At 74.8% G+C, this 83,666-nt stretch carries 59 protein-coding genes (1 of these 59 cut by a window edge); 48 read left to right on the top strand and 11 right to left on the bottom strand.

The genetic code is table 11. The annotated features are described in order from the left end of the window. The first annotated feature begins 14 nt into the window (after positions 1-14). Genes LDL48_RS19840 through LDL48_RS19730 form a run of 23 tightly spaced genes read left to right on the top strand, consistent with a single transcriptional unit; the run spans position 15 to position 26,141 of the window. On the top strand, positions 15-6,227 hold the full coding sequence (locus LDL48_RS19840) for a non-ribosomal peptide synthetase (RefSeq protein WP_255628465.1): 6,213 nt from the start codon (positions 15-17) through the stop codon (positions 6,225-6,227). Continuing rightward, the gene (locus tag LDL48_RS19835; protein WP_225256655.1) at positions 6,220-6,450 is read left to right on the top strand and encodes an MbtH family protein; all 231 of its coding nucleotides are present in this window, start codon (positions 6,220-6,222) and stop codon (positions 6,448-6,450) included. The genes LDL48_RS19840 and LDL48_RS19835 overlap by 8 nt, the downstream gene beginning before the upstream one ends. Before the next feature lie 29 nt (positions 6,451-6,479). Further along, entirely contained in the window at positions 6,480-7,019 is a 540-nt protein-coding gene (locus LDL48_RS19830) for a flavin reductase family protein (protein WP_225256654.1), read from the top strand. A gap of 14 nt (positions 7,020-7,033) precedes the next feature. Further along, positions 7,034-8,569, top strand: a complete 1,536-nt coding sequence (locus tag LDL48_RS19825) for a tryptophan halogenase family protein (RefSeq protein ID WP_225256653.1) — start codon at positions 7,034-7,036, stop codon at positions 8,567-8,569. A 38-nt stretch (positions 8,570-8,607) separates the two neighbouring features. After that, on the top strand, positions 8,608-8,877 hold the full coding sequence (locus LDL48_RS19820) for an acyl carrier protein (RefSeq protein ID WP_225256652.1): 270 nt from the start codon (positions 8,608-8,610) through the stop codon (positions 8,875-8,877). A gap of 30 nt (positions 8,878-8,907) precedes the next feature. After that, complete coding sequence (locus LDL48_RS19815) at positions 8,908-10,149, top strand: beta-ketoacyl-[acyl-carrier-protein] synthase family protein (RefSeq protein WP_225256651.1); 1,242 nt, start codon at positions 8,908-8,910, stop codon at positions 10,147-10,149. Continuing rightward, positions 10,149-11,270: a beta-ketoacyl synthase N-terminal-like domain-containing protein gene (locus tag LDL48_RS19810; protein ID WP_225256650.1), complete on the top strand. Its 1,122-nt coding sequence runs from the start codon at positions 10,149-10,151 to the stop codon at positions 11,268-11,270. The genes LDL48_RS19815 and LDL48_RS19810 overlap by 1 nt, the downstream gene beginning before the upstream one ends. Then, entirely contained in the window at positions 11,270-12,250 is a 981-nt protein-coding gene (locus LDL48_RS19805; protein WP_225256649.1) for a beta-ketoacyl synthase N-terminal-like domain-containing protein, read from the top strand. Before LDL48_RS19810 ends, LDL48_RS19805 begins: the two co-directional genes overlap by 1 nt. Continuing rightward, the gene (locus LDL48_RS19800; protein ID WP_225256648.1) at positions 12,247-13,068 is read left to right on the top strand and encodes an alpha/beta fold hydrolase; all 822 of its coding nucleotides are present in this window, start codon (positions 12,247-12,249) and stop codon (positions 13,066-13,068) included. The genes LDL48_RS19805 and LDL48_RS19800 overlap by 4 nt, the downstream gene beginning before the upstream one ends. Continuing rightward, complete coding sequence (locus LDL48_RS19795) at positions 13,065-14,036, top strand: acyl-CoA thioesterase family protein (RefSeq protein WP_225256647.1); 972 nt, start codon at positions 13,065-13,067, stop codon at positions 14,034-14,036. Before LDL48_RS19800 ends, LDL48_RS19795 begins: the two co-directional genes overlap by 4 nt. Continuing rightward, entirely contained in the window at positions 14,033-15,154 is a 1,122-nt protein-coding gene (locus tag LDL48_RS44560) for a beta-ketoacyl-[acyl-carrier-protein] synthase family protein (RefSeq protein ID WP_225256646.1), read from the top strand. Before LDL48_RS19795 ends, LDL48_RS44560 begins: the two co-directional genes overlap by 4 nt. Further along, positions 15,151-16,056, top strand: a complete 906-nt coding sequence (locus LDL48_RS19785) for a beta-ketoacyl synthase N-terminal-like domain-containing protein (protein WP_225256645.1) — start codon at positions 15,151-15,153, stop codon at positions 16,054-16,056. The genes LDL48_RS44560 and LDL48_RS19785 overlap by 4 nt, the downstream gene beginning before the upstream one ends. Further along, positions 16,053-16,877, top strand: coding sequence for an SDR family oxidoreductase (locus LDL48_RS19780; RefSeq protein WP_225256644.1), 825 nt, complete (start codon positions 16,053-16,055; stop codon positions 16,875-16,877). The genes LDL48_RS19785 and LDL48_RS19780 overlap by 4 nt, the downstream gene beginning before the upstream one ends. Next, entirely contained in the window at positions 16,874-18,001 is a 1,128-nt protein-coding gene (locus LDL48_RS19775; RefSeq protein WP_225256643.1) for a beta-ketoacyl synthase N-terminal-like domain-containing protein, read from the top strand. Before LDL48_RS19780 ends, LDL48_RS19775 begins: the two co-directional genes overlap by 4 nt. A 15-nt stretch (positions 18,002-18,016) precedes the next feature. After that, positions 18,017-18,283, top strand: coding sequence for an acyl carrier protein (locus LDL48_RS19770; RefSeq protein WP_225256642.1), 267 nt, complete (start codon positions 18,017-18,019; stop codon positions 18,281-18,283). Then, positions 18,283-18,657, top strand: a complete 375-nt coding sequence (locus tag LDL48_RS19765; protein ID WP_225256641.1) for a 3-hydroxyacyl-ACP dehydratase FabZ family protein — start codon at positions 18,283-18,285, stop codon at positions 18,655-18,657. Before LDL48_RS19770 ends, LDL48_RS19765 begins: the two co-directional genes overlap by 1 nt. Beyond that, entirely contained in the window at positions 18,654-19,142 is a 489-nt protein-coding gene (locus LDL48_RS19760) for a 3-hydroxyacyl-ACP dehydratase FabZ family protein (RefSeq protein ID WP_225256640.1), read from the top strand. Before LDL48_RS19765 ends, LDL48_RS19760 begins: the two co-directional genes overlap by 4 nt. Positions 19,143-19,160: 18 nt before the next feature. Beyond that, positions 19,161-19,931, top strand: a complete 771-nt coding sequence (gene fabG / locus LDL48_RS19755; RefSeq protein ID WP_225256639.1) for a 3-oxoacyl-ACP reductase FabG — start codon at positions 19,161-19,163, stop codon at positions 19,929-19,931. Between the two features lies 1 nt (position 19,932). Continuing rightward, on the top strand, positions 19,933-20,652 hold the full coding sequence (locus LDL48_RS19750) for a 2-hydroxychromene-2-carboxylate isomerase (RefSeq protein WP_225256638.1): 720 nt from the start codon (positions 19,933-19,935) through the stop codon (positions 20,650-20,652). Between the two features lie 26 nt (positions 20,653-20,678). Further along, a complete protein-coding gene (locus tag LDL48_RS19745; RefSeq protein WP_225256637.1) occupies positions 20,679-22,439 on the top strand; it encodes a fatty acyl-AMP ligase in 1,761 nt (586 codons plus the stop codon). Further along, complete coding sequence (locus LDL48_RS19740) at positions 22,436-24,166, top strand: acyl-CoA dehydrogenase family protein (RefSeq protein WP_225256636.1); 1,731 nt, start codon at positions 22,436-22,438, stop codon at positions 24,164-24,166. The genes LDL48_RS19745 and LDL48_RS19740 overlap by 4 nt, the downstream gene beginning before the upstream one ends. Then, the gene (locus LDL48_RS19735) at positions 24,163-25,875 is read left to right on the top strand and encodes an acyl-CoA dehydrogenase family protein (RefSeq protein WP_225256635.1); all 1,713 of its coding nucleotides are present in this window, start codon (positions 24,163-24,165) and stop codon (positions 25,873-25,875) included. The genes LDL48_RS19740 and LDL48_RS19735 overlap by 4 nt, the downstream gene beginning before the upstream one ends. Beyond that, entirely contained in the window at positions 25,872-26,141 is a 270-nt protein-coding gene (locus tag LDL48_RS19730; protein ID WP_225256634.1) for an acyl carrier protein, read from the top strand. Before LDL48_RS19735 ends, LDL48_RS19730 begins: the two co-directional genes overlap by 4 nt. 61 nt (positions 26,142-26,202) lie before the next feature. Here the strand turns inward: LDL48_RS19730 and LDL48_RS19725 are convergent, their stop codons facing one another. Further along, positions 26,203-26,700, bottom strand: a complete 498-nt coding sequence (locus LDL48_RS19725; protein WP_225256633.1) for a hypothetical protein — start codon at positions 26,698-26,700, stop codon at positions 26,203-26,205. 117 nt (positions 26,701-26,817) lie between these two features. Between LDL48_RS19725 and LDL48_RS19720 the strand changes: the two genes are divergently transcribed. Genes LDL48_RS19720 through LDL48_RS19710 form a run of 3 tightly spaced genes read left to right on the top strand, consistent with a single transcriptional unit; the run spans position 26,818 to position 30,280 of the window. After that, the gene (locus tag LDL48_RS19720; RefSeq protein ID WP_225256632.1) at positions 26,818-28,206 is read left to right on the top strand and encodes a cytochrome P450; all 1,389 of its coding nucleotides are present in this window, start codon (positions 26,818-26,820) and stop codon (positions 28,204-28,206) included. Further along, positions 28,203-29,207, top strand: coding sequence for a terpene synthase family protein (locus tag LDL48_RS19715; RefSeq protein ID WP_225256631.1), 1,005 nt, complete (start codon positions 28,203-28,205; stop codon positions 29,205-29,207). Before LDL48_RS19720 ends, LDL48_RS19715 begins: the two co-directional genes overlap by 4 nt. Next, the gene (locus LDL48_RS19710; RefSeq protein WP_225256630.1) at positions 29,204-30,280 is read left to right on the top strand and encodes a polyprenyl synthetase family protein; all 1,077 of its coding nucleotides are present in this window, start codon (positions 29,204-29,206) and stop codon (positions 30,278-30,280) included. Before LDL48_RS19715 ends, LDL48_RS19710 begins: the two co-directional genes overlap by 4 nt. A gap of 23 nt (positions 30,281-30,303) precedes the next feature. On the opposite strand, the gene LDL48_RS19705 is transcribed toward LDL48_RS19710, so the two are convergent. Continuing rightward, on the bottom strand, positions 30,304-32,433 hold the full coding sequence (locus LDL48_RS19705; RefSeq protein ID WP_225256629.1) for a serine/threonine-protein kinase: 2,130 nt from the start codon (positions 32,431-32,433) through the stop codon (positions 30,304-30,306). A 208-nt stretch (positions 32,434-32,641) separates the two neighbouring features. Between LDL48_RS19705 and LDL48_RS19700 the strand changes: the two genes are divergently transcribed. Next, the gene (locus tag LDL48_RS19700; RefSeq protein WP_225256628.1) at positions 32,642-35,557 is read left to right on the top strand and encodes a M36 family metallopeptidase; all 2,916 of its coding nucleotides are present in this window, start codon (positions 32,642-32,644) and stop codon (positions 35,555-35,557) included. Positions 35,558-35,662: 105 nt separating this feature from the next. Next, the gene (locus tag LDL48_RS19695) at positions 35,663-37,060 is read left to right on the top strand and encodes an AMP-binding protein (protein WP_225256627.1); all 1,398 of its coding nucleotides are present in this window, start codon (positions 35,663-35,665) and stop codon (positions 37,058-37,060) included. Here LDL48_RS19695 and glpK (LDL48_RS19690) read toward each other — a convergent pair. Beyond that, positions 37,047-38,540 (bottom strand): glycerol kinase GlpK, encoded by a 1,494-nt coding sequence (glpK, locus tag LDL48_RS19690; protein ID WP_225256626.1) that lies wholly within the window; start codon positions 38,538-38,540, stop codon positions 37,047-37,049. The genes LDL48_RS19695 and glpK (LDL48_RS19690) overlap by 14 nt on opposite strands. A gap of 20 nt (positions 38,541-38,560) precedes the next feature. Then, the gene (locus LDL48_RS19685; protein WP_225256625.1) at positions 38,561-39,316 is read right to left on the bottom strand and encodes an IclR family transcriptional regulator; all 756 of its coding nucleotides are present in this window, start codon (positions 39,314-39,316) and stop codon (positions 38,561-38,563) included. Between the two features lie 126 nt (positions 39,317-39,442). Here LDL48_RS19685 and LDL48_RS19680 point away from each other — a divergent pair, with 126 nt between their 5' ends. Genes LDL48_RS19680 through LDL48_RS19670 form a run of 3 tightly spaced genes read left to right on the top strand, consistent with a single transcriptional unit; the run spans position 39,443 to position 43,491 of the window. Further along, entirely contained in the window at positions 39,443-40,282 is an 840-nt protein-coding gene (locus tag LDL48_RS19680; protein WP_225256624.1) for an MIP/aquaporin family protein, read from the top strand. Continuing rightward, positions 40,275-41,792, top strand: coding sequence for a glycerol kinase GlpK (gene glpK / locus LDL48_RS19675; protein ID WP_225256623.1), 1,518 nt, complete (start codon positions 40,275-40,277; stop codon positions 41,790-41,792). The genes LDL48_RS19680 and glpK (LDL48_RS19675) overlap by 8 nt, the downstream gene beginning before the upstream one ends. Further along, positions 41,785-43,491: a glycerol-3-phosphate dehydrogenase/oxidase gene (locus LDL48_RS19670; RefSeq protein WP_225256622.1), complete on the top strand. Its 1,707-nt coding sequence runs from the start codon at positions 41,785-41,787 to the stop codon at positions 43,489-43,491. The genes glpK (LDL48_RS19675) and LDL48_RS19670 overlap by 8 nt, the downstream gene beginning before the upstream one ends. A gap of 12 nt (positions 43,492-43,503) precedes the next feature. Here LDL48_RS19670 and LDL48_RS19665 read toward each other — a convergent pair whose 3' ends face one another. Both LDL48_RS19665 and LDL48_RS19660 read right to left on the bottom strand, forming a co-directional pair. Then, positions 43,504-44,550, bottom strand: a complete 1,047-nt coding sequence (locus tag LDL48_RS19665; protein WP_225256621.1) for an NAD(P)-dependent alcohol dehydrogenase — start codon at positions 44,548-44,550, stop codon at positions 43,504-43,506. A gap of 81 nt (positions 44,551-44,631) precedes the next feature. Beyond that, positions 44,632-45,180: a 2'-5' RNA ligase family protein gene (locus LDL48_RS19660; RefSeq protein ID WP_225256620.1), complete on the bottom strand. Its 549-nt coding sequence runs from the start codon at positions 45,178-45,180 to the stop codon at positions 44,632-44,634. A gap of 121 nt (positions 45,181-45,301) precedes the next feature. Between LDL48_RS19660 and LDL48_RS19655 the strand changes: the two genes are divergently transcribed. Beyond that, complete coding sequence (locus tag LDL48_RS19655) at positions 45,302-45,682, top strand: PPOX class F420-dependent oxidoreductase (protein WP_225256619.1); 381 nt, start codon at positions 45,302-45,304, stop codon at positions 45,680-45,682. Here LDL48_RS19655 and LDL48_RS19650 read toward each other — a convergent pair. The 5 genes from LDL48_RS19650 to helR form a co-directional block, all read right to left on the bottom strand. Further along, positions 45,672-46,451: a GntR family transcriptional regulator gene (locus tag LDL48_RS19650; RefSeq protein ID WP_225256618.1), complete on the bottom strand. Its 780-nt coding sequence runs from the start codon at positions 46,449-46,451 to the stop codon at positions 45,672-45,674. The genes LDL48_RS19655 and LDL48_RS19650 overlap by 11 nt on opposite strands. 11 nt (positions 46,452-46,462) lie before the next feature. After that, positions 46,463-47,245, bottom strand: a complete 783-nt coding sequence (trpA, locus tag LDL48_RS19645; RefSeq protein ID WP_225256617.1) for a tryptophan synthase subunit alpha — start codon at positions 47,243-47,245, stop codon at positions 46,463-46,465. Further along, the gene (trpB, locus tag LDL48_RS19640; protein WP_225256616.1) at positions 47,242-48,420 is read right to left on the bottom strand and encodes a tryptophan synthase subunit beta; all 1,179 of its coding nucleotides are present in this window, start codon (positions 48,418-48,420) and stop codon (positions 47,242-47,244) included. Before trpB ends, trpA begins: the two co-directional genes overlap by 4 nt. Positions 48,421-48,494: 74 nt before the next feature. Further along, positions 48,495-49,007, bottom strand: coding sequence for a hypothetical protein (locus LDL48_RS19635; protein WP_225256615.1), 513 nt, complete (start codon positions 49,005-49,007; stop codon positions 48,495-48,497). A gap of 105 nt (positions 49,008-49,112) precedes the next feature. After that, on the bottom strand, positions 49,113-51,302 hold the full coding sequence (gene helR, locus LDL48_RS19630) for an RNA polymerase recycling motor ATPase HelR (RefSeq protein WP_225256614.1): 2,190 nt from the start codon (positions 51,300-51,302) through the stop codon (positions 49,113-49,115). 160 nt (positions 51,303-51,462) lie between these two features. On the opposite strand from helR, the gene LDL48_RS19625 reads away from it, so the two are divergent. From LDL48_RS19625 to LDL48_RS19545, 16 genes are all read left to right on the top strand, one after another. Next, the gene (locus tag LDL48_RS19625) at positions 51,463-53,151 is read left to right on the top strand and encodes a diguanylate cyclase (RefSeq protein WP_225256613.1); all 1,689 of its coding nucleotides are present in this window, start codon (positions 51,463-51,465) and stop codon (positions 53,149-53,151) included. A gap of 207 nt (positions 53,152-53,358) precedes the next feature. Then, positions 53,359-56,097, top strand: a complete 2,739-nt coding sequence (locus LDL48_RS19620) for a PQQ-dependent sugar dehydrogenase (protein WP_225256612.1) — start codon at positions 53,359-53,361, stop codon at positions 56,095-56,097. A gap of 71 nt (positions 56,098-56,168) precedes the next feature. Continuing rightward, complete coding sequence (locus LDL48_RS44555; protein WP_225256611.1) at positions 56,169-58,328, top strand: ABC transporter ATP-binding protein; 2,160 nt, start codon at positions 56,169-56,171, stop codon at positions 58,326-58,328. Between the two features lie 164 nt (positions 58,329-58,492). Continuing rightward, the gene (locus tag LDL48_RS19610; RefSeq protein WP_225256610.1) at positions 58,493-61,654 is read left to right on the top strand and encodes an AfsR/SARP family transcriptional regulator; all 3,162 of its coding nucleotides are present in this window, start codon (positions 58,493-58,495) and stop codon (positions 61,652-61,654) included. A gap of 77 nt (positions 61,655-61,731) precedes the next feature. Further along, positions 61,732-62,730 carry a thiopeptide-type bacteriocin biosynthesis protein gene (locus LDL48_RS19605; protein ID WP_225256609.1) on the top strand — a complete coding sequence of 333 codons (999 nt, stop codon included), beginning with the start codon at positions 61,732-61,734 and terminating at the stop codon, positions 62,728-62,730. Next, entirely contained in the window at positions 62,727-62,903 is a 177-nt protein-coding gene (locus LDL48_RS19600; protein ID WP_225256608.1) for a hypothetical protein, read from the top strand. The genes LDL48_RS19605 and LDL48_RS19600 overlap by 4 nt, the downstream gene beginning before the upstream one ends. An 18-nt stretch (positions 62,904-62,921) precedes the next feature. Beyond that, positions 62,922-64,133 (top strand): lanthionine synthetase LanC family protein, encoded by a 1,212-nt coding sequence (locus LDL48_RS19595; protein WP_225256607.1) that lies wholly within the window; start codon positions 62,922-62,924, stop codon positions 64,131-64,133. A 93-nt stretch (positions 64,134-64,226) separates the two neighbouring features. After that, positions 64,227-66,830 (top strand): lantibiotic dehydratase family protein, encoded by a 2,604-nt coding sequence (locus LDL48_RS19590; protein WP_225256606.1) that lies wholly within the window; start codon positions 64,227-64,229, stop codon positions 66,828-66,830. Between the two features lie 115 nt (positions 66,831-66,945). Beyond that, complete coding sequence (locus tag LDL48_RS19585) at positions 66,946-67,203, top strand: hypothetical protein (RefSeq protein ID WP_225256605.1); 258 nt, start codon at positions 66,946-66,948, stop codon at positions 67,201-67,203. Positions 67,204-67,363: 160 nt separating this feature from the next. Next, positions 67,364-77,236, top strand: a complete 9,873-nt coding sequence (locus LDL48_RS19580) for a type I polyketide synthase (protein ID WP_272493073.1) — start codon at positions 67,364-67,366, stop codon at positions 77,234-77,236. 4 nt (positions 77,237-77,240) lie between these two features. Continuing rightward, a complete protein-coding gene (locus LDL48_RS19570) occupies positions 77,241-77,543 on the top strand; it encodes a phosphopantetheine-binding protein (RefSeq protein WP_225256604.1) in 303 nt (100 codons plus the stop codon). A gap of 7 nt (positions 77,544-77,550) precedes the next feature. Next, a complete protein-coding gene (locus LDL48_RS19565; RefSeq protein WP_225256603.1) occupies positions 77,551-78,369 on the top strand; it encodes an alpha/beta fold hydrolase in 819 nt (272 codons plus the stop codon). Then, a complete protein-coding gene (locus tag LDL48_RS19560) occupies positions 78,366-79,523 on the top strand; it encodes a glycosyltransferase (protein ID WP_225256602.1) in 1,158 nt (385 codons plus the stop codon). The genes LDL48_RS19565 and LDL48_RS19560 overlap by 4 nt, the downstream gene beginning before the upstream one ends. Then, a complete protein-coding gene (locus LDL48_RS44550) occupies positions 79,520-80,512 on the top strand; it encodes a hypothetical protein (protein WP_225256601.1) in 993 nt (330 codons plus the stop codon). Before LDL48_RS19560 ends, LDL48_RS44550 begins: the two co-directional genes overlap by 4 nt. Before the next feature lie 46 nt (positions 80,513-80,558). After that, positions 80,559-81,797, top strand: coding sequence for a glycosyltransferase (locus LDL48_RS19550; protein WP_225256600.1), 1,239 nt, complete (start codon positions 80,559-80,561; stop codon positions 81,795-81,797). A gap of 112 nt (positions 81,798-81,909) precedes the next feature. Then, positions 81,910-83,666, top strand: partial view of a fibronectin type III domain-containing protein gene (locus LDL48_RS19545; protein ID WP_225256599.1) — the 5' portion only. Its footprint extends 1,255 nt past the window's final position; 1,757 of the gene's 3,012 nt are visible here — the first part of the coding sequence; it begins with the start codon at positions 81,910-81,912; its stop codon lies beyond the right edge, outside the window.

The following is an 83,666-nucleotide window of genomic DNA, read 5'->3' as shown; positions in this document are numbered from 1 at the left end:
GTGCGGGTGAGTCGTTGCGGGATGTGGTGGCCCGGGTGCGTGCCGAGCAGGTGGGTCTGCTGGAGCATCACTATCTGGGTCTGGCGGAGATCCAGCAGCAGGCCGGCGTCGGCAACCTCTTCGACACGCTCCTGGTCTACGAGAACTACCCGCTCGAACCGCCCGGCGCGCCCGCCGGTGCCCCGCAGGACGTGCGCATCACCTCGGTCCGCAGCCGGGCCGTCTCGCACTACGCCGCGACGCTGCTCGCTTTCCCGCGCGCCGGTGGACTGCGGTTCCGTCTCGACTACCGGCCCGACGCCATCGACCCGGCGGCGGCCCGGTCGATCATCGAACGTTTCCGCGCCGTCCTGGGCGCGCTGGTGTCCGCGCCGGACTCGCCGGTGGGCCGCATCGACGTCCTGACCCGGCGGGAGCACGCCGACGTGCTCAGCTGGGCGGGCACGGGCGGCGGCGAGGCCGCGGTCGACGGTCCGTCGCTGGTGGAGTTGTTCCGGCAGCAGGTGACCGCGAACCCACAGGCGCCGGCGGTGACGTTCGGCGGCGAGTCGTTGACCTATGGCGAGTTGTCGGCGCGGGTCGACGGTCTGGCCCGGTGGCTTGTCGGGCGGGGGGTGGGTGCCGAGTCGCGGGTGGCGGTGCTGGTGCCGCGGTCGGTGGAGCTGGTGGTGGCGTTGCTGGCGGTGGTGCGGGCCGGTGGTGCGTACGTGCCGGTGGATGTGGATTATCCGGCGGACCGGGTGCGGTTCATGGTGGAGGACGCGGCGCCGGTGCTGGTGCTCTCGACGGCCGAGTTGGCCGATCGGGTGCCGGACGCCGGTGTGCCGGTCGTGCTGCTCGACGACCTCGCGGTGGGGGCGCCGGCGGACGTCGAGTTGCCGCTGCCGCGGGCCGGTCAGGCCGCGTACGTCATCTACACCTCTGGTTCGACCGGCCGCCCGAAGGGCGTGGTGGTCACGCACGCGAACGTGGTGCGGCTGTTCTCCTCGACCCGGCAGTGGTTCGGGTTCGGCGCCGACGACGTGTGGACGATGTTCCACTCCGCGGCGTTCGACTTCTCGGTGTGGGAGTTGTGGGGGCCGCTGCTGGCCGGTGGCCGCCTGGTGGTGGTGCCGTTCGCGGTCAGCCGCTCCCCGCAGGAGTTCCGGCAGTTGCTGGCCGACGAGCGGGTCACGGTGCTGAACCAGACCCCGTCCGCCTTCTATCAGCTGCCCGCCGACTCCGCCGGACTGCACCTGCGCTCCGTCATCTTCGGCGGCGAGGCCCTCGACCTGCGCCGGCTGGGACCCTGGCTGGCCCAGCCCGGCCGGCCCGCGCTGGTGAACATGTACGGCATCACCGAGACCACCGTGCACGTCAGCTACTTCCCGGTCGACGCGGACGCCGCCACGGAGACCCGCAGCCTGATCGGCCGGGGCATCCCGGACCTGCGCCTGTACGTCCTCGACGACGGCCTGCTGCCGGTGCCCCCCGGCGTGGCCGGGGAACTGTACGTCGCCGGCGCCGGCCTGGCCCGCGGCTACCTGGGCCGGGCCGGTCTCACCGCCGGGCGGTTCGTCGCCGACCGCTACGGCGTGCCGGGGACCCGGATGTACCGCACCGGCGACGTGGTCCGGTGGAGCGACACCGGCGTGCTCGAATACCTCGGCCGGGCCGACGACCAGATCAAGATCCGCGGGTTCCGGATCGAACTCGGCGAGATCGAGACCGCCCTGGACGCCCTCGACGGCGTCGACCGGGCGCTGGTGGTGGCGACCCCGGACACCGGCTCCGGCCGCCGGCTCATCGGCTACGTCCAGTCCGCGGCCGCCCCCGACCCGGCCGCTCCCGACCCGGCCGCCCTGCGCGCCGCCCTCGCCGAACGCCTGCCCGACTACATGGTCCCGGCGGCGATCGTGGTGATCGACCAGTTCCCGCTGACGGTGAACGGGAAGGTCGACCGCGCCCAACTGCCGGACCCGGAGGTGAGCACCGGCGGCCGGGGTCCCCGCGACGCCCGGGAGGAGATCCTCTGCGGTCTGTTCGCCGAGGTGCTCGGGGTGGCCGAGGTCGGCATCGACGACTCGTTCTTCGACCTTGGCGGGCATTCGCTGCTGGCCACCCGGCTGGTCAGCCGGATCCGGTCGGCGCTGGACGTGGAACTGGCGGTACGGGACCTGTTCGACACGGCCACCGTGGCCCGCCTGGCCCACCGGTTGGACACCGCCCGCGCCGGCCGGCCCGGCATCGAGGCGGTCACGCCGCGGCCCGAACGGGTGCCGCTCTCCTTCGCCCAGCAACGCCTGTGGTTCCTCAACCGTTTCGAAGGCGCGTCGGCCGCCTACAACGTGCCGGTGGCCCTGCGCCTGCACGGGAGGCTGGACGCCGCCGCGCTCGACCGGGCCCTCGGCGACGTGATCGCCCGGCACGAGAGCCTGCGCACCGTGTTCGCCGAGGACCCGGACGGCCCGGTCCAGGTGGTACTGCCGGCCGCGGCGACCGCCTCGGTGCTGACCGTCGCCCCGTGCGGCACCGCCGACCTGCCCGAGCGGCTGCGGGAGGCGGCCGGGCACCGGTTCGACCTGGCCGCGGAACCGCCGATCCGGGTGTGGCTGTTCCGCCTCGCCGCGGACGAGCACGTGCTGCTGATCGTGGTGCACCACGTCGCCGCGGACGCCTGGTCGATGCGGCCGCTGGCCCGCGACCTGACCGACGCCTACCGGGCGCGCAGCGCGGGCGCCGCCCCGGCATGGTCACCGCTGCCGGTGCAGTACGCCGACTACACCCTGTGGCAACGCCGGGTGCTGGGCGACGAGCAGGACCCGGACAGCGTGATCCGGGCCCAGCTGACGTACTGGACCCGGACCCTGGCCGACCTGCCCGAGCAGCTGAACCTGCCGGTCGACCGGCCCCGGCCCGCGGTCGCGTCGTACCGCGGCGACTCGGTCACCTTCACTGTCGGCGCGGACCTGCACGCCGGCCTCGTCGCGCTCGCCCGGCAGACCGGCACCACGCTGTTCATGGTGGTGCAGGCGGCCTTCGCGGCGCTGCTGACCCGGCTCGGCGCCGGTACGGACATCCCGATCGGCACGCCGATCGCGGGCCGCACCGACGACGCGGTCGAGGACCTGGTCGGGTTCTTCGTCAACACGCTGGTGCTGCGCACCGACACGACGGGCAACCCGAGCTTCACGGAGCTGCTGGCCCGGGTGCGGGAGACCGACCTGGCCGCGTACGCCCATCAGGACGTGCCGTTCGAACGCCTCGTCGAGGTGCTGAACCCGGCCCGGTCGCTGTCCCGGCACCCGCTGTTCCAGGTGATGCTGGCCGTGCAGAACGACGACCGGTCCACCGGCGGGGAACTGCCGGGCCTCGCCATCACCGGGGAGCGGATCAGCACCGACACCGCCAAAGCGGACCTCGCCCTGTCCCTGACCGCCCGCCGCGACGACGACGGCCGGCCCGCGGAGATGCACGGCCTGCTGCAGTTCCGCACCGACCTGTTCGGCCGGTCCACCGTGCGGCGACTGGGTGACGCGTTCCGCCACCTGCTCGCCGCGGCCGTGGCCGCGCCGGGCGCCCCGATCGGCCGGTACGACGTGATGGGACCGGCCGACCGGGCCCGGCTCCTCGGCGAGTGGATCGACTCGGCGCGCGAGGTCGCCCCGCGGTCGCTGGCCGAACTGTTCGAGGCCCAGGTGCACCGCGCGCCGGACGCGCCCGCGCTGCAGGCCCCGGACGTGGCGTACACCTACGGCCAGCTGAACCGCCGGGCGAACCGGCTCGCCCGGTACCTGGTGGAACGTGGCGCCGGACCGGAACGGATCGTCGGCATCGCGCTGCCCAGCTCGACGGAATGGGTGGTGGCGCTGCTCGCCGTGGCCAAGACGGGCGCCGCGTTCGTACCCATCGATCCCGGGTATCCGGCCGACCGGATCGCCTTCATGCTGGACGACACCCGGCCGGCCGCGGTGCTCACCACCGCGGAGTGGGCCGGCCGGCTGCCCGCCGACGGCGGGTCGCCGGTGCTGCTCGACGACCCCGCCACGCGCCGGGAGATCGACGCCCGCCCGGACGGCGACCTCGCGGACCGCCGCACCGGCCGGCTCGGGCTGGACCACATGGCGTACCTCATCTACACCTCCGGATCCACCGGCCGGCCCAAGGGCGTGGTGGTGCCGCACCACGGCATCGCCAGCCTCGCGTCCGTGCAGGAGGACCTGCTCGGCGTCGGCCCCGGCGCGCGGATCCTGCAGCTCGTCTCGTCCAGCTTCGACGCCTCCCTGTGGGACCTGTTCGGCGCGCTGCTCAACGGCGCCACCCTGGTGCTCCCGCCGAAGGAACGGCCGTTCGGCGCGGACCTGACCCGGTTCATCGAGCGGACGGGCATCACCCACGCGGCCATGCCGCCGACGGTCGTGGCCGACCTGCCCACCGGCGGCCTGCCGGCGGAGATGGTCGTGGTGGTCAGCGGCGAGGCATGCCCGCCGCCGCTGGCCGAGCGCTGGTCCGGAACCAACCGGTTCTTCAACGGGTACGGGCCCACCGAGGTGACCGTGGGCGCGGTCATCTGGGAGTGCGAGCCCGGCGTGCGGTACCCGACCGTGCCGATCGGGCGTCCGCTGCACAACAAGTGGGCCTACCTGCTCGACGACAACCTCGAACTGGTCGCCCCGGGCGTCACCGGTGAGGTGTACCTGGCCGGTACCGGGCTGGCCCGCGGCTACCACAACCGCCCGGATCTGACCGCGGAACGGTTCGTGGCCGACCCGTTCGGCGCGCCCGGCCGCCGCATGTACCGCACCGGCGACCTGGCCCGGTGGAACACCGACGGCGTCCTGGAGTTCGTCGGGCGCGTCGACGACCAGGTCAAGTTCCGCGGCTTCCGGATCGAACTCAGCGAGATCGAAGCGGCCCTGGACGACCACCCGGACGTCGCGCAGAGCGTCGTGCTGGTCCGCGAGGACCGGCCCGGCGACCGGCGCCTGGTCGCCTACCTGGTCGCCCAGGACGGCGCCGCCGCGGATCCGGCGGCGATCCGCCGGCACGCGGCCCAGCGTCTGCCCGGCTACATGCTGCCCGGCACGATCATGGTGCTGGACGCGTTCCCGCTGACCGTGAACGAGAAGATCGACCGGCGGGCGCTGCCGGTGCCGGACGACGCCGCCCCGGCCGGCCGGGGCCCGGCGACCCCGCGCGAGGAGATGCTCTGCGCCCTCTTCGCCGAGGTGCTGGAGGTGCCGTCGGTCGGCGCCGAGGAGGACTTCTTCGCCGCCGGTGGCCACTCGCTGCTGGTGACCCGCCTGGTCGGCCGGATCCGCGAGACGCTGGGGCTGCCGATCGGCGTCCGCGACGTCTTCGAGGCGCCGACCGTCGCCGAACTGGCCCGCCGCGGAGAGGCCGAGGGCCGCGGCACGCCGTTCCCGATCCTGCTGCCGCTGCGGGCCGGCGGCGACCGGACCCCGCTGTTCTGCCTGCACCCGGCGCTCGGCATCAGCTGGTGCTACACCGGCCTGCTCGAACACCTCGCCCCGGACCAGCCGGTCTACGGCGTGCAGGCGCGCGGCATCACGCCGCCGGTGGCGCCGCCCGCCGACCTCGACGAGATGGTCACCGAGTACTGCGCGGCGATCCGGTCGGTGCAGGGCTCCGGGCCGTACCGGCTGCTCGGCTGGTCCTCCGGCGGCCTGATCGCCCACGCCGTCGCGGTCCGGCTGCAGGAGAGCGGCGAACGGGTGGACCTGCTCTGCATCGTCGACGCCTACCCGGGCGCGGCGCACGTCCGCGACGACGACACCCACGAGGACCGGGTGCTGGCCCGGGTGGCCGCCGAGATCGGGTTCGACCCGGCCGCGCTGTCCGGCGCCGAACTCACCCGGTTCATGGCGTTCCTGCGCCGGCAGAACCACCCGTTCGCGGTGCTGGACGAGGCGGAGCTGCAGGCGGCCGTCACGGTCTACGCCAACGGCATCCGGGTGCTGCGTACCGCCGAGCCCGGGCGCTTCGACGGCGACGTGCTGTTCTTCGCGGCCGGCGAGGTCCCGTCGAACGGGCGCCGGTTCGACGTCGGCGCGTGGCGGCCGTACGTGTCCGGGGACATCGCGGTCACCGCGGTACCGGCGGAACACAAGGACCTGCTGACCGATCCGGCGCCGAGCGCGCTGATCGGCCAGGTGCTGAGAAGAGAACTCGACGCGGCCGGGCTGGCCGGCCGCGCGGGACCAGAGAGGGAGCAGACCGATGACTAATCCGTTCGAGGACCCGGACGGCAAGTACCTCGTCCTGGTGAACGACGAGCGTCAGTACTCGCTGTGGCCGTCCTTCGTGGACGTTCCGGCCGGCTGGACGATCGCCCTGCCGGAGAACACCCGGCAGGCGTGCCTGGCCCACATCGAGGAGCACTGGACCGACATGCGGCCCGCCAGCCTGGTGGCCGCGATGGACGGCGAGACGGCCGCGGCCGGCTCGTAGCCGAGGACGGACGGGGAGCGGGTGCAGTCATGACAGCCCAGCAGTTCGACGGCGCGGCGCCGCACGCCGGGTCACCGGTGTCACCGGGCGAGGCCCTGGCCGACCTACGGCCGCTGATGGCGGAGTTCCCGACCGGCGTCGCGGTGGTCACCGCCGCCGACGCCGACTCCACGCCGTGGGGCATGACCTGCACCTCGCTGTGCGGAATCGCACTGTCGCCGCCGACGCTGCTCGTCTGCCTGCGGGACGGCAGCCCGACGCTGCGGGCCGTGCTGAGCGGATCCGGCTTCGCCATGCACCTGCTGCACGACCGGGCGCGGCACGTCGCCGAGTTGTTCGCGTCGGGCGACCCGGACCGGTTCAGCCGGGTGCGCTGGGACATGCCGCCGGGCGCGCGTGGTCCGCACCTGGCCGACGTCGCGCTCATGATCGCGGACTGCACCGTGGTGAGACATGACGTCCTCGGTGACCACGCGATGGTCATCGCCGAGGTCGACCGCGTCTCCCGGGAATCGTCCCGCGTGCCGCTGCTGCACGGACAGCGGCGGTACGCGGTCTGGCCCAGATGAGAAAACGGGGAAACATGATTCGTAATGTCGTGGTGGTCGGCGGCGGTACCGCCGGCTGGATGACGGCCACCTACCTCAACAAGACGTTCGGCGACCGGGTGACGGTGACCGTGGTGGAATCGCCGCGGGTGCCGCCCATCGGGGTCGGCGAGGCGACGTTCAGCACCGTCCGGCACTTCTTCCAGTACCTCGGGCTGTCCGAACCGGAGTGGATGCCGAGCTGCGGTGCCAGCTACAAGACGGCCATCCGGTTCGAGAACTGGCGCGGCGTCGGATCGGTGTTCTACCACCCGTTCGAACGGTTCCGCACGGTCGACGGCTACGACCTCGCCGACTGGTGGCTGGCGCTGGGCGGCGACACCGCGTCCCTGACCGGTGAGTGCCTGCTCGTGCCGCAGCTGTGCGAGGACCGGCGGGCGCCCCGGCGCGCCGACGGCCGGCTCTTCGCCGCCGGCCTGCAGGGCAGCTCCTTCCAGGAGCAGGAACAGCGCAACCAGTTCCCGTACGCCTACCACTTCGACGCGTCCCTGCTGGCTCAGTTCCTCACCACGTTCGGCAAGGAACGCGGCGTCCGGCACGTGCTGGCCAACGTGGCCGAGGTGGTCCAGGACGAGCGGGGCTGGATCAGCCACCTGGTCACCCCGGAGCACGGCGAGGTCCACGGCGACCTGTTCATCGACTGCACCGGATTCCGCGGCCTGCTGATCAACCAGACGCTGGGGGAGCGGTTCGTCTCGTTCGAGGACATGCTGCCGAACAACCGGGCGGTCGCGCTGCGGGTGCCGCGGGACATGGCCACCGTCGGCATCGACCCGTACACCACGGCGACCGCGATGGACGCCGGCTGGATCTGGACCATCCCGCTGTACGGCCGGGTGGGCACCGGTTACGTCTACTCCGACAAGTACTGCTCGCCGGAGGAGGCCGAGGCGACGCTGCGTGCCTTCGCCGCACCGGACCAGCCCGAGTTGGAGGCCAACCACATCCGGATGCGGATCGGCCGCAACGAGCGCTCCTGGGTGAACAACTGCGTCGCCATCGGGCTGTCCAGCGGGTTCGTCGAGCCGCTGGAGTCCACCGGCATCTTCTTCATCCAGAACGGGATCGAGCAGCTGGTCCGGCACTTCCCGGACGACGACTGGGCGCCGGCGCTGACCGACGCGTACAACAAGCAGGTCGGCGAGGTGATCGACGGGGTACGGGAGTTCCTCGTCCTGCACTACCGCGCCGCCGCGCGGAACGACACCCAGTACTGGAAGGACGCCAAGACCCGGGTGCTGCCGCCCGGCATGGCGGAACGGCTCGACGGGTGGAGCAGTCTGCTGCCCGACGAGAACACCATCTACCCGCACTTCCACGGCTTCGAGGCGTACTCGTGGCGGGTCATGCTGCTCGGCCTCGGCGGGCATCCGACGTCGCCGCGACCCGTGCTCCGCCACCTCGACCCGGCGCCGGCCCGCCAGGAGCTGGACCGGCTGCGGGAGGACGCGCAGCAGCTCGTGAAGGAACTGCCGAGCTGTTACGAGTACCTGCACCAGCTGCACTCCTGACGCCCGTACCCGCATTTTCACCGAGAAGGGAACCATCAATGTCCAATCTGGACGCACCGAGCACGCTGAACGCCGCGCAGCAGAAGCAGATCCGGGACATCGTCTCCGAGATCCTCGAGATCGAGCCGGCCGAGATGACCGAGACCAGCCTCTTCAAGGAGGACCACGAGGCCGACTCGCTGCTGGCCATCGAGATCCTCGCGGCGCTCGAACGCGAGTTCCGGGTGACGATCGATCAGGCCGAGCTGCCCCGCATGGTCAACCTGAAGGCCGTGTACGAGGTAGTCGCCGAGGCGCCGGCCGCGTGACCGGCCGTACACGGGGGAGACGGTAGGGCGATGGTGATGGGCAACGACCGGGATGTGCCGCGGCGCGTCGTCGTGACGGGCATCGGCGTGGTGAGCAGCATCGGGATCGGGGTCGACGACTTCCTGGCCGGACTCCGGTCCGGCCGCAGCGGTGCGGGGCCGATCACCTCGTTCGACACCACCGGCTTCGAGTACGCGAACGCCTGCGAGGTGCGCGGCTTCGACCCGGCCGCGGCGATCGAGGCGTCCGACCCGGCCCGGCTGGGCCGCACCGGGCAGTTCGCGACGTCCGCGGCCCGGATGGCGCTCCGCGACTCGTCGATGGGTATCGACGAGTTGCGGAGCCGGCGGTCGGTGGTCTCGGTCGGTACCACCAACGGTGAGGGCAGCGACTTCGACGACCTGACCGCCCAGCAGCTCAGCCGCGGGCCGGCCGGCCTGGACGAGCAGGTCGCCGCGCGGGTGAACGCCGGGCGGTTGTCCGCCGGCGTGGCCGCCGAGTTCGGCCTCACCGACGTGGAGGCCATCTCGATCCCGACGGCCTGCGCGGCCGGCAACTACGCGATCGGGTACGGGTTCGACGCGCTGCGGGCCGGCGACGCCGAGGTGGCCATCTGCGGTGGCGCCGACTCGCTGGACCGGAAGACCTTCGCCGGCTTCTACCGCCTCGGCACCATCGCGCCCGAGGTGTGCCAGCCGTTCGACCTCGACCGCAAGGGCATCCTCACCGGCGAGGGGGCCGCCATGCTGTGCATGGAGAGCCTCGACTCGGCGCTGGCCCGCGGCGCGCACATCTACGCCGAGGTGCTCGGCTTCGGGCTGTCCTGCGACGCACACCACGCGGTCGCGCCGGAGGCGGACGGCCTGGTGCGGTGCATGCGCCTGGCACACGAGGACGCCGGCCTGAAGCCGGACCAGGTGGACTTCATCTCGGCGCACGGCACCGGTACCCGGGCCAACGACGTCACCGAGGCCGCGGCCATCCGGCGCCTGTTCGGGGACCGGCCGCCGCCCACCATCTCGATCAAGTCGATGGTCGGGCACAGCATGGGCGCGGCCAGCGCGGTCGCCGCGGCCGCCTGCGCCCTGGCGATCGACCGGGAGTTCATCCCGCCGACCATCCACCACCGCCAGACCGATCCGGAGGTCGGGCTCGACTGCGTACCGAACGTGGCCCGCCCCGCGCGGCCCCGGGTGGTGCAGAACAACGCGCTCGCCTTCGGCGGCAACAACGCCGTGCTGCTGCTCGGCCACTACCCGGGGACGCACTGATGCCCGGCGGCATCGCCGGGCGGGGCGCGCTGGCCAGCACCGGCCGGACGGCCGAGGACATGTTCGCCGCGCTCTGTGCCGGCCGCAGCGGAGTGGACACCCCGCGCGCCTTCGACCTGACCCGGTACCGCACCCGGCACGCGTTCGAGATCGACGACCGGCCGCCGGGCGGCGGCGACGTGCCGATGCGGGCCACCGGCTGGCTGCTGGACGCGATCGGCGCGGCGCTCGCCGACGCGGAACTCGCCCCGGACCTGGGCGACGTGCCGGTGCTGATCGGTACCACCCTGCGCGAGCTGCGGTCCGCCGAGCTGGCCTGGCGGCAGCACACCGACTTCGACACCGACCGGCTGCACTTCGGGCACGCGCTGCGCGAGCGGTTCGGCGCCACCACCACGTACACCGTGACCAACGCGTGCGCCGCCTCGCTCTACGTCCTCGGCCTTGGCCTGGACCTGATCGAGTCCGGTGCGGCCGAGACCGTGGTGGTGGCCGGGGTGGACACCATCTCGGAGAGCACGTTCGGCCTGCTGGACCGGTGCTACCCGGCACCGCCCGAGGCGCTGCGCCCGTTCGACCGGCACCGCCAGGGCATGCTGCAGGGTGAGGGCGCCGCCGCCGTGGTGCTGCGCGGCACCGGCGACGCCCGGCACGGCCTGCTCCGCGCGGTCGCCGTCAACTGCGACGCCTACCATCCGTCCGCCCCCGACGTCGCCGGCATCGCGGCGGCCATCCGGGAGGGCCAGTCCCGGGCCGGCGCCAAGCCGTCCGACGTGGACCTGGTGTTCCTGCACGGCACCGGCACCGAACTCAACGACCAGGCCGAGGCGCTGGCGATGGCCGAGGTCTTCGGCGACACCCCGCCGCTGGCCACCGCGATCAAGTGCATGACCGGGCACACCGCGGGCGCCAGCGGACTGCACAGCCTGATCGCCGGCACGGACTGCATCCGTACCGGTGCGGTGCCGGCCATCACCACGCTGCAACGGCCGATGGACGAAGCGGCCGGGCTGCGGCTGGTCCGGGACACCGTCTCCGGTGCGGACATCGACCTGGTGCAGGTGCACTCGTTCGGTTTCGGCGGGCTGAACGCCGTCGCGTTGCTGGAGAGGGGACGCTGATGACCGGGCCCACCCGTCCGGCCGAGGCGGTCATCACCGGCGCCGGGCTGGCCGTCGCCGGGTACGCCGGGATCGCCGACCTGCTCGGCCCGGTGCCGGCGGACCGCGACGGCGACCCGCTGGCCGGACTGAGCCGCAGACTCGGGCGGCACAAGGACCGGGCGACCCGGCTGGCGCTGCTGGCCGGCGGCCGGGCCCTGGCCGACGCGGGCCGGCCCGCCGACGACACCCCGGTGGACACCGGTCCGGAGGCGTTCGACCGGCCCGGCGGCCGGACCGGCGTCGTCGCCAGCTCCAACTACGGCAACCTCGACACGGTGTGCGGCACGGTGGACGCCATCGACGCGCACACCTACACCGGCGCGAGCCCGATGCTGCTGCCCTCCACGGCCAGCAACGTGGTGGCGTCCTGGATCGCCATCACGTACGGCATGCGCGGCGCCAACCTGACCCTGTGCAACGGCGCCACCTCGGGCCTCGACGCCGTGCACTGGGCGTGCCATCTGGTGCGCGCGGGCCGGGTGGACAGCGTGCTGGTGGCCGGCGTGGAACCGGGCAACGACGCGGTGACCGGGCTGGCCGGCGCGCCCGCGTTCGACGGCGCCGCCGCGATCGTGGTGGAGAGCGCCCGGGTCGCGGCCGGCCGCGGTGCGCCGGTCCGGGCCCGGGTCGGCCGGTACGCCCGGCGCGCGGACCTGCGGGACGCGGTCGCGGCCGTCGCCCCCGGCCCGGTCGACCTCTGGTGCGAGCCCGAGGACGGCGCCGCGGAGCCGCCGGTGCCCGCCCGGCACCGGCTGGAGGTCGGCGCGCAGCTGGGCCGGCGATCCGGCGCGCTCGGCGTGCTGCAGGTCGCGGCGGCCGTCGCCTGGTTCGGCCGGCACCCCCGGTCCCGGGCGCTCGCCACCTGCGGGCGGGGCGGCGAGGCGTCGGCGGACGCGGCGGCCGCGCTGGTCCTCGCCGCGCCGGAGGACCGGTCATGAGCGGGAGCGGTGAGGCTACGGCCGGGACCACGATGGCGGTCCGGCTCCGCCGCCCGGCGGCCGGCCCGGACGTGACGCGGATTCTGCTGCTGCACGGCCTCGGCGGCTCGCGGGCGGCCTGGGCCCCGCTGTCCGGGCACGCCGGCCACCACCTGGAACTCTGGGAGGCGGACCTGCCCTGGACCGGCACCGGCGACCCGGCGTGGAGCTACCGCGCCGACGTCGGCACGACCATCGGGCGGGCCATGCGGTCGATGCCGGGCGGCGCGGAGGTGGTCGTGGCGCACTCGTTCGCGGCGAACCTGCTGCTCGAGGAGGTGAGCCGGGGCACCGTACCGGCACCCCGCGCCCTGGTGCTGATCTCGCCGTTCTACCGGCCCGACCCGGCCGACTTCCAGTGGTCGACGATCGAGTTCTACCTGCACGGGCTGATCGACATCGTCGAGGAGGGCCTGCGGATCTCCGCCTCGCCCCGACTCGACGGCGACGTCCGGCGGCAGATGGCGCGCCGGGCGCGGGACCGGATCGGCCCGTACGGGTGGATGCGGTTCTTCGACGCCTACCTGCGTACCCCGCTGCTGGACCTGAGCGAGCTGCCGGTGCCGGTGCTCGTGCTGGCCGGCGCCGACGACCGGGCCGCCACCGCGCAGGACGCCACCGCGCTGGCCAAGGGCCTGCCCCGCGGCCGGCTGGAGATCCTGCCCGGCTGCGGCCACTACCCCATGATCGAAAAGCCCGGGACGGTGGCGGCGCTGATCGGCGACTTCCTCGCCACCCTGTCCCGGCTCACCGCCGAAAACCCTCGGGAGTCCCGATGACTGTTCTGTCCGCCCCGCCCACCAGCCGCACCGACGCGGTGCGCGGCACGCTGCAACCTCGGTACGAGGGCGTCAACGTCGGTACCTGGGTCGGCTTCAAGCACGTGAACTACCTGGTCGAAGAGGCGGCGCTGGCCTGGTTCCGCAGCCACGGCTGGCCGGTCTCCGACCTGTACCACGACCACGGCCTCTGCCTCGACGTGGTCGGTATCGACACCCGCATCGTGCAGGCGCTGCGGCTGGACGACACGGTGCACACCGAGGTACGCCGGGCGGCCGACGAGCCGGGCGCGCTGGTGCTCAAGGTCGCGCTCCGGACCGCCGCGGACGGACCCCGGATGGTCAGCGCCACGGTCCGGGTGGCGCTCCGATTCGACCCGCGGGGGGCGGCCGTTGCCGCGGCACCCGCGCCCCTCGCGGGTCTTGTCACCGGGCGGCTCGGCGACCCGGCCGCCGCCACGCCGATCCCGGTGGGTACCGCCGATCCGGCCGAGGTGCTCGCCGCCCGGCACGCCGCCGACGGGTCACCGCACAACGGCATCGTCTGGCGCAGCGTCGTGCCGTACTACCACTGCCACTTCAGCGAGCGCCTGCAGATGTCCGGCTACCTGCGGCTGATGGAGGAGGCCAAGCACCGCTTCGTCGCGGCGCGCGGAGTGTCCATCAAGACGCTGCTGGACGAGCAGGGCTGGATCCCGGCGGTGCCGCACTCCCGGATCACGCTGCTCGACGAGGCCGTCATGGAGGAGGAGCTGTACACCGTCCTCACCGTGACCCGGATCTTCAAGCGGCTCACCTACACCAGCCGGTTCGACACGTACGTGCGGCGCGACGGCGCCCTGGTGCCGACCGCCACCGGCGAGATCACCCACGGGTACGCGGCGCTGACCGGCCGGTCGGAGTGGAACCTGGTCTCGTTCGACGACCGGCTGCTGGCCGCGCTGCACGGCACCGGGGCACGACCGTGACCGAGATCGTGGTGACCGGGCTCGGCGCGGTCAGCTGTCACGGCACCGGCGTCGCGTCGCTGCGGGCCGCGGTCGCCGCCGGCCGGGCCGCGGTGCCGGACAAGGTCGCCGACGACGCCGCGCACCTCGGCACGCCGCTGATCCACGCGGTGCCCGGCGCGGCCGGCGGACACCACCCGCGCCGCCGCGCCGCCGCGTTCGCCGAGACGGCCGCGGCCGAGGCGCTCGAACAGGCCGGGCTGGCCGGCGCGCCGGCCGGGCGGATCGGCGTGGTGCTGGGCACCTGCCTCGGCGACGGCGTGGCCGGCACCGGGCCGGACGACGTGGTCTACGGCGTGGCGGCCGCGGTGGGCGCGCTGCTCGGCCGGGCCGGCGTCAACGTCAGCGTCAGCAACGCCTGCGCGGCCGGCGGATTCGCCGCGGGACTCGCCGCCGACCTGATCCGCGCCGGCGAGGCGGACGTCGTCCTGGCCGGCGGCGCGGACGCGTACTCCCGGGTCGGCTGGGCCAGCATGGACCGGCTGGGCGCGCTCGACCGGGAACGCTGCCGCCCGTTCGACCGGGACCGGCAGGGCACAGTGCTCGGCGAGGGCGCCGGTGTGCTGGTGCTGGAGTCGGCGGCGCACGCCCGGGCGCGCGGGGCCACCCCGCTGGCCCGGCTGCTCGGCGACGGCTGGAGCTGCGACGCCGGCCATCTGACCGCACCCGAACCGGACGGCACCCAGATCGTGCGGGCCATCACCGGCGCGCTCGGCGGCGACCGGGCGGTCGGCGCGGTGATCCCGCACGCCACCGGTACCCCGCACAACGACCGGGTGGAGTCGGCCGCGCTGCGTACCGTGTTCGGCGCGGACGCCGACCGGACCCCGCTGTACAGCCTGAAGCCGCTCGTCGGCCACACCGGCGGCGCCTCCGCCGCGCTCGCCGCGATCGTCGCGGTGGACATCCTGCGGTCCGGCAGCGTGCCGGCGAACGTGCCCGTCGCGACGCCGGACCCGGCGTGCGCGGTGTACCTGCCGCAGGACGGGCCGACGCCGCTGCGGGTACCGCGGGTGCTGGTCAACGCGTACGCCTTCGGCGGCAACAACAGCTCCACGGTGTGGGGGTGCGCGGCATGACGGCGGACCTGGCCCTGGCGGTCACCGCGACCGGTGCCGTGCTGCGCCCGCCCGGCGCGCCGGACGACTGGTTCGACGTGGCCACCGAACTCGGCCGGCGCGGCTACAAGTACCTGCCGCCGGGCGCGCACTACCTGCTCGCGGCCGTACGGCGGGCGCTCGGCACCGGCGCCGCACTCGCCGCCGAACCGGACCGGCGCGGGCTCGCGGTCGGCTGCCACGGCGTCCTGGGCGACCACTACGCGGCCGCCGACCGCACCGTCGCCGCCGGGCACTCCGACCGGCTGAGCCCGGTGACCGCGCCGTTCTTCGCGGTCAACGCGCTGGCCGGCCGGGTCGCCGGCGAGCATCGGACGCAGGGCTTCACGCTCACCACCACCTCACCCCGGGTCGCCGGGCTGGAGGCGTGGGAGACCGGCGGACGCGCGCTGCGGGCCGGACGGTGCGACGTGCTGGTGGTCGCCACCACCGAGCACGGCACCGGAGCCGCCGACGGTGCGGTCGCCGTCGTGCTCGAGGACGCCGGCCGGGCGGCCGCCCGGGGCGCGGTCGTGCACGGCCGGTGCCGGGTAGGCACCGGCCTGGTGCCGGCGACCTCGGACGTACCCCGGGCGACCGCGGCGTTGCTGGGCGACCTGCCCCGGCGGCTGGGCCTGCCGGACCGCATCCCGGTGCTGATGGATTCCGACGGCTCGGCGTTCGCGGACACGGTGGCCGGTCTGGTCGGCGAGTGGGGCCCGGTCCGCCCCGCGGCGGCCGGTGGGCCCGGTTGTGTTCCTCCGGTGCTCGCGGTCAGCACGGCCGTCGCGGCGGGCGCCGACACCGTCGTGGTCAGCGCGTCGCGGACCGGGCACGTCGCGGTCGCGCACATCATCGGCCCGGACAAGGAGTCGGCAGCATGAGGAACCCCCTGCCCGGAAGCTGGGCCCTGGTCCTCGGCGCCTCCAGCGGGATCGGCGCCGCCACGGCCCGCGCGCTGGCCGTCGAGGGCGTCAACATCATCGGCGTGCACCTCGACCGGACCGATGCCGGGCCGGCCGTCGAGGCGCTGCGGTCGGAGCTGACCGCGCACGGCGCCGAGGCGCACTTCTTCAACATCAACGCGGCCCGGGCGCCGAGCCGGGCCCAGGTGGTGGCGCGGGTGGCCGACCTCACCGGGGGCGCCGGGGTACGCGTGCTGCTGCACTCCCTGGCGTTCGGGTCGCTGCTGCCGTACCTGCCGCGGGCCGGCTTCGCCGAGGCGCTGACGTCCAAACAGATGGCGATGACGCTCGACGTGATGGCGAACAGCCTCGTGTACTGGGTGCAGGACCTGGTGCGGGCCGCGCTGTTGCCGCCCGGCGCCAAGGTCTTCGCCATGACCAGCGCCGGCGTGGCACAGACCCTGCCCAGCTACGGCGCCGTCTCGGCGGCCAAGGCGGCGCTGGAGGCACACGTCCGGCAGCTGGCCTGCGAGCTGGCCCCGCTGGGCGTCGCGGTGAACGCGCTGCGCGCCGGCACCACGCTGACCCCGGCGCTGCAGCAGATCCCGGAACACGAGACGTTCCTGGCCCAGGCGGCGTCGGTCAACCCGCACGGCCGGCTGACCGAGCCGTCCGACGTGGGCGAGGCGGTCGTCGTGCTGTCTTGCGCGCCGTCCTCGTGGATCACCGGAAACACCATCGGCGTCGACGGCGCCGAACTCATCTCGGCCGGTACGTCATGGGGGAGCGAACAACGATGAACGCGAACGAGGACGGCATCGTGCTGTCCGCATGGTCGGCGGTGAGCCCGTTCGGTCTCGGTGCGGCGGAGTTCGACGGCGGGCTCGCCTCCGGTGCCAGCGCGGTCCGCGCCGTGCCGGACGGCGTCGACAGCGGCCCGTTCCCGCAGGCCGGGCTGGTCCCGTCGTTCGACCCGGCGGCGGTGCTGGGCCGCAAGGGCACCCGGGCGATGGACCGGGTCACCGCGCTCACCGTCGCCACGGCCGGGATGGTGCTGGCGGCCGACGGCGAACCGGACCCGGACCAGACCGCGGCGATGGGCCTGGTGCTCGGCACCAGCGCCGGCAGCTACCAGTCCATCATGGACTTCACCGCGTCGTCGATGACCGGCGAGCGGCCCTACCTGGTCGATCCGGCGCGCTTCCCGAACACGGTGATGAACCGCGCCGCCGGGCAGAGCGCCATCTGGTACGGCATCAAGGGACCGAACGCCACGGTCTCCGGCGGCCGGCTGGCCGGGCTGCTCGCCCTCAACTACGCGGTGCGGCTCTGCCGGCGCGGGCGCGCCACGACCGTGCTGTGCGGTGCGGTGGAGGAGCTGACCGCCCAGCGGTGCTGGATCGACTGGCACGCCGGCGGCCGGCCGGACCCGGTGACCGCGGTGCCGCCCGGCGAGGGCTGCGCGATGTTCCTGGTCGAGCCGGCCGGCGTGGCCGCGCGGCACGGCCGGGTCCCGCTGCTCGAACTGGCCGGAATCGGCTTCGGCGCGGTGCCGGCCGGCGGCGACCCGGCGGCGGCGCTGACCGATTGCATCGCGCGGACGCTGGACCGCAACGGGATCGCCGTGCCGGACATCGCCCTGCTCGCCCCGGGCTGCCCGCCGGGATCCGCGGCGGCCACCGAGCGGGTCGCGGTGCGCGCCGCACTGGGCCGCGCCGACCTGCCCGAGGCGCGGACCGGCACCGTGCTCGGCGACACCTCGGCGGCGTCGGCCGCGTTCCAGGTGGCCGGGGTGCTGGTCGCGGCCGGCCGCACCGACCTGCCGGCCGGCAGCCTCGCGCTGGTCACCTCGATCGACCCGGGCGGCACCGTCGGGTGCGCCGTGCTGCGCGTGCCCGCCCCGGCCCCCGCCCTCCACCACTGAACGAAAGGACCTGTCATGACCATCGAACCGGAGACCACCGCGGCCCTGGACCTCGAGGAACTGCGCACGATGATCGCCGACGTCATCGACGTGGACGTCGCCGAGGTGACCGACGACGCCACGTTCGCCGACGACCTGGAGGTGGACTCGCTGCTGGCGCTGGAACTCGCGGTCCAGTTCGAGAACCACTACGGCGTCAAGGTCGCCGAGGACGAGATCGCCCAGTTCACCGACCTGCGCGCGACCCACCGGCTGCTCGCCGGCAAGATGGCGGGGGTGTGATGACGTTCGCCAGTCCGCTCGCCACCGGAGTGACGCTGCTCCACCAGGACCGCTCCTCGGCGGTCGCACGGGTCCGGCTGGACCCCGGCGACCCGGCGTTCACCGGGCACTATCCGGGCTTCCCGGTGCTGCCCGGTGTGCTGGCCCTGGAGTACGCCGGCGCGGCGCTGCGGGCGGCCCGGCCGGACCGCGCCTGGGAGCTGCGGGAGATCGCCAACGCCCGGTTCCGCCGGCCGATCCGTCCCGGTGACGTCCTCACCATCTCGCTGAGCCTGGCCGACGCCGGCGACCGGATGGCCGTGCAGGCCCAGCTGTCCACCGAGCACGGGCCGGCGGCGGACCTCCGCCTGGAGTACGCGGACGGCCTCGCATGATGGACACCGCCGCGATCGCCGCGCACATCCCGCACCGCTACCCGATGCTGCTGCTGGACCGGGTGACCGCGGTGACACCGGGCAGCTCGCTGGTCGCGGTCAAGGCGATCACCGCGACCGAGCCCTGCTACCGGCGCGAGCCCGGCGCGCCGCCGCTGACCGACTTCCGGTACCCGGCACCGCTGCTGCTGGAGTCGCTGGCCCAGGCCGCGGTGATCCTGGCGACCTGGGACGAGCCCAACCCGGATGTCTGCGCCGGCCGGCTGGAGCTGGGCGCCTCGTTCCGCGGCGTCCGTTTCCGGCAGGGCGTCCACCCCGGTGATCTGGTCGAGCACCGGATCGTCCTGCGGAAGGCGCTGGGCGACACCTCGGTGGTCAGCGGCGTCGCGTCGGTCGACGGCCGGCCGGTGCTCGAGGTCGACCAGTTCGTGCTCGCCATGCGGGACGTGGCGAGCTTCCACACGCCCGACATTCTGCCCGCCTAGCGCGGCACGGAGGATCTGATGACCGATTCGTTGGAACGCGCCGGTACGGGCAACGCCCGCCCGGTCGCCGTGGTGACCGGAGGTTCGCGCGGCATCGGCCGGGCGGTCGTGGAGCGGCTGGCCGAGGAGGACTACGACATCGCCTTCTGCTACCGGTCCGACGGCGGGGCCGCCGAGGCGGTCACCGCGAAGGCGGAGGCGGCCGGCGCCCGGGTGCTGAGCCGCCGGGTCGACGTGAGCGACGCACCCGCGGTCCGCGCCTTCGTGGACGAGGTCGAGTCCGGCCTCGGCCCGATCGAGGCGCTGGTCACCTCGGCGGGCATCGTGCGGGACCGGCCGCTGCCGCTGATGGCCGACGACGAGTGGCACGACGTGCTCGGCACCAACCTGGACGGTACGTACTTCGCCTGCCGGGCGGTCATCATGGCGATGATGAAGCGCCGCCGTGGCGCCATCGTCACGGTGTCGTCGGTCTCCGGCATCGGCGGCAACGCGAGCCAGGCCAACTACGCCGCGTCCAAGGCGGGCATCATCGGCTTCACCCAGTCACTGGCCAAGGAGGCCGGCCGGTTCGGGGTCCGGGCCAACGTCGTCGCGCCCGGCTTCATCGAGACCGACATGACCGGCGACCTGCCGCCGAAGGTGGTCAAGGAACTCTTCGCCCGGGTGGCGTTGCGCCGGCTGGGCCGCCCCGAGGAGGTCGCCGACCTGACCGCGTTCCTGCTGTCGTCGCGGGCCTCGTACGTGACCGGCCAGGTCTTCCGGGTCGACGGCGGGATGGTGATCTGACGTGGCCACCCGGACGCCCCGGTTCTTCTTCAGCCTGCGCAGCCCGTACTCCTGGCTCGCCTACCACGATCTGACCGTGCGGCGGCCGGACCTGACCGGGTCGGTGGAGTGGGTGCCGTACTGGGAACCGGACGCGGCGATGCGGCAGGTCCTCGGCGATCTGGGCGGCGAGTTCCTGTACACCGAGATGCACAAGGCCAAGCAGCTGTACCTGCTGCAGGACGTACGCCGCCTGGCGCAGGCGCGCGGGTTCGCGGTGACCTGGCCGGTCGACCGGGAACCGGCGTGGGAGGTGCCGCACCTCGCCTACCTGGCGGCGGCGGAATTCGGCCGCGGCCACGACTTCATCCGCGGCGTGCACGAGGCGCGCTGGCAGCTCGGCCGGGACATCTGCGACCCGGCCACGGTCGGCCGGATCGCCGAGCGGATCGGGCTCGACCCGGACCGGATCGCCGGGGCGCACCAGATCCCGCGGATCCGCGCGGCGGGCGTCCGGTCGCTGCTGATCGCGTACCAGACCGGCGTGTTCGGCGTGCCGTTCCTGGTGGCCGGCCGGCAGAAGTTCTGGGGCCTGGACCGCCTGGACGGGTTCCTGGACGCGATCGGTGCCGCCCCGGCCACGGTGCCGGCCACGGTGCCGGACGACCTGGTGCCGCCGGAGGCGGTGGCGGTCGGCGCGGGGCGCGGCGGGGACGGCGGGCACGCCGGCGGATGCGGCTGACCGGCCGACGACAACGGGGGACGGTAATGGACAACGACGGCAACAGTTTCGTGGCGCGGTTCCGGGCCGCGGCAGGCGTGCGGCCGGACCGGCCGGCGCTCATCCACAGCAGCTACGAGTCCGGCGGGCTGCGCGACCACCCGATCCGGTACGCCGACCTGGACCACGACGCGCGTACCGTCGCGGTCTGGCTCGCCGACCGGGTCCGGCCCGGGGACCGGGTGGTGCTCTGCTACCCGGCCGGCCCCGAGTTCGTCCGGGTCTTCCTGGGCTGCCTCTACGCGGGCGTGCTGCCGGTGCCGACGTCGCTGCCCGGTGGCTACCGGCACCATCTGGCGCGTACCGCCGGCATCGTGGCGGACGCGGGCGCCGCGCTGCTGCTCACCGACCGGGCCCACGCCGGGGAACTGACCCGGCAGCTCGCCGGCACCGGCCGGCCGGTGCCGGTGGTCGCCTCGGACGACCGTCCGGCGGTGGACGGCGGGCTCTGGACGCCGCCGCCGGTGGACCCGGACGCTCCCGCCTTCCTGCAGTACACCTCCGGCTCCACCAGCGACCCGAAGGGTGTCGTGGTGTCGCAGGCCAACCTGGTGCACAACCTGCGTTCCGGGCGCGCGCTGCTGCGGGTGGACGCGGACGCCGTGGTGGGTGGCTGGCTGCCGACCCACCACGACATGGGCCTGATCGCGATGACGCTGCTGCCGCTGATGACCGGCGGCACCGCGGTGCACACCGCGCCGATGAACTTCCTGCGCCGGCCGGTCACCTGGCTGGAACTGATCGACCGGCACGACATCGCGGTGAGCGCCGCGCCGAACTTCGCCTACGAGCTGTGCGTCAAGCGGATCTCCGCGGCCCAGCTGGCGACGGTGGACCTGTCCCGGTGGACCCGGGCCTGCAACGGCGCCGAGCCGATCGACGCCGGCACCCTGGCCCGGTTCGCGGACCACGTGGCGGCGTGCGGGTTCGACCGGCGCGCGCTGGTGGCCGGTTACGGGATGGCGGAGACCACCCTGTTCGCGGCCGGCAGCGTGCCCGGCCGGCCGCCGGTGGTCACCACCGCGGACACCCGGTCGCTGGAGGTCGACGGCCGGCTGGAACCGGCCGGTGCCGGCGGCACGGCCCTGGTCGGCTGCGGCCGCGCGGCCGACCTCACGGTACGGGTCGTCGACCCGGCGACCCGGCAGGTGCGGCCGGACGGGACGATCGGCGAGATCTGGCTGCGCGGGCCGAGCGTGGCCCGGGGCTACTGGGGGCGCCCGGAGCAGAGTGCGGAGACGTTCCGGGCCACCACCGCGGACGGCGACGAGGGTTTCCTGCGCACCGGCGACCTCGGCGTGCTGCGGTACGGCGAGTTGTACGTCACCGGCCGGCTCAAGGAAATGATGATCATCAACGGCCGCAACGTCTACCCGCAGGACGTCGAGCGGGAGGCCCGCGCCGTGCTCGGCGGCGACGTGGTCCGCGCGGCGTGTGCCTTCTCGGTGCCGGTGCCGGCCGAACGCCTGGTGGTGATCGCCGAGGTGCGGACCCGGGGGATGACCGCGGACGCCGTCGCGGACCTGGCCCGCGACGTCCGTTCGGCGCTGACCGCCGCGCTCAACCTGGGCGGGCTCGACCTGGTCGTCGCGCGGCCCGGCCAGATCCGCAAGACCACCAGCGGCAAGGTGCAACGGGCCGCGATGCGGGCGGCGTTCCTGGCCGGCGACCTGGACCCGGTGCACGAGGCCCTGACCGAGCAGACCGCCCGCCGGTACCGCCGGCACGACGCGGGAGTGCCGGTGTGAGCCCGTACCTGGACGCGGTGTCCGACGAGATCGAGGCGCTGCTCGGCGATCCCGCCGGGCCGGCCGCCGTGGTCGCCTGGCCGCGCAGCGGGGAACTCGACCGCCGCGCCGAACTGCCGCTCGCCGAGCTGCGCGAGCTGGACCGGCTGGGCCTGCCGGCCTATTACGTGCCGGCCGCGCTCGGCGGCCGGCTCACCGGCTTCCCGGCGCTGTTCGGCGTGATCCGGACGCTGGCCCGCCGCGACTTCACGGTGGCGCTCGCGCACTGCAAGACCTTCCTGGGCGCGGCCTGCGTGTGGGTGGGTGGCAGCCCGGAGCAGACCGCCGGGCTGGCCGCCCGGGTGCTCGACGGCGCCGTGGTCTCCCTCGGCCTGACCGAACGCGGCCACGGCAGCGACCTGCTGGCCGGCGAGGTCCGCGCCGAACCGGTGCCGGACGGCTACCGCCTGAACGGCACCAAGTGGCTGATCAACAACGCCGGCCGGGCCGACCTGATGTGTGTGCTGGCGGCGACCCGCCCGGACACCGGCAGCCGCGGTTTCAGCCTGCTCCTGGTGGACCTGCGCGACCTGCCGGACGGGGCCTGCCGCCGGCTGCCCCGGGAGGCCACGCTCGGGGTCCGCGGCGCCGACATCAGCGGGGTCGCCTTCCACGACGCGCCGGTGCCCCGGTCCGCCGTGGTCGGTGCCGAGGGCGGCGGCGTCGAGCTGGTGCTGCGGGCGTTGCAGGTGACCCGCACGCTGTGCGCCGCGATGTCGGTGGGGCTGGCCGACCACGCGCTGCGGATCACCCTCGGCTTCGCCGGCGCGCATCAGATGTACGGCCGGGCGCTGGCGACGCTCCCGCACGCCGCCCGCAGCCTCGCCGAGGCCGCCGCCGACCTGTTCACCGCGGAGGCCGTGGGCCTGGTCGGCACGCGGGCGATCCACTCGCTCACCGCCGAGCAGAGCGTCATCTCGGCCGCCATCAAGTACCTGGTGCCGACCCGGACCGACCACACGGTCATGCAGCTGGCCGAGGTGCTCGGCGCCCGGGCGCTGCTCACCGACGGGTACGCCGACGGCCGGTTCCAGAAGATCGAGCGGGACCACCGCATCGTCGGCATCTTCGACGGCAGCACGGTGGTCAACCTGAACGCGATCGTCAACCAGTTCCCGGGTCTGGCCCGCGGCTACCGGCGCAGGTGCGACGAGGCCGGGGTGCGCACCGCGGCGGACCTGTCCGCGCCGCTGCCCCCGTTCGTGCCGGACCGGCTGGCCCTGGTCTCCCGGGGCGGCTGCAGCGTGGTGAACGCGTTGCCGGACACCGTGCGGCGCACCGCCGAACTGGTCGCCGCCGGGGACGCACCGGCACCGCTCGGCGCCCTCGGGGCCCGGCTGCTGGCGCTCGCCGACGATGTGCACGCGCGGCTGGGTGCGCACCGGCCGACCCGGCGGGTGCCGACCGAGGCGTTCGCGCTCGCCGCCCGCTGGACGACCGTGTTCGCCGGCGCCGCGGTGTTGCGGCTCTGGCTGGAGAACCGCGCGACGGCGCCGGCCGGTTCGCTGCTCGCCGGCCCGGACTGGGTGACCGCCGGGCTCAGCCGGCTGCTCACCCAGCTCGGTGAGCCGGAGCAGCCGGACCTGGACCCGGTGTACGACCGGCTGCTGACCGCGGTGCAGGACCAGTTCGCCCGCGGTGCCCCGTTCTCCCTGCTGACCACGCCCTCGGACGGAGCACCGCGATGACCGCCGGCCTGACCCGGACCGCACTCGACCTCGGCGACCCCTGGGACGCCGGCAACCCGCTCGGGTACCCGGAGGTGCTCGCCGCGGACGCCGCCGGCGAACCGTTCACCGCGGGGGAGGAGCTGCTGCGGTCGGCCGGTCTGCAGCGGCACTTCGTCCCGGCGTCGCTCGGCGGGGAACTCCGCGGCGCCGACCAGTTCGCCCGGACCATGCGGGCGGTGTTCAGCCGGGACGCCGGCCTCGGCGTCGGCTTCGGCGCCACCTCGTTCATCGCGGCCGTGCCGGTGTGGACGGCCGGCTCCCCGCACCAGCGGCGGACCGTGGCCGACGTGCTGCTGGACGGTGGGCGCTGCGCCGCCGCGTTCACCGAGTGGGACCACGGCGCGGACTTCGGCCGCGCCGACGTGCGGGCCCGCCCGGCCGGCGACGGGTGGCGGATCAGCGGCGCCAAACACCTGATCAACAACGTCGCCCGCGCGGATCTGGTCACCCTGTTCGCCCGCACCGACGACCGGCCGGGCAGCCGGAGCCACTCGAACCTGCTGGTCGACATGCGCGGCCGGCCCGGCACGCACTACCGCCTGCTGCCGCGGTACCGGACCAGCGGGATGCGCGGCTGCCTGCTCGGCGGCATCGACTTCACCGACGCCCCGGTGCCGGCCGGCGCGGTGATCGGGGAGCCCGGGGACGCCCTGGAGACCGTGTTCCGGGCGTTCCAGATCACCCGGTGCGTGCTGCCCGGCATGGTGATCGGCATCCTGGACAGCCAGCTCCGGCTGGCCGTGCGGTACGCGCAGGGGCGCCGGCTGTACGGGCAGGCGGTCGCGGACCTGCCGCACACCCGGGAGGTCCTCGGCGGCGCGTTCGTCGACCTGCTCATCGCGGACTGCCTGGCCACCGTCGGCGCCCGGGCGTTGCACGTGCTGCCGGCCGAGGGCAGCGTGCTCTCCGCCGCGGTGAAGTACCTGGTGCCGAAGCTGTTGCACGAGGCCGGGTACGAACTGTCGACGCTGCTCGGGGCCAGCTACTACCTGGCCGACGGCGAGCACGCCGCGTTCGGCAAGCACGCCCGCGACCTGCCCGTCGCGGTGCTCGCCCACGCCAGCTCGGCGGTGTGCCTGTCCACCATCATCCCGCAGCTGCCCCGGCTAGCCCGGCGCGGCTGGGCCGCCACCGACACCGCGCCGCCACCGGCCACGCTGTTCCGGCCGGGCGACGTCCTCGCCGAACTCGATCCGGCCCGCCTCGCGGTCAACAACCGGGGGGTGGACACGCTCACCGCGACGCTGCGGGCCGAGCGGGACCGCGCCGACACCGATCCCGGGGTACGCCGGCACGCCGACGCCTTCTGCGCCGAACTCGCCGCGCTGGGTGAGCGGGCCGGGGCCCTCGCACCCCGGGACCAGACCGTGATGGCCGGCCGGGACAGCTTCGTGCTGGCGCACCGGTACAGCGTCGTCCTGGCCGCCGCCGCCTGTGTCGGCGTGTGGCGCCGGCACCCGGAGGACCCGTTCCTCGGCGACCCGGCCTGGCTGGTGACCGCGTTGCAGCGGCTGCGGGTCCGGCTCGACCGGGCCACCCGGCCGATGTGGACGGCCGCCGGGCCGGTCCCGGCCACCGTCGACGACGAACTGTCCCGCCGCTACCGGCACAACCTCTGGTTCGACCTCACGAGCACACCGATTTCCCTCGACAGGAGCGCACCGTGACCACTGCCCAACACCCCGCCGGCACCCGGACCGTGACGGAGATCGCGGACTGGCTGGCCGAGCGCGTCGCGTACTACCTGGAGATCGCCCCGGAGGCGGTGGACCGGGCGGCCCAGCTGTCCGATCTGGGCTTCGACTCGGTCTACGCGATGACGCTGAGCGGCGACATCGAGGAGTGGCTGGACGTCGAGATCGACGCGACGGTGGCCTGGGACCATCCGACGGTGCTGGCGCTCGCGGCGCACCTGCACGAGCGGTGTGCGTAGGGCGTGTTTCGGGGTGGGAGACGGGCCACGCCTCGCTCCGGCCCCCACCCCGAAACACGCCCTAGGCCCGGTCCCGCCGGGACGCGATGAGGCCCTGCCGGCGCAGGCGGGACAGCCAGCCGTTCATCGTGTGCCGGGGCACGCCGTACGCGGCGGCCAGGGCACCGATGCTGGCCGCGTTCCGGTACGCGGCGACGAGCTCGTCGGCGTCCGGCATCCGCCGGTAGTTGCGCTCGGCGGTCTCCGGCGCCGGTTGCCCGCTCGCCTCGGTCCCGGGTCCCGGATCGGGCGCGGATCTCTGCTCGGGCAGCGCCACCGGCGGCGCCGTGCCGCCCGGTGCCGCGCCGACCGGCGGCGCGGCCGGGTCCGGCCCGGCGAACGCGGACAACAGCTGATCCAGCGACACATGCGGAAGGGACAGCCCCGACACGCTTCCGCCCTGTCCGGCCGTCACGGTCACCTCGAGCACCCGGGACGTGCCGGCGGACGTGTCCAGATGAATCGTCATCAGGCCGCCGTCGGGGCGGTCGGACTCGACGGTGACGGTGAATCTGCTCATGTGCGGTCCAGACGACGATCCGATGTGTCCGACCCGGAGTATCGCACGGTGGCTGCTCGTCCAGCCCCGCCTGTACCGGGCCGGTGACACCCGTCCAGCTTGAACAGGAAGGTTCCGATGCCCCTATCGACCCGGCGTGAGGCGCACCAGGGACTGCGGCCGGTGCCCCGCCTCCGCTTCCGCGACGGCCTCGGCGGCACCGTCGCCTTCAAACGCGACCAGCTCGGATTCCTCGGCGGCGGCCTGCGGCGGCACGGTGACATCTACGGCTTCCGCACACTGGGACTGCCGATGGTGCTGGTCAACCACCCCGACTACATCCGGCACATCCTGGTGGAACGCGCCGACGGATACGACAAGAACGCGATCCTGTTCCGGATCGTCCGGCCGGTCCTGCGCGAGGGCCTGATCGCCATCGGGGACAACGACGTGTGGTGGCGGCAACGCCGCCTGATGGCACCGCACTTCACCCCGCGCGCGGTGACCGCCTTCACCGGCAACATGGTGGACGAGAGCGCGAAGATGCTGGGCCGCTGGGAGCACCGCGGGATCGGCACCGTGCTGGACGTGACCGACGAGATCGGCCAGCTCGCGCTGCGGATCGTCAACCGGTCGCTGTTCAGCGCGGACGTCAGCGCCGGCGCCCAGTCCTTCGAACGCGCCTTCGGCGCCGCCAACGAGATTCTCGGCGCCTTCTTCCGCTTCCCGTTCCCGCCGCTGAACGTGCCCATTCCCCGGCACCTCCGGCTGCGCCGGGCCATCGACGACATGGACCGGTTCGTCAACGGGTTCATCACCGAGCGGCTGCACCGTCCGGTGGACCCGGACACCACACCGGACCTGCTGACCCTGCTGATGCACTCGGCCGACGAGGACGACGGCCGCCGGATGGCCGTCGAACAGCTGCACCACGAGGTGCTGAACCTGTGCATCGGCGCGTACGAGACCACCACCAACGCGCTGTCCTGGGCGTTCTACCTGATCGCCGAGCATCCCGAGGTGGAACGCCGGCTGCACGCCGAGGTCGACGAGGTGCTCGGCGGCCGGCTGCCGTCCGCCGACGACCTGCCGCGCCTGCGGTACGCCCGGATGATCGTGGACGAGACGCTGCGCATCTACTCGCCGGCGTACCAGTCGATGCGCCGGGCCAAGGTGGACGACGAGGTCGGCGGGTACTTCATCCCGGCCGGCACGAACATCCTGATCAACAGCTACTTCCTGCACCGGCACCGCGACTTCTGGGACGACCCGGAACGGTTCGACCCGGAGCGGTTCACCCCGGAGCGCATCGCGGCCCGTCCCAAGCACGCCTACCTGCCGTTCGGCGCCGGTCAGCGGGTCTGCATCGGCAAGCACTTCGCGCTCGCCGAGCTGGTGCTGGCGATGACCACGGTGGCCCGCCGGTTCCGGCTGGTCCGTCCACCGGGCGCGCCGCCGGTGGAGCCGGAGGCACTGGTCACGCTGCACCCGCGTGGCGGCATCCACCTGCGGCTGGAGGAACGGTGACGACCGACCGGCTGATCGCGGCGTTCGAGGTGTTCCCGTACCAGGTGCACGTGGACGTGGAACGGGCGCGGGCCCACCTCACCGACTGGGCCGGCCGCACCGGCCTGGTGGGTGAGGCGGCGCGGCGGCGCTTCGAGAAGGCCGACTTCGGCTGGTTCGCCGCCATGGTCTACCCCACCGCGGACCGGACCGGCCTGTACCTGACGGCGGACTGGTTCGCCTGGCTCTTCATGGTCGACGACCAGCTCGACGACGGTGCCGAGGGCCGGGACCCGGACCGGCTGCGTACCGTGTTCGACGGCATGCGGGCGGTGCTGACCGGCGCCGGCCCGGCCACCGCGCCGGTACCGGCACCGGGGGTGGCGATCAGCTCGCTTGTGGACCTGTGGGGGCGTACCGCGCCCCTGCAGACTCCGCGCTGGCGACGGCGCTTCACCGGTCACCTGACCGAGTGCCTCACCACGGCCGCGACCTGGGAGGCCGGCAACCGGCGCGCCGGCGTCGTGCCGGACCCGGCCACCTACATCCGGAAGCGGCGGCACACCGGGGCCATCTACGTCTGCATGGATCTGATCGACGTGGTGTCCAGCCTCGACGTGCCCGACGCGGTGTACGACTCGGCGCCGTTCCGCGCCGCCCTCGACGCCGCCAGCGACGTGGTCTGCTGGACCAACGACGTGTACTCGCTGGAGAAGGAGCGGGCCCTCGGCGAGGTGCACAATCTGGTCCACGTCCTGCAGCACCACCACGGGTGGGACACCGGCACCGCGCTGGACCGGACCTGCGCGGCGATCGCCGACCGGATCGACGAGTTCCGGCGGGCCGAGGAGCGGCTGCTGGCCGGCCGCCCGGAGCACGCCGAGGTGCTGGCCCGCTACACCGCCGGCATGCGCAGCTGGATGCGCGGCAACCTCGACTGGTCCAGCCGGACCCGGCGCTACCGCGACCCCGCCGCGGCCACCGGATACCTGGAATCCGCGCTGTTCGGGAGCCGGGCATGACGGCCCCTCCGGGCACCGTGGCACCGGACCGGACCCGGTTGCGGGCCACCCGGGCGCTGCTCGACCCGGCCCTGCGGCGCGCCGTCGACCCGATCTCCGGCCCGGTCCGCGACGTGCTGCACTACCACTTCGGCTGGACCGACGCCGCCGGCCGGCCGGCCGGCCTCGGCTGGGGCAAGGGGCTGCGGGGCGCGGTGGTCCTGGCCGCCGCGCAGGCCACCGGCGGCCCGGTCCGGCCGGCCCTGCCGGTGGCGGTCGCGGTGGAACTGGTGCACAACTTCACCCTGCTGCACGACGACGTGCTGGACGGCGACGAACTGCGGCGCGGCCGGCCGGCGGCCCGGACCGTGTTCGGCGACGCGCAGGCGATCCTGGCCGGCGACGCCCTGCTGGTGCTGGGCACCGAGGTCCTGCACGACGCGGCGCCGGCCGCGGCCCCCGAGCTGTTCGGGTCGCTGCGGCGCCTGGTCGTCGGGCAGAGCGCGGACCTGGCGTTCGAGGCGCGCGGTGACGTGACGCTGCCGGCCGCGCTGGCCATGGCGGCCGGCAAGACCGCGGCGCTGTTCGCGGGCGCGGCCGCCGCCGGTGCCCGTGCGGCCGGTGCCGCCCCGGAACGGGTGACCGGCCTACGCCGGTTCGGCGAACACCTGGGCCTGGCGTTCCAGCTCGTCGACGACATCCTGGGCATCTGGGGGGACGGTGCGGTCACCCGCAAGCCGGTCGGCGCCGACGTCCGCCGCCGCAAGAAGTCCCTGCCGGTGGTGTTCGCCCTGGCCGGCGGCACGGCCGCGGGCACCGCGCTGGCCGAGCTGTATGCCGCGTCCCGGCCGCTCACCGGACCGGAGGTGGCGCGTGCCACCGGCCTGATCGAGGAGGCGGGCGGGCGCGCCTGGGCCCGGGCCGAGGCGGCCCGGCAGCACGCCGCCGCGCTCCGGTGCCTCGCCGGCGTGACCGGGACGGCCGACGTGACCGGGACGGCCGACGTGACCGGGACGGCCGGCGTGGCTGGACCGGCCGGCGTGGACTCGTGGCTGTCGCGGCTGGCCGGGCTGGCGGTGTGGCGCGACCACTGACCGGCCGTCGCGGTCCGCTCCGGTCAGGGCGTGTAGACCTCCGCCATGCCGGTGACCGACCCGTTGTCCGTGGTCAGCTCCACCAGCGCGCCGTCCTCCCCGCCCGCCACGTGCATCACGAAGTCCTTGGCGCTGGCCCGGCAGGTCCCGAGCACCAGCGCACCGCTGCCGACGCACGGCGCCGAGTTGGCGGACGTGGTGGTGAGCCGCGGGTTGGCCGTGGTCGGCAGCGTCACGATCATCCGGCTGTCCTCGGTCACCCACGCCCGCTCGCACGGTGCCTCCGGCGACGGCTCGAGACCGAAGGCCGCGCAGTACTGATCGCCGGTCAGGAACAGCGTCGGCTCCACCACCACCGACCGGGCCTTCGGGTGGTACGCGTGCACCCGCACGACCGAGCGGGTCCGGCCACGCCGCACGTCGGTGAAGGCGAGCCCGCCGGGCGCGGCGGAGGGGGCCGCGGCGGCGGACAGGTCCTCGACCGGCCGGATCTCCGCCGCGGCGACGACCGCCCAGGCCACCTCGTTGTCGTCCGCGGCGTCCGAGTCCACCGTGGCCGCCCCGAAGCTCACCCGGCCGGCCAGCAGGCTGGGATCGGTCAACCGGGCGCGCAGCACCACGGCGCCGCCGACCGTCACGTCGGCGGCCGCACCCCGCAGGGTCAGCACGACCCGCCTGCGCTGACCGGGCGGGAACAGACGGGACGCGGTCTCGCCCAGGTTGGTGATCCGGATGCGACCCTCGTGCCGGATCCGCACGATCTCCGGGCAGAGATCGAGCCAGTAGGTGCTCTCGCCGGCCGCGCGGAAGCGGACGGTGGCGCAGGACCGCGGGGTGCCGAGCGTGACGTCGGCGGCGATGGCCTGGTCGCCGGCGAACCCCTCGTCGGGGCCCGGGCAGTCGACCGAGAGGAAGTCGGTCGCCGTCATGACCAGGCCCCGGTCGTCGAAGGCGCAGTTGCCGGCGCCGCCGCTGCGGGACGACCGCCACTGGCCGGGCCGGTCGAGAGCGTCCACCACCCACGGCCCCCGGACGGCACCCGGAGTCGGCATGGTGGGCTGCGCCACCGGGGCGGACGCGACCGGCGGCGGCGCGGCCCGGGGATCGTCCGGAGCGGACGTCAGGAACCAGCCGGCCGACGCCGCGGCCAGCGCGAACGCCGCCGTCGCGGCGGCGGCGACCCGTACCCGCCGGCGGCGGGGCGGGCCGGGCGGAACCGGCCCGGCCGGCCGGCCGAAACCGTCCGAGTGGTACCGGCCGGTGGACTGCGCCGCCTCGGCGGCCTCGCGCAGCGCGGGTTGCAGCACCGGCCGGTGGCCGGCCGGCGGGGGCGGTCCGGGCTGGTCGGCCAGCAGCAGGCTGAGCAGTTCGTGCGCGCTCGGGCGCTCCGCCGGTTCCTTGGCCAGGGCGAGCGCCACCAGGTCCCGCAGGGGTCCGGTCAGCCCGGACAGGTTCGGCGGCTGGGTCAGGATCCGGGCGGCGGTGGCGACCGGCGAGTCGGCGCGGAACGGGGTGTGCCCGGTGCCGGCGTAGGCGATCACCGCACCCCAGGCGAACACGTCGGCGGCCGGCGTGATGTCGCGGTGCTCGCCGTCGAACCGCTCCGGCGCCATGTAGGCGACCGTGCCCACCATCTGGTCCGGGCGGGTGTGCTGGCTGGTCACCTCGAGCGCCCGGGCGATGCCGAAGTCGATCACCTTCGGGGTGCCCAGGGAGAACAGCACGTTGCGGGGCTTCAGGTCACGGTGGATCACCCCGGCCCCGTGGATGGCGGTCAGCGCGGTGGCCACGCCGATCGCCACGCCGTGCAGCTGGCCGTCGGTGAGCGGTCCCTCGCGCTCCACCACCTCGTCCAGGCTCGGACCGTCCACATACTCCACCACCAGGTACGGCGTGGGATGCCCGGGATCGGCGTCCAGGACCGCCGCGGTGCAGAACGGCGGTACCTGCCGGGCCCGCTTCACCTCGCTCCGGAACCGGAGGCGGAACTCGTCCTCGTGGGCGTACTCCGGCTTGACGACCTTGACCGCGACCAGCCGCCCGCCGGGCCCGCGGCCGAGGAACACCGAGCCCATGCCGCCCTCGCCCAGGCGGGCGATCAGCTGGTAGTCGCCCAGTGCCGAAGGATCGCCGGGGCGGAGCGGGGTCTTCATCGGCTACCCATCAGACCAGAAGCGCGGGCGGCCTGCCGCCCCGGTGCCGGATATCGAATGGATAAAGAAACGGACATCGGTCTAGTTACCTGCACCGATGATGAGCAGCATCACCCATCGACGGACCACAGACGTGGGGGTGGTCCCGGGCGCAGGGGCCACCAGCTCGGCGGACGGGCACACCCCGTGCCGGCCGAGAGGGACCTGCATGACAACCAGACTGACCCCGCCCGCGCGGCGGTGGTGGGCGGCCGCCGCCGGCGCCGTCCTGCTCGCGGGCGTGCTGCCCGCCCAGGCCACGGCGGCACCGGAGCCCGCCCCGGCGGGTGGTCCGGGCGCGGCCGCTCCCGGCACCGAGGAGCGCACCAACTACGACTCCCGCAGCGCCATCCGCCAGCCCCCGAGCGCCGGCGTGGCGAAGCGCGCGGCGGCCGCCGAGGCACCCGGCGGCGCGGCCCGCAAGCTGCGCGCCGCGCTCGGCGTGCAGGGCATCGTGGACATCGACGAGGCCACCGGCACGCCGCGCCGGGTGGCCCGACTCGACGGCTTCCTCACCTCCGCCGCCGACGCCGAGCCGGAGACCGTCGCCCGCGAGTACGTCAAGGCGAACGCCGGCGTGTTCGGCCTCAGCGCCGCCGCGGTGGACGGCCTGACGCTGCGCAAGGACTACGTGGACGTGGCCGGCACCCACCACCTCAGCTTCGTGCAGACGGTCGACGGCGTGCCGGTGTTCGGCAACGGGCTCAAGGCACACGTGGCCAAGGACGGCCGGCTGATCCAGGTGGACGGCTCCCCGCTGGCCGCGCTGCCGGCCCAGCCGGGCACCGCCAAGCTGACCGCGGCCAAGGCCCGCGCCGCGGCGATCACCGACGTCGCCGCCGAGTCCACCGCCGCGGTCGCCCGGGTGTCCTCCGGCGCCACCCGGACCACCACGTTCACCGACGGCGGCAACGCCAAGCTGGTGCTGTTCCAGACCGTCGCCGGCCCGCGCCTGGCCTGGCAGACCGTCGCCATGGACGCCGGCTACCTGCACGTCGTCGACGCCGCGGACGGCACCGTGCTGCTGCGGCAGAGCATCCGCTCGGACAACAGCGCCAAGGTGTTCCCCAACTACCCGGGCGCGGCCGGTCCCGGCGGCGTGCAGCAGGACGTCAACCTCACCCGCTGGCTGCCGGCGAACTCGCCGCGGCTGGCCGGCAACGTCGCGCACGTCTGGTCCGACGTGAACGACGACAACAAGGCCAACCCGGGCGAGGAGGTCGCGCCGAGCGGCCCGCGCTCGTTCGACTACCCGTTCACCGACTTCACCGCGCAGGCCGCGGAGACCGGGTGCACCGCGGCGTTCAAGTGCTCGTGGGACCCGAAGGTCGCGAAGTCCTGGGAGGTCAACCGCGCGCAGAACGCGGTGCAGCTCTACTACTTCCTGGGCACCTTCCACGACCACCTGCGGAAGAGCCCGATCGGCTTCACCCGGGAGGCGGGCAACTTCGAGGCGGTCGACGGCGACGCCGTGCAGGGCCACGCGATGGACGGCGCGAACACCGGCACCGGTGCGTTCGCCGGCCTGCCCGACCCCGACCACGTGGACAACGCCAACATGAACACGCCGCCGGACGGCACGCCGCCGGTGATGCAGATGTACCTGTTCCACGACCCGTCCACCCCGACCGACCCGTTCATCGCGGGCAACTCCGGCGACGAGGCCGGCATCGTCTACCACGAGTACGGCCACGGCCTGTCCAACCGCCTGGTGGTCGACGCGGCCGGAGTCTCCACGCTCGGCGGCCTGCAGGCGGGTGCCATGGGCGAGGCCTGGAGCGACTGGTACGCCATGGACCTGCTCGTCAACCAGGGGCACGAGCAGGACACCGACGCCGTCGGTGACGTGCTGGTCGGCAAGTACGTGACCGCGGGCGGCACCATCCGTAGCGCGGCCATGGACTGCACGGTCGGCGCGGACTCGCCGGCCTGCCCCGGCGGCGCGGCGACCGGCCCGGGCGGCTACACCTACGGCGACTACGGCCAGGTGTCCGGCGCCCCGCAGGTGCACGCGGACGGCGAGATCTGGTCGCAGACGCTGTGGGACCTGCGCAAGGTGATCGGCAGCAAGAAGGCGCAGTCGCTGATCACCCGGGCGATGGAGCTTTCGCCGTCGAACCCGTCTTTCCTCGACATGCGCAACTCCATCCTGCAGGCCGACCTGGTCGTCAACGGCGGCAAGCAGCAGGCCCGGATCTGGAAGGTGTTCGCGGCCCGCGGCATGGGCTACTTCGCCGGCTCGGTGAACGGCGACGACACGCGCCCGGTGGAGGACTTCGCGCTGCCGCCGGCGGCGAACACGCCGCGGGGCTCGCTGACCGGCACGGTGGTCAACGCCGACACCGGTACGCCGATCGGCGGCGCGGTGGTCGGCTTCGGCGGGCACGCCTCCGGGTTCGGCGGTGACTACGTCGCCACCACGGCCGCCGACGGCACCTACACCATCTCGGGGATCATCGCGGGCACGTACCCGAAGGTGTTCGCCCGGGGCCCCGGTTACGACACCGTCTCGCAGACCGTCACCGTCGCCTCCCGGGTCAACACCGCGAACTGGGCGGTCCGGCGCGACTGGGCCGCGGTCGGCGGCGGGGCGTCGGTGACCGACTTCAACGGCGTCGACTTCACCCCCGACGGCTGCGGGCCGGTCAACCTGATCGACCAGTCCCAGGGCGCCGGCTGGGTGTCGGACGCCGAGGGCACCGGCGACGGCGAGGACACCACGGCGATCGAGCCGCGGTTCGTCGTGGTCAAGCTGCCGGCCGCGATCGACGTGGCCGAGTTGTCGATCAACCCGTCCACCGCCTGCGGTCTGGCCGGCAGCAGTTCCACCGGTGACTTCAAGGTGGAGACGTCGGCCGACGGCACCACCTGGCGGCTCGGCGCCGAGGGCCACTTCGGCCCGACGCAGCGGTCGCCGCAGAACGTGGCGCTGGCCGCGGGCAGCGCCACGGACGTCCAGTTCGTGCGTTACTGGATGCTCGGTACCCAGACCGCCGACATCGGCGGATTCTGCCCGGGCAACTACAACGGCTGCACGTACGTGGCGACGTCCGAACTCGCCCTGTACGGCACCGCGGCGAGCTGACCTACGGCTGATCCCGGCCGCCGCCACCCGGCGGCGGCCGGGATCACTCACCCGATGGTCCGCGTCAGCGGGGGTACCGGCCGTCGATCATGTTGAATGGGCGGCATGCGATTGCTCTCCGCCCTGCACCAGGACGCCGATCCGGCGGACGCGGTCACCGCCCCGGGCCAGACGCTGTCCCGGCACGACCTGCTCGGCCGGGCCGCGGCCGTGGCGGCCGACCTGACCGGTGCCCCGGCCGTCGCGGTGCACGCCGCCGCCGGGGTGCCGGCCGTGGTGGCGGTGACGGCGGGGCTGCTGGCCGGCGTTCCGGTGGTGCCGGTCCCGCCGGACGCCGGTCACCTGGAACGCGGGCACGTGCTGCGCGACTCGGGCGCGGCGCTGATGCTCTCGGACGATCCGGACGCGGCCGGCGACAGCGGTCTGCCCGTCCTGCCGATCACCCGGCCGGGACCCGCGGCGACCGTTCCGGCCGAGCCGCCCCTGGAGCGGGCCGCGCTGATCCTCTACACCAGCGGCACCACCGGCCTGCCCAAGGGCGTGGTGCTGTCCCGGGCGGCGATCGCCGCCGACCTCGACGCCCTGGCCGAGGCGTGGGCCTGGACCGCGGACGACACGCTGGTGCACGGGCTGCCGTTGTTCCATGTGCACGGTCTGGTCCTCGGCGTCCTGGGCGCGCTGCGGACCGGTTCCCGGCTGGTGCACACCGGCCGCCCGCTTCCGGACGCCTACGCCGCCGCCGGCGGCACGCTCTACTTCGGGGTACCGACCGTGTGGTCGCGGATCTGCGCCGCGCCGGACGCCGCCCGGCGGCTGCGGTCCGCGCGGCTGCTGGTCTCGGGCAGCGCGCCGCTGCCGGTGCCGGTGTTCCGGGACCTGCTGGCGCTGACCGGCCAGGCGCCGGTGGAGCGGTACGGCATGACCGAAACCCTGATCACGGTCAGCGCCCGGGCCGACGGCGAGCGGCGGCCGGGCCACGTCGGACGGCCGGTGGCCGGCGTGCGGACCCGGATCGTCGACGACGCCGGCCACCCGGTGGCCCACGACGGCGCCACCATCGGGCAGTTGCAGGTGCGCGGGACCACCCTGTTCGAGGGTTACCTCTCCGACGGCGTGACGGAGCCGCCGCCGCTGGTCGACGGCTGGTACCCGACCGGCGACGTGGCCACCGTCGGCCCGGACGGCTGGCACCGCATCGTCGGCCGGGCGTCCACCGACCTGATCAAGACCGGCGGCTACCGGGTCGGTGCCGGCGAGGTCGAGGACGCGCTCCTGCTGCATCCGGCGGTCCGCGAGGCCGCCGTGGTCGGCCTGCCGCACCCGGACCTGGGCGAGCAGGTGACCGCGTTCGTCGTCGCCGACGCGGTGTCGCCGGCCGACCTGATCACCTTCGTGGCGGAGCGCCTGGCGGCGCACAAGCGGCCGCGGTCGGTGCGCCTGGTGGACGCGCTGCCGCGCAACGCGATGGGCAAGGTCCAGAAGAGCCGGCTCAGGCCGGCGTGATCCAGTCGAAGGTGCGCTCGACGGCCCGCCGCCAGTTGCCGTACTCCCGGTCGCGCACCGCCGGTTCCATCGCGGGCATCCACTGTGCCGCCCGGTGCCAGTTGCGCCGCAGGTCCTCCAGGTCCGACCAGTAACCGACGGCCAGGCCGGCCGCGTACGCCGCACCCAGCGACACGGTCTCACTGGCCAGCGGGCGGACCACCGGCACGTCCAGCACGTCCGCGACGGACTGCATGAGCAGGTTGTCGGCGGTCATGCCGCCGTCGACCTTCAGCGTGGTGAGGGTGAGGCCGGAGTTCGCGTTCATCGCGTCGACCACCTCGCGGGTCTGCCAGGCGGTCGCCTCCAGCACCGCCCGGGCCAGATGTCCCTTGGTGATGTACGAGGTCAGCCCCACGATCACCCCGCGTGCCTCGCTGCGCCAGTGCGGCGCGTACAGGCCGGAGAACGCCGGGACGATGTAGCAGCCGCCGTTGTCGGCGACCGTCCGCGCCAGCGTCTCGATCTCCGGCGCACTGCTGATCAGCTCCAGCTGGTCGCGGAACCACTGCACCAGCGAGCCGGTGATCGCGATCGAGCCCTCCAGCGCGTACTGGGCGGGTTCGCCGGCGAGCTGGTAGGCGACCGTGGTGAGCAGCCCGTGGGTGGACCGGATCAGTTCCGGGCCGGTGTGCAGCAGCAGGAAACTGCCGGTGCCGTAGGTGCACTTGGCCTCGCCGGGGGTGAAGCAGGTCTGCCCGAAGAGCGCGGCCTGCTGGTCGCCGAGGGCCGCGCCGATCCGTACCCCGGGGAACGCGGACCGGGCCCGGCCGAAGACCGCGACCGACGGCCGGACCTCGGGCAGCATCGCCATCGGCACGCCGAAGAACTCGCACGCCTGCGGCGACCACCGGAGGGTACGCACGTCGAGCAGCATGGTGCGGCTGGCGTTGGTGACGTCGGTGACGTGCAGGCCGCCGGTGAGGTTCCAGATCAGCCAGGTCTCCATGGTGCCGAACAGCACCTCGCCGCGTTCGGCACGGTCGCGCAGGCCGGGCGTGTGGTCGAGGATCCAGTTCAGGCGTGGCCCGGAGAAGTACGTGGCCAGCGGCAGCCCGCTGCGCTCCTGCACCTCGGCGGCGCCGGGCGCGTGGGCCAGCGTGTTGACCAGCCCGTCGGTACGGGTGTCCTGCCAGACGACGGCCCGGCCGACCGGCACCCCGGTACGCCGGTCCCAGAGCACCGTGGTCTCCCGCTGGTTCGCGATGCCGACCGCGGACACCTGGCCGGTGGTGATCCCGGCGCGCTGCAGGGCCAGCGGCGCCAGCCGTTCCACGTTGCGCCAGATCTCGCCGGCGTCGTGCTCGACCCAGCCGGGCCGCGGGAAGTGCTGCTTGTGTTCCTGCTGGGCCAGGGAGACGAGCTGGCCGTGCCGGTCGAACACGATGCACCGTGTCGAGGTGGTGCCCTGGTCGATGGCGACCACGAAGCGTTCGGTCATCAGCCCTCCCCGTGCGGTGGTCAGTGCCGGGCGGCTCCGAGGTCCGCGGAGACCGCGCGGGCGGCGTCCCGGACGTGGCCGACCAGTCGCGGATGCGGCCGGTACCGGGTGTCGCAGAGGCGCTCGACCGGGCCCGAGATGCCGATGGCGCCGACGACCAGCCCGCCGTACCCCCGGATCGGCGCGGCGATCGCCGCCTCGCCCAGGGTGAGTTCCTCGATCTCGGTGCCCCACCCGGCGGTGCGTACCCGGTCCAGGGCGGTGGCCAGCTCCCGCCGGGACACCACGGTGCGCCGGGTGAACGCCTCCAGCTCGGCGGGCGGTTCGGCGGCCCGGTACGCGAGCAGCACCTTGCCGAGCGCGGTGGCGTGCAACGGCAGCAGCGTGCCGGTGTCCAGCGTCTGGAACGTGTCGTCGGGACGGAAGACGTGGTGCACCACCAGGGCCCGTCCCTGCCGGACGGTGCCGATCCGGACCGCCTCGCCGCTGCGCGCGGCCAGCGGGTCCGCCCAGTTGATCGACCGGGAGCGCAGTTCGTTGACGTCGAGGTGGCTGTCGCCCAGGTGCAGCACCGCGGCGCCGAGCTGGTACCGGCCGGACACCCGGTCCTGTTCCACGAACCCGACGTGCCGCAGCGTGCGCAGGATGCCGTGGGTGGTGCCCTTGGCCAGGTCGAGGGACGCGGCGATCTCGCCGAGGCCGAGTCGGCCGGTGCCGCCGGCGAGCATCCGGAGGATGGCGGCCGCTCGCTCGATCGATTGCACGGTTCCGGGCACGTTTCGGATGCTATGCCAATCCGTGACGACTGACGCACGCTGAGCGTTCGACAATGTCGAACGGTCGTCCTTGCCGGTCCCCGGGAGCCTCCCTAGCGTCGGGCCACACCGGACCTTGGAGGGCACATGGCAGCACGACTGAAGATCCCGGGCCTGCTCGGCGAACTCGCCGCCGAGTTCGCCGGAACCATGATCCTCATCCTGTTCGGCGTGGGCGTCGTCGCCCAGGTGGTGGGCGGTCAGCTCGGCGACCACGACAGCATCGCCTGGGCCTGGGGGCTGGGTGTCATGCTCGGCGTGTACGTGGCCGGCCGGGTCAGCGGCGCGCACCTGAACCCGGCGGTCACCATCGCGCTCGCGGTGTTCAAGGGCTTCGCCTGGCGCAAGGTGACGCCGTACTGCCTGGCCCAGTTCTTCGGCGCGTTCGTCGCCGCGCTGCTGGTCCGCTGGAACTACACCGAGGTGCTGCACCAGCAGGACCCGGGGCTGACCATCAAGACCCAGGGCGTGTTCTCCACCCTGCCGGGCAACGGCACGCTGCCGGTCGGCGAGTGGGGTGCCCTGCGGGACCAGGTGATCGGCACCGCCATCCTGCTGTTCCTGATCCTGGCCATCACCGACGCCGCGGGCACCCCGCCGGCCGCGAACCTGGCCCCGTTCGTCATCGGCCTGCTGGTGGTCGCGATCGGCATGGCCTGGGGGACGAACGCGGGCTACGCGATCAACCCGGCCCGGGACTTCGGGCCGCGGCTGGCCAGTTTCCTCACCGGGTACGGCGGCGCGTTCCGCGACCAGACCGGCTACCTGTACTTCTGGATACCGATCGTCGGCCCGGTGGTCGGCGGAATCCTCGGCGCCGGCCTCTACCAGGGCCTGGTCGGGCGGTTCCTGCCGTCGGCCGCACCGCAGGAGCCGGGCGAACTCCCGGCACCCCGAACCGAGCGCGTGGAGGCGCACCATGGCTGACTTCGTCGGCGCCGTCGACCAGGGCACCACCAGCACCCGCTTCATGATCTTCGACCACGGCGGCAACGAGGTCGGCCGCCACCAGCTCGAGCACGAGCAGATCCTGCCGCAGGCCGGCTGGGTGGAGCACAACCCGATCGAGATCTGGGACCGGACGGTGTCGGTGATCCGGACCGCCATGCAGAAGGCGAATCTGCGGGCCACCGACCTCGCCGCCCTGGGCGTCACGAACCAGCGCGAGACCACCGTGGTGTGGGACCGGCGCACCGGGCGGCCGTACTACAACGCGATCGTCTGGCAGGACACCCGGACCGACCGGATCGCCTCGGCGCTGGACCGCGACGGGCGCGGTGACGTGATCCGGCGCAAGGCCGGCCTGCCGCCGGCCACGTACTTCTCCGCCGGCAAGATCCAGTGGATCCTGGAGAACGTCGACGGGGTACGGGCGGCCGCCGAGCGTGGCGACGCCGTCTTCGGCAACACCGACAGCTGGCTGCTGTGGCACCTCACCGGCGGCGTCGAGGGCGGGAACCACGTCACCGACGTGACCAACGCCAGCCGCACCATGCTGATGGACCTGGAGACGCTCGACTGGGACGACGAACTGCTGTCGTTCTTCGGCATCCCGCGCGCGATGCTGCCGGAGATCCGGCCGTCGTCGGACCCCGACACCTACGGCACGGCCCACGCGCCGGGCCCGCTGGGCGGCGACGTCCCGCTCACCGGCGACCTCGGCGACCAGCAGGCCGCCACGGTGGGCCAGGTCTGCTTCGCCGTGGGCGAGGCCAAGAACACCTACGGGACCGGCAACTTCATGCTGCTCAACACCGGTACCGAACTGGTCCGCTCGAACCACGGCCTGCTCACCACGGTGGCGTACCGGTTCGGCACCGCGCCACCGGTGTACGCGCTGGAAGGTTCGATCGCGGTCACCGGATCCGCGGTGCAGTGGCTGCGCGACCAGCTGCACATCATCAACGCCGCCGCGGAGAGCGAATCGCTGGCCGGCTCGGTGCCGGACAGCGGCGGCGTCTACTTCGTACCCGCGTTCTCCGGGCTGTTCGCGCCGTACTGGCGCTCGGACGCCCGCGGGGCGATCGTCGGGCTGTCCCGGTTCAACACCGACGCGCACCTGGCCCGGGCCACCCTGGAATCGATCTGCTACCAGACCCGGGACGTGGTCGAGGCCATGGCGCAGGACTCCGGCGTGCGGCTGGACGTGCTCAAGGTGGACGGCGGCATCACCGTCAACGAACTCTGCATGCAGATCCAGGCGGACGTGCTCGGCGTGGCGGTGAGCCGGCCGGTGGTGGCCGAGACCACCGCGCTGGGCGCCGCCTACGCGGCCGGGCTCGCGGTCGGCTTCTGGAAGTCCACCGACGAACTGCGCGACAACTGGAACGAGTCCCGGCGCTGGCAGCCCGCCTGGACCGACGACCAACGGTCGGCGGGGTACGGCCAGTGGCAGAAGGCCGTGCAGCGCACGCTCGATTGGGTCGACGTTGACTGAGCCGGCGCTCTCCCCGTCCGGCCGGGCGGCGGCGCTGTCCGCGCTGCCCGGCACGGAGGTCGACGTCCTCGTGGTGGGCGGCGGGGTGGTGGGCGCCGGTTGCGCCCTCGACGCCGCCACCCGCGGCCTCTCCGTCGCGTTGCTCGAGGCCCGCGACTTCGCCTCCGGCACGTCCAGCCGGTCCAGCAAACTCATCCACGGCGGCCTGCGCTACCTGGAGATGCTGGACTTCGGCCTGGTCCGCGAGGCCCTGCGGGAACGCGGCCTGATCCTCACCCGGCTGGCGCCGCACCTGACCCGGCCGGTGCCCTTCCTGTACCCGTTGCAGCACCGCGGCTGGGAGCGGCTCTACGCCGGCGCCGGGGTCCTGCTCTACGACGTCATGGCGGCGGCCGCGCCGGGCCTGCCCCGGCACCGGCACCTGTCCCGGCGCGGCGCGTTGCGGGCCTGCCCGGCGCTGCGGCGCGACGCGCTGGTCGGCGCGCTGCGGTACTACGACGCCCAGCTCGACGACGCCCGGCACACCATGTTCCTGGCCCGCACCGCCGCCGGGTACGGCGCCCACGTGGCGTCCCGGGCGGAGGTGGTGGGGTTCCTCCGCGAGGGCGAACGGGTCACCGGGGTCCGGGTCCACGACCTGGAACACGACCGGACCCTGGAGGTACGCGCCCAGCAGGTGATCAACGCGACCGGGGTGTGGACCGACGACACCCAGGCGCTGGTGGGGGAGCGCGGCCAGTTCCACGTACGGGCGTCGAAGGGCATCCACCTGGTGGTGCCGCGCGACCGCATCCGCTCCACCACCGGCCTGATCAGCCGTACCCCGCACAGCGTGCTGTTCGTCATCCCGTGGGGCCGGCACTGGATCATCGGCACCACGGACACCGAGTGGACCCTGGACAAGGCCCACCCGGCCGCGTCCAGCACCGACATCGACTACCTGCTCGAGCAGGTCAACCAGGTGCTGGCCGCGCCGTTGACCCGCAGCGACGTGCAGGGCGTCTACGCCGGGCTGCGCCCGCTGCTGTCCGGCGAGTCGGAGTCGACGTCGAAGCTTTCCCGCGAGCACACCGTGGCCAGCCCGACGCCCGGGCTGGTGGTGGTCGCGGGCGGCAAGTACACGACGTACCGGGTGATGGCCCGCGACGCGGTGGACGCCGCGGTGCACGGCCTCGGCCGCTCGGTGCCGCGCTCCTGCACCGAACGGGTACCGCTGCTCGGCGCGGACGGCTACCCGGCGCTGTGGAACCGCCGCCGGATGCTGGCCGACGAGGCCGGGCTGCACGTGGCCCGGGTGGAACACCTGCTGCGCCGCTACGGTTCGCTGGTCTCCGAGGTGCTCGACCTGGTCCGGGCCGATCCGGACCTGGGCCGGCCGGTGGACGGCGCGGAGGACCACCTGCGCGCGGAACTGGTCTACGCGGCCAGCCACGAGGGCGCCCGGCACCTGGAGGACGTGCTCACCCGGCGTACCCGGATCTCGATCGAGACGTTCGACCGTGGCCTGGCCGCGGCGCCGGTGGCGGCCGGCCTGATGGCCGGCGTGCTCGGGTGGACCGCCGAGCAGACCGACCGCGAGGTGGCCCACTACCGGCTCCGGGTCGAGGCGGAACGCGCCTCGCAGGAGCAGCCGGACGACGAGACCGCCGACGCGGCCCGGCTCGGTGCCCCGGACGTGGTCCCGCTCCGGGCGCCGTGACCCCGCCGGCCGTCAGGCGAAGGTGGCGGCGTCGATCACGAAGCGGTACCGCACGTCGGACGCGACGACCCGGTCGTGCGCCTCGTTGATCCGGTCCGCCGGGATGGTCTCGATCTCGGCGCTGATCCCGTGCTCGGCGCAGAAGTCGAGCATCTCCTGGGTCTCCCGGATGCCGCCGATGGTGGAACCGGCGAACGCGCGGCGCTGCATGATCAACGAGAACGCCCGCAGCGACAGCGGTTTCTCCGGGGCGCCGACGTTGACCATGGTGCCGTCGACGGCGAGCAGCGACAGATAGTCGTCCAGGTCGATCGGCCCGCTGACGGTGTTCAGAATCAGGTCGAACGTGTCGGCCAGCTTGTCGAAGGTGTCCGGGTCGGACGTCGCGTGGTAGGCGCCGGCCCCGAAGCGCAGCCCGTCCTCCTGCTTCTTCAGCGACTGCGACAGCACCGTCACGTCGGCACCCATGGCGTGCGCGATCTTGACCCCGACGTGGCCGAGTCCGCCGAGACCGACCACCGCCACCTTCCGGCCGGGCCCGGCCTGCCAGTGCTTCAACGGCGAGTACGTGGTGATGCCCGCGCACAGCAGCGGCGCGGCGACGTCGAGCCCCAGGGCGTCCGGGATGCGCAGGACGAAGCGTTCGGTGACGACGATGCTCTGCGCGTACCCGCCCTGGGTGGGTTCGCCGTCCCGGCCGACGCTGCCGTAGGTGCCGATGTTGCCCTCGGCGCAGTACTGTTCGTCGCCGCGGGCGCAGTAGCTGCACTCGCCGCACGAGTCCACCATGCAGCCGACCCCGACCCGGTCCCCGACGGCGAACATGGTCACCGCGGAACCGACCTCGGCGACGACCCCGGCGATCTCGTGACCGACCACGATCGGGTACGTGGTCGGGCCCCACTCGCTGCGGGCGGTGTGGATGTCCGAGTGGCAGATGCCGGCGTACCGGATGTCGATGCGGACGTCGTGCGGGCCGACGTCGCGCCGCTCGATCGTCGCCGGCGCCAGCGGTTCGGTGGCGGACGGCGCGGCGTAGGCCCTGACGGTGGTGGTCACGGTTCTCCCAGGATGCGGTGCGGCGGGTGCTGGTCTCCTTCGACAATAGGTGCGGTCCGGCCCGGACGGGGGTTTCTGCCGTTACCCCTGTCCGAGCATCGGGAACTCCACGTGGTGCCGCCAGCGGTGGCCGTCGCAGACGAACAGGCTGATGGACGAGATCGTTGCCGTCGTGGGTAGCCGGTGTGCCAGTTCCGCCGCCAGCTCGTCGAGGACCTGTGGCGGCTGGCCGTGTGCGACGGTCAGATGCGGGATCACCTCGGTGAACCGCCCCTCGTACGGCGGCGCCTCCGGCCATCGCCGCGCTATCGATTCGGTCAGCGCGCGGAACGGCTGGTCCGGCGTCGGCGCGAGGTAGAGCGCCTCCGGGAAGCGGCGGCACTCCTCGAAGCGGACCGTGACGCAGCGGTGCGCGCCGATCAGGGCCCGGAGGTCACCCACGACCGTGTCGGTGACGCGGCCGACGTCGAGGAACGGGAAGAGCACCGTGACGTGGGCGGGAACGCCGGCCGAGGCGGACGGGTCGAACCGGCGGCGCCATTGCCCGACCAGCGGTTCGGCTTCGGCAACGGCGGCCAGCAAGGCGGTCTGGCCAGCGCGGTAGCGTACTGCTGCGTCGTCCTGGGACACCTCTGGATGGTCTCGGAGAGCAAGGTGGACGCGCTACCTGTTTCGGGCCGCCATCCGAGCGGGGAAGGAAAGGATCACGTTCCGGTGCAGCCGCGGCGGGTCCGTCGGTGATACTGACCGGGTGACCGTGCCACCCGAGATCAGCCGCAGCAAGTACGTCCGCCTGACCACCTACCGCAAGGACGGAACGCCGGTGGCCACACCCGTGTGGCACGTCACCGACGGCCGGGACCTGTTGATCATCTCCGAGCTGGACACCTGGAAGGTCAAGCGGATCCGCAACGACAGCCGCGTCGAGGTGCAGGTCTGCAACGTCCGCGGCCGGACGGCGCCGGACGCGCCGAGCGCCCGCGGGACCGCGCGGCTGCTCGACGACGCGGAGACGCGGCAGGTGCGGCGGCTGGTGGCGCGCAAGTACCTGCTGTCCCGGGTGGGCAACTGGTTGGCGAAGGTGGTACGCCTGCGCCGGCCCGAGACGATCGGGATCGCGGTCAGCCTCTGACGCCGTCCGGGGCGGACGCGTTGATCCACCGCATGGACATCGACGACGCGGCGCGCACCGTCCGGATCTCGATCAGGTCACCCAGGATCGTCGCCCGGTCGAAGACCACCGGGACGTCGCCGCCGTCGAACGTGGTCCGTTCACTGCGGAACACCGGCACCCCGGCCGGCTGATTCAGCAGCGCCGACAGGCGTTGCTCGAGCAGGCCGGGGCTGAGCCGTTCCTCGGCCCGCGCGACGCCGACGCCGGCGTCGGTGAGTGCGCGGTAGAGCGACGTGACCGCCAGGTTCGCGCCGGCCGGCCCGCGGGCGTACGGCTCGGGGATCCAGGACTCCTGGTGGATCGCCGGAGTGGTGCCGAGCCGCCGCAGCCGCTCGACCCGGACGCCGCGCGCGCCGGCCGCGAGGCCGAGACGGTCCGCCACCGGCTCCGGCAGCGGATCGTCCGCCACGGCCAGCACCACCGTGTCCACCACGTGGCCCTGGTCCCGCAGGTCGTCGGAGAGACTCCGCAACGACCCCATGGTGTACGCCGCCTTCGGCCCCGCCACGAACGTGCCGCGTCCCGGCTGCTGGGTGACCAGGCCGCGGTCGCTCAGCAGCGTGAGGGCCTGCCGCAAGGTCATCAGGGTGACGCCGTACGCGGCGCTGAGTTCCCGCTGGCCGGGCAGGGCCTGACCGGGCCGGTAGTCGCCGGCGTGGATCCGCGCCTCGAGGTCGGCGGCGATGGTGGCGTACTTCGGCTCTCGTCGGTCGCCGTTCGCCGCCACCTGTCACTCCGTCAGTCGTCGGGGCGGTCCAGCGCCTCGCGGAGCGTCGCCAGGAAGCCCCCGGCCTCGGCGGGTGTGGCCCCGGCCAGCACCTTTCGCATCACTGCCGAGCCCACGATAACACCGTCGGCGTGCTCCGCCGCGGCGCGCGCCGCGGCCGCCGAGGACACGCCGAAACCGAGCAGCACCGGCAGGTCGGTGAGCTGTTTGAGCGCGGTGGCCAGCGCGCCCGCGGACTCGGGCAGCGCCGGGCGTTCCCCGGTGGTGCCCATCAGGCTCACCGTGTAGACGAAACCGCTGCCGCGCTTGACGATCTCCACCCGGCGTTCGGCGGGCGTGGCCGGGGACACCAGCAGGACCAGGTCGAGCTGTTCCGCGGCGGCCGCCCGGGACAGCGGCTCGACCTCGTCGACCGGCACGTCCGGGACGATCAGCCCGGCGATGCCGGCGTCGCGCAGGGCCGCGCAGAACCGGTCGGCGCCCCGGCGGAAGACCAGATTGGCGTACGTCATCGCGGCCATCGGCACGCCCGGGTCGATCCGGGCCACGTCGGCGAGGATGCCGTCCACGGTGGCGCCCGCGGCCAGCGCGGCGTCCGAGGCCCGCTGGATGGTTGGTCCGTCCAGCATCGGATCGGAGAACGGCAGTCCGATCTCGACCACGTCCGCGCCGGCCTCGGCGGCGGCGAGTACGTGGTCGGTCCAGCCGGCGCCGAGCCCGCCGGTCAGGTACGGCACGAGCAGCTTGCGTCCACGGTCCCGGACGCGGCGGGTGTGGGTCTCCAGCGGGTTCACGTCAGCTCCATCAGGGTCGCCATGTCCTTGTCGCCACGGCCGGACAGGGTCAGCAGGACGGTCGCGCCGGGCGCCACCTCGCCGGTGGTGACGGCGCGCAGTACCCACGCCACCGCGTGCGCCGACTCCAGCGCGCAGATGATCCCCTCGGCCCGGGCCAGGCGGTGCACCGCGGCCACCACCTCGGTGTCGTTCACCGTCACGTACCGGGCCCGTCCGTGATCGGCCAGGTACGCGTGCTCCGGGCCGACGCCGGGGTAGTCGAGGCCGGGTGCGATCGAGTGCGGCTCGGCGATCTGCCCCTCGTGGTTTTGCAGCACCTTCGACCGGAACCCGTGCAGCACGCCGTCCGTACCGTGGCTGAGCGCCGCCCCGCCCTCGGCCTCGACCCCGATCAGCCGGGCCGGGGTGTCGAGGAAGCCGGCGAACGTGCCCGCCGCGTTGGAACCGCCTCCGACGCACGCCACCACGACGTCCGGCGTGCCGGCCGGCAGGGCGGCGGCCGCCTGGCCGCGCGCCTCGTCACCGATCACCCGCTGGAACTCCCGGACCATCCAGGGGTACGGGTGCGGGCCCAGGACCGAGCCGAAGCAGTAGTAGGTGTCCGCCACCGCGGTGACCCAGTGGCGCAGCGCCTCGGTGCAGGCGTCCTTGAGCGTCCGGCTGCCGGTGTGCACCGGCACCACCTCGGCGCCGAGGGTCCGCATCCGGAAGACGTTGAGCGCCTGCCGTTCGATGTCCCGCTGCCCCATGAAGACCGTGGTGGCCATGCCGAGCAGCGCCCCGGCGGTGGCGGTCGCGACACCGTGCTGGCCGGCGCCGGTCTCCGCGATCAGCCGGGTCCGGCCCATCCGCTGCGCCAGCAGTGCCTGCCCCAGCACGTTGTTGATCTTGTGGGACCCGGTGTGCATCAGGTCCTCGCGCTTGAGCAGCAGCGTGATGCCCAGCTCCGCGGAGAGCCGGTGCGCCGGGGTCAGCGGGGTGGGGCGGCCGGCGTAGCCGGTGAGGATCTCGTCCAGCCGGCTCCGGAACGCGGGGTCGGCCCAGGCGGCGCGGAACGCCCGGTCGACCTCGTCGCAGGCCGGGACGAGTGACTCGGGTACGAACCGGCCGCCGTACGCACCGAAGCGTCCGTCATCGGTCGGCCGTCGCGCATCGACGGCGGGTGCGGTCATGATTCCTCCACTGTTCTAGAACTGTTGGGTCAGGTATAGCAGAGATCGACCCAGAGTTCTAGAACAGTGGCGGATCAGGAGCAGTGTTCGGTGATCGGTTCCAGCCACTCCTTGAGCGTCGGGCCGAGCACCGTCTCCAGGTCCTCGGCCGTCTTCACCCCGGTGAAGATCGTGTCGTCGGCCGCCTTGGCCTGCAGCTGGTCGGCGGTCTTCTTCCCGGCCGCCCGGGCCTCGGTGTCCGCGCCGGCCTGCGTCGCGGTGCGGATGTCCTGCGCGAACGCGCTCAGCGCCTGCTGCGCCTTCTCCCGGGACGGCTTCGCGTTCTTCTGCGCGACCATCGTGCTCATCGACTCGGCGAACGGGCCCATGTTCCTGGTGTACGCCTGGCCGACCGACTCGCACACCGCCTTGGTCTTCGCCAGCGCGGCCTGCTTCTCGGCGCTGAGCGTGGGCGCCGTCGTGCCGCCGACCGCCGGCGCCGGCGGTCGCGAGGTCCCGGGCCCGAGACCGCCGGAGGTCTGGTCGGTGCCGCACGCGGTGGTCGCGAGAAGCAGGCCGGCGGTGAGGACGAGCAGGGCGCGACGCATGGGGACTCCTGTGCTGGGGGCGGTCGGACCTACGTACGATAGGGCAGGTCACCCGCATCCGGCCATAGACGCCCCTCCATGCCGGTTCCCGCCGGGCCGGGGCGCCTACCCGCCGTGCCGGTCCCCGGACCCGGTGAGGATGACGAGCTGCCGGGTCGCCCGGGTCATCGCGACGTACCGGTCCACCGCGCCCTCGACGCCGGTGCCGAACGTCTCCGGGTCGACGAGCACCACCAGGTCGAACTCGAGTCCCTTGGCGAGCTCCGGGGCCAGCGACCGGACCCGGGACGTCGGCCGGAACCCGGGGGCGCCGATCACGCAGGCGATGCCGTCGGGATGCGTGGCGAGCCAGGTGTCCAGGACCGGTTCCAGGTCGGCGGTGACGCCGCGCCCGACCGGGACGCCGGCGTGCCGGATCGAGGTCGGCACGTTGGCGTCCGGCAACACGGACCGGATGACCGGCTCGGCCTCCGCCATGACCTCCTCCGGCGTCCGGTAGTTGATGCTCAGCGTGGCCAGCGTGATCCGGTCCAGCCCGGCCCGCTCCAGCCGGTCCGCCCAGGTCTCGGGGAACCCGTGCCGGGCCTGGGCGCGGTCGCCGACGACGGTGAAACTCTTCGACGGGCAGCGCAGCAGCAGCATCTGCCACTCCGCGTCGGTCAGCTCCTGCGCCTCGTCCACCACGATGTGCGCGAACGGTCCGGCGAGCCGGTCCGGCTCGGCGCCGGGCAGCCCGGCCTCGTCCACCAGGACGTCGCGCAGATCCTGCTGGCGCAGGCTGGACAGCACGCCCTCGCCGTCGTCGTAGGCGTCGGCCGCGATCAGGTCGTCGACGACGGTGGCCATCCGCGCGCGCTGGACGGCGACGGCCGCGTCGTGGCGGCGGGTGCGCCGGGACGCCTCCGGGTCGCCGAGCCGTTGCCGCGCCGCGTCCAGCAGCGGCAGGTCGGCCACCGTCCACGCCCGGGCGTCGGTGCGGTGCAGGGCCCGGAGGTCGCCGCTGCCCAGCCACGGCGCGCACCGGTGCAGGTAGGCCGGCACCGACCACAGGTCGGCGATCACGTCGGTGGCCTCCAGCAGGGGCCAGGCGCGGTGGAACGCGGCCCGCAACTCCCGGTTCTGCAGCAGCGCGCGGCGGACCAGGTCGTCCGGCTCGTCGCCGTCGTACCGGCGGATCAGGATCGTCAGCAGTTCCGCCCAGATCTCGTCCCGCGCTTCGTTGTGCGGCGTCCCCGGCCCGGGCGCCTCGAACGCCTCGGCCCAGTCGTCGGCGCTCAGCCAGATGTCGGCGTCGCCGGCGGTGACCGTCATGCCCCGGGCCGGGGGCTCCTCGTAGAACCGGACGGCCGCCTCGACCGCCCGCACCAGGTCCGCGGACGACTTGAGGCGGGCCACCCGCGGGTCCGTCTCGGCCACCGCCGTGGCACCCTCCGCGACCAAATCCCGCAGCGTGCAGATCTGCACGTCCTCCTCGCCGAGGCTGGGCAGGACGTCGGAGACGTAGGACAGGTACGGCTGGTGCGGGCCGACGAACAGCACGCGGCCGCGGCGGTGGCCCAGGCGGGGGTCGGAGTAGAGCAGGTAGGCGGTGCGGTGCAGGGCGACGACGGTCTTCCCGGTGCCCGGGCCGCCGTCCACGACCAGCGTGCCGCGCGACCCGGCCCGGATGATCGCGTTCTGGTCCGCCTGGATGGTGCCGAGCACGTCCCGCATCCGGGCCGACCGGCTGCCGCCCAGGCTGGCGATGAACGCGGACTGGTCGTCGAGCGCCGCGTGGCCCTCGAACCCGTCCGGGGTGAACACCTCGTCCCAGTAGTCGCTGATCCGGCCGCCGGTCCAGCGGTACCGGCGGCGGCTGGCCAGGCCCATCGGGTCGGCGTGGGTGGCGCCGAAGAACGGCTCGGCCGCGGGGGACCGCCAGTCGAGCAGCAGGCGGCGCCCGTCGGAGTCGGTGAGGCCGAACCGTCCGATGTACACCGGCTCCGGATCGTCCTGGCCGACGATGCGCCCGAGACACAGGTCCAGGCCGAAGCGGCGCAGCGCCCGCAGGCGGGCCTCCAGGCGGCGGACCTCCTGGTCCCGTTCCACCGCCTGCCGGCCCTTGCCGGCGGGCGCCCGCCGCTGCGCGTCGAGGCGGGCGGACAGGTCGGCGACGGACTGCTCCAGGCTGGCCGCGACGGCCGCGAAGTGCCGCTCGTCGGCGGCGATGAGCGTCGGGTCGGCCTTGGCGCTGAGGCGGTCGGGAAGGCGGAAGACGCTTCCGCGTGAGTCGTTTTCCGGCAACAACACAGGCATTGTGGAAATCCCATTTCCGTCGAATCTGACCTCGGTCGGCGATTCTGCGCCATGACCCGGGTCTTGCCGCAAGCCCCCTCGTGCGCTATATGTTAGGAGTGGAAAGGAGTGGGTTGTTCTCCTTTCCTTTTTTCGTCGCTGGAACCAGAGCCTGGGAGTTATGCCCGACCACGCGAGCACGGACGCGGCCGGCCGAGCGGCGATCCTCGCCGCCTTCCTGGCGCAGCATCCCGAGGCCTTCGTCGGCGCCATCTCCCCGGCCGGTCTGTTCGTGCCGCTGCCCGACGGCTTCCCGGTCGGTGACCTGCGACTGATCACCGGGGTACGGTCGGCGCTCGCCCTGGTGGTGCCGGACGACCTGAAGATCGCCGTCGAGGTGTGGCACCGGGTCCGCGCCGAGGGCGTGGCGAACTGCCTGGTGCACCCCGCGGCCGCACCCACCGAACTGGTCCGGCTCCACCTGATCGACATGCTCGACGAGTACGGGGTGTACCTGATCTTCCTGACCGGGCTGCCGGACCACCCCGGCGGCAGATCGCTGGAGCACGAGCCGATCCGCCCCCGGCTGGTCACCGTGCGCAAGGACGCCGTCGCGCTGATCACCGGCGCCGACGAGGAGATCTCCCTGGTGCTCGGGTGGACGGCGGAGGAACTGATCGGCACCCGCGCGGTCGACCTGGTGCACCCCGAGGACGAGCAGCGCGCCATCGTGAGCTGGATGGACCTGCTCGCCGCGGGTCCGGGCGAGGCCCGCCGGGTACGGCTGCGGCACCTGCACCGCGACGGCCGGGCGATCTGGTTCGAGATCACCAACCACAACTTCCTCGCCGACCCGGACCAGGGCGTCGTGGTCGGCGAGATGCTCGACATCTCCGACGAGATGGCCGCCCAGGAGGCGCTGCGGGCCGGGGAGCAGCTGATGCGCCGGCTCACCGAGACGATTCCGCTCGGCATCGTGCAGATCGACGCCGACCGGCGGATCGTCTACCAGAATGAGCGGGCGGCCCGGGCGATCGGTGCGAAGGCCGGCGACGTGCTGGACGACGGGCACCTGAGCCCGATCGTGCCGGCCGATCGCCCGGTCGTCGACGCCGCCCTCGCCGACGTGCTGGGCGCCGGCCGCGACGTCGACATCGAGTACGGCCACACCGACCACCGCGGGCTGCGCCGGATCCGGGCGAACCTGCGCACCCTGACCACCGGCGGCGGCGAGGTCACCGGCGCGATCATCTGCCTCACCGACATCACCGACGACGTCCGGCTCCGCGACGAGCTGAAGCACCGGGCCACGTACGACGCGCTGACCGGGTGCCGCAACCGGGCGTCGACGCTCACCGCGCTGGAGGACGCGCTGGCCGGCCCGGGCCGTACCCGGGGCACCGCCGTGGCCTTCATCGACCTCGACGAGTTCAAGGACGTCAACGACCGGCTCGGGCACGCCGCCGGCGACCAGCTGCTGGTCCGGGTGGCCGGCTGGCTGCGCGGTGCGGTCCGGGACGGCGACGTGGTGGGCCGCTTCGGCGGCGACGAGTTCGTGGTGATCTGCGCGGACGTGGCCGGCCCGGCGGAGGCCCGGCGGATCGGCGAGGCGCTGGCCGGCGCGCTCGCCACGGGCTCGCTCGACGTCGCGGGGGAGCGGCTGCTGCCGCAGGCCAGCATCGGGGTGGCCTGGGGCGGCCCGGCGACCTCCACACCGGACACCCTGATCGCCCGCGCCGACGCCGCGATGTACACGGCCAAGAAGGCCCGCACCGGTCGCCTGGCACTGGGCCTGGACGACCAGCCAGCCGGTTCCCGGCAGATCGGTTCGGTAACCTTGTCCCGCCAATTCGGCAATCCTCCGCAATAGTTCGCGCCCGGGTTCCGCGCGGCAAAGGACAACGCCGTCAAACCGCAGATCCACCGGCATAGGGGAAATTGCCGAACCTCGTCCGGGGGACCGTCCACCCCCACCTATCCGGTCGAATCGCCGTGATTCGGCGACGGATTGTCGCCCCGGTCGCGGCGACGGATGTGCGACAGCCCCGGAGGCGTACCGGCGTGCCAGGTTGTCGTCATGCACCGTCGTATCTGGACAGTTCTCGCCGTTCTGCTGTTGCCTCTCGCCGGTCTGGCCCCGGCCGCGCCCGCGCATGCGGCCGTCACCCCGGTGGCGAAGGTGAACTTCCAGCCGGCCGGGTCGCCGGTGCCGAGTGGCTGGACCGCGGACACCGGTGCCGCGTTCGACGCCGCCCGCGGCTCCGGCTGGGTGCGGCAGGACAGCCTGTCCGGTACCCGGGTGCCGCTCGACCTCACCGCCAACACCCGCGACCGGGCCCGGGCCGGCATCGACGCCCGGCTCAACACGCTGATCCATCTCCAGTACGGCGACGTCGGCGGCACCGGCGGGGTCCTCGTCCCCGGCGCCTGGGAGTACACCGTGCCGGCCGGGCAGTACCAGGTGACCGTGTCCGTGGGGGACCGGCCGGCGTACAACAGCAGCCACCGGGTCCGGGTGGAGGGGGCCGCCGCGATCACCGGCTTCGTGTCGACCGCGGACGCCGAGTACCGGCAGGCCACGGTGACCGTGCCGGTGACCGATGGGCGGCTGACCGTGGACGCCACCGGCGGCACCAACACCAAGCTGAACTACGTCGAGATCGCCCGGGTCACCGCGGACCCGCCGTTCGAGCTGCGGGTCAACTTCTCCGACGCGGCGACCGCGCCGCCCACCGGCTACCTGCGGGACTCCGGCGGGGCGTACTCGGCGGCCCGCGGCTACGGCTGGGTCGACCTCGGTGAACGTACCCCGGTCGACCTCACCGGCAACGGCCGCAACCGGACCACCTCGGGGCAGGCCGACGTGCGGCTCGCCACCTTCATGCACGCGCAGCTGCCGGCCGGCTCGCCCGGGGTGACCACCCCCGGCGCCTGGGAGGCCGCGGTGCCGAACGGCCTGTACCGGGTCACCGTCGCGGTGGGCGACGCGGGCACCGCCACGAACAGCGCGCACTGGGCGAGCGTCGAGGACCAGAACGCGGTCGCCGCGTTCGTGCCCACCGCGTCGGTCCGGCACGCCACCGTCACCCGGACCGTGCGGGTCACCGACGGCAAGCTGACGCTGAGCCCGGCCGGTGGCACCAACACCAAGTTCCACTACATCGACATCGCATCGGTCCCGGGGGCGGAGACCATCCCGGCGGTACGGGCCGGCGCCCCGGCCAACGGCGCCACCGGCGTCTCCACCACCACCAGCGTGGTCGCCGACCTGGTGCTGCCCAACGGCGGCGTGGCGCCCGGCTCGCTGACCGCGTCGACGGTGACGCTGACCCGGCTCACCGACGGCGCCGCCGTGCCGGCCAACCGGCTGACCAGCGGCGGAGGCGACGTCGTCAACCTCTCGCCGACCGCGGCGCTGGCGGCGAACACCGCGTACCGGTTCACCCTCACCAGCGGGGTCACCGACGTCACCGGGGCCGCGTTCGCGCCGTACTCGATGGTCTTCACCACCGGCAGCGGCCCCGGCCCCGGCGGGCCGGTCGCGTTCGAGAAGACCGTCGGGGTGGCCACCGGCGCCGCCTTCACGACCGTGCTGAAGGGGCCCGACGGGCGGCTCTACGCGGGCACGCTGGACGGGCGGATCTTCCGGTTCCCGATCAACGCGGGTGGCACGCTGGGCACCCCGGCCGTGATCACCACGGTCCGCGACAACGCGGCCGCGCTCGGGCTGCCCGGCGCACCGGCCCGCACGGTCATCGGGATGGCGTTCGACCCGGCGTCGACCGCGGCCGCGCCGGTCCTCTGGATCACCGACAACTACCAGTACACCGGCACCGCGAACGTGCCCGACTGGACCGGCCGGGTGGGCCGGCTCAGCGGACCCGACCTCGGCACCTACACCCAGGTCCTGGTGGGGCTGCCGCGCTCGGTCAAGGACCACGAGACGAACTCGCTGGCGTTCGGCCCGGACGGGGCGATCTACCTGAGCCAGGGCTCCAACAACGCGATGGGCGCCCCCGACTCGACCTGGGCCAACCGGCCGGAACGGCGGCTCAGCGCGGCGGTGCTCCGCCTCGACCCGGCCCGGCTGCCCGCCACGCTGCCGCTGAACGTCAAGACCGAGGACGGCGGCAGCTACGACCCGTACGCCGCCGGTGCCGCGCTCACCCTGCACGCGACCGGTGTCCGCAACGCCTTCGACCTGGTGTGGCACCGCAACGGGCACCTGTACGCGCCGACCAACGGCTCGGCCGCGGGCGGCAACACCCCGGCGACCCCGAACCCGCTGCCCGCCGCCTGTACCCGCCGGGGCTACACCGGACCGGCCGTGCCCGCGCTGACCGGCGTGCCCACCGCGGAGACCGACTACGTCTTCGACGTCCGGCCGGGCCGGTACTACGGCCACCCCAACCCGGGCCGGTGCGAGTGGGTGCTGGCCGGCGGCAACCCGACCGCCGGGACGGACCCGTTCGAGGTCCCGGCATACCCGGTGGGCACCCTGCCCGACGTCGCCTTCGACCTGGCCGGCACGTACGACGCCGGGCTGCACGCCTCCGCCAACGGGGTGATCGAGTACCGCGGCTCCGCGTTCGGCGGCGCGCTGGACGGCAAGCTGCTGGTGGTGCGCTACTCGGCCGGCCAGGACATCCAGACGTTCGACGTGGCCGCGTCCGGCGCGCTGTCGAACCGGACCACCGGCCTGACCGGGCTCACCGGCTTCAGCCAGCCGCTCGACGTCACCGAGGACCTGGCCACCGGATACCTGTACGTGACCGAACTCGGTGCGAACCGGATCACGCTGCTGAAGCCGCGATGAACGGTGCGATGCAGGGCCGATGAACGCGGTACGGCACGGTTGCGCGGTTGGCCGAACCTAAGTGGGGTCGCGTGACAGTGGACACCAGCCGGCCGGGCCGCCGTCTCGGCGTCTCGCTGCGGGTTCTGCGGCTCGTCTGGTCGGTCAGTCCGCCGACCGTCGGCGCCGTCGTGCTGCTCACGGTCGTGGCCGGGCTGCTGCCCGCGTACCAGGTGCAGCTCACCGCCGCCGCCGTGCAGGCGGTGGCGGACGCGATCACCGCCGGCGGGTCCGAGGCCGCGGTGGACCGGGCGCTGCGCGCCGGCCTGATGCTGGCGGCGCTGTCCGTGGGCTCCACCGTGCTGGGTTCGGTCCAGGGGTACGCCCAGGCGATTTTGCAGATCCACCTGGCCAACCGGATGAACGAGCGGATCCTGAGCAAGGCCGTGGCGCTCGACCTGCAGCACTTCGAGAACGACCAGTACTACGACAGCCTGCAGCGCGCCAGCCGGGAGGCGGGCGTCCGGCCGTACCAGATCTTCTCCAGCCTGATCGGGGCCGGCGGCACCGTCGTCACCCTGGTCTCCATGCTGGCCGTGCTGTTCTCCTGGGATCCGGTGCTGGGCCTGTGCCTGCTGGCCTCGCCGATCCCGGCGCTGGTGGCGAACCTGGTGTTCGGCCGCAGGAGTTTCCGGATCGAGCACCAGCGCGCCGCCGAACGCCGCCGGATCGGCTACCTGCAGCAGCTGATGACCAGCGACAAGGCGTTCAAGGAGATCCGCCTGCTGCAGCTCGAGCCGCTGTTCATGGTCCGGTACCGCGCGGCCATCTCCCGCTTCTTCACGGTGGACCGCGGCCTGATCCGCCGGCAGACCCTGGTCAACCTGCCGCTCACGCTGCTCAGCGTGGCGGTGTCCGCGGGCGCCGTGCTGTACGCCATGGTGGCCACCATCTCGGTCGGCCTGGTCGGGCAGTTCACCGGCTTCGTCCAGGCGGTCGGCCGGGTGCAGACCTCGGCGAACGTGCTGGTCGCCACGATCGGCCAGCTGTACAAGGACGCGCTGTTCGTGGGGAACCTGTTCGAGTTCCTGGAACTGCCCGAGTCGCAGATCGTCGGCGGGTCCCGCCCGTTCCCGCGGCGGCTGGTCCACGGCATCGAGTTCCGCGACGTCACGTTCGTCTACCCGGGCACCACCCGGGTCGCGCTGGACCGGCTCTCCTGCGTGATTCCGGCCGGGAAGTGCGTCGCGGTGGTGGGTGCCAACGGAGCCGGCAAGACCACCCTGGTCAAGCTGCTCGCCCGGCTGTACGAGCCGACCGCCGGCCAGATCCTGGTCGACGGCGCGCCGATCGAGGAGTACGACCTGGCCGGTCTGCGGCGCAGCATCGGCGTCATCTTCCAGGACTTCGTGAAGTACGAGCTGAGCGTGCTGGAGAACATCGGCTTCGGCAGCATCGCGGACATGCGCGACCGGGACCGGGTGCGGCTGGCCGCCGAGCAGAGCCGGGCCGCGGACTTCATCGACCGGCTGCCCGACGGGTACGACACCACGCTGGGCCGGATGTTCGCCAACGGCCACCAGCTCTCCGGCGGGCAGTGGCAGAAGATCGCGCTGGCCCGGGCGTTCATGCGCCAGGCCCCGCTGGTCGTGCTGGACGAGCCGACCGCGGCGATCGACGCGGAGGCCGAGGCGGAGATCTTCGGCCGGCTGCGGGAGATCGCGCACAACGCCACCGCGCTGCTGATCGCCCACCGGTTCTCCACGGTGCGGCTGGCCGACCACATCGTGGTGCTGGACCAGGGCCGGCTGATCGAGGAGGGCAGCCACGAGGAACTGCTGCTCGCCGAGGGAACCTACGCCCGGCTGTTCATGCTGCAGGCGACCGGCTACCTGGAGGGCGTGGAGACCGGCGGGTGGGACGGCGGGAGCGGGCACCGGGCCCGGCATGCGCAGGGCCCGGACGAGACGGTGCTGGGCCCGCGGCTACCGGTCGGACCGGTACCCGCCGGCCCGCGGACCTCCGCACCGCGCCTCGACGGGCACGGCCCGAAGGGACTCCGCACGAACGGGCACGGCACGAATGGGTACGGAATGAACGGTCACCACGGTGCGGAATCGGTTCCGCGGCCCCGGCATGCGAGCCCGGACGAGGATGAGTGGCCATATCGGACGGACCCGGTCTACCGGTCGGACGGCCAGTATTACCGTCGTTACCGGACAGATCCGCTCAATGGCGAGGACCGCCCCTGACCTGCGCGCACACTACTTGCCGGTACGGTGTCCGGTGCCGATAATCGCCCCCGGCATTGAACCCGCCCGCGGCCTTTCCCGTACACCTTGGGGAGTGGCCGACGTCGATCGGCTCTGGAGGGGGTCCAGAGTCGCCGGTGGCCGCTGTGGGGGAAGGACACCTCGTGTTTTTCGGCATTCTGGGTCCGCTCGAGATCCGGACGGAGGCCGGCCCGGTGCGGCTGGCCGGTCAGCGCCGGCAGCGCATCCTCGCCGCGCTGCTGATCAACGACGGCCGGGCGCTGTCGCTGGACTACCTGCTGGACGCCGTGTGGGGGGCCGACCCGCCGGCAACGGCGAAGCGGCAGCTGCAGAACTCCGTCTCCGACCTGCGCCGGCAGCTCGCCGCCGCGGAACCGGACCCGCTCATCGTGGCCGACGGGCCCGGCTACCGCATCCACCTGGCCCCGGACCGGTTCGACCGGCACGCCTTCGAGGCGGCCACCGCCGCGGCCACCCGGCTGGTGGCGGCGGACCGGCCGGACCGGGCGGCCGCCGAACTCCGCCGCGGCCTCGGCCTCTGGCGCGGGCCCAGCCTGGCCGGTCTCACCGGGGAGATCATCGAGTCCAGTGCCGCCCGCCTGGACGAGCAGCGGCTGGCGGCCACCGAGCAGTGCCTGGACCTGGAGCTGCGGCTGGGCCGGCACGCGCAGCTGGTACCGGAACTGATGGACCTGGTGGCCGCGAATCCCGGCCGGGAGCGGCTGATCGGCCAGCTCATGCTGGCGCTGTACCGGTCCGGCCGGAAGGCCGACGCGCTGGACGTCTACCGCCGGATGCGCGCCCGGCTGGCCGACGACCTCGGCATCGATCCCGGCCCCGACCTGCAGGAGGTGCACACCGCGGTGCTGCAGGACAGCACCGGCGCCGTGCTCCGCCCGTGGTCCGGGCCGCCGTCCGTCGCCGCCGCCGCGGAACGCCCGCCCGCGGCCCGGCCGGAGCCGGACGGCCCACCGGCCGGCAGCCCGCCGCCGTCCCAGCTGCCCGCGGACGTCGCCGCCTTCACCGGCCGCGGTGACGCCCTGGCCCAGCTGGACGCGCTGCTGCCGGCGGCGACCGGTGCGCCGGCCACCGCGATGGCGGTCGGCCTGATCACCGGTACCGCGGGCGTGGGCAAGACCGCCCTCGCCGTGCACTGGGCACACCGCGCGCGGGCCCACTTCCCGGACGGGCAGCTGTACCTCAACCTGCGCGGGCACGCCGCCGAGCAGCCGCTGGACCCGGCCGAGGCGCTGGTCCGGTTCCTGCTCGCGCTCGGCTGCCCGGCGCCGCGGATCCCGGCGGACCCGGAGCACGCCGCCGAGATCTACCGCAGCCTGCTCGCCGACCGGCGGGTGCTGGTCGTGCTGGACAACGCGTACACCCCGGACCAGGTCCGGCCGCTGCTCCCGGGCAGCCCCGGCTGCCTGGTCCTGATCACCAGCCGCAGCCGGCTCGGCGGCCTGGTGGCCCGGGACGGCGCCGCGCCGGTGGTGCTCGACGGACTCGGCGACGACGAGGCCGGTGCCCTGCTGGAGCGGCTGCTCGGCAGCCGCCGGGTGGCGGCCGAGCCGGAGGCCACCCGGCAGCTGGCCGGGCTGTGCGGACGGATCCCGCTCGCGCTGCGGATCGCCGCGGCGAACCTGAGCTGCCGGCCGTGGGACGGCATCGGCAACCAGGTGGAGCGCCTGCGGGACGGGGACCGGCTGGCCGCCCTCGCCGTCACCGGCGACGAGCACGCCGCCGTACGCAACACGTTCGACCTGTCCTACGACCGGCTGGGCGCGGACTCGCGGCGGATGTTCCGGCTGCTCGGCCTGGTGCCCGGCACCGACGTCACGGCCGTCGCCGCCGCGGCGCTGGGCGGCACCACGGTCGCCCAGGCGGCGGCCCAGCTGGAGATCCTGGCCGGGGCGCACCTGCTGCACGAGCAGACCCCGGGCCGGTACCTGTGCCACGACCTGCTCCGGTTGTACGCCGCCGAACGGGCCGTCGCCGACGAGTCCGGCCCCGACCGCCGGGCCGCGGTGGCCCGGCTGGGCGGGTGGTACCTGCGTGCCGTGGCCGAGGCGGCCCGGACCGTCTACCCGCAGCGGCTGCGCCTGCCCGACCTGCCGGACGGCGCGCTCGGCCACCCGGGCGCGCCGGAACCGGCGGAGCTGCCCCGGTTCGGCTCCGCCGCCGCGGCCCTGAGCTGGCTGGACGCCGAGCGGGTCAACCTGGTCGGGGTGGTCACGCACGCCGCGGAACACGGACCCCGGCCGGTGGCCTGGGGGCTGGCGGACGCGCTCCGCGGATACTTCTGGCTGAACATGTCCACCCCGGACTGGCTCACCGTCGGCCGGGCCGGCGTGGCCGCGGCGGCCGCGGACGACCACCCGATGGCGGTGGCCGCCGCGCACTTCAACCTGGCCGACGCGCTCAGCCGGCAGAGCCACTACACCGAGGCGCTCGCGCACTACCGGACCGTGCTGGCGGCCGGGCGGCGGGCCGGCTGGCCGGAGGTGCAGGCGGTGGCCGGCGGCAGCCTCGGGGTGGCGTACCGCAACGCCGGTCAGCCCGTCGAGGCGGAGCGCTGCCTGACCACCGCGCTCGAGGTGGCCCGGCGGATCGGCGACCGCTACATCGAGGGTGTGCTGCTCGGCCGGCTCGGCGACGTCTACCGGGAACTGGGCCTGCTGGACCACAGCGTGCGGGCGCTGGAGTCGGCGGAGCGGATCCTCGCCGAGTGCGGCAACCGGCACGGCCGGGCGGTGATGTGGGTCTGCCTCGGGCACACGTACCACGCCAAGGGGATGCTGGACGCCGCCGCCGCCCGGCTCACCGACGCCGTCGCCGTCATGCGCGAGCTGGGCGACCGCAGCGGGGAGAGCGAGGTGCTGCCCCGGCTCGCGGCGGTGGAGCGCGACCGGGGCCGGACCGAGCTCGCCGCCCGGCTGGCCACCGGTGCCCTGGAACTCGGCCGGACGATCAACGACCGGCGGGCGGTGGCCGGCGCGCACAACGTCCTCGCCGCCGTGCACCAGCGGGCCGGCCGGACCGCGGAGGCGATCGCCGAGTACGTCACGGTCATCCGGCTCACCTGGGACAGCCACGACCGGTACCCGCAGGTCGAGGCGCTGCTCGGGCTCGCCGAGGTGCACCGTGGCCTGGCCCGTCCGCGGGAGACGGTGGCGGGCGCCATGACCGCGCTGGCGCTGGCCCGCAAGTCCGGCTACCGCCTGCTGGAGGAACGCGCCGGGCGCATCCTGGTCGACTACGTGCGGCTGCCGGACGGGCGGGCCCTGGCCACCGCGGCCGGACGATGAACCCGGTGATGCCGCGGCGATGAACACCACGGACGATCCTGGGCCGGTCCCTACGCCGGTCAAGGAGTTGTCCGCTGGTGCCCACCTCGAAGATCGCCTCCGCCGGCCCGGCCGGCCTGCCGCTGCCGCAGTTCCTGCGGGAGTGCGCCCGGGCCGCCGCCGATGACGGCACCGCACCGGACGACGGGGACCTGGCCCGGGCGTGCCGGGTGTTCGTCGACGCCGGGCTGGCCGGCCTGCGCCGGGACCGCGACGCCACGGACTGGCTGCAGTACGACCTGTCGTTCGGGCCGGGCGGGCGGCATCCGGTCTACCCGGCCCTGCTCGCCGCGGTCCGGGACCTGCTCGCCGCGGACCGGATCGACGACTTCTTCTTCATGCACAAGCCGCCCGGTCTGCGGGTCCGGTTCCACCCGGCGCCCGGCACCCGGCCGGCGGTGGCCGACGCGGTCCGCCGGCACGTGCTCGACTGGCAGGGCGCCGGCCTGATCCGGGACTGGCGGCCCGCCTGTTACGAGCCGGAGGTGCGGCTGTTCGGCGGCCCGGTGTCGATGCGCAGCGTGCACCGGATGTTCACCGCGGACTCGCTGGTCTGGCTGGCGTACCACGGCACGGCCGCCGCCCCGGGCGGCTCGCCGGGCCCGGACTGGGCGCTGTCGCTGCTGATGCTGCGTACCGCGTTCGACGCGCTGCGGATCGTCGGGTGGGAGGACCTGGACGTCTGGGACCGGGTGCGCTGGCAGACCGGGCGCCGCCTCGGCCCCGACGTCACCGGCCGGCTGGACCTGGAGCCGCTCACCGCGACGCTGCGCGCCGGCTGGGTCGCCACCGGCCAGATGCTCGGGCTGGTCCGCCCGGAACTGCGGCAGGCGGTGGCCGACTACCGCGCGACGGTGGCCGCCGAGGGGGACCGGTGGCTGCGCGAGTACTTCCACACGGACGCGGCCGAACTCGGCCCCCGCGCGGCCCTGGCCTACCTGATCATCTTCCACTGGAACCGGGCCGCCCTGCCGATCACCCGGCAGAGCGTGCTCACCGAGGCGATGGCCGCGCACTCCGCCCGGCCCGCGCGGTGACCGGCCCGCACGCCGGCGACCGGGTCCGGGCCGCGGAGCAGGCCGGCGCGCTCCTCGCCGAGGTCGAGGAGCGACTGCGGGCGGACGGCGCCGACGGCGGCGTCCCGGCCGGCTGGTCCGCACCCACCGCGGCGCTGCCGAGCGCCCTCGTGGTGATCGTCGACCCCGAATAGCAACGAGAGGCGGTACCCGTGTCCCTTCGAGACACCGCACCGAACACGGCGGCGGTCCTGGACGCGGCGGGCGCGGTGCTGGACGCGTACACCGCGCGGTCCGGTCCCGGCGGCGGGCCGTTCGAGGACCCGGGCGTGCTGCTGGTCGCCGCGATGGTGGCCGACGCCGGGCCGCCCGGCGCACCGCGGCCGGTCCCGGCGGCGGTCCGCGCCTGGCTCGCCCGGTGCCGCGGCGGTGCCGGGCGGCTCGGCGTCAACGGCGGCGGCATGGCCGGTTTCGTGCTCGCCCTCACCCGGGCGTCCGGCACCTGGCCGGAACTCGCGCCCACCGCGGCGACGATGCGGGCCCGGCTGGCCGCCGCGGCGGCCGGCGCGTCCTGGCGGCGCGACCGGGTGGGCTGGGACGACTACGACCTGATCAGCGGACCGTCCGGCACCCTGGCGGTCCTGGCCGGCGACCCGGCCGGTGACCCCGCCGACGGCGCGCCGATCGTCGCCCACCTCACCGCGCTGTGCGGCACACCGGACCTGGCCGGCCTGCGGGTCGGGCAGTACCGGGACGACGTCCTGCGCGCCTTCAACGTCGGCCGGGTCAACGCCGGCATCGGGCACGGCGCACCCGGGGTCGCGGTCGGCCTGCGGGCCGCGGCCGACGCCGGGGCGCTGCCCGCGGCCGGGTACGCCGCCCTGCGCCGGGTCACCGACTGGCTGGTCGCGCAGTCGTACGTGGACGGCCGCGGCGTGCGGAGCTGGCCGTCCACCGGCCGGGCCGTCCACCGCCCGGTCCCCGGGCCCACCCGGCACGTGTCCCGCCGGCAGGCCTGGTGCTACGGCAATCCGGGCATCGCCTGGGCGCTCTGGGAAGCGGCGCGGGTGCTGGACGATCCCGGCCTGTCCGCCTTCGCGGCCGACGCCGCCGGATCGTTCCTGACCGGCTACGACGACGACGTCCACCTGGACGAGCAGTACCCGGACCGGGTGGGCGTCTGCCACGGCGCGGCCGGCCTGCTGCTGGTGATGGACGCCTTCGACCGGTACGCCCGGCTACCCGGTGCCGGACCGCTCCGCGACCACCTGGCGGGGGTGCTGGAGGCCCGGCTGGACCGGCTGGTCCGCGGCCCGGACACCGACCTGAGCCTGCTGGCCGGCGCCGCCGGCGTGGTGGCCGCGCTGCTCAGCCTCGACGGGACCGGCGACCGCCGCTGGCTGTCCGCGTTCGGGCTGCGGTAGGGCCGGGCCGATGAACGGCACGGTGCCGCCGCGATGCAGGCATCGGCGAGATTGGTCGGGCGCCGGATCGCCGGCGCGGACAGAGGAGCAGTCGTGACCATCTTCTTGCCGGTCGACCATCCGGCGGCGAGCCGGGCCGCCGCCCGCACGGACGGACTCCCGGCCGCGCCACGCACCGGCGGGCTCGCCCTGCTGCGCGTCGCCGGCCTGCCGATCCGGCACTGGCTGGCCGGCGCCTCGCCCGACCTCTTCGCGCTGCTGCGCGAACTGCGGCGGGCCCGCGCCGGGTACGCCGGCCTCGGCGGCACCCTCGCCGAGCGGATCGGCACCGAGCTGGTCCCGGACCCACGGCTGACCGCCGCGCAGCGACGGTGGGCGCTGGCGCTGCGCCGCAAGCTGCACAACGGCACGCCCGCGACGCCGGGCGAGTGCGTACGGCTGGCCGAGGTGGCCCGCTCGGTGGAGGCCGGCGGCGCCCTGGCGGACCGGCTGACCGAGGTGGCCGGGCTCGGGCACCGGATCGGCGACCTGGAGGTACGCGCCGAGCAGCTGCTGGCGGACGAGCGGGAGAGGCTGCTCGCCCTGCCGTGGCGCCTGCTCACCGAGGATCCGGTGGGGCGCCGGGCGATCGCCGACGGTGTGCTGGCGCCGGCCGAGGACATCCGGCGCCGCCTCGCCCGGGGCGAGCCCTGGACCACCAAGCGGATGCGGCGGCGCAGCGCGTACCTGTGGCGGATGATCGCCCGGGGAACGGTCAAGACCACGCCCCGGACCTGGCTCTGCCAGGTCGCGCTCGCCCCGGTCCGGGACGGCGGGCCGCCGCACCTGGTCCTGCCGGAGCTGGCCGACAGGTTCGCGGTCGAGCGGGTGGAGAACGTGGCCGTGCCGCGCCGGGAACTCGCGCTCGGCGCGGAACTGACCGCGGACACCGGCGTCGCGGTCACCCCGCTGCGCCGCGTCGAGCGTGACCACCTGCGGCTGTGGACCGTCGACCCGGCGAACGTCAACCGGCTGCGCAGCATCACGGTGCGGCGGACCGGCCCGCTCACCGCGATCACCGAGGCGCTGCACGGCGGGGTCCGCACGGTCGGCGACGTCACCGCGTCCCTGCTGGGTCCGGACGCGGCGGCGGAGGACACCGAGAAGGTTCGCGGCCTTCTCGGTGTCCTCGCCATGATGGGCGTGATCGAGCCGTGCACCCCGCCGCGCCGGCGGCGGACCGGCTGGCGGGCCGTGACGGGCACCGCGGCTTCGGTGGGCGCCGCGGCCCCGGTGGGCGCCGGCGTCGAGGAGTACGTCGACGTGTACCGGGTCGCCGACGGCGCGGTGCCCGGCCCGGGGGTGCGGGCCGTCGAGGGGGCGGTCCGGCAGGTGCTGCGGATCGTGGAGCTGGCGTGCGCGGACCGGCCGGCCGGCCGGTCACCGGTCCTGGACCGGCTCGACGCCGCGCCGCGCCCGGTGCTCGACCTGCTCGGCGACCGGCTGTCCGAGGCCGCCGCCGGGGACGGGACCACCCCGGTCCGGCACGCCGGGCGCCCGTCGCACCCGTCCTCCGGATGGCAGCCGCCGCGTACCCCCGGCTCCGGCTACGACCGGCTGGTCCGCTGGATCGACGACCACGCCGCGGCCGGGCCCGGCGGGCCGGTGCTGCGGCTGACCCCGGGGCTGCTGGACGGGCTGGGCGCGCCGCCGGTGGATCTCGACTGGCCGGTGGACTGCGTGGTCCGGCCGACCGCCTCGGGACGCCAGGCCGTGCTGGACATCATCCGGCCGGCCGGGGTGCTGGACGCGCGGTTCACCCAGGCGATCGAGGCGCTGCACGGCCCGCAGGCGCACGTGGCGGCGTACCGGTCCTTCCTGGACGAACTGGACCGGCGCACCGGTGTCACCTCGGTGGAGCTGATGGTGCCGCCGCTGTGGCACGTCGCCGCGAACGCGGTCCGCCGGCCGCGGTACACCGGGGTCTGGACCGGCGACCCGGATCTGGCCGCGTACTGCGAGCCGGCGCCGGACGACCCGCCGCGGTTCCTCCCGCTGACCGAGCTGACCGCGCGCCGCGACGGCGACTCGGTGGTGCTGGAACACCACGGCCGCCCGGTCCGGCTGCTCTACCACAGCATGCGGTCGCCGCTCTGGCCGTGGAACCTGCTGATGGAGCTGATCCGGCACGACCCGGCGACGCGGCTGCTGAGCCAGGCCCGGATGCGCCTGCCGTTGCTGGCGCTGCCGCACCGCGGCTTCCTGCCCCGGATGACGGTCGGCGACCTGCTGGTGCTGTCGCCCGCCCAGTGGCGGCTGCCCGCGGCGGAGTTCTGGTCCCCGGACGCCGCCACCGACCTGGCGAAGCTGACCGCGCTGACCCGGCTGCGCGAGGAGTTCCGGCTGCCCCGCTGGGTGGCGGTGTACAGCCGCGGGCCGTACAGCAAGCCGTACGTGTGCGACCTGGAGAGCCTGGCCGCCGTCGAGGTGGTCGAGCGGGCGCTCAACCCGGTCACCGGCCCGGCCGACCGGCCGTTCGACGTCTTCGTCGAGGAGATGCTGCCGGCGCCCGGCGAGGTGCCCGTCGCCGACCGGGCCGGCCGGACCGGCGAGCGCAGCGCCGCCGAGGTGATGCTCCGCCTGCCCCTGGCGACGACGCCCGCCGAACTCGCCGCCCGGGCGGCGGTCGCGGCGCGCACCGCCCCGAAGCTCCGATGAGCGCCACGAACCCGCCACCCGGCGGCGCCGTGCGCGCATCGGGCCACCCCGCACGAGGGTGGCGACCATGGCCGGGTCGACCGACCCGGCCGGTACCGATCACAGGAAGTGGACCATGACACAACCCCGAGCTCAATTCGACGGCCGGCTGACCGACATGATCAGCGACATGGAGTACCGCGTGATCACGTCGGAGAACGAGCGTCCGTTCCCGATCACCGGCGTCACGGAGGGTTGCACCACCACCTGCGTCAGCTGCGACACCTGCACCTGCACCTGCATCGCCTGCGACGAGGGTGGCTTCGACACCCCGATCCGGGGCGGCGGGCTCGACGTGGGGCGTGGCGGCGCCATCAACCCCGGCGGATTCTGATCGGCGGCAGCTGACCGGAACGCGGTACGTGCGCGGGCTCGCCGAGCCCGCGCACGTGTCGTTCTTCCCGGCCCGGTGCGCCGGCCGTGCAACATCGATGCGGATTACATGAAGACCTCGGCGAGGGTGAGGCCAGCAGCCCGACCGAGGAAGGGGCGCGATGTCCACCTGGCTTCGTCGCAACGATCTGGTGATCGGCGTGGCGCCGGATGCCGCGTGCTGGCGGGTGGTCCCGGCGGTCTGCCGTGGTGGTGCGCTCGGCGTGCTGCCGCTGGACGGCCCGCCCGGGCGCGCCCGGGCGGCGCTCGCCGACGCCGGCCGGACCGTCGCGGGGGAGTTCGGGGTGCGCGTGCCGGCCGGCTGCCGGCTGCGCCCCGCGGACCTGCCGGACCAGGTGCGCACCGTCGTGCTCGACGTCGCCACCCTCGCCGGCCTGCCGGCCTGGGCCCCGGCGGACGAGCCGGGACGCCGGTTCCTGCTCGAGGTCACGTCCGCCGACGAGGCGCGGCGCGCCCGGGACGCCGGGGCGGCCGGCCTGATCGCCAAGGGCGCCGAGGCCGGCGGCCGGATCGGCGAGCTGACCAGTTTCGTGCTGCTGCAACAGCTGCTCGCCGGGACCGGGCCGGACGTCCCGGTCTGGTCCGCGGGCGGCCTGGGACTGCACACCGCCGCCGCGGCGGTCGCCGGTGGCGCGGCCGGGATCGTGCTGGACAGCCAGCTCAGCCTGGTGGCCGAGAGTGAACTGCCGTACGAGGTGGCGGCGGCGATCCGGGCGATGGACGGCACCGAGACCGCGATCGTCGACGGGCACCGCGTCTACACCCGGCCGGACCTTCCGCCGACCCGGGGCACCCGGTCCCGGACGGTCCGCCCGGGCTGGCGGGACCTGCGTACCGGGGTGGTCCCGGTGGGTTCCGACGGCGCGTCCGCCGGGCCGCTGGCGGACCGCTATCGGGGGGCGGCGGCGGTGGTGCGGGCCTTCCGCGACGCGATATGCGACCACCTGTCCGTCGCGCTGGCGGCGCGACCGCTGGCGGCCGGCCGGGGACTGGCCGGAGGGGAACTGGCCGGGCGGCCCGGCGGACTGCCGGTCGCCCAGGGCCCGATGACCCGGGTCAGCGACCGCGCGGCGTTCGCCCGGTCCGTGGCGGCCGCCGGCGGCCTGCCGTTCCTCGCGCTGGCCCGGATGGACGGCGACGAGACCCGGCGGCTGCTCGCGGACACCGCGCGGCAGCTCGGTGACCTGCCGTGGGGCGTCGGCATCCTGGGCTTCGCCCCGCCGGAGATCCGGGCCGCCCAGCTCGCCGCGATCGCCCAGGTCCGGCCGCCGTGCGCGCTGATCGCCGGCGGACGCCCGGACCAGGCGGATCCGCTGGAGGCGCTGGGCGTCGCCACCTACCTGCACGCGCCGTCGCCGGGCCTGCTCGACCAGTACCTGCGGCACGGCGCCCGCCGGTTCGTCTTCGAGGGCTCCGAATGCGGCGGGCACGTCGGGCCACGGGGCAGCTTCGCGCTCTGGGACGCGCAGGTGGAGCGGCTGCTGGCGTTCGCCGGGCGGGACCGGCGGGACCTGGCCGGCGTCGAGGTGCTGTTCGCCGGCGGCATCCACGACGAACGCTCCGCGGCCATGGTGGCCACGCTCGCCGCCCCGCTGGCCGACCGCGGCGCGTCCGTCGGCGTGCTGATGGGCACCGCCTACCTGTTCACCGACGAGGCGGTGGCGGACGGTGCGATCGTCGCGGGGTACCGGCAGGCGGCGCTGGACTGTGCCGGGACCGCGCTGCTGGTGACCTCGCCCGGCCACGCGATCCGGTGTGCCCGTACCGGCTACACCGAGACCTTCGCCCGTACCCGGCGGGAGTTGCTGGTCACCGGCGGCGACCGGCCGGCCTGGGGCCGGCTGGAACGGCTCAATCTGGGCCGGCTCCGGCTGGCCAGCAAGGGGGTACGCCGGGACGGCGCGCGGCTGCGCGAGGCCGACCCGGCCGAGCAGCGCCGCGACGGCATGTACATGATGGGCGACGTCGCGACCCTGCGCGCGGCGCCGACCACGGTGGACCGCCTGCACCGGCAGGTGACCGGGGGCGCGACGGCGTACCTCGCGGACCGGGCCGCCGAACTGGGCGTCACCGGGCCGGCCCCGGCGGTGGCGGCCGGACCCGCGCCGGTCGACATCGCGATCGTCGGCATGGCGGGCGTCTTTCCCGGCGCCCCCGACACGGCCCGGTTCTGGCGCAACGTGCTGACCGGCACCGACGCGATCACCGAGGTCGACCCGGACCGGTGGAACCCGGCCGTCTACCACCGCCCGGACCGGCCGGCCGGCGAGGCCACCGTCAGTTCCCGGTGGGGCGGGTTCCTGCCCCGGATTCCGTTCGACCCCTTCCGGTACGGCATCCCGCCGGTGTCGCTGGCCAGCATCGACCCCGGCCAGCTGCTGGCCCTCGAGGTGGCCTCCGGTGCCCTCGCCGACGCGGGCTACCACCGGCGGCCGTTCGACCGGTCCCGGACCGGCGTGGTGTTCGCCACCGAGCCGGGCGGATCCGACCTGGTCACCGCCTACCGGCTGCGGGCCATGCTGCCCGGGTACCTCGGGCAGCTCCCGCCGGACCTGGCCGGTCTGCTCCCGCGGCTGACCGAGGACTCGTTCCCGGGCGCGATCGCCAACGTGGTGGCCGGCCGGATCGCCAACCGGCTGGACCTCGGCGGCGCCAACTACACCGTGGCGGCGGCCTGCGCCAGCTCGCTCGCCGCGCTCGACCAGGCCTGCCGGGACCTGCGGAGCGGCGGCAGCGACATGGTCCTGTGCGGCGCGGCCGACCTGCAGAACACCGCGTACGACTACGTCATGTTCACTGCGGTCGGCGCGTTGTCCCCGACCGGGCGCTGCCGCCCGTTCGACTCGTCGGCCGGCGGGACGACGCTCAGCGAGAGCGTGTCCTGCGTGGTCCTGAAGCGGCTGGCGGACGCCGAACGGGACGGCGACCGGATCTACGCGGTGGTCCGGGCGGTCGCCGGATCGAGCGACGGGCGCGCCCTGGGGCTGACCGCGCCCCGCTCGGACGGGCAGCAGCAGGCCCTGGACCGGGCCTACCGCGCCGCCGGAATCTCCCCGGCCGAGGTCGGCATGGTGGAGGCGCACGGCACCGGCACGGTGGTCGGCGACCGGACCGAGCTGCGGACGCTGACCCGGGTGTTCACCGCGGCCGGCGCCGCCACCGGGCAGACCACGCTGGGATCGGTGAAGTCCCAGATCGGCCACACCAAGTGCGCGGCCGGGCTGGCCGGACTGATCAAGGCGGCGTACGCCGTGCACACCGGGGTCCGCCCGCCCACCCTGCACCTGGACCGCCCGAGCGCCGCATGGGACGCCGCGAGCAGCCCGTTCGTCTTCGAGCGGGCACCGCGGCCGTGGCCGGAACGCCCGGCACGGCGGGTCGCGGCGGTGAGCGCGTTCGGCTTCGGCGGCGCCAACTACCACGCCGTGCTGACCGGCCACGACGGCGCGGCGGAACCGGCGCACGGCCTCGACGACTGGCCGGCGGAACTGTTCCTGATCCGCGGGTCCGACCGGGCCGCGGCGGGCCGGCACCTCGCCCGGCTGGCGGCGCTGATCCGCGCGAACGACGCGGCCGGCCGGCCGTGGCGGCTGCGGGACCTGGCCTGGACGACGGCGGCCGGCGTCCGGGACGCGGTGTGGCTGGCGTTCGTCGCCACCGACCTGGACGACCTCGCCCGGCAGGTGCGCGACGCTCCGGCCGTACCCGATGCCGCGGGTGTCCCGGACGGAAAACTCGCCCTGCTCTTCCCCGGCCAGGGCAGCCAGCGGCCCGGCATGCTGGCCGACCTGTTCGTGGCGTTCCCCCGGCTGCGGGACCGGCTGGCCGCGGCGCCCGGGCCGGCCGCGGCGATGTTCCCGCCGGCCGCCTTCGACCCCGGCACCGAGCGCCGCCAGCGGCAGGCCCTCGCGGACACCCGGGTCGCCCAGCCCGCACTGGGCCTCGCCGGGCTGGCCGCCGCGGACCTGCTGGCCGGCCTCGGGGTGCGGCCCGACCTGGTCGCCGGGCACAGCTACGGCGAACTGGTGGCGCTGGCGGTGGCCGGCGCCGTCGACCCGGACCACCTGGTGCCGATGAGCGAGGCCCGGGCGGAGGCGATCCTGGCCGCGGCCGGGGACGCTCCCGGCGCGATGGCCGCGGTGCCGACCGGCCCGGACCGGCTCGCCGGACTGCTCGCCCGGCACCCCGGTCTGGTGGTCGCCAACCACAACGCGCCGGACCAGTGCGTACTCTCCGGCCCGGCCGGGCAGATCGAGGCCGCGGTGGCCGAGTTGTCCGCGGCCGGCACCACGGCGACCCGGCTGGACGTGGCCTGCGCCTTCCACAGCGGGATGCTGGCCGGGGCCCCGGAACGGTTCGCCGCCGCGCTGGCACGGTGGCCGCTGCACGCACCGGCGGTGCCGGTCTGGGGCAACACCGGCGCCGCGCCGTACCCGGACGACCCGGCGGAGATGCGGGCCCTGCTGACCGCCCAGCTCATGGCCCCGGTCCGGTTCACCGAGCAGATCGAGCAGATGTACGCGGCCGGCGCCCGGATCTTCGTCGAGGCCGGGCCGGGCACCGTGCTGACCGGTCTGGTGGACCGGATCCTGGACGGCCGCCCGCACGCGGCGGTGGCGCTCGACCGGCCGGGCCGGCCCGGCCTGCGCCGGCTGCTGGAGGGGCTCGCCCGGCTCGCCGCCGCCGGGGTGCCGGTGGACACCGAACCGTTGTTCGCGGGCCGGGACGTGCGGCTGGTGTCCGCGGAGGACGTGCCCGCCCGTCCCGGGTGGACGGTCGACGGGCAGCTGGTACGGGACGTGGACGGCGGCTACCTGCCGGGCGGGCTCCGGCCGCCGCGCCTGATCGACCCGGCGCCGCCGGTCCCGGCGGCGCCGGCCGGGCGTGACCAAACAGTCGACGGGCGGCAGCAGGCGGTCCTGGCCTACCTGAACGCCACCCGGGACGTGATGCTCGGCTTCCTCGGCGGAGAACCGCCGGCGGCCGCACCTGCCGCCGAACCCATCGCCGCGTCCGCCGCCGAGCCGATGGTCGTGGAGCCGGTGGTCGCGGAGCCGGCCGTTGTGCCGCCCGCACCCGGCCCGGCGGGACCGGATCTCCTGCGTACCGTCCTCGACGTCATCAGCGCGCGCACCGGATACCCGGTCGACATGCTCGAACCCGGCCTGGACCTGGAAGCGGACCTGTCGATCGAGTCGATCAAACGGACCGAGCTGGCCGGTGCGCTGATCGACCGCCTCGGGCTGGACCGGTCGGCGGGCAACGGCCTGATCGGCGACCTGTCCGACGTCCGGACGATCCAGGGCATCGTGGACTGGCTCGGTGGCCACCGCGAGCCCGCGCACCCGGACCTGGACCCGTCCCCGGATCTGGACCTCGCCCCGGATCTGGACCTCGCCCCGGACCTGGACCTCGCCCCGGACCTGGACTCGGACCCGGACCCGGACCCGGACCCGGACTCGGACCCGGACCCGAACCTGGACCGGTACGTGGTCACGGTCGCCCCGTCGCCGCCGGACGCCGCACCGGACCACACGCTCGTCGGCGGTCACGGCTTCGTCATCGTCGACGACGGCCACGGCATTGCCGCCGCCCTCGCCGGCCGCCTGGCCGACGCGGGTGCCCGGGTCCGGCTGGCCCGGCCGGAGGAGCCGTGGCCGGGCGCGGCCGGCGACAGCCTGGTCGACCTGGCCTCCCTGGCCGACCCGGCGGCCGTAGTCGATCCGGCGCCCCGGGGCGGCCCGGACGTGTCCGCCGCGTATGGCCGGGTGCGGTCGGCGGTCCTCGGCGGCGCCCGCTGGGTGCTGGTGGTCACCGGGTCGGCCGGCACCTTCGGGCTCGACTGGGACGGTGACCCGCGAACCGATCCGGCACGCGGGGCGGGCCTGCGCGGCCTGATCCGCGGCATCGCCCGGGAACACCCCGGGCTCGCCGCCCGTGCCGTCGACGTCGACCCCCGGCAGCCGCCCGAGGCGGTCGCCGCCCACCTGGCGGACGAACTCGGCATCCCCGGCGGTCCGCTGGTCGTGGGCCATGACGGCGCCCGCCGCAGCACGCTCGCGGTGGCACCCGCCGGCCGCCCGGGTACGGCCGGCGACGCCTGGGCCGGCACCGGCCTGGGCCCGGAATCGGTGGTGCTGATCACCGGCGGGGCGCGGGGCATCACCGCCGCGGTGGCCACCGCGCTGGCCGAACGGACCGGGTGCCGGCTGGAGGTGGTCGGCCGCACCCCGGCGGCGGACGGCCCGCCCGACCCCGAACTCGGCGCCGCGCCGGACGAACCCGCGGTTCGCCGGATCCTGGTCCGCCGTGGCGGCACCCGGCCGGCTCTGATCAACGCCGAGGCGCGCCGGATCATGGCGCAGCGGGAGATCGCCGCCACGCTCGAACGGCTGGCGGCCACCGCCGGATCGGTCCGCTACACGTCGCTCGACGTCACCGACGCAGCGGCGGTCCGGTCCCTGGTCGCCGACGTCCGGCGCCGGCACGGGCGGCTGGACGCGATCGTGCACGGCGCCGGGGTCCACGAGGACCGGCTGCTGGCCGACCAGGTACCCGGCGCGTTCGACCGGATCTACCGGACCAAGGTGGCCGGTGCCCGCGCGCTGGTCGCCGCGGCCGGCGCCGGCCTGCCGCTGCTGGTGCTGTTCAGCAGCGTCTCCGCGGTGTTCCCCCGGCGCGGCCAGGCCGACTACGCGGCGGCCAACGACGCCCTGGACACGCTGGCGTGGGCGTGGCACGGGCGGGCCGCCCGGCGGGTCCTGGCGATCGGCTGGGGCGCCTGGTCCCCGGCCGCCGGCGGCATGGTGACGCCGGAGATCGCCGCCGACATGGCCCGCGACGGTGTGCGGCTGATCGATCCCGCGGCCGGCGCCGTGGCCTTCGCCGACGAACTCGCCCACGGCCCGGCCGACCGCCGCCAGGTCGGCCTGGTCGCCGCGCCGCTGTCCGCCTTCGGCAACCTCGCCCCGGCACACACCGCGCCGGCCCCGGTTCCCGCGCCCGCCTCGGTCGCCGCGCGCGGCCCGGTCGCCGGACTGCCGTCGGTGGTGCTGTCGTCCGCCGGGCTGCCGTCCGCCGGGCTGCCGTCCGCCGGGTCGTCGTCCGCCGGGCTGCCGTCCGCCGGGTCGTCGTCCGCCGGGTCGTCGTCCGCCGGGCTGCCGTCGGCCGGGCCCGGCCGGATTCGGGTCGTCGAGGGCGGGGGTGAGCGGATCCTGCTCCTCACCGCGCCCACCGTGGCCGGGCTGGCCGCGCTGCTGGGTCCGGACGGGCCCGGCGACGACGCCCTGCTGACCGCGCCGGCCGGGGCAACCGGGCCGTCCGGGCCGTCCGGGCCCAGCTTGACGTGCTCGAACGACAGCTCGCCCGACCCGGAGACCGGCGTCTGCCGGCTGGCCGTCGTCGGCCCCACCGCCCGCCGCCTCGCACTGGCCCGGAACGTGGTGGCGCGGGGGCGGGCCTGGCGCGGCCGGGACGACGTCTGGTTCGCCCCGCGCCCGCTGCTGATCGGACCCGACCGCGGAAAGGTGGCCTGGATGTTTCCCGGATTCGAGGCGGGCGACCTGCCCGACCCGGACGAACTCAGCGCCGGCCTGGGCGTGCCCGCCCCGGTCCGCGCGTCCGCCGAGCCGGGAACGGTCGCCAAGCCGGCGGCGATCCTGAGCACCGGGCAGCACTTCGCGGCGGCGCTCGCCGAGCTGGGCCTGGCGCCGGACCTGCTGTTCGGCCACAGCCTCGGCGAGTGGTCCGCGATGATCAACGCCGGTTACTTCGACGCGGAGCGGTTCATCGGGTTCGTCGCGGCGCAGGGACTGGACGACCCGGACCCGGGCGACGTGGTGTCGGCCGTGGTCGGGTGCGACACCGCCACGGCGTCGGCGGCGGCCGGCCGCGAGGTGGTCGTCTCGCACCAGAACTGCCCACACCAGACCGTCCTGTCCGGGCCCGCGGAGGCGGTCCGCGCCGCCGTCGGTGACCTGCACGGCCGCGGCGTACCGGCGGAGATGACGCCGTTCCGGCACGGCTTCCACACCCCGGCGGCGCAGCGGTACCTGCCGTCGCTGCCGGGTCTGCTGGCCGCGGCGCCGCCCGCGCCACCGCGGCTGCCGGTCTGGTCGGCGGCGACGCTGGAGCCGGTGCCGGACGACCCGGCCGCGGTGGAGAAGGTCGCCGTCCGCCAGATGCTCGACCCGGTGCTCTTCCAGGACCTGGTCGAGCGCCTGTACGACGCCGGGGTGCGGGCCTTCGTCCAGGTCGGCGACGGCAGCCTCACCGGTTTCGTGGCGGACACCCTGGCCGGCTGCGAACACCTCACCGTGGCGGCGCACAGCCGGCCGCGCGGCACGATGGCCCAGCTGCGCCGGTTGACCGCCGGGCTCTGGACGGACGGCCTGGCGCCCCGGTTCGAACGGCTGGCCGACACGGCGGAGCACGGCCCGGGGGAGCACGGCCCGGGGGAGCACGGCACGGCGGGCCGGATCCGGACCACCGTCGAATGCTCCCTCGCGACCATGCCGCACCTGGCCGACCACGCCATCATGCGCCAGCCACCGCACTGGCCCGACCCGTCGGACACGTTCCCCGTGGTGCCGTTGGCCGGCCTGGTCGAGCTGATGTGCGAGGCGGCCCGCGCGCTGTTCCCGGGCCGGGTGGTGGTCGGTGCCGACGACGTCCGTACCCAGCGCTGGCTGGAGGCCGAACCGCCGACCACGGTGACCGTCACCGCCGCGGCGACCGGCCCGGACCGGGCCGCGGTGTCGATCGACGGGTACGCCACCGGCACCGTCCTGGTCGCCTACGACTACCCGCCCGCACCGGCCGGCGCCGATCCGGAGCTGATCGGGCAGCGACCGCCGCCGGTGGCCGCCGACCGGCTGTACGCCGACGGCTGGCTGTTCCACGGCCCCCGGTACGCCGGCATCGCCGCGGTCGAGGCGTTCGCCGACAACGGGGTCCGGGCGGAGCTGTCGGTGCGGCCGGCGCCCGGCGCGGTCCTCGACGGCCTCTGCCAGATGCTGGGCTTCCGCACCCAGCAGTATCCGCTGGAGTCCGGCGGCGGCGGGATTCCGATGCCGGTGGCGATCGGCCGGATCCGCTGGTACGGCCCGCAGCCACCGGAGGGCACCCGGCTGGCCTGCGTGGGCGAGGTCCGCCCGGGCGGCCGCGAGCCCACCGGCGACGCGGTGCTGCGCGGGCCGGACGGCCGGACCTGGGCCACGGTCCGCCGGCTGGCCTACCGGCGCCTCGATCTCGACGAGCGGGCGCGGCGCCACATCTGGGCCGCGCCGGAGCGGATCCGCCTGGCCGAGCCCCGGCCCGGCGGCTGGTTCCTGCTCCGGGACGGCTGGCCGGACCCGGCGGCCCGCGAGTTCGTGATGCGCCGCTACCTCAACGCGGCCGAGCGGGCCGAGTACGCCGCCCGGTCCACTCCGGACCGCCGGTCCTGGCTGCTCGGCCGGATCGTGGTGAAGGACGCGGTACGCGCGTGGCTGGACCGGGCGGGCGGTGGCCCGGTGTACCCGGCCGACGTCACGGTCGGCACGGGCCCGGCCGGCCGGCTCTCGGTGAGCGGTCCGTTCCCGGTGCCGCTGGACGTGTCCCTGGCGCGGGCGGCCACGCTCGCGGTGGCCGTGGTGCGACCGCGCGGACCGGGCGCCGGCCCGGGGATCGGACTCGAACCGGTCGCCGGCGGCGCCGTGGACCCGGCCGACCGCGCGCCGGCCGCCGCGCCGGCCGCGACCACCGCGGACGACGCGCCGACCTGGTCCGCCCGGATCCGGGCGGCCCGGGCCGCCGCCGCGGCGGCCGTCCTCGGGACCCCCGGCGCCAGCTCCACCGGCGTGACGGACCTGGACCGCACCGGCTGCACGGTGACCGGCGGCGGTGCCCGCCTCCGGGTGGTCTTCGACGAGGTGGACGGCTCCGGCGGCCGGTACGTGGTGGCCCGGGTCGAGTCCCCGGACGGAGCGGAGTAGACCGATGGCATCCACCACGCCCGCCGATCCCGCCGCGCGGCTGCTGACGGAGTTCACCGACCTGCTCGTGGCGGTGATGGGGGAGGAGATCCGGCTCGCCGTGGACATCACGCCGGACACCACGTTCGACGGCGACCTCGGCATCGAGAGCATCGAACTGGTCGCCCTCACCGAACAGCTCCGGCTGCGCTACGGCGACCGCGCCGACCTGGGTGCGTTCTTCGCCGGCCGGGGACTCGACGAGCTGATGCGGCTGACCGTCGGCGACGTCCTGGACCATCTGGCCGCCGCGGTCCGGGAGCCGTGAGGCACCGATGTCCTTCGTCGAGGTGCCCGGCGTGCGGTTGCACGTCCAGCGCCTGGTGCCGGCCGGCGGTGCCGTCCCCGGTGCGCCGGTGGTGGTCCTGGTGCACGGCCTGCTCTCGGACAACCTGGCCGGCTTCCACCGCGGCCTGGCGGGGCCGCTGAGCGCGGCCGGCGCCGACGTCGTCCTCTACGACCAGCGCGGGCACGGCCGGTCCACCCGGCCGCCCACCGGGTACCGGCTTCCCGACCTGGTGGCCGACCTGGTGGCGCTGCTCGCCGGACTGGGCCTGGACCGTCCCGTGCACCTGGTCGGCAACAGCTTCGGCGGGCTGGTCGCCCTGCACACCACGCTGCGGCACCCCGGCCTGGTGGCCGGCCTGGTGCTGCTGGACGCGCAGGAGACCCCGGAGGACGACGCCCGGTGGATCGAGGTGATGCGCAACGACGCCACGGTCGCCGCGCTGGCGCACGAATACCACCGGCCGGCCGGGCAGTACCACCGGGCGTACGGGCGGGCCCGGCGCAGGGACGCCCGCCTGCAGCAGACCATCGGCGAACTGCTCAACGCCACCTCGCTGCTCGACGACCTCTGGGACCTGGCACCGGTGTCCGCGGCGGCGCTGCGCGGCGTGCGGTGCCCGGTGCTGGCCGTGTACGGCGAGCACTCCGAGCACCTGCCGGCCGGCCGGTTCCTGGCGCGGCACCTGCCGGACTGCACGCTCACGGTGCTGGCCGGGCTCACCCACACGATCCTGCTGGAGGGGTCGCCGGCGATCCGCTCGGTGCTGCTGCCCTGGCTGGCCGCCCGGACCGGGCCGGCGGCATGACGGCCGGGGACCGGCGGTACCTGTTCGTGGTGCCGCCGCTGACCGGGCACGTCAACCCGACGATCGCGGTCGCCGAACAGTTGCGGCGACGCGGGCACCGGGTTGCCTGGGCCGGCCCGGAGGCACCGCTGCGGCGGCGGTTGCCCGGGTGGGCGCGGGTGTTCCCGACCGGCGACCTGCCGCCCGGGCCGGACCGCTGGCTCACCGCCCGGGGCGCGGCCGGCCTGAAGTACCTGTGGGAGGACTACCTGCTTCCACTGGCCCGCGCCATGCGGCCGGGGGTGGCCGACGCGGTCGCCGCCTACGCGCCGGACGTCCTGGTGGCCGACCAGCACGCCCTGGCCGGTGCGGTGGTGGCCCGCGCCGGCGGCCTGCCCTGGGCGACCTCGGCCAGCAACGCCGCCGAGTTCGCCGGTGCGTACCGGACGGTGCCGAAGGTCGGGGCCGACATCGCCCGGTTGCTCGCCGACTTCGCCGCCGAGCACGGCCAGGCCGGTGCGGACCTGCGATTCTCCGGCCACCTCGTGCTGATCTTCAGTACGCCGCAGCTCGCCGGCCCGGTGTCCGGTGCCCGCGACACCTGGGCCTTCGTCGGCCCGGCGCTCGGCGGACGGCCGCCGCCGGCGGACTTCCCGTGGCCCGGCCTGGCGCCGGACCGGGCCCGGGTGCTGGTCTCCGCCGGCACGCTCAACACCGGACTGGCTGGCGACTTCTACCGGACCGCGGCCGAGGCGTTCCGGCCGCTCGCCGGCCGGGTGCAGGTGATCCTGGTGGCGCCCCCGGCGGCGGTGCCCGACCCGCCCGGCAACGTGCTGGTCCGGCCGTTCGTGCCCCAGCTGGAGCTGCTGCCGCACCTGGACGCGGTGGTCTGCCACGGCGGGCACAACACCGTCTGCGAGGCGCTGGCGTACGGTGTGCCGCTGGTCGTCGCGCCGATCCGGCACGACGGGCCGGTCAACGCCGATCAGGTGGTCGGCGCCGGGGCCGGGGTCCGTACCCGGTTCGCCCGGCTCACCGCCGCGGAACTGTCCGGCGCGGTGCTGCGCGTGCTGGACGAGCCGGGCTTCCGCGCCGCGGCCCGGCGGATCGCCGGCTCGTTCCGCGCCGCGGGCGGGGCTCGTGCCGCAGCCGACCGTCTCGAGGCCCTCCGGTGACCGCGCCGGCCGCGGTCCGGCCGCAGACCCCGTACGGGCTGCGCCTGCTGCCGATGGAGTTCGCCCGGCGGTTCGGGCGCCCGGCCGCCGGGGTGTGGCGGGCGCCGGCCGCCGCGGTGCTGCTCGCCTCCGCCGAGGCGGTGCTGACCGTCCCGCTGGAATGGGGCGCGGCGGTGGCCGCGGACCGGCGGGCGGACCACCTGGTCGAGGTGGAGCACGAGCTGCGCCCGGCCGAACGCCTGGTCGTCCCGGCGCCGGACGGCCCGCCCCCGCCGCGGTGGACCCGGGCCGCCCTCGCGGTGGTCGGCGCGGCGGGCGCGGGGCACGGCACCTCGCTGCTGCTGCGCGCGGACCTCCCGCCCGGCCTGGTGATCGGCCCGGACCCGGCGGTGGTCGCGGTCCTGGGCCGGGTGCTGTGGGACCTCCACCGCACGCCGGTCGACCTCGACGGGCCGGCGTCGACGGTGTGCGCCTCCCGGTGGGAGCGGGTCGCCGTGACCACCGCCCGGTGCGGGCGCGACCGGCACGCCATGCTGGTCGACCCGGAGACCGGGTCCGCCGTGCCGGTGCCGTTCGACCTGCGCCGCGCCGGGCTGCGGCTGCTGCTCGCCGACCCGGGCGGCGCCGCACCGGCTGCGGCGGGCGCGGCGGACGGCGGACCGCCGGACCGCGTGCACCGCGCCGCGCTCCTGCTCCGCTCCGGTGACCTGCCGGGGTTCGGGCGGGTGCTGACCGAGCAGTACCGGTCGGTGGCGGCCGCGCGGTGCACCGGTACCCCGGTGGGCCGCGCGGTCGAGGCCGCGCTGCGGGCCGGTGCGCTCGGCGCCGGGCTGCTCGGCGCCGGACCGGCGCACCGGGGCCGCCCGATGATCGCGGCGCTGGCCGGCACGTCCGCGGTGCGGGCGGTCCGCGCCGCGGTCCACGCCGAGCTGGGCACCGCCGGCCCACCGGCGCCGCGGTACCTCACGGCGACGGCGTGCAGACCATGAGTGGAGCCGGGACCGTCCCTCCCGGCCTCCGGCGAGGAGGTGCGGCATGCGCATTCTGATCTGCGCGGTCGGTTCGATGGGCGACGTGGCGCCGTACACCGGTCTCGGCGCCGGGCTGCGCGCGGCCGGCCACGACGTGACCGTCGCCGGGTATCCGGAGTCGGCCGAGTACGTCCTCGCCCGCGGGCTGCCGTTCCGGCCGGTCCCGGGCAGTTCGCGGGCGTTGTACGACAGCGCCCGCGGCCGGCGCTGGCAGCGGCGCGGCACCGGCCCGGCCGGCATGGCCCGGGCCCACCTGCTGCACCTGCCGCACGCCCGGGCACTGGCCCGTGGCCTGGCCGCGGCGGCCGCGCCGGGCGCCGACCTGATGCTGCTGTCCGGCTCGGCGCTGCTGGGCCATCACGTCGCCGAGGCGCACGGCATCCCGAGCCTGGGCGCGTTCCTGCAGCCGGTCTATCCCAGCCGGCACCTGCCGCCGTGGACCGCCGGTGTCACCCGCTCGCTCGGCGGCTGGGCCAACCGGAACCTGGCGCTGGGCGCGGACATCGCCCTGGCGCTGCGGTACGCCGGCGTCACCCGGGACGTGCGGGCCGAGCTGGGCCTTCCACCGGCGTCCACCCCGGCGGTCCGGCGGGCGGTGCAGCGCCGGTTCCAGAGCGCCTGCCTCGGCTTCAGCCCGTCGGTGGTGCCCCGCCCGGACGACTGGCCGGACACCGCCCGGGTGGCCGGCTACTGGTGGCCCGAGCGCCCGGCCGGCTGGCGGCCCCCGGAGCGGCTGGCCAGCTTCCTCGATGCCGGGCCGCCGCCGGTGTACGTCGGCTTCGGCAGCGTGGTGCACGCCGGGGTGGCGGTCGAGGCGGTCGGCGCGGCGCTGCGCCGGGCCGGGGTCCGCGGCGTGGTGCAGGCGGCCGGGGCCGACCGGATCGCCGGCGACGACATCCTGGCCCTCACCGGGCCGGTGCCGCACGACTGGCTGTTCCCCCGGACGGCGGCGGTGGTGCACCACGGCGCCGCAGGCACCACCGCGGCGTCGCTGCGGGCCGGCCGGCCGGTGATTCCGGTCCCGATCGCCACCGACCATCCGTTCTGGGCGGACCGGTTGGTCCGGCTCGGGGTGAGCGCCGGTGCGCTGCCGCCGCGGCGGCTGACCGCGGAACGGCTCGCCCGTGCGGTCCGCACGGTGCTCGACGAACCCCGGTACGCCGCCGCGGCGGGCGCGCTGGCCGGGCGGATCGGCGCCGAGGACGGTGCCGGCGCGGCGGCCCGGATCATCTCCGGCGCCTAGGTTCCGTCCCGGAGCGTCCGCCGGCCCGGGAAAAGTCCGGCGAATCGTCCCGGGACAGGGTAATTAACGGCAAGCTGGACACCGGAGCCGGTCCAGGAGGTGGTAATCCGCCATGGCGTGGCGAGCGCAGCGCGTGCGGGCGTGGGTGGGTGTGCTGACCGTCCTCGCGGTGCTGACCGTGCTGGCCGGCGCGCCGGTGGAGCCCGTGGCGATGCGGCCGGCCGCCGCGGTCCGCTACGACGCGGTGCCGCTGACCGGGGAGCCGGGCACGCTGATCGCCGTCGCCGGGAACATCGCCTGCGGGCGGAACAACGCGGCGTTCAACGACGGCCTGGGCACGGCGGTCGGCTGCGCGATGGGCCGTACCTCGGACATGGTCCTCGCGGCCGGCGACGCGGTCGAGAACGTCCTCGTCGTCGGCGACCTGCAGTACGAGCACGGCGAGTGGGCCGACATCCAGGCGTCGTTCGCCCCGACGTGGGGCCGGCTCAAGGACCGGATCCGGCCGGTGCCGGGCAGCCACGAGTACTCCATCGACGGCGCGCCCGACTACTACCGGTACTTCGGCGACCGGGCGTACCCCGGGAACGGGGGCATCTACAGCTTCGAGCTGAACGGCTGGAAGATCTACGCGCTGAACTCGGCGTGCTCGGTGCGCAGATGCTCGCCCGGCGGCGAGCACTACCAGTGGCTGAAGAACGAGCTGGCCGGGGAGCAGCCGGACCGGTGCCTGATGGCGTACTGGCACCATCCGATCATCTCGGCGGGGCAGTTCGGCAACAACCTGACCATGCCGGCCATGGCCCGCCTGCTGCACGACGCCGGCGTCGACGTCGTCGTCAACGCGCACGACCACAACTACCAGCGGTGGTCGCGGATCACCCCGGCCGGGCTGGTCGACCACGAGAACGGGTTCCGCAAGTTCATCGTCGGCACCGGCGGGATCAACCGCCACCGGCTCTACGCGCTGGATCCGGTGCGGCACGCCGGCTTCGAGACCGGCCAGGACCGCGACTTCGGCGTCCTGTTCATGAAGCTCGACCCGGCCGGGTACGCCTGGGAGTACCGCACGCTGGGCGGCGGCTACACCGACGCCGGCAAGGAGACCTGCCGGCGCGCCGACGGCACCCCGCCGGTGCCCGTGCCGCCGACCGCGCCGAGGCCGGCGCCGAAGGGTCAGCCGGTCCCCGGCAACAAGATCAACCTGCCGTTCCCGCCGTCCCGGGTGACGCCGGCCGGCGAGGGCCGCACCCTGCGGGCGACGTGGGCGCCGCCGCTGCAGGCCGGCACGGCCGGCGCCGTCGACCAGTACCGGGTCAGCGTGTACGGCAGCGCACCGGCGCACCCGAACATGATCATTCCGATCGCCCAGCGCACCGTGCCGGTGTCCGAGACCAGCGCCTCCTACGACGTGTCCGGCCGTCCCGGGTGGGCCCTGCGGGTCACCGTCGAGGCCCGCAATCCCGACGGCTGGGGCAATCCGGCCGTGCTCTCGAACGCCGTCGTGGCACCGACCGGGGCCCGCGCCGCCGGCCACGCCCATGCCTCCGGCGGCGTACCCACGGGATGGACCCCGCTGCCGCCGGAGCACCCGCTGCCGCCGATGACGCATCCCGGCACGCCGCGGTCGTTGCGGGCGGTGCCCGGCAACGGCTCGGCCACGCTGTCGTGGCAGCCGGCCACCGCCGACGGCGGGTCCCTCCTGACCGGGTACGTGGTCTACGCCAACCCCGGCGGCCAGGTCGCCTCCGTCGGCGCCGGCGCCACCAGCACCACCGTCCGTGACCTGGTGAACGACACCGGCTACACGTTCCAGGTGACCGCGCTCAACGACATCGCCGAGTCGGCGCCCACCGACGAGACCGGCAC

Origin of the sequence: Jidongwangia harbinensis (assembly GCF_020216025.1) — a bacterium.
Taxonomy (GTDB): domain Bacteria; phylum Actinomycetota; class Actinomycetes; order Mycobacteriales; family Micromonosporaceae; genus Actinoplanes; species Actinoplanes harbinensis.
The sequence above is the reverse complement of the archived record's forward strand: the minus strand, read 5'-3'. Positions and strand labels throughout refer to the sequence as shown.

What these genes read in the sequence shown, in the direction of transcription:
- LDL48_RS19835 (WP_225256655.1), top strand. Translation starts at nt 6,220, where the DNA reads ATGACTAATCCGTTCGAGGACCCGGACGGCAAGTACCTCGTCCTGGTG.
- LDL48_RS19830 (WP_225256654.1), top strand. Translation starts at nt 6,480, where the DNA reads ATGACAGCCCAGCAGTTCGACGGCGCGGCGCCGCACGCCGGGTCACCG.
- LDL48_RS19825 (WP_225256653.1), top strand. Translation starts at nt 7,034, where the DNA reads ATGATTCGTAATGTCGTGGTGGTCGGCGGCGGTACCGCCGGCTGGATG.
- LDL48_RS19820 (WP_225256652.1), top strand. Translation starts at nt 8,608, where the DNA reads ATGTCCAATCTGGACGCACCGAGCACGCTGAACGCCGCGCAGCAGAAG.
- LDL48_RS19815 (WP_225256651.1), top strand. Translation starts at nt 8,908, where the DNA reads ATGGTGATGGGCAACGACCGGGATGTGCCGCGGCGCGTCGTCGTGACG.
- LDL48_RS19810 (WP_225256650.1), top strand. Translation starts at nt 10,149, where the DNA reads ATGCCCGGCGGCATCGCCGGGCGGGGCGCGCTGGCCAGCACCGGCCGG.
- LDL48_RS19805 (WP_225256649.1), top strand. Translation starts at nt 11,270, where the DNA reads ATGACCGGGCCCACCCGTCCGGCCGAGGCGGTCATCACCGGCGCCGGG.
- LDL48_RS19800 (WP_225256648.1), top strand. Translation starts at nt 12,247, where the DNA reads ATGAGCGGGAGCGGTGAGGCTACGGCCGGGACCACGATGGCGGTCCGG.
- LDL48_RS19795 (WP_225256647.1), top strand. Translation starts at nt 13,065, where the DNA reads ATGACTGTTCTGTCCGCCCCGCCCACCAGCCGCACCGACGCGGTGCGC.
- LDL48_RS19785 (WP_225256645.1), top strand. Translation starts at nt 15,151, where the DNA reads ATGACGGCGGACCTGGCCCTGGCGGTCACCGCGACCGGTGCCGTGCTG.
- LDL48_RS19780 (WP_225256644.1), top strand. Translation starts at nt 16,053, where the DNA reads ATGAGGAACCCCCTGCCCGGAAGCTGGGCCCTGGTCCTCGGCGCCTCC.
- LDL48_RS19775 (WP_225256643.1), top strand. Translation starts at nt 16,874, where the DNA reads ATGAACGCGAACGAGGACGGCATCGTGCTGTCCGCATGGTCGGCGGTG.
- LDL48_RS19770 (WP_225256642.1), top strand. Translation starts at nt 18,017, where the DNA reads ATGACCATCGAACCGGAGACCACCGCGGCCCTGGACCTCGAGGAACTG.
- LDL48_RS19765 (WP_225256641.1), top strand. Translation starts at nt 18,283, where the DNA reads ATGACGTTCGCCAGTCCGCTCGCCACCGGAGTGACGCTGCTCCACCAG.
- LDL48_RS19760 (WP_225256640.1), top strand. Translation starts at nt 18,654, where the DNA reads ATGATGGACACCGCCGCGATCGCCGCGCACATCCCGCACCGCTACCCG.
- fabG (WP_225256639.1), top strand. Translation starts at nt 19,161, where the DNA reads ATGACCGATTCGTTGGAACGCGCCGGTACGGGCAACGCCCGCCCGGTC.
- LDL48_RS19745 (WP_225256637.1), top strand. Translation starts at nt 20,679, where the DNA reads ATGGACAACGACGGCAACAGTTTCGTGGCGCGGTTCCGGGCCGCGGCA.
- LDL48_RS19735 (WP_225256635.1), top strand. Translation starts at nt 24,163, where the DNA reads ATGACCGCCGGCCTGACCCGGACCGCACTCGACCTCGGCGACCCCTGG.
- LDL48_RS19725 (WP_225256633.1), bottom strand. Translation starts at nt 26,700, where the DNA reads ATGAGCAGATTCACCGTCACCGTCGAGTCCGACCGCCCCGACGGCGGC.
- LDL48_RS19720 (WP_225256632.1), top strand. Translation starts at nt 26,818, where the DNA reads ATGCCCCTATCGACCCGGCGTGAGGCGCACCAGGGACTGCGGCCGGTG.
- LDL48_RS19710 (WP_225256630.1), top strand. Translation starts at nt 29,204, where the DNA reads ATGACGGCCCCTCCGGGCACCGTGGCACCGGACCGGACCCGGTTGCGG.
- LDL48_RS19705 (WP_225256629.1), bottom strand. Translation starts at nt 32,433, where the DNA reads ATGAAGACCCCGCTCCGCCCCGGCGATCCTTCGGCACTGGGCGACTAC.
- LDL48_RS19700 (WP_225256628.1), top strand. Translation starts at nt 32,642, where the DNA reads ATGACAACCAGACTGACCCCGCCCGCGCGGCGGTGGTGGGCGGCCGCC.
- LDL48_RS19695 (WP_225256627.1), top strand. Translation starts at nt 35,663, where the DNA reads ATGCGATTGCTCTCCGCCCTGCACCAGGACGCCGATCCGGCGGACGCG.
- glpK (WP_225256626.1), bottom strand. Translation starts at nt 38,540, where the DNA reads ATGACCGAACGCTTCGTGGTCGCCATCGACCAGGGCACCACCTCGACA.
- LDL48_RS19680 (WP_225256624.1), top strand. Translation starts at nt 39,443, where the DNA reads ATGGCAGCACGACTGAAGATCCCGGGCCTGCTCGGCGAACTCGCCGCC.
- glpK (WP_225256623.1), top strand. Translation starts at nt 40,275, where the DNA reads ATGGCTGACTTCGTCGGCGCCGTCGACCAGGGCACCACCAGCACCCGC.
- trpB (WP_225256616.1), bottom strand. Translation starts at nt 48,420, where the DNA reads ATGACCGCACCCGCCGTCGATGCGCGACGGCCGACCGATGACGGACGC.
- LDL48_RS19635 (WP_225256615.1), bottom strand. Translation starts at nt 49,007, where the DNA reads ATGCGTCGCGCCCTGCTCGTCCTCACCGCCGGCCTGCTTCTCGCGACC.
- helR (WP_225256614.1), bottom strand. Translation starts at nt 51,302, where the DNA reads ATGCCTGTGTTGTTGCCGGAAAACGACTCACGCGGAAGCGTCTTCCGC.
- LDL48_RS19625 (WP_225256613.1), top strand. Translation starts at nt 51,463, where the DNA reads ATGCCCGACCACGCGAGCACGGACGCGGCCGGCCGAGCGGCGATCCTC.
- LDL48_RS19620 (WP_225256612.1), top strand. Translation starts at nt 53,359, where the DNA reads ATGCACCGTCGTATCTGGACAGTTCTCGCCGTTCTGCTGTTGCCTCTC.
- LDL48_RS19585 (WP_225256605.1), top strand. Translation starts at nt 66,946, where the DNA reads ATGACACAACCCCGAGCTCAATTCGACGGCCGGCTGACCGACATGATC.
- LDL48_RS19580 (WP_272493073.1), top strand. Translation starts at nt 67,364, where the DNA reads ATGTCCACCTGGCTTCGTCGCAACGATCTGGTGATCGGCGTGGCGCCG.
- LDL48_RS19570 (WP_225256604.1), top strand. Translation starts at nt 77,241, where the DNA reads ATGGCATCCACCACGCCCGCCGATCCCGCCGCGCGGCTGCTGACGGAG.
- LDL48_RS19565 (WP_225256603.1), top strand. Translation starts at nt 77,551, where the DNA reads ATGTCCTTCGTCGAGGTGCCCGGCGTGCGGTTGCACGTCCAGCGCCTG.
- LDL48_RS19560 (WP_225256602.1), top strand. Translation starts at nt 78,366, where the DNA reads ATGACGGCCGGGGACCGGCGGTACCTGTTCGTGGTGCCGCCGCTGACC.
- LDL48_RS19550 (WP_225256600.1), top strand. Translation starts at nt 80,559, where the DNA reads ATGCGCATTCTGATCTGCGCGGTCGGTTCGATGGGCGACGTGGCGCCG.